131 protein-coding genes and 1 riboswitch (1 of these 132 cut by a window edge) are annotated in these 112,221 nt (G+C 40.5%); of the genes, 42 read left to right on the top strand and 89 right to left on the bottom strand.

The genetic code is table 11. The features are described 5' to 3' along the window. Positions 1 to 116 carry the beginning of a PadR family transcriptional regulator gene (locus TY16_RS11640; RefSeq protein WP_043934672.1) on the bottom strand. It extends 217 nt beyond the left edge of the window, so only the first 116 of its 333 coding nucleotides appear in the window; it begins with the start codon at positions 114 to 116; the stop codon falls past the left edge of the window. 110 nt (positions 117 to 226) lie between these two features. Beyond that, a complete protein-coding gene (locus tag TY16_RS11635) occupies positions 227 to 673 on the bottom strand; it encodes a VanZ family protein (protein WP_043932107.1) in 447 nt (148 codons plus the stop codon). Positions 674 to 1,168: 495 nt separating this feature from the next. On the opposite strand from TY16_RS11635, the gene TY16_RS11630 reads away from it, so the two are divergent. Then, on the top strand, positions 1,169 to 2,263 hold the full coding sequence (locus TY16_RS11630; RefSeq protein WP_043932106.1) for a DUF4236 domain-containing protein: 1,095 nt from the start codon (positions 1,169 to 1,171) through the stop codon (positions 2,261 to 2,263). A 226-nt stretch (positions 2,264 to 2,489) separates the two neighbouring features. Here TY16_RS11630 and TY16_RS11625 read toward each other — a convergent pair whose 3' ends face one another. From TY16_RS11625 to TY16_RS26210, 4 genes are all read right to left on the bottom strand, one after another. Next, positions 2,490 to 3,329: an STAS domain-containing protein gene (locus TY16_RS11625; protein ID WP_043932105.1), complete on the bottom strand. Its 840-nt coding sequence runs from the start codon at positions 3,327 to 3,329 to the stop codon at positions 2,490 to 2,492. Between the two features lie 248 nt (positions 3,330 to 3,577). After that, positions 3,578 to 4,108, bottom strand: a complete 531-nt coding sequence (locus TY16_RS25200) for a GNAT family N-acetyltransferase (RefSeq protein WP_052342692.1) — start codon at positions 4,106 to 4,108, stop codon at positions 3,578 to 3,580. 98 nt (positions 4,109 to 4,206) lie between these two features. Continuing rightward, on the bottom strand, positions 4,207 to 4,533 hold the full coding sequence (locus TY16_RS11615; RefSeq protein ID WP_043932104.1) for a hypothetical protein: 327 nt from the start codon (positions 4,531 to 4,533) through the stop codon (positions 4,207 to 4,209). A gap of 56 nt (positions 4,534 to 4,589) precedes the next feature. Continuing rightward, on the bottom strand, positions 4,590 to 4,748 hold the full coding sequence (locus TY16_RS26210; protein WP_155922225.1) for a hypothetical protein: 159 nt from the start codon (positions 4,746 to 4,748) through the stop codon (positions 4,590 to 4,592). Positions 4,749 to 5,040: 292 nt separating this feature from the next. Here TY16_RS26210 and TY16_RS11610 point away from each other — a divergent pair, with 292 nt between their 5' ends. Continuing rightward, positions 5,041 to 6,303: an amidohydrolase family protein gene (locus TY16_RS11610; RefSeq protein WP_043932103.1), complete on the top strand. Its 1,263-nt coding sequence runs from the start codon at positions 5,041 to 5,043 to the stop codon at positions 6,301 to 6,303. Positions 6,304 to 6,450: 147 nt separating this feature from the next. On the opposite strand, the gene TY16_RS11605 is transcribed toward TY16_RS11610, so the two are convergent. Together TY16_RS11605 and TY16_RS11600 are read right to left on the bottom strand one after the other, a co-directional pair. Then, complete coding sequence (locus tag TY16_RS11605; RefSeq protein ID WP_155922224.1) at positions 6,451 to 6,855, bottom strand: DUF2500 domain-containing protein; 405 nt, start codon at positions 6,853 to 6,855, stop codon at positions 6,451 to 6,453. A gap of 14 nt (positions 6,856 to 6,869) precedes the next feature. Then, a complete protein-coding gene (locus tag TY16_RS11600) occupies positions 6,870 to 7,463 on the bottom strand; it encodes a hypothetical protein (protein ID WP_043932102.1) in 594 nt (197 codons plus the stop codon). A gap of 198 nt (positions 7,464 to 7,661) precedes the next feature. On the opposite strand from TY16_RS11600, the gene TY16_RS11595 reads away from it, so the two are divergent. Continuing rightward, complete coding sequence (locus tag TY16_RS11595; RefSeq protein ID WP_043932101.1) at positions 7,662 to 8,492, top strand: undecaprenyl-diphosphate phosphatase; 831 nt, start codon at positions 7,662 to 7,664, stop codon at positions 8,490 to 8,492. Positions 8,493 to 8,560: 68 nt separating this feature from the next. Here the strand turns inward: TY16_RS11595 and TY16_RS11590 are convergent, their stop codons facing one another. From TY16_RS11590 to TY16_RS11575, 4 genes are all read right to left on the bottom strand, one after another. Then, positions 8,561 to 9,010 (bottom strand): hypothetical protein, encoded by a 450-nt coding sequence (locus TY16_RS11590; protein WP_043932100.1) that lies wholly within the window; start codon positions 9,008 to 9,010, stop codon positions 8,561 to 8,563. Between the two features lie 7 nt (positions 9,011 to 9,017). Next, positions 9,018 to 9,299 (bottom strand): DUF6958 family protein, encoded by a 282-nt coding sequence (locus tag TY16_RS11585; RefSeq protein WP_043932099.1) that lies wholly within the window; start codon positions 9,297 to 9,299, stop codon positions 9,018 to 9,020. Positions 9,300 to 9,796: 497 nt separating this feature from the next. Then, a complete protein-coding gene (locus TY16_RS11580) occupies positions 9,797 to 10,273 on the bottom strand; it encodes a hypothetical protein (RefSeq protein ID WP_043932098.1) in 477 nt (158 codons plus the stop codon). Between the two features lie 386 nt (positions 10,274 to 10,659). Next, positions 10,660 to 10,953 (bottom strand): hypothetical protein, encoded by a 294-nt coding sequence (locus TY16_RS11575; RefSeq protein WP_043932097.1) that lies wholly within the window; start codon positions 10,951 to 10,953, stop codon positions 10,660 to 10,662. Positions 10,954 to 11,079: 126 nt separating this feature from the next. On the opposite strand from TY16_RS11575, the gene TY16_RS11570 reads away from it, so the two are divergent. The 5 genes from TY16_RS11570 to TY16_RS26205 all read left to right on the top strand — a co-directional run bounded on the left by TY16_RS11570 (position 11,080) and on the right by TY16_RS26205 (position 14,700). Beyond that, a complete protein-coding gene (locus tag TY16_RS11570) occupies positions 11,080 to 11,907 on the top strand; it encodes a deoxyribonuclease IV (protein WP_043932096.1) in 828 nt (275 codons plus the stop codon). A gap of 54 nt (positions 11,908 to 11,961) precedes the next feature. After that, the gene (locus tag TY16_RS11565) at positions 11,962 to 12,183 is read left to right on the top strand and encodes a hypothetical protein (RefSeq protein ID WP_043932095.1); all 222 of its coding nucleotides are present in this window, start codon (positions 11,962 to 11,964) and stop codon (positions 12,181 to 12,183) included. A 165-nt stretch (positions 12,184 to 12,348) separates the two neighbouring features. Beyond that, positions 12,349 to 13,182: a prephenate dehydratase gene (gene pheA / locus TY16_RS11560; RefSeq protein ID WP_043932094.1), complete on the top strand. Its 834-nt coding sequence runs from the start codon at positions 12,349 to 12,351 to the stop codon at positions 13,180 to 13,182. A 300-nt stretch (positions 13,183 to 13,482) separates the two neighbouring features. Next, positions 13,483 to 14,166 carry a Na-translocating system protein MpsC family protein gene (locus TY16_RS11555; RefSeq protein WP_043932093.1) on the top strand — a complete coding sequence of 228 codons (684 nt, stop codon included), beginning with the start codon at positions 13,483 to 13,485 and terminating at the stop codon, positions 14,164 to 14,166. Between the two features lie 243 nt (positions 14,167 to 14,409). Continuing rightward, positions 14,410 to 14,700, top strand: a complete 291-nt coding sequence (locus tag TY16_RS26205; RefSeq protein WP_155922223.1) for a hypothetical protein — start codon at positions 14,410 to 14,412, stop codon at positions 14,698 to 14,700. A 116-nt stretch (positions 14,701 to 14,816) separates the two neighbouring features. On the opposite strand, the gene TY16_RS11550 is transcribed toward TY16_RS26205, so the two are convergent. The 9 genes from TY16_RS11550 to TY16_RS26200 form a co-directional block, all read right to left on the bottom strand. Next, the gene (locus TY16_RS11550; protein ID WP_043932092.1) at positions 14,817 to 15,416 is read right to left on the bottom strand and encodes a response regulator transcription factor; all 600 of its coding nucleotides are present in this window, start codon (positions 15,414 to 15,416) and stop codon (positions 14,817 to 14,819) included. Continuing rightward, entirely contained in the window at positions 15,413 to 16,546 is a 1,134-nt protein-coding gene (locus TY16_RS11545) for a sensor histidine kinase (RefSeq protein ID WP_043932091.1), read from the bottom strand. Before TY16_RS11545 ends, TY16_RS11550 begins: the two co-directional genes overlap by 4 nt. Before the next feature lie 90 nt (positions 16,547 to 16,636). Continuing rightward, positions 16,637 to 17,674 (bottom strand): fatty acid desaturase, encoded by a 1,038-nt coding sequence (locus TY16_RS11540; protein ID WP_043932090.1) that lies wholly within the window; start codon positions 17,672 to 17,674, stop codon positions 16,637 to 16,639. Positions 17,675 to 17,825: 151 nt separating this feature from the next. After that, positions 17,826 to 18,590 (bottom strand): NAD-dependent protein deacylase, encoded by a 765-nt coding sequence (locus TY16_RS11535; RefSeq protein ID WP_043932089.1) that lies wholly within the window; start codon positions 18,588 to 18,590, stop codon positions 17,826 to 17,828. 102 nt (positions 18,591 to 18,692) lie between these two features. Beyond that, positions 18,693 to 18,887, bottom strand: a complete 195-nt coding sequence (locus TY16_RS11530; RefSeq protein ID WP_043932088.1) for a hypothetical protein — start codon at positions 18,885 to 18,887, stop codon at positions 18,693 to 18,695. 18 nt (positions 18,888 to 18,905) lie between these two features. Beyond that, positions 18,906 to 19,409: a CBO0543 family protein gene (locus tag TY16_RS11525; RefSeq protein ID WP_043932087.1), complete on the bottom strand. Its 504-nt coding sequence runs from the start codon at positions 19,407 to 19,409 to the stop codon at positions 18,906 to 18,908. A 609-nt stretch (positions 19,410 to 20,018) separates the two neighbouring features. After that, positions 20,019 to 20,531, bottom strand: coding sequence for a YbaK/EbsC family protein (locus TY16_RS11515; protein WP_043932085.1), 513 nt, complete (start codon positions 20,529 to 20,531; stop codon positions 20,019 to 20,021). Between the two features lie 539 nt (positions 20,532 to 21,070). After that, positions 21,071 to 21,709: a hypothetical protein gene (locus tag TY16_RS11510; RefSeq protein ID WP_043932084.1), complete on the bottom strand. Its 639-nt coding sequence runs from the start codon at positions 21,707 to 21,709 to the stop codon at positions 21,071 to 21,073. A 127-nt stretch (positions 21,710 to 21,836) separates the two neighbouring features. Next, entirely contained in the window at positions 21,837 to 21,995 is a 159-nt protein-coding gene (locus tag TY16_RS26200; RefSeq protein ID WP_155922222.1) for a hypothetical protein, read from the bottom strand. A 138-nt stretch (positions 21,996 to 22,133) separates the two neighbouring features. Here TY16_RS26200 and TY16_RS11505 point away from each other — a divergent pair, with 138 nt between their 5' ends. Beyond that, on the top strand, positions 22,134 to 22,322 hold the full coding sequence (locus TY16_RS11505; protein ID WP_043932083.1) for a hypothetical protein: 189 nt from the start codon (positions 22,134 to 22,136) through the stop codon (positions 22,320 to 22,322). A gap of 159 nt (positions 22,323 to 22,481) precedes the next feature. Here the strand turns inward: TY16_RS11505 and TY16_RS11500 are convergent, their stop codons facing one another. From TY16_RS11500 to TY16_RS11490, 3 genes are read right to left on the bottom strand one after another with little or no spacing between them, the layout of a single operon-like run. Beyond that, positions 22,482 to 23,081: a histidine phosphatase family protein gene (locus tag TY16_RS11500; RefSeq protein ID WP_043932082.1), complete on the bottom strand. Its 600-nt coding sequence runs from the start codon at positions 23,079 to 23,081 to the stop codon at positions 22,482 to 22,484. Positions 23,082 to 23,084: 3 nt separating this feature from the next. Further along, the gene (locus TY16_RS11495; protein ID WP_269320294.1) at positions 23,085 to 23,612 is read right to left on the bottom strand and encodes a GNAT family N-acetyltransferase; all 528 of its coding nucleotides are present in this window, start codon (positions 23,610 to 23,612) and stop codon (positions 23,085 to 23,087) included. Then, complete coding sequence (locus TY16_RS11490; RefSeq protein ID WP_043932080.1) at positions 23,596 to 23,862, bottom strand: hypothetical protein; 267 nt, start codon at positions 23,860 to 23,862, stop codon at positions 23,596 to 23,598. The genes TY16_RS11495 and TY16_RS11490 overlap by 17 nt, the downstream gene beginning before the upstream one ends. A 663-nt stretch (positions 23,863 to 24,525) precedes the next feature. On the opposite strand from TY16_RS11490, the gene TY16_RS11485 reads away from it, so the two are divergent. From TY16_RS11485 to metC, 3 genes are all read left to right on the top strand, one after another. After that, the gene (locus tag TY16_RS11485) at positions 24,526 to 25,539 is read left to right on the top strand and encodes a S66 family peptidase (protein ID WP_043934669.1); all 1,014 of its coding nucleotides are present in this window, start codon (positions 24,526 to 24,528) and stop codon (positions 25,537 to 25,539) included. Positions 25,540 to 25,709: 170 nt separating this feature from the next. Beyond that, positions 25,710 to 25,818: riboswitch (SAM riboswitch) on the top strand. A gap of 96 nt (positions 25,819 to 25,914) precedes the next feature. Then, positions 25,915 to 27,057 carry a methionine biosynthesis PLP-dependent protein gene (locus TY16_RS11480; RefSeq protein ID WP_043932079.1) on the top strand — a complete coding sequence of 381 codons (1,143 nt, stop codon included), beginning with the start codon at positions 25,915 to 25,917 and terminating at the stop codon, positions 27,055 to 27,057. Further along, positions 27,032 to 28,225: a cystathionine beta-lyase gene (gene metC / locus TY16_RS11475; protein ID WP_043932078.1), complete on the top strand. Its 1,194-nt coding sequence runs from the start codon at positions 27,032 to 27,034 to the stop codon at positions 28,223 to 28,225. Before TY16_RS11480 ends, metC begins: the two co-directional genes overlap by 26 nt. A 480-nt stretch (positions 28,226 to 28,705) precedes the next feature. Here metC and TY16_RS11470 read toward each other — a convergent pair whose 3' ends face one another. The 4 genes from TY16_RS11470 to TY16_RS11455 form a co-directional block, all read right to left on the bottom strand. Further along, on the bottom strand, positions 28,706 to 29,164 hold the full coding sequence (locus TY16_RS11470; RefSeq protein WP_043932077.1) for a DMT family transporter: 459 nt from the start codon (positions 29,162 to 29,164) through the stop codon (positions 28,706 to 28,708). A gap of 34 nt (positions 29,165 to 29,198) precedes the next feature. Further along, positions 29,199 to 29,891, bottom strand: a complete 693-nt coding sequence (locus TY16_RS11465; protein ID WP_043932076.1) for a Crp/Fnr family transcriptional regulator — start codon at positions 29,889 to 29,891, stop codon at positions 29,199 to 29,201. Positions 29,892 to 29,904: 13 nt separating this feature from the next. After that, positions 29,905 to 30,330 (bottom strand): DMT family transporter, encoded by a 426-nt coding sequence (locus TY16_RS11460; RefSeq protein WP_043932075.1) that lies wholly within the window; start codon positions 30,328 to 30,330, stop codon positions 29,905 to 29,907. 302 nt (positions 30,331 to 30,632) lie between these two features. After that, positions 30,633 to 31,544: a DMT family transporter gene (locus TY16_RS11455; protein WP_043932074.1), complete on the bottom strand. Its 912-nt coding sequence runs from the start codon at positions 31,542 to 31,544 to the stop codon at positions 30,633 to 30,635. Between the two features lie 115 nt (positions 31,545 to 31,659). Here TY16_RS11455 and TY16_RS26195 point away from each other — a divergent pair, with 115 nt between their 5' ends. Then, a complete protein-coding gene (locus TY16_RS26195; protein ID WP_155922221.1) occupies positions 31,660 to 31,818 on the top strand; it encodes a hypothetical protein in 159 nt (52 codons plus the stop codon). Positions 31,819 to 31,889: 71 nt separating this feature from the next. Here TY16_RS26195 and TY16_RS11450 read toward each other — a convergent pair whose 3' ends face one another. The 4 genes from TY16_RS11450 to TY16_RS11435 form a co-directional block, all read right to left on the bottom strand. Further along, the gene (locus TY16_RS11450; protein WP_043932073.1) at positions 31,890 to 32,597 is read right to left on the bottom strand and encodes a YjjG family noncanonical pyrimidine nucleotidase; all 708 of its coding nucleotides are present in this window, start codon (positions 32,595 to 32,597) and stop codon (positions 31,890 to 31,892) included. 77 nt (positions 32,598 to 32,674) lie between these two features. After that, entirely contained in the window at positions 32,675 to 33,733 is a 1,059-nt protein-coding gene (locus TY16_RS11445) for a hypothetical protein (RefSeq protein WP_043932072.1), read from the bottom strand. Between the two features lie 73 nt (positions 33,734 to 33,806). Continuing rightward, on the bottom strand, positions 33,807 to 34,853 hold the full coding sequence (locus tag TY16_RS11440; RefSeq protein ID WP_043932071.1) for a hypothetical protein: 1,047 nt from the start codon (positions 34,851 to 34,853) through the stop codon (positions 33,807 to 33,809). Positions 34,854 to 35,018: 165 nt separating this feature from the next. Then, positions 35,019 to 35,618: a cell wall hydrolase gene (locus tag TY16_RS11435; RefSeq protein ID WP_052342691.1), complete on the bottom strand. Its 600-nt coding sequence runs from the start codon at positions 35,616 to 35,618 to the stop codon at positions 35,019 to 35,021. Positions 35,619 to 35,975: 357 nt separating this feature from the next. Between TY16_RS11435 and TY16_RS11430 the strand changes: the two genes are divergently transcribed. Together TY16_RS11430 and TY16_RS11425 are read left to right on the top strand one after the other, a co-directional pair. Further along, positions 35,976 to 37,112 carry a CAP-associated domain-containing protein gene (locus tag TY16_RS11430; RefSeq protein ID WP_043932069.1) on the top strand — a complete coding sequence of 379 codons (1,137 nt, stop codon included), beginning with the start codon at positions 35,976 to 35,978 and terminating at the stop codon, positions 37,110 to 37,112. Between the two features lie 87 nt (positions 37,113 to 37,199). Next, positions 37,200 to 37,394: an alpha/beta-type small acid-soluble spore protein gene (locus TY16_RS11425; protein ID WP_043932068.1), complete on the top strand. Its 195-nt coding sequence runs from the start codon at positions 37,200 to 37,202 to the stop codon at positions 37,392 to 37,394. 530 nt (positions 37,395 to 37,924) lie between these two features. On the opposite strand, the gene TY16_RS11415 is transcribed toward TY16_RS11425, so the two are convergent. Next, complete coding sequence (locus TY16_RS11415; protein ID WP_043932065.1) at positions 37,925 to 38,425, bottom strand: GNAT family N-acetyltransferase; 501 nt, start codon at positions 38,423 to 38,425, stop codon at positions 37,925 to 37,927. After that, positions 38,425 to 39,417, bottom strand: a complete 993-nt coding sequence (locus tag TY16_RS11410; RefSeq protein WP_043932064.1) for a glutathione S-transferase family protein — start codon at positions 39,415 to 39,417, stop codon at positions 38,425 to 38,427. Before TY16_RS11410 ends, TY16_RS11415 begins: the two co-directional genes overlap by 1 nt. A 334-nt stretch (positions 39,418 to 39,751) precedes the next feature. Here TY16_RS11410 and TY16_RS11405 point away from each other — a divergent pair, with 334 nt between their 5' ends. Together TY16_RS11405 and TY16_RS11400 are read left to right on the top strand one after the other, a co-directional pair. Further along, positions 39,752 to 40,300 (top strand): hypothetical protein, encoded by a 549-nt coding sequence (locus tag TY16_RS11405; RefSeq protein ID WP_043932063.1) that lies wholly within the window; start codon positions 39,752 to 39,754, stop codon positions 40,298 to 40,300. 37 nt (positions 40,301 to 40,337) lie between these two features. Next, the gene (locus tag TY16_RS11400) at positions 40,338 to 40,844 is read left to right on the top strand and encodes an HXXEE domain-containing protein (protein ID WP_197028387.1); all 507 of its coding nucleotides are present in this window, start codon (positions 40,338 to 40,340) and stop codon (positions 40,842 to 40,844) included. 40 nt (positions 40,845 to 40,884) lie between these two features. On the opposite strand, the gene TY16_RS11395 is transcribed toward TY16_RS11400, so the two are convergent. The 4 genes from TY16_RS11395 to TY16_RS11380 form a co-directional block, all read right to left on the bottom strand. Beyond that, the gene (locus TY16_RS11395) at positions 40,885 to 41,424 is read right to left on the bottom strand and encodes an NADPH-dependent FMN reductase (RefSeq protein ID WP_043932061.1); all 540 of its coding nucleotides are present in this window, start codon (positions 41,422 to 41,424) and stop codon (positions 40,885 to 40,887) included. A gap of 159 nt (positions 41,425 to 41,583) precedes the next feature. Next, positions 41,584 to 42,342 (bottom strand): CPBP family intramembrane glutamic endopeptidase, encoded by a 759-nt coding sequence (locus tag TY16_RS11390; RefSeq protein WP_052342690.1) that lies wholly within the window; start codon positions 42,340 to 42,342, stop codon positions 41,584 to 41,586. 68 nt (positions 42,343 to 42,410) lie between these two features. Beyond that, positions 42,411 to 43,133 (bottom strand): hypothetical protein, encoded by a 723-nt coding sequence (locus TY16_RS11385; RefSeq protein WP_052342689.1) that lies wholly within the window; start codon positions 43,131 to 43,133, stop codon positions 42,411 to 42,413. Positions 43,134 to 43,393: 260 nt separating this feature from the next. Then, the gene (locus tag TY16_RS11380) at positions 43,394 to 44,443 is read right to left on the bottom strand and encodes an NAD(P)/FAD-dependent oxidoreductase (protein WP_043932059.1); all 1,050 of its coding nucleotides are present in this window, start codon (positions 44,441 to 44,443) and stop codon (positions 43,394 to 43,396) included. Between the two features lie 158 nt (positions 44,444 to 44,601). Here TY16_RS11380 and TY16_RS11375 point away from each other — a divergent pair, with 158 nt between their 5' ends. The 5 genes from TY16_RS11375 (at position 44,602) to TY16_RS11355 (ending at position 49,908) form a co-directional block, all read left to right on the top strand. Beyond that, positions 44,602 to 45,447 carry an ABC transporter ATP-binding protein gene (locus TY16_RS11375; RefSeq protein WP_043932058.1) on the top strand — a complete coding sequence of 282 codons (846 nt, stop codon included), beginning with the start codon at positions 44,602 to 44,604 and terminating at the stop codon, positions 45,445 to 45,447. Then, a complete protein-coding gene (locus TY16_RS11370) occupies positions 45,398 to 46,327 on the top strand; it encodes an iron-hydroxamate ABC transporter substrate-binding protein (protein WP_043932057.1) in 930 nt (309 codons plus the stop codon). The genes TY16_RS11375 and TY16_RS11370 overlap by 50 nt, the downstream gene beginning before the upstream one ends. Before the next feature lie 397 nt (positions 46,328 to 46,724). Further along, a complete protein-coding gene (locus TY16_RS11365) occupies positions 46,725 to 47,729 on the top strand; it encodes a FecCD family ABC transporter permease (RefSeq protein ID WP_043932055.1) in 1,005 nt (334 codons plus the stop codon). After that, the gene (locus tag TY16_RS11360) at positions 47,726 to 48,733 is read left to right on the top strand and encodes a FecCD family ABC transporter permease (RefSeq protein ID WP_043932054.1); all 1,008 of its coding nucleotides are present in this window, start codon (positions 47,726 to 47,728) and stop codon (positions 48,731 to 48,733) included. The genes TY16_RS11365 and TY16_RS11360 overlap by 4 nt, the downstream gene beginning before the upstream one ends. 197 nt (positions 48,734 to 48,930) lie before the next feature. Next, on the top strand, positions 48,931 to 49,908 hold the full coding sequence (locus tag TY16_RS11355; protein ID WP_043932053.1) for an NAD(P)H-quinone oxidoreductase: 978 nt from the start codon (positions 48,931 to 48,933) through the stop codon (positions 49,906 to 49,908). A gap of 118 nt (positions 49,909 to 50,026) precedes the next feature. Here the strand turns inward: TY16_RS11355 and TY16_RS11350 are convergent, their stop codons facing one another. Beyond that, positions 50,027 to 50,785, bottom strand: a complete 759-nt coding sequence (locus tag TY16_RS11350; protein ID WP_052342688.1) for a class I SAM-dependent methyltransferase — start codon at positions 50,783 to 50,785, stop codon at positions 50,027 to 50,029. 118 nt (positions 50,786 to 50,903) lie between these two features. On the opposite strand from TY16_RS11350, the gene TY16_RS11345 reads away from it, so the two are divergent. Together TY16_RS11345 and TY16_RS11340 are read left to right on the top strand one after the other, a co-directional pair. Further along, a complete protein-coding gene (locus TY16_RS11345) occupies positions 50,904 to 51,170 on the top strand; it encodes a hypothetical protein (protein WP_043932050.1) in 267 nt (88 codons plus the stop codon). Between the two features lie 340 nt (positions 51,171 to 51,510). Beyond that, a complete protein-coding gene (locus TY16_RS11340; RefSeq protein ID WP_043932049.1) occupies positions 51,511 to 53,346 on the top strand; it encodes a dihydroorotate dehydrogenase in 1,836 nt (611 codons plus the stop codon). A 63-nt stretch (positions 53,347 to 53,409) separates the two neighbouring features. Here the strand turns inward: TY16_RS11340 and clpP are convergent, their stop codons facing one another. From clpP to TY16_RS11315, 5 genes are all read right to left on the bottom strand, one after another. Then, positions 53,410 to 53,991, bottom strand: coding sequence for an ATP-dependent Clp endopeptidase proteolytic subunit ClpP (clpP, locus tag TY16_RS11335; protein ID WP_043932048.1), 582 nt, complete (start codon positions 53,989 to 53,991; stop codon positions 53,410 to 53,412). 16 nt (positions 53,992 to 54,007) lie between these two features. After that, positions 54,008 to 54,679 (bottom strand): sigma-70 family RNA polymerase sigma factor, encoded by a 672-nt coding sequence (locus tag TY16_RS11330; RefSeq protein WP_043932046.1) that lies wholly within the window; start codon positions 54,677 to 54,679, stop codon positions 54,008 to 54,010. A 322-nt stretch (positions 54,680 to 55,001) separates the two neighbouring features. Next, positions 55,002 to 55,718, bottom strand: coding sequence for an NAD-dependent protein deacylase (locus tag TY16_RS11325; RefSeq protein WP_043932045.1), 717 nt, complete (start codon positions 55,716 to 55,718; stop codon positions 55,002 to 55,004). 609 nt (positions 55,719 to 56,327) lie between these two features. Further along, a complete protein-coding gene (locus tag TY16_RS11320) occupies positions 56,328 to 56,714 on the bottom strand; it encodes a YidH family protein (protein WP_043932043.1) in 387 nt (128 codons plus the stop codon). A gap of 68 nt (positions 56,715 to 56,782) precedes the next feature. Continuing rightward, positions 56,783 to 57,277 carry a GNAT family N-acetyltransferase gene (locus tag TY16_RS11315; RefSeq protein ID WP_043932041.1) on the bottom strand — a complete coding sequence of 165 codons (495 nt, stop codon included), beginning with the start codon at positions 57,275 to 57,277 and terminating at the stop codon, positions 56,783 to 56,785. 189 nt (positions 57,278 to 57,466) lie between these two features. On the opposite strand from TY16_RS11315, the gene TY16_RS26190 reads away from it, so the two are divergent. Both TY16_RS26190 and TY16_RS11310 read left to right on the top strand, forming a co-directional pair. Next, positions 57,467 to 57,595, top strand: coding sequence for a small, acid-soluble spore protein, alpha/beta type (locus TY16_RS26190; protein WP_155922220.1), 129 nt, complete (start codon positions 57,467 to 57,469; stop codon positions 57,593 to 57,595). Positions 57,596 to 57,756: 161 nt separating this feature from the next. Then, positions 57,757 to 58,356: a CBS domain-containing protein gene (locus tag TY16_RS11310; protein ID WP_043932040.1), complete on the top strand. Its 600-nt coding sequence runs from the start codon at positions 57,757 to 57,759 to the stop codon at positions 58,354 to 58,356. Between the two features lie 437 nt (positions 58,357 to 58,793). Here the strand turns inward: TY16_RS11310 and TY16_RS11305 are convergent, their stop codons facing one another. From TY16_RS11305 to TY16_RS11295, 3 genes are all read right to left on the bottom strand, one after another. Next, positions 58,794 to 59,729: a WD40/YVTN/BNR-like repeat-containing protein gene (locus TY16_RS11305; protein WP_442853214.1), complete on the bottom strand. Its 936-nt coding sequence runs from the start codon at positions 59,727 to 59,729 to the stop codon at positions 58,794 to 58,796. A gap of 99 nt (positions 59,730 to 59,828) precedes the next feature. Continuing rightward, positions 59,829 to 60,590 carry an alpha/beta hydrolase gene (locus tag TY16_RS11300; protein ID WP_043932037.1) on the bottom strand — a complete coding sequence of 254 codons (762 nt, stop codon included), beginning with the start codon at positions 60,588 to 60,590 and terminating at the stop codon, positions 59,829 to 59,831. A gap of 74 nt (positions 60,591 to 60,664) precedes the next feature. Continuing rightward, positions 60,665 to 61,003: a YolD-like family protein gene (locus tag TY16_RS11295; RefSeq protein WP_043932036.1), complete on the bottom strand. Its 339-nt coding sequence runs from the start codon at positions 61,001 to 61,003 to the stop codon at positions 60,665 to 60,667. 212 nt (positions 61,004 to 61,215) lie between these two features. Between TY16_RS11295 and TY16_RS11290 the strand changes: the two genes are divergently transcribed. After that, a complete protein-coding gene (locus TY16_RS11290) occupies positions 61,216 to 62,007 on the top strand; it encodes an STAS domain-containing protein (RefSeq protein ID WP_043932035.1) in 792 nt (263 codons plus the stop codon). Positions 62,008 to 62,267: 260 nt separating this feature from the next. Further along, positions 62,268 to 63,224 carry an NAD(P)-dependent alcohol dehydrogenase gene (locus tag TY16_RS11285; protein ID WP_043932033.1) on the top strand — a complete coding sequence of 319 codons (957 nt, stop codon included), beginning with the start codon at positions 62,268 to 62,270 and terminating at the stop codon, positions 63,222 to 63,224. Positions 63,225 to 63,430: 206 nt separating this feature from the next. Here TY16_RS11285 and TY16_RS11280 read toward each other — a convergent pair whose 3' ends face one another. From TY16_RS11280 to uidA, 12 genes are all read right to left on the bottom strand, one after another. After that, positions 63,431 to 63,829, bottom strand: a complete 399-nt coding sequence (locus tag TY16_RS11280; RefSeq protein WP_043932032.1) for a hypothetical protein — start codon at positions 63,827 to 63,829, stop codon at positions 63,431 to 63,433. Positions 63,830 to 63,981: 152 nt separating this feature from the next. Continuing rightward, positions 63,982 to 64,488, bottom strand: coding sequence for an SMI1/KNR4 family protein (locus TY16_RS11275; RefSeq protein WP_043932030.1), 507 nt, complete (start codon positions 64,486 to 64,488; stop codon positions 63,982 to 63,984). A 127-nt stretch (positions 64,489 to 64,615) separates the two neighbouring features. Then, positions 64,616 to 64,828 (bottom strand): colicin immunity domain-containing protein, encoded by a 213-nt coding sequence (locus TY16_RS11270; RefSeq protein WP_043934665.1) that lies wholly within the window; start codon positions 64,826 to 64,828, stop codon positions 64,616 to 64,618. A 172-nt stretch (positions 64,829 to 65,000) separates the two neighbouring features. Then, positions 65,001 to 65,507 (bottom strand): DUF1648 domain-containing protein, encoded by a 507-nt coding sequence (locus TY16_RS11265; RefSeq protein WP_043932029.1) that lies wholly within the window; start codon positions 65,505 to 65,507, stop codon positions 65,001 to 65,003. A gap of 720 nt (positions 65,508 to 66,227) precedes the next feature. Then, the gene (locus tag TY16_RS11255; RefSeq protein ID WP_043932026.1) at positions 66,228 to 66,740 is read right to left on the bottom strand and encodes a DinB family protein; all 513 of its coding nucleotides are present in this window, start codon (positions 66,738 to 66,740) and stop codon (positions 66,228 to 66,230) included. An 842-nt stretch (positions 66,741 to 67,582) separates the two neighbouring features. After that, complete coding sequence (locus TY16_RS11245; RefSeq protein WP_043932023.1) at positions 67,583 to 68,545, bottom strand: hypothetical protein; 963 nt, start codon at positions 68,543 to 68,545, stop codon at positions 67,583 to 67,585. Continuing rightward, positions 68,514 to 69,050 carry an RNA polymerase sigma factor gene (locus TY16_RS11240; protein ID WP_043932022.1) on the bottom strand — a complete coding sequence of 179 codons (537 nt, stop codon included), beginning with the start codon at positions 69,048 to 69,050 and terminating at the stop codon, positions 68,514 to 68,516. The genes TY16_RS11245 and TY16_RS11240 overlap by 32 nt, the downstream gene beginning before the upstream one ends. A gap of 167 nt (positions 69,051 to 69,217) precedes the next feature. After that, positions 69,218 to 70,177 carry a LacI family DNA-binding transcriptional regulator gene (locus TY16_RS11235; RefSeq protein ID WP_043932020.1) on the bottom strand — a complete coding sequence of 320 codons (960 nt, stop codon included), beginning with the start codon at positions 70,175 to 70,177 and terminating at the stop codon, positions 69,218 to 69,220. 384 nt (positions 70,178 to 70,561) lie between these two features. Beyond that, on the bottom strand, positions 70,562 to 70,702 hold the full coding sequence (locus tag TY16_RS26570) for a hypothetical protein (protein WP_197028386.1): 141 nt from the start codon (positions 70,700 to 70,702) through the stop codon (positions 70,562 to 70,564). Between the two features lie 139 nt (positions 70,703 to 70,841). Continuing rightward, positions 70,842 to 71,453, bottom strand: a complete 612-nt coding sequence (locus tag TY16_RS11230; RefSeq protein WP_043932019.1) for a VanZ family protein — start codon at positions 71,451 to 71,453, stop codon at positions 70,842 to 70,844. Positions 71,454 to 71,791: 338 nt separating this feature from the next. After that, on the bottom strand, positions 71,792 to 72,400 hold the full coding sequence (locus tag TY16_RS11225; RefSeq protein ID WP_043932018.1) for a hypothetical protein: 609 nt from the start codon (positions 72,398 to 72,400) through the stop codon (positions 71,792 to 71,794). Between the two features lie 271 nt (positions 72,401 to 72,671). After that, a complete protein-coding gene (gene uidA, locus TY16_RS11220; RefSeq protein ID WP_043932016.1) occupies positions 72,672 to 74,486 on the bottom strand; it encodes a beta-glucuronidase in 1,815 nt (604 codons plus the stop codon). A 160-nt stretch (positions 74,487 to 74,646) separates the two neighbouring features. Between uidA and TY16_RS11215 the strand changes: the two genes are divergently transcribed. Further along, positions 74,647 to 75,870: a helix-turn-helix domain-containing protein gene (locus tag TY16_RS11215; RefSeq protein ID WP_043932015.1), complete on the top strand. Its 1,224-nt coding sequence runs from the start codon at positions 74,647 to 74,649 to the stop codon at positions 75,868 to 75,870. 695 nt (positions 75,871 to 76,565) lie between these two features. After that, a complete protein-coding gene (locus tag TY16_RS11210) occupies positions 76,566 to 77,441 on the top strand; it encodes a LysR family transcriptional regulator (protein ID WP_442853213.1) in 876 nt (291 codons plus the stop codon). A 42-nt stretch (positions 77,442 to 77,483) separates the two neighbouring features. Here TY16_RS11210 and TY16_RS11205 read toward each other — a convergent pair whose 3' ends face one another. The 4 genes from TY16_RS11205 to TY16_RS11190 all read right to left on the bottom strand — a co-directional run bounded on the left by TY16_RS11205 (position 77,484) and on the right by TY16_RS11190 (position 81,161). Then, on the bottom strand, positions 77,484 to 78,380 hold the full coding sequence (locus tag TY16_RS11205) for a PhzF family phenazine biosynthesis protein (protein ID WP_043932012.1): 897 nt from the start codon (positions 78,378 to 78,380) through the stop codon (positions 77,484 to 77,486). Positions 78,381 to 78,884: 504 nt separating this feature from the next. Further along, a complete protein-coding gene (locus TY16_RS11200; RefSeq protein WP_052342684.1) occupies positions 78,885 to 79,079 on the bottom strand; it encodes a hypothetical protein in 195 nt (64 codons plus the stop codon). A 9-nt stretch (positions 79,080 to 79,088) separates the two neighbouring features. Continuing rightward, entirely contained in the window at positions 79,089 to 80,273 is a 1,185-nt protein-coding gene (locus TY16_RS11195; protein WP_043932011.1) for an SEC-C metal-binding domain-containing protein, read from the bottom strand. A 15-nt stretch (positions 80,274 to 80,288) separates the two neighbouring features. Then, positions 80,289 to 81,161 (bottom strand): hypothetical protein, encoded by an 873-nt coding sequence (locus TY16_RS11190; RefSeq protein WP_052342870.1) that lies wholly within the window; start codon positions 81,159 to 81,161, stop codon positions 80,289 to 80,291. A gap of 313 nt (positions 81,162 to 81,474) precedes the next feature. Here TY16_RS11190 and TY16_RS11185 point away from each other — a divergent pair, with 313 nt between their 5' ends. Further along, a complete protein-coding gene (locus TY16_RS11185; protein WP_043932010.1) occupies positions 81,475 to 82,407 on the top strand; it encodes a nucleoside hydrolase in 933 nt (310 codons plus the stop codon). A 94-nt stretch (positions 82,408 to 82,501) separates the two neighbouring features. Here the strand turns inward: TY16_RS11185 and TY16_RS11180 are convergent, their stop codons facing one another. The 5 genes from TY16_RS11180 to TY16_RS11160 form a co-directional block, all read right to left on the bottom strand. Beyond that, positions 82,502 to 83,077, bottom strand: coding sequence for a cupin domain-containing protein (locus tag TY16_RS11180; RefSeq protein WP_043932009.1), 576 nt, complete (start codon positions 83,075 to 83,077; stop codon positions 82,502 to 82,504). 202 nt (positions 83,078 to 83,279) lie between these two features. Further along, positions 83,280 to 83,780, bottom strand: coding sequence for a VOC family protein (locus tag TY16_RS11175; protein WP_155922219.1), 501 nt, complete (start codon positions 83,778 to 83,780; stop codon positions 83,280 to 83,282). Between the two features lie 330 nt (positions 83,781 to 84,110). Further along, positions 84,111 to 84,491, bottom strand: a complete 381-nt coding sequence (locus tag TY16_RS11170) for a VOC family protein (RefSeq protein WP_043932007.1) — start codon at positions 84,489 to 84,491, stop codon at positions 84,111 to 84,113. A gap of 375 nt (positions 84,492 to 84,866) precedes the next feature. Beyond that, positions 84,867 to 86,516, bottom strand: coding sequence for a catalase (locus TY16_RS11165; protein WP_043932006.1), 1,650 nt, complete (start codon positions 86,514 to 86,516; stop codon positions 84,867 to 84,869). 295 nt (positions 86,517 to 86,811) lie between these two features. Next, the gene (locus TY16_RS11160) at positions 86,812 to 87,444 is read right to left on the bottom strand and encodes a zinc dependent phospholipase C family protein (protein ID WP_043932004.1); all 633 of its coding nucleotides are present in this window, start codon (positions 87,442 to 87,444) and stop codon (positions 86,812 to 86,814) included. Between the two features lie 218 nt (positions 87,445 to 87,662). Between TY16_RS11160 and TY16_RS27195 the strand changes: the two genes are divergently transcribed. Continuing rightward, positions 87,663 to 87,902: a hypothetical protein gene (locus TY16_RS27195; protein ID WP_331281058.1), complete on the top strand. Its 240-nt coding sequence runs from the start codon at positions 87,663 to 87,665 to the stop codon at positions 87,900 to 87,902. Beyond that, positions 87,841 to 88,812, top strand: a complete 972-nt coding sequence (locus TY16_RS11155) for an ArgE/DapE family deacylase (RefSeq protein WP_331281057.1) — start codon at positions 87,841 to 87,843, stop codon at positions 88,810 to 88,812. The genes TY16_RS27195 and TY16_RS11155 overlap by 62 nt, the downstream gene beginning before the upstream one ends. Positions 88,813 to 88,978: 166 nt before the next feature. Here TY16_RS11155 and TY16_RS11150 read toward each other — a convergent pair whose 3' ends face one another. Continuing rightward, positions 88,979 to 89,446 (bottom strand): VOC family protein, encoded by a 468-nt coding sequence (locus TY16_RS11150; protein WP_043932003.1) that lies wholly within the window; start codon positions 89,444 to 89,446, stop codon positions 88,979 to 88,981. Positions 89,447 to 89,599: 153 nt separating this feature from the next. Further along, the gene (locus TY16_RS11145) at positions 89,600 to 90,109 is read right to left on the bottom strand and encodes a GNAT family N-acetyltransferase (protein WP_052342683.1); all 510 of its coding nucleotides are present in this window, start codon (positions 90,107 to 90,109) and stop codon (positions 89,600 to 89,602) included. 340 nt (positions 90,110 to 90,449) lie between these two features. Here TY16_RS11145 and TY16_RS26185 point away from each other — a divergent pair, with 340 nt between their 5' ends. Together TY16_RS26185 and TY16_RS11140 are read left to right on the top strand one after the other, a co-directional pair. Beyond that, the gene (locus tag TY16_RS26185) at positions 90,450 to 90,611 is read left to right on the top strand and encodes a hypothetical protein (protein ID WP_155922218.1); all 162 of its coding nucleotides are present in this window, start codon (positions 90,450 to 90,452) and stop codon (positions 90,609 to 90,611) included. A gap of 158 nt (positions 90,612 to 90,769) precedes the next feature. Next, complete coding sequence (locus TY16_RS11140; RefSeq protein WP_043931999.1) at positions 90,770 to 92,005, top strand: MalY/PatB family protein; 1,236 nt, start codon at positions 90,770 to 90,772, stop codon at positions 92,003 to 92,005. A gap of 71 nt (positions 92,006 to 92,076) precedes the next feature. On the opposite strand, the gene TY16_RS11135 is transcribed toward TY16_RS11140, so the two are convergent. Beyond that, positions 92,077 to 93,684, bottom strand: a complete 1,608-nt coding sequence (locus TY16_RS11135) for a glucose PTS transporter subunit IIA (RefSeq protein ID WP_043931998.1) — start codon at positions 93,682 to 93,684, stop codon at positions 92,077 to 92,079. 347 nt (positions 93,685 to 94,031) lie between these two features. Between TY16_RS11135 and TY16_RS11130 the strand changes: the two genes are divergently transcribed. Continuing rightward, complete coding sequence (locus TY16_RS11130) at positions 94,032 to 94,790, top strand: hypothetical protein (protein ID WP_043931997.1); 759 nt, start codon at positions 94,032 to 94,034, stop codon at positions 94,788 to 94,790. Positions 94,791 to 95,491: 701 nt separating this feature from the next. Here the strand turns inward: TY16_RS11130 and TY16_RS11125 are convergent. From TY16_RS11125 to TY16_RS11100, 6 genes are all read right to left on the bottom strand, one after another. Continuing rightward, a complete protein-coding gene (locus TY16_RS11125) occupies positions 95,492 to 96,379 on the bottom strand; it encodes a type II toxin-antitoxin system SpoIISA family toxin (RefSeq protein WP_043931995.1) in 888 nt (295 codons plus the stop codon). Positions 96,380 to 96,656: 277 nt separating this feature from the next. After that, positions 96,657 to 97,202: a signal peptidase I gene (gene lepB / locus TY16_RS11120; RefSeq protein ID WP_043931993.1), complete on the bottom strand. Its 546-nt coding sequence runs from the start codon at positions 97,200 to 97,202 to the stop codon at positions 96,657 to 96,659. A gap of 161 nt (positions 97,203 to 97,363) precedes the next feature. Further along, complete coding sequence (locus TY16_RS11115; RefSeq protein ID WP_043931992.1) at positions 97,364 to 97,627, bottom strand: hypothetical protein; 264 nt, start codon at positions 97,625 to 97,627, stop codon at positions 97,364 to 97,366. Between the two features lie 176 nt (positions 97,628 to 97,803). Next, on the bottom strand, positions 97,804 to 97,995 hold the full coding sequence (locus tag TY16_RS11110; RefSeq protein WP_043931991.1) for a hypothetical protein: 192 nt from the start codon (positions 97,993 to 97,995) through the stop codon (positions 97,804 to 97,806). A gap of 478 nt (positions 97,996 to 98,473) precedes the next feature. Continuing rightward, the gene (locus TY16_RS11105; protein ID WP_043931989.1) at positions 98,474 to 98,872 is read right to left on the bottom strand and encodes a hypothetical protein; all 399 of its coding nucleotides are present in this window, start codon (positions 98,870 to 98,872) and stop codon (positions 98,474 to 98,476) included. A gap of 32 nt (positions 98,873 to 98,904) precedes the next feature. Further along, on the bottom strand, positions 98,905 to 99,195 hold the full coding sequence (locus TY16_RS11100) for a hypothetical protein (protein WP_043931988.1): 291 nt from the start codon (positions 99,193 to 99,195) through the stop codon (positions 98,905 to 98,907). Positions 99,196 to 99,460: 265 nt separating this feature from the next. On the opposite strand from TY16_RS11100, the gene TY16_RS11095 reads away from it, so the two are divergent. After that, on the top strand, positions 99,461 to 100,594 hold the full coding sequence (locus TY16_RS11095; RefSeq protein ID WP_043931987.1) for a histidine kinase N-terminal domain-containing protein: 1,134 nt from the start codon (positions 99,461 to 99,463) through the stop codon (positions 100,592 to 100,594). 61 nt (positions 100,595 to 100,655) lie between these two features. On the opposite strand, the gene TY16_RS11090 is transcribed toward TY16_RS11095, so the two are convergent. Genes TY16_RS11090 through TY16_RS11080 form a run of 3 tightly spaced genes read right to left on the bottom strand, consistent with a single transcriptional unit; the run spans position 100,656 to position 101,797 of the window. Next, entirely contained in the window at positions 100,656 to 101,099 is a 444-nt protein-coding gene (locus TY16_RS11090; protein WP_043931985.1) for a hypothetical protein, read from the bottom strand. 51 nt (positions 101,100 to 101,150) lie between these two features. After that, entirely contained in the window at positions 101,151 to 101,498 is a 348-nt protein-coding gene (locus TY16_RS11085; protein WP_231505601.1) for a hypothetical protein, read from the bottom strand. 35 nt (positions 101,499 to 101,533) lie between these two features. Continuing rightward, a complete protein-coding gene (locus tag TY16_RS11080; RefSeq protein ID WP_043931983.1) occupies positions 101,534 to 101,797 on the bottom strand; it encodes a hypothetical protein in 264 nt (87 codons plus the stop codon). Positions 101,798 to 101,977: 180 nt separating this feature from the next. Here TY16_RS11080 and TY16_RS11075 point away from each other — a divergent pair, with 180 nt between their 5' ends. Continuing rightward, the gene (locus tag TY16_RS11075) at positions 101,978 to 102,496 is read left to right on the top strand and encodes an acyl-CoA thioesterase (protein WP_043931982.1); all 519 of its coding nucleotides are present in this window, start codon (positions 101,978 to 101,980) and stop codon (positions 102,494 to 102,496) included. 299 nt (positions 102,497 to 102,795) lie between these two features. Here TY16_RS11075 and TY16_RS11070 read toward each other — a convergent pair whose 3' ends face one another. From TY16_RS11070 to TY16_RS11055, 4 genes are all read right to left on the bottom strand, one after another. After that, positions 102,796 to 103,353 carry a riboflavin kinase gene (locus tag TY16_RS11070; RefSeq protein ID WP_052342682.1) on the bottom strand — a complete coding sequence of 186 codons (558 nt, stop codon included), beginning with the start codon at positions 103,351 to 103,353 and terminating at the stop codon, positions 102,796 to 102,798. A gap of 114 nt (positions 103,354 to 103,467) precedes the next feature. Next, positions 103,468 to 104,034, bottom strand: a complete 567-nt coding sequence (locus TY16_RS11065; RefSeq protein ID WP_043931981.1) for an NADPH-dependent FMN reductase — start codon at positions 104,032 to 104,034, stop codon at positions 103,468 to 103,470. Positions 104,035 to 104,047: 13 nt separating this feature from the next. Continuing rightward, positions 104,048 to 105,103, bottom strand: coding sequence for an LLM class flavin-dependent oxidoreductase (locus TY16_RS11060; RefSeq protein WP_043931980.1), 1,056 nt, complete (start codon positions 105,101 to 105,103; stop codon positions 104,048 to 104,050). Between the two features lie 32 nt (positions 105,104 to 105,135). Then, positions 105,136 to 106,191 carry an LLM class flavin-dependent oxidoreductase gene (locus TY16_RS11055; protein ID WP_043931979.1) on the bottom strand — a complete coding sequence of 352 codons (1,056 nt, stop codon included), beginning with the start codon at positions 106,189 to 106,191 and terminating at the stop codon, positions 105,136 to 105,138. A gap of 134 nt (positions 106,192 to 106,325) precedes the next feature. On the opposite strand from TY16_RS11055, the gene TY16_RS11050 reads away from it, so the two are divergent. Further along, the gene (locus TY16_RS11050) at positions 106,326 to 106,679 is read left to right on the top strand and encodes a winged helix-turn-helix transcriptional regulator (RefSeq protein WP_043931978.1); all 354 of its coding nucleotides are present in this window, start codon (positions 106,326 to 106,328) and stop codon (positions 106,677 to 106,679) included. A gap of 253 nt (positions 106,680 to 106,932) precedes the next feature. Here the strand turns inward: TY16_RS11050 and TY16_RS26565 are convergent, their stop codons facing one another. The 4 genes from TY16_RS26565 to TY16_RS11035 form a co-directional block, all read right to left on the bottom strand. After that, entirely contained in the window at positions 106,933 to 107,091 is a 159-nt protein-coding gene (locus TY16_RS26565) for a hypothetical protein (protein ID WP_197028385.1), read from the bottom strand. 176 nt (positions 107,092 to 107,267) lie between these two features. After that, complete coding sequence (locus TY16_RS11045) at positions 107,268 to 107,732, bottom strand: GNAT family N-acetyltransferase (RefSeq protein WP_043931977.1); 465 nt, start codon at positions 107,730 to 107,732, stop codon at positions 107,268 to 107,270. A gap of 23 nt (positions 107,733 to 107,755) precedes the next feature. Then, positions 107,756 to 108,235 (bottom strand): GNAT family N-acetyltransferase, encoded by a 480-nt coding sequence (locus tag TY16_RS11040; protein WP_043931975.1) that lies wholly within the window; start codon positions 108,233 to 108,235, stop codon positions 107,756 to 107,758. 135 nt (positions 108,236 to 108,370) lie between these two features. Further along, positions 108,371 to 108,877, bottom strand: coding sequence for a GNAT family N-acetyltransferase (locus TY16_RS11035; RefSeq protein ID WP_043931974.1), 507 nt, complete (start codon positions 108,875 to 108,877; stop codon positions 108,371 to 108,373). Positions 108,878 to 109,127: 250 nt separating this feature from the next. Between TY16_RS11035 and TY16_RS11030 the strand changes: the two genes are divergently transcribed. Beyond that, positions 109,128 to 109,754, top strand: a complete 627-nt coding sequence (locus TY16_RS11030; protein WP_043931973.1) for a metal-dependent hydrolase — start codon at positions 109,128 to 109,130, stop codon at positions 109,752 to 109,754. A 70-nt stretch (positions 109,755 to 109,824) separates the two neighbouring features. Here TY16_RS11030 and TY16_RS11025 read toward each other — a convergent pair whose 3' ends face one another. Beyond that, entirely contained in the window at positions 109,825 to 110,352 is a 528-nt protein-coding gene (locus TY16_RS11025; RefSeq protein ID WP_043931971.1) for a GNAT family N-acetyltransferase, read from the bottom strand. Between the two features lie 345 nt (positions 110,353 to 110,697). Between TY16_RS11025 and TY16_RS11020 the strand changes: the two genes are divergently transcribed. Together TY16_RS11020 and TY16_RS11015 are read left to right on the top strand one after the other, a co-directional pair. Continuing rightward, entirely contained in the window at positions 110,698 to 111,129 is a 432-nt protein-coding gene (locus TY16_RS11020; RefSeq protein WP_043931970.1) for an NUDIX hydrolase, read from the top strand. A 29-nt stretch (positions 111,130 to 111,158) separates the two neighbouring features. Next, entirely contained in the window at positions 111,159 to 111,533 is a 375-nt protein-coding gene (locus tag TY16_RS11015; RefSeq protein WP_043931969.1) for a VOC family protein, read from the top strand. Positions 111,534 to 112,221 lie beyond the last annotated feature (688 nt).

The raw sequence follows: 112,221 nt of genomic DNA, 5'->3' as shown, positions 1-112,221 counted from the left end.
TTCCCGCTCCGCGCCTCGAGTTCCTTTACCAGCTCATACCCGTACATATCCCGGTCATCCAGCAGCTGAAGCAAAAGCAAAGACGTACTTCCCTTTACAAGCTCACGATTAAACATCATCATCACCTACCTAGGTTTATTAGGTATATAGATACTCTACAACTAATGAAAACAAAAGTAAAGCATTTATTAGTTTTTTAATGGATTCGTTTTTAGGGGTCAGACCCTTACCCCCCGGGGGTAAGGGTCTGACCCCTTTTTCGGCGGAAAAGCATTTTTGCGATCAGACATCCGAGGATGCCGCCAAGCGTGTTAAGGATTAGGTCGTCTACGTCAAAGGCTCCGACGCGGAAGGTAAATTGTGCGAGTTCTGCGAGCATGGACAGGCTGAATGATAGAGCTGCGACCCGAAGCGTGTCGACCCATTTTTCAAAAAGAAGTGTGATAAAAATCCCTAAAGGGACAAATGCTAGGATGTTTCCGGCAAACTGGTCGGTGGCGGACATGCCATGATAGTTGCTGAAGTATCTCCCGATTGTTGTAAATGGAATAAGGTTATAGTCGATTATGCCCCTGACTCCATTCCGGTAAGAGGAGAAAAACAGCAAATAAAATAATACAGCTAGGTATGCAAAAAGTGCTATGTAAATGAGTTTCCTATAGAATGTCTTCATGCTCTGCCCCCTTTGTTCATTGTAAATGATTTAGGTGAATGTGATAATAGTTTTAATAGATTTATCGCTTTGAGCGTTTTTTGCGTTCAATCAAGAAAAAAAGGAGTTCAGTCTATCGGTAACATTTCACCCGCAACCTGGGATGAAACGTGTCCATTGAATCACATTGGACGCGTTTTGTGGTGCAACCTGGGATGAAACGTGTCCATTGAATCACATTGGTCACGTTTTGATGTGCAGCTTGGGCTGAAACGTATCCAATGAACGGTATTGGAGACATTTTGAGGTGAATTTTAGGTTGAAACATGTTCAATAAACTCTATTGGGGACATTTTGAGTCGTAACCTGGGATGAAACGTATCCAATAGACTAAGTCATTTCGACCGGAACAAATTTAGTAATGAAAGAATACATGCTTCGTATTATTTCTGGTAAGAAAGTACATAGTGGAATTATTTAATTTTGTAGTTAACACTTTTTGAAAGGATGGGAATCATGGCTTTGCGGTTTCGGAAGAGCTTTAAGATTGCGCCTGGTGTACGGATGACGGTTGGTAAAAAAGGGGTTGGGGTCAGTGTTGGCGGGAAAGGCCTTCGCTATTCGGTGCATAGCAGCGGCCGCAGGACATCAACAATTGGAATTCCGGGAAGCGGACTATCATATTCAACGACCAGTGGAGGAAAGCAGTATAAATCGGATGCTTACCGTAGGCGGAGTGAGCTCGCTAAAATGGAACGCCAACAGCGTAAACTGGAAGAACTAGATTTTGCCCGTTATCAGGTTGACCTTTATGAAAACAAGCTGTTGCTGTTGAAATCAATTCACCATGAAAGTGATGATCATATTGATTGGGAGGAAGTGTCCAGGAGAGAGCCTCCATTTCAAAAAGGCGCGGTTGGCCCGAATGAGTTTGAAGCTGCCAGGATTCTCGGCAATTTCCAGCCTGGCTTTTTCGATAGGCTGTTTGGCCGTGCTGAAAAGAAACGAGCCGTGCTTGCTGCTAACGTCGATTCTGCCAGGGAACAGGATGAGGAACTATACCATGATTGGGCGAGGATGAATACGGTCGCAAAGCGGATGCTGCAGGGTGACATTGATGCGTACTTTGAGGTAATTGATGACTTTGCGCCGCTTGATGATCTTGTTGAATTTGGTAGCGGATTTGAATTTGGGACAGACAGCCCTGAGGAGATTCATGTTTCATTTGATGTGAATGCCGAAAAAGTCATCCCTGACAAGCAGCTTTCACTAACAAAGACTGGAAAACTTTCTCAAAAACAAATGACGAAAACAATGTTTTTTGATCTCTGTCAGGATTATGTTTGCAGCTGCGCGCTGAGAATCGCCCGCGACATGTTCGCCCTGCTGCCTGTCAAGTATGTATATGTGCATGCATATGAAGAGCAGCTAAATCCAGCAACCGGCCACAAGGAAAGACTGTTGATTTTGTCTGTCCGCTATGACCGGGGCATGGCTGAGAGACTTAACTTTGAAATGCTAGATCCTTCTGATGCGCTCGTTAACTTCCCCCATCATATGAAATTTAAGAAAACCAAGGGATTTGAAGAAATCGAGCCGGTTGATTATTAACTGGCGAATCTAGAACTTCAGAAGACTAAAAATGCGAAAAAGCAGCCACTTTTACCAAAATGTAAAGTGGCTGCTTTTGCGTTAGGGAACGGATATTAGAATTGAAAATACGGGTTCGGTTCCTCATTTACAATTGATCGTGTGCCGGCTCCTGCCCTCGCCTGAGACCTTCATTCTCTTTAGGACGGACGTTAAACGATGCCCAGCCGTTCAAGAAAATTTCCGCTTAATATGTTTTAATCGTATCCAAAGCCTGGGAAAGTGACGGCAGAATGGCGACTCCGTCAAAGTTCAAGCCAAGCTGTACGGCTGTCTGGGCGATTTCCGGACGGATTCCGGACAGTGTCGATTTAACTCCAATCAGGCGTAACGCCTTAATCAGGCCGAATAGTTCATTCGCGACCATCGTATCGATGATGGCTACACCGGAGAGGTCGATGCATAGCGTCGAGACTCCCTGTTCCGCACATTGAGCAAGTGTATTTTCAAGAATGATTTTTGCGCGAGCCGTGTCAATGTCACCAATAAGCGGCAGCAGCGCGGAATCTCCCTGAAGCTTGATGACCGGTGAGCTAAGCTCATTGATTAATTCATTTTGCGAACGGAGCCGGATCATTGTGTTAGTATGATAAGCTTCAACAAAAGAAGAAATCGACAGGTTGAAAATTTCGATTGTCTTCTCATACCATGCACCGGCCTGCTCAAGGCTAACATTGCGTTCGTTCTCAGTGATGAATTTACTTATGTATTTCAACGCAACCTTCTGGGAATTCATGAATTCCCTAACTACATAGTGCATAGGTGTATCAAGATGCTTCGAATCCTTGGCGATCTCCACAGACCATCTTTTGAACTCTCCTTGAATATATGTATCGTCTTCGATAAATGCCTTGTAAAAATGAAGGAAGTAATCCTGGTTTTGCCTTTTTAGTTCGGCGATTATTTCTGGATTTTTGGTTGAGTAGACAGATGAAGGGTCTTGATCGTTTACGAGGGAGTACCAATCCTCGGAGAGCTGCCATGTCTGTTTCATAAAAAAATCATACAATTCCTGGTTCAAATTCATATGCGTTCCCCCACTTGTTTCCATTTCGTTTATCCCACTCTACCGGGCAGTAAGACCCCACTTCAAATTTTAGAGGGTACGAGGAATTTTAGTGGGAATCTACTGCCCATAATAGGTCCGATTGTGTCTTTGGCATTAGCCCTTAATCGGTCGTAGTGCGCTAACCATAAGTTGGGGAAAACAACCCCACTGATGGAAGGTTCATTTTATTTTATCTGAAAAATGCTGTAAAAGGAAACAATATACTGTCACTTCTTCTGTCTTTTGAACGAATTGGCATGGAATTTGCTTATCAATTCGAAGAGGAACTGTGGACTTACCTCAGATAAGATACCGGATTTGAATTTGTGAACTAAAGCAATGTATGGTTCTGGAACCCATTTATATTGATGAACATAGCTTGTCCTCGTGAAACTGTATTTTTGCCAAAAGGAAATGGCCCCTTCATCATCGGCGGCTGCTTCGAGTACAACCCCTTCCAGTTCATTATCCTTTTTGGCTTCCGCCATAATAAACTGAGTCAGCTTATATCCGAGTCCCTTCCCTTGCGATAGGGGATCGACTGCCAGATAATCAATCAGCAAAAGCTTATTCTCCCCCAACCTTCCTGCAGCCAGAGCTTCTCTGTCTTCTTCAAGAATGTAAAGGCTGCACATCTGTTTCTTAAACATATTCTCAATAACCCACGCAGGCTTTGCTGACGAGCCAAAAGCCGCTTTATAAAGCGCCTCAACCCTTCCCCAGTTACGATAATCATCCGTCACGACTACTCGGTCCATGCTGCCCCCGCCTTCCCATATGAAAAAGCTCCTCAATGGTAAAAGGAGCTTTTTTTGTAATCGATTCTTTTAAAAAGCTAAAAAACACATATATCGGTTTATGCCAAATACTCCGTTTGCCACGGCAATGAATTCGAGCGCTTTGGCAGCAGGCTGTCATGATGGATTTGTACCCAGCCCTCCTCATCAGCCTGGATGCCATACCGGTAATTCGGCTCTTCTTTCATGGAATAAGCGGCGAGTTCGGCCATGAGCGGCGGGTATGGGCTTCTCCTGATATGATCGGTCAGATTTTTCATGACCAAATGATAATCAAGCTCACGGCAAACGGCAAACCAGTTGTCGACTGTCTCATTCCTAATCTTAAAATCAGGATAAACAGATTCAATCAGCACAAGAATTCTTGTTACTTCATGCTTCTCCATCCACATCTACCTCCCGCAAAACCACCATTATAATTTGGTCGCCCTCTTCTAACTTGTCAGAAATTCAATTTACTCCCTTGGTCAAGAGCATAAGGGTTTTTGCCAATGTTTAGCCTGGCATCCTCAGTCAAAATAGGCTGAGAAAGTGTTATGTCATCAGATGCAGCTTCCGGGTGTACGCTCCCGTCAAAGTGTAAAGGTTTTTGTTGTTCCATGGTGAGTTCCTCCTATTTCGGATACTATTACACCCTTGAAATCCTGCTGAATATGGCGGGATCGGGTGCTCTCGCTTTTCCTATCTTTCCATGATGACAAAGTTTTAATTCACCTTGGATAAACCACTGCATTTTCCAATATTCTTACTATTCAGCATACTATAAAAAGGGTCTTTTATCTATAGTCCAGCAAAAATTAATAAACGGCTTTCCTATCAAAACTAGGCCTAATTTCCTGTATTTGATATGATTGGGTGAGATGTATAATTTTTCAATATGGGGATGGGGATATATGTATATAAAAGATGCAACGTATTTAAACAATCAGATGCAATTTTGCCAGGGCGGCATAGTGGTAGAGGATGGAAGAATTTCGATTACAGATCCTAATTTCATTCCTTCAGGCCATGATGTATTTGATGCAGGCGGGTATATTGTCCTACCGGGTTTGATGAACAGCCACTTTCATAGTTATTCTCCCTTGGCCAAAGGACTTGTCAATGAAGTCCCAATCCAGGAATGGCTTGATGAGTCAGAACGGGGACGGCTGATTGCGATTTTTTTTGAAAATCCGGACAACATCATTACTGAAGAGGATTTCCTTTCAATAGCACTTTATAGTTATGTAGAAATGATTAAGCAAGGCATCACCTTTGTCAGCGAAGCTGATCCCAGTGATTCACCCAAAAGCTTTGCCGATACTGTGGGACGGCTTGGAATGCGTGGTGTCATAGATGCATATGCGGACTATCCAGACTATTACGAACGACGTGTAGGCAATTTCAGCTTTGCTACCCACCTGCTTGAGGAGGAAGACATCAACGATGAGACACTGCAACAATGCGTCCAGATGAAAACCAATTTTGATCCGCTGATGATGACGCATTGCATGGAAAACCAATGGCGTCATGATCTCATTCATCAAGCTTATGACAAATCCAGCGTAGAACTCTATGAGGAAAAAGGACTCCTCGACAACAAGACCGTCCTCTATCACGGTGTCCATCTCTCCGACCGCGACATCGACCTAATTGCTAATAGCGGAGCTTCAGTCGTCCACTGCCCGGTCTCAAACCTATGGAGCGGAGCCGGAGCCGCGAATATTTCGGGAATGCTTCAAGCTGGAGTGAACGTATGCATCGGCACCGACTTTGGGAGTACCGACATTTGGGAAGACATGAGAACAGCCTACCTGCTCCTCAAGCTGAACGCAGGAGTCGGCCAATTTTCTGCGGAAGATATATTCAAAATGGCAACCGTCAACGGCGCCAAAGCTTACCAGCTTGAAGGTGAAATCGGCACGATCGCAGATGGCTTTAAAGCAGACCTTATTTTTGTAAAAAAAGACCCTGGCCTACACCCGCTGATTAACACCGGCACCTTCTCCACCTATGCCCACAATTTGCTCATGCACGGCAAGGACAGCCTAGTCCACCACGTCATGGTAGACGGAAACTGGGTCATGAAAGACAGGGTCATCCAGACAATCGACGAGGAAAAGGTCCGCAGCGATTACATGAGGGTTGCAAGGAAATTGTTTAATGTTGAAGACTAAATGGCAAGGCAATTTACATGTTGACAGAATCGTGCTCTACCCGCTCAAAACGATAATCCCTGCTAAAGTCACATTACCAACATGCTAATCGGACTATCTGAATAAAAGTAAAAACCAAGCCCTTAATGTGCGGGGCTTGGTTCTTTTTCATATTGTTTGAGTGAAAGATGTACTCCTCGAAAATCCAAGATAACGGGTGCCCTGGAAGCTCAACTCGCCGTAATCCCCCTCCGCCAGCAATCCGAATTCATTACCATTGATGTGCATTTCCATCCGGTCGCCACTTTCAACTTCAAAGGTTACAAAATAAGACGTGTGGGCAGAGGTATCATTGTGGCCACCGCGCACCTGAGTCCGTTTGGATACAACCTTTGCCGGCACAATCAGCCGCGGCTGTTTGTTATTATCCGACCATTCTTTGGCCCCTTTAACAAATGAGAATATGATAATACCGAATACTAATACAAAGAATAGTGGAACGATAACTGACAACATATCGAACATGACAAATTCCTGTTCAAAGCCACCCATTTCCTGTTCAAAGCCACCCATGTGTTATTCCCTCCTTAACGATTTTCCATTTCTTGTCGATAATGGACTGCCGAAAGCAGTTTCACGCCCCGAAGCCTGCCAATTTGCTCATCCAGCAATTCTCTTGCCTCTGCCTTTCTTCCCGCGTGAACCAATTCCTCAATTTCCAGCCATTTTTTAAAATCAGCATCCTTCACTTTATCTTTATATGTATGATAGTCTTCAATCTTGCCTTCGCCATGTGCTGCAGCTGCGAGATAATAGTCCTTAAATGAACCATTTCGTATCGTCTCGAGAAGTTTGCGTGCTTCGCTGTAATGCTCCTGCTTGATTAACAGCATGACCTTTGCAAGATTCTTGATTTTCCCCTTTCGCATATCCCCAACGATCTTTTCGGCTTCTTCCTGTTCGCCATTTAAAAACCTATAAAGGAACCTATAATAAGCGTTATGGGATTTCTTTAGGTAATTCATCATCCTGTTTGTATTCTTGCTCCAAAAAAGAGGCATAGCCAATGGAAATGTAAGTACAATATAAGCCGACACTACAAGAAACGACACCAGTACAGAAACATCAAAATAACCTAGAATAAATGCAATAAATAACAAAGCAACATACCAAAGAAGCATAAAACTATCCTCCTAAAAATTAACTCTCTCTTTAAATAAAATGTACCATAAGCATGTGGGAAAATTAACCTTTATTTTCAGAAATTCGATTTTGTTTACGATAGTTATGTTATGTAAACAATTATAATACTTGTTACATTCACTATTTTCATATATCATATACATTTGAACAAAAACAGCTAGAATTGGAGTTTTGAAATGAGTTTATGGGAATTTTTTGTCGCGCTTATACTTGGGATTGTTGAAGGTTTGACCGAGTTTGCCCCTGTCTCGTCCACCGGGCACATGATTATAGTCGATGATTTGCTTTTGCAGTCCAAGGAACTTTTCAATGAACCTGTTGCCAACACATTCAAGGTTGTCATCCAGCTTGGTTCCATCCTTGCTGTCGTCATTGTGTTTAAGGACCGGATTCTCAACTTGCTTGGGCTAACCAAGAAAGATATTGGCACCACTGAGGCAAAAGACCAGCTTGGCTTAAAAAAGCTGTTTGTCGGTATTTTACCTGCGGGGTTGCTCGGCGTGCTGTTTGAGGATTATATTGATGAATATCTTTTCTCAGTCAATACGGTTGTCATTGGCCTTGTACTTGGAGCTATCCTGATGATTGTGGCTGACTATATGCGTCCTAAAACGCCAAAAGTTAATACTGTTGATGAAATCACATACCTTCAGGCTTTAGCAATTGGATCTTTTCAATGCCTTGGTTTATGGCCAGGATTCTCCCGGTCTGGTTCGACAATTGCCGGCGGTGTCCTGCTTGGCATGAGCCACCGTGCTGCTTCCGACTTTACGTTTATTATGGCTATTCCGATAATGGCCGGAGCTAGCGGCCTCTCACTCTTAAAGAACTGGGAATACTTCAGCGTTGATGTTCTTCCGTTTATGGCTACCGGTTTCATCGCGGCTTTCATTGTTGCGTTGATTTCGATTCGGTTTTTCCTGAAACTGATTAATCGAATCAAACTCGTCCCGTTCGCCATTTATCGAATTGTCTTGGCGGGACTCATCTATGTGCTATATTTTTAACAAACTCTAAAAAAGGACCCCAGATTACTGGAGTCCTTTTCTTTATTTATGGGGCAAGCGATTGATTGTTACCGAAGCCAATCTGTTCCTTTTGGCATAATTCGTACAAGCGGTTCCATATCTTTATCATTTGCCTCAGATACGAAAAATTCCGTCGCCCAATGGCCAGAATGAAAAACTAAAGTCTCACTGTGTAATAGATTCAGAGTGAACCATTTTAAAGTAGAATCAGTTCCTGAAAAGTGGTTGACCACTAATTCTTCCAGCCCGGGGTCGAGATTCCCCTTAAATATCGTTAAATTCTCCTGGTACTCAATCTTGCCATCAAGAAAAAAATTCTTTAGCTTGGTCAGGATTTGTTCTTCTTCATTCCAGCAATGAATTTCAATAGTATCTGCTTTGGGTATAAAAAAATTTACTAGTGGCTGCCAGTAATCGTACTTTAGAGTATAAGGCATTATGGAGGTTGAGTGTTCATCTGTTATCGTAGGAATAGAAAAATAAAGGTTAGTTCTCATATGCTGCTCACCTTTTTAATCGGAATTGCTGCGGCCCCCTGCCTCCCATCCGCTCCAGAATTCCTCTCGATTCAAGATCCAGCTTTACTGCAGTACAATACCAGGATGGAGAACCATCAAAACTTTCTTTTAGCCTTCCGACAACCTCTGACAGCAAATCCTTGAAACCAATAGTCCCCTGTTCCTCAACAATCGACAGGATGGTTTCTTTTGCAATTTTATATTTTTGTTCTTCTACGACTGCCCCTTTTTTCAAAGGATCAGAATTTAGTAATTGAATTGTTGCCATTTGGCAGCCCCTTTCAATCGCTTTTTTTCTTCAAATTAAGGTGTATTTTAGCCAGCAGTTTAGCTTACAAAATTAAAAAACGGATAAAAATCGCTTAACCCTATCGTTAAGTAATTTCGTTGAGAGGATATTCTAGTTTGTAGTACCTTTGGTTAATTCTTTACGTAATCTTTTTATGTTTTCAGTTTGGTACAAGATATTATTATTCACTTTTCTTAAAGCATCATAAACCGCAAATCCCCTCAAATACTAAGAATCCAATTAGTAAATCCATTTTTACACCCACTTTATTCCATATATAAAATTAATAATAACCCACTTTGGGTAATTCTGTAAAATCAAATTTGATATTTTAAAAGCTAACCTGCCCTGATAGTTCAATTAGGAATAATCATTCATTACATTTAGTTCATTTAACCTACTTTTGTACCATTCAAGACAGCACCGGCAAAATACAACTTCTGATTAAAACTGCCAGTCACCAGAAGATTGTTACATCACCCAAGTCTACTTGTGGATAACTTCTCAATTTTGCAAATCCACTTATAATACAATAATACAAAGCTGAGTAAGAATGGGTTAACGATTGCTGAATACCATAGCTCCCACCATCCATGATTAAAATACCCCCAAGGTTCGGGTAATAAGGTGACTACTTCATATAAAGTAATGGCTAAAACCCATATAGCAATATACAATAATCGTTTATAAAACCGTTGTTCAAACGGGTACCAATTTAGAAACATCACATTAACGGGAGGAATCAATATTGTTAGAGCGGGAAGTACTCCCCAGTTAATTTCTTTATAAAAGTACGAGTAACCATGATATTTAAAGTCTATAAAAGTCTCCGCAACTGCCTGAAAAGCAATTGTAAACGTCCAGATATGAACTATTTGATTTTTTGTCAGTCGCTTATTCGTTATAAATGCAATCAGGTTAAAAAGGACAATTGCAATAATTAGTCCAATCATTATAGAAGGCTCCTTTTTAACAATTAGCTTTCTTCTTCACATTAAAATTATTCGGCTACACATTTTTATGGGTTCGCAAAATACCTTATGTAGGACACTTTTAAACGTCTTGCTTTTAGTAAAGAGTTCCCCTGTTATTTCTTTTCTTCAACTTCCCATTTGTTTAATAAGGAAATTCCACAAAGAAGGTCGGTAATCAAAAGGGCCAAATCGCTTTCTTAGCAATTTGGCCCTGAAAATTAATTCGCATTATTAAATCCAATAACGTATGCATTCTGCAATCTATCTTTTAGCAATAGGTATCCGAACCGGTCATCGTTACACCTGTTCATGACAGTTCATTTATCCCTGTACAAGGAAGTGATTAATAAGGCGTTTGCGCCTTTTTACTGATAGGGGTCATTATTAGGATCCACGTAGGATTCGATTGCTTGATCAAGTGCATTAAACGCTTCCCCGAAAGCACCTGCTGAGGAAACTGTACCCGCGTGCTCAAGCTCTGGTACCGAATTCCTTGCTTGTTCAAGAGCGGTGATGCAATCCTTAACCATCGTACCTTTGTCGCCATATTGTTCAAGTGCAGCGTGGAGTTTCGCAATGCTTTCATCCAAGTTATGGCGTTCCGGATGATCAAATGCCTTTTCTAATTCATCTTTTACCTGTTGCAGAACTTCCTTCATGCTATCCACTCCTTTATCAGTTTGAGTCCCACCGTATTTTGTCCGTTCATCTAAGGCGTTATTCCCAGGACGAATAGGAAATCGTACGGATACGAACCCTAAATGAAAACACCGAGGGGTTTTTTTATGAAGAAATTCGGCTGTCATGTCAGCATCAGGGGAGGCTATTTAGCAGCGGCAAAACACGCCTTGGCTATTGGCGCCGATGCATTTCAATTTTTCCCTAAAAATCCGCGCAGCCTATCGGTCAAAGAGTTTGACAGGGCTGATGCAGAACAATGCAAACACTTTTGCGAGGAAAATGGACTTTTTACTATCGCGCATACTCCTTACCCAACAAGTATCACACCTCACGATGATAAAAAGGATATGACCATCTCTTCCCTTCTTAATGACCTTCTGATAGCCGATACATGCGGGTCGGCGGGAGTCGTTGTTCATTTCGGGAACAAAATAAGCGAGACGGACCCGCTCGCAAGCTACCACCTGATGCTTGAAATGCTTAACCAAGTTCTGTCCCAATGGGATGGTGCCTGTAAAATTTTGCTCGAAAATAATGCGGGTAAACAGGCTGCATTAGGAACAACCCTTGAGGAACTTGTACAAATACGTAATCTATCTGACTACCCGGAAAAAATCGGTTTTTGCCTCGACACCTGCCATGCATTTGCAAGCGGGTTATGGAACGGCAATGATACCGAGATTTTGGTGAAAAAAGCGAAAGAACTAGGTTATCGGGAACACCTTGTTGCCATACATCTAAATAATTCCATGCACCCATATGGTTCCCGCAAAGATCGCCATGCCAATATTTACAAGGGTGGCTATATCAGGCCCACACATCTTGAAGATTTGATGGATGCCTTTAAGGATGTGCCTTTCGTGTTAGAGACACCGCATGAATTTGGCATTTCTCATGAGGAAGAAATTGCACAGCTTAGAGGGTTAAATTAGTAAGTACCCGCAGAGACTAATGTCGAATATGAGTTTTTTGGAGGGTGATAAACAGTGAGAAATGTGCGTTACTTAATAAATGATGAATTCGAAGCAGAAGAAATTGCTGAAGCCTTGCGTCTTCAACTGGATGTCAACCGGTACCGTGATGTCCAAATTACTGCTGTCGATAGGCGGAATGAATTAATTGTCCAGGTTCCGGAAGCGAATGATGGGCTTGAAGAAGCGCTCGGCAGTTTTATGGCAGGCTACCAGCACGGAGTAATACTCGAATAACCGAGGTTTCTAAGCTTTTACTGCATGGTCCAGGCCATGCTTTTATTATTTTTTTGAAGTTCAGTTTTACGGGCTTTTAACAATCTACACTTCTGAAAAATCAAAATATATTACACCTTATGGGTTAAACGTGTATACTAGTAGCATTGAAAAGGAGTGTGCAAGATGAAAGCAGCGTATTTAGGGCCACATGGCAGTTTTTCAGAAGAAGCAGCATTGCAAACCTTCGGCCAAAGTGATGTAGATTGGCATTTATGCAGTTCAATTTTAGAAGTGCTTGAAGCAGTCGGGGACAAGGAAGTAGACAGGGGCTTTGTCCCCATTGAAAATTCGATAGAAGGAACGATTAATATTACAGCAGACGGACTTCTTTCAAACGGTTTGTTTATAGAATCGGAAATCATTTTTCCGGTTTCCTTGCATTTACTAACCAATAAGGGCACGTTATCCTCCGATATTCGTGAAGTTTGGTCCATCCCCCCTGCGCTTGCCCAATGTAAAAAATACATAAGAGAAACAAAAGTTAAAACGAGGGATTTTGACAGCACGTCTTCAGCTGCCAAAGCGGTTAAAGAAAGTGGAAGGACTGATGTCGCAGCAATAGCATCAAGATCTGCAGCGAACTTATTTGGGTTGAATGCCAGCCTGGACACGGTTCAAGATCACCTTGAAAACCACACCCGGTTTATAGTTGTTCGGAAAAAGGATGAACTTCCCGCTCCGGATTGCCATCTGAAGTCAAAGATGATGCTTCTTATTGAACCATCACTAGAACAATCTGGTGTCCTATCGGCAATATTGAACGTTTTTTCTGCTCTCTCTATCAACCTTACGTGGATTGAATCCCGCCCGACCAAAAAGAAATTGGGAACCTATCACTTTTTTGTTGAGGCTGAAACTGGTTTTGATCCAACCCGTACATCCAAAGCACTGACAATCCTGCGTGCATTTGGCCATGAAGTTGAAGTGCTTGGAAGCTATAATACTATAAAACTTTGAGTCACTCTGGCTGAATTGTGCAGGAATGCATTTCAGTGGCTATGCTTTGATTGTTTAATTGTATAGCTAATGAAAATAACCAAATGACGCTGCACCCTTATAAGAGGTGCGGCGGTATTTGGTTTCCATTCGTCTGGAAGTGGTGTTCAGGCGGAGGTGTGTAGGTGTTGATTTTTACCGGAAAAAGGGTATCTATCTTACAAGAAAGTGGGGATCCTTGTTAACCGGAATATCTTAAGGGTTTAAAAAATCACTTTAACGGAAAAATAACTGGGTAAATACTGTTTGGAGTGGATATTAATGGAAACTTTGTCAATGGAAAAAGAGATGGGCGGCTTTATCGGACGTTTGCTTCGGGAAAATTTTGGCCGTGGCCCTGGCTCGGTTCAGTGCGTTATCGCTGACACTTTAATCGTTGTTCATATTACTAATTTCATGTCGCCAATGGAAAAATCATTGATGGAAAGAGATCATGCTGTTTACGTTCAAAAAACACGTGATCTTCTAATGGAAAAGTTAATGATTGATATGAATTTATATATTGAACAGTACTTTGGAAAACCTGTTCATGATTTTTATTATGATTGGAACTTAGAAACACAATCGGGAGCATTTCTCTTCCTGCTTTCTCCTTTTGATCATACCTTGCTTTCCAAGGAGTATCGGAATAAAGAAAAACTTCACACCGAAATAAGTCTATTTAGCGCTGAAGTTCAAAGAAACCCCGATAAGGTTTATTCCCAAATGCTATCTCCAACTACCCTTCTCATTGCAAGGGCTGGTATTCTGGTACCGATAGAAAAAGAATTGGTTCTCTTTGACTTTGAGGAAACGCTGCGTATATCGAAGAGGAGCCTGGAAAAAAAGGCTTTGGAAAAGCATATGCCAAAAATTGAATCATTATTGGAAGCCCATATAAAAGACTATTTTGTGGATTGGGATTATCAAAACGATATAGGATATACCCTTTTTTACCTTGGATAAACGGTATATGTGAATTTTTATTGAATTTTTGTCCTTTCCAATGGTATAATGAATGAAGGTTATGACAAAAATCATAACCACCTTATAAACTATGAACGATTCGAATACATTTATATAATTCTGATAGCAATGAATGGACTAGCGCCAAACATAAGTCAGAAAGAGGGATGCTTTTAGGCTTCTCTTTTTCTGGCTTTTTATTTTTGGTTCAGTCTCATTGAAGAAAGGCTGGGTCCCCACTAGATGAATAATGATGAGAATAAAGAAGAAGAAATTATTGAATGTCTAAACATGTTAATTAAGCAAAAACAATTAAATCCGCACAGTCATTCCTCCACCCCAACTCCCTTAAAAAAAGGGGAACTGGAGCCTTACCTCGAGGGCGCGGCAAATCAGCATTCCGTTTCTTTTGAAAAACAATGCACCCCACATGAAACAGTTTATATAGCCAAGCATCATAATTATACAATTCGATGCAGCATTTATTATCGGTATGCTACCTACTATACGAGGCATCGTGTTACTCTTACCTAAACCGGGAAGAATAAAATGTTTTGTAGAAAGTCAGACCATTTCTTTAAACCCCCTCGATTAAAACCTGCTATTTCCCGAAAAAAAGCTGCCCCTTAAAATTCAGGGCAGCTTTGTTATTATTTAAACCAGCCCTTCTCCTTCGACTGGGTGATCGCTTCAATCCGGTTAGTGACATGCAGCTTGTCAAGAATTGCCGAGATGTAGTTTCGTACCGTGCCGTGGGACAGAGTCAGCTCGCTGGCAATTTCCTTTGTGTTCTTGCCGTCGGCGATCAAGCCCAATACGTCCATTTCCCGTTCTGTAAGAGGATTGTCCTCGCTGTACAAATCATCCATAAGCTCAGGTGCGTAAATTCGTTTGCCGGACACAACACTCCGAATTGAGCTTGCGAGCTCTTCGCTTGGGCTATCCTTCAATAAATACGCGCTAACCCCGGCTTTCAGGGCCCGCTTGAAGTATCCAGGACGGGCAAAGGTTGTCAGGATCATCATCTTGCAGCCGGAATCCTTTAATTCTTCAGCCGCTTCCAGACCGGTTTTTCCCGGCATTTCAATATCCATAATGCACACATCCGGCGTGTGTTTCCGGACGAGCTGTACAGCTTCCTCCCCATTTGCCGCCATCCCGACCACTTCCATATCGTCCTCAAGATTCAAGAGCGACCCGAATGCACCTAAAAGCATCCGCTGGTCTTCAGCAATAACGATGCGGATCATCGCAACCCTTCCTCCTTTACAATCTCAACTTTTGGCACTTTCATAACCAGTTTCGTTCCTTCCCCATTCAGAATTTCGAGTGTCCCGTTCAGGAAATCCAGGCGCTCCTTCATACCAGCAAGGCCGCTCCCTTTTGAAAAATTGTTCTCGCTAACGTTTCCTGTCCCGTTATCACTGACAATGAGGGTAATATCCTTTGCCGTGTATGCCAGTCTAATGTCACAGTGGGTTGCCTTGCTATGCCGGACAACATTAGTGACTGCTTCCTTCAGGCACATACTTAAGATATTCTCGACAAGGAGCGGTACATTCGGCAGCGACCAGGTGCTGCTGCCTGTAAATTCAATTTCGGCTGCCTTCAGCATTTCTTTTACACGGACAATTTCTTCATTCAAGCGAATCCCGCGCATTTGTGTTACCATATTCCTGACCTCATTCAGTGCTGTCCGCGCAGTTTGCTGGACGTCCCTCATTTCCGTGATTGCCCGATCACTGTCCTTAAGGATCAGCCTTCTGGCCAGGTCACTTTTTAGGCCAATTAATGATAGTTTTTGTCCTAATGTATCATGAAGGTCGCGGGCAATCCTCTGTCGTTCTTCTATCTTGATCAATTCCGCAATCCGCTGGTTTGCCACCTCCAGCTTTTCTTCCAATTTCTCTTTCTCGTTCCGGTGCCTGAGACTGAATGGCAGGAGAATCAAACTTATAATCACAATCGCTACAAGCGGCAGCTGCTTCAGCAAAAACGCATCCTGGAGAATGATTTTTGTCGTAACAGCTATGACCATTCCAACAAGATGGATTATATAAAGTGTCAAAAAAGGTATTTTTGTTTTTATATTTCCAATAAAGTAGGCGATAAAAAAGGCAAAATATACGTAGCTATAAAGACTTGTCAGCGCGATCGAGATGCCGATGAGCAGTAATGCCCATAAGTAAACTGTCCACCCTTTTGACAGGAAAGCGAGGCGATAAATCGCAAAAAATGAAAGAATCAAAATGACACCTTCAACAATCCTCACCGTTGAAGGAGATAAGGAAATAAAATAAAATGGCAATATCCCAAGAATCGTCCATATATATGGAGATATGCCCGTCCTTCCCAATAAAGACCAATAACGTTTAAACATATACCGACCCCATTCTGCCTGTTTTCCTACCATTAGTTTACCATAGAGAAATAGAAGACTCCCCTTCTTAATTGAAGGGGAGTTTGTTTGCTACTCTGTTTTCGGGTTCATTGAGACACCAGAACGTTCTTTAAGAAATTTCTTAGCTTCTGAATAGCCAACAAAGCGCTTCTTCTCTTCGTCCCAAAGGCGGAACTTCAAGGACTCAAGGCTTGTAGATAGCGTGACGGTTGGTACATGCTGAAGCGGTTTTGTGTTTTTGTGCACTTCTTCAAGCTTATAGTTCGGCACCCGTGGCGCCAAATGGTGAACGTGGTGGAAACCAATATTGCCAGTAACCCACTGGAGGATTTTTGGCAGCTTATAAAACGAGCTTCCTTCAACAGCAGCTTGTACGTATTCCCATTCTTTATCATGCTCGAAATACGAATCCTCGAACGTATGCTGGATATAAAATAGCCAGATTCCAAGTGAGCCTGCAATGAACAGGATTGGGAATTCGATCATCACGAACGCCTTCCAGCCAATGGCCCAAATCAATAAAGCACTAATCGCAATGATTCCTGCATTTGTGATCCAAGTGTTCATTTTTTCTGGCATCCTTGCCCCTTTGCGATTGAAACGGCTTTTAATAATAACAAGCCAGATTGGCCCTAAACCGAACATAACGAGCGGGTTACGATACATTCTGTATTTAAACTTATCTAAAGAGGAAGCTTTTGCATATTCTTCAACAGTCATCACCCAAATATCACCTGTTCCACGCTTGTCCAAGTTACCGCTGGAAGCATGGTGGATATTGTGGTCGCGTCCCCATTGTGCATAAGGGAACATCGTCAGGATACCGGTGAAAGTACCAACAATCTTGTTCCACTTCCTGCTCTTGAAAAAGGAGTGATGGGTACAATCATGGAAAATGATGAACGTACGAATCATGAACCCTGCTGTAATAATACATAAAACGAGAGAAAGCAGATAACTAAATGATAGTGCCTTGTAGGCAAGATACCATGTCACAAAATAAGGGATGATGGTATTTGCAAGTTGGATAATACTCTTGGTTGTCTCTGATTTTTCATAAGGAGCAACTTGTTTCTTGAGCTCTTTTTGCTGGATTTTAACAGACATGTTTGTAAAAGGCCCCTTTCATTCCAATCTTAGTACTTTGATTATATTAGAAATGAAAAGTGTTGTGCAGTAGCACCTGTCATGTGACGAATATGACAAATGTCATAAATAGACGAGTTTTTTTAAAAAAATTAGTTCTTTTTTAAAAAAACTAAAGCATTTGATCAATTTTCTTTAAAGTCTTGCCGATTGAATCATAGATGGGAAATGTGTCCTTCTCCCGGTCGTATGGGGTTTGGTCCAGGTTGATGATGACGAACGGGACATCCCTTCCCCGGTATTGAGGAAATGACGCAAACGGAACAACCTTTAGGCTGGAACCAAGTACGAGTATGCAATCCGCTGTCCCGATATGACCGAGGATAGTCTGGAAGCCATCTGGTGTGAACCATTCGCCTGCATCTCCGAACAGAACAACGTCAGGCTTGATGTATCTGTCCCGTTCTTTTCTCGTTTCACATTGGCCGCACACATAAAAATCTTCTATAGTATTATATCGGTGAAACATTTCCTCAGCAGAATAACTTGCTCCGCAGTTTACGCACGCTGCCGTATTCATTGTCCCGTGAAATTCGATTACATTGTGACTCCCGGCTTTTTGGTGAAGGCCATCGATATTTTGTGTAATGATATGGGCTACCCGTCCCTCACTCTCCCACTTTGCGAGGATCTCATGTCCCTGATTTGGCCTTGCATCAGGATGGTACAGGTTTTCGAGTGCAAATTGATAAAATTTGCGGGGCTGGTCAAAAAAGTAGTTCAATGAAAGGATGTATTCCGGTGCTTCCTGATAAAGTCCCGTCCGTGACCGGAAGTCCTTAATGCCCGACTCTGTACTTATCCCAGCGCCTGTCAATACGACGATGTTGGTTGAAGTTTGTATGATTTCGGCCACTTTGCTTAAGTTTTTCTCCATTTTCTTCACTCCCAGCGTTGAGCTTTTCCATTACCATATCATATCTAAATGAATAAAGGCCCCTATCAAGATACAATGAGGGCTTGCGAAGTGGTTCAGGAACTAACGCTTAATTCTCTCGCTTACTTCGTCCAAAACTTCGAGTAACCTGTGAGGGGCACTGGCAGTATAGAAATCCTCCAGTGACTTTGTCCCGTTGCGAAGGCCATCAATAATTTCATTTACAAGCCCTGCCTCCACCTCATCGTTGCGAACCATATTTTCTAGCTCCAAGGCCATTTCTTTAGAAAAATCCATCTTAGTACCCCGCTTTTATTAGAATGCATCGAAAGGAACATTAAAGTAGTGGATCAGGAAGATAATGATTGGGATTGACAGCAGGTAAGCCCTGGCCGGATGTGTATGATGAATGGCAATAACGGTGAACAATACAATATCAAACATGAGTGAATACCAAAAATGCCATCCGTGTTCATAAGCTATACTGTTAGTAAAAAGAAGAATAGCCTCTCCGCTAATATATATCAAAGACCACATAAGGATATACCGTAGCTGCCTCCAAATCGTTTCGGGAAAGTGCTGTAGGAAAAGAAGAACGCTAATGGGCATCGTCAAAACAGCATAGAGAATAACTGTCATCCTTTCACTTAAAAGTAAACTGGGATAGAACTTCCAAAGAGTATGATCCCCCACAATATATTCATAAAGAAAACCGCCGGCTGCTATGAAAATCATGCTTGCATGGAATTGCCTCCAGCGCTTCCAATCAGCCCATTTTATCGAGGCTAAAACCGTAAAGAGGGCAATGCCAATATGCATACATTCCAATCCCTTCCCCTTTGTTCCACAATCCCGAATTATGAGTTAGACCCAACAACTTTTACGAAGAAAATGGCGGTCAACTGCCGGTATATAATCTGCCCCACAATTTACCTTTTATGTATGGTTTTCGGGAGGAATAATTGAGTCTTTAGGAGTTTTGGAGTATTGCGAAGAAGGTTGATGGTGAAAAAAAACAGAGGGAATGGTTCCTGCCGTACTGAAAATAATGATAATGACAGGATTGGATTTTACTTAAAGATTAAACGGAAGTTTTTTTGAAATTCCTGTTCGTTCAGAGATAATCTTAACGATAAATCTTCCGATTGTAAAACAAATTCTTTAACGCCAATAAATTCTGATTCTGCGATTAAGTAGAAGTGTGTTCCCTTCTTAATACCTTTAAAATGATTCTTTAGTTTATATATTTTCATTAAGTTACTGCTCCTGCGTGAATACTGTTTGACAGATTAAAAAAAGAGATTCAACAATTCCCGTTATATACTATCATCTTTTGTAACTTGAAGAGAATAGACCTTGTGAGCTGAAAAAATTAAGATCAGTCCATTTTACCAGTGAAATGGACTGATCTTTTTCGTTTAGTGATGCCTACTTTGTCCCTGCTTCCTGAAGTTGCTGCTGTGGCTCCTCTTGCGATCCTTTACAAACATTTACCCAGCCTTTCGCTGATGAATACTGCTGCAGCTCCTCGAGGGAAACCTCAATTGCGGAGTTCGAGCTTCCGCATGCCGGAAATAAAGTTGTGAAACGCTTCATTGATTCATCAAGGAAAATATCAAGGTCATGTTTAAGGCCGAACGGACAGACACCACCAACCGCGTGACCGGTTTGCTCTAGCACCTCTTCTGCGGAGAGCATGCGCGCCTTGAATCCGAATGCATGCCGAAATTTTTTGTTATCGATCTTTGCATCGCCAGCCGCCACTATGAGGATTGCTGTATCCCCATCCCCTCTGAAGGAAAGCGTCTTGGCAATACGCGCCGGGATAACCCCGATTGCTTCTGCAGCCAAATCGACGGTTGCACTCGATGTATCAAACTCCAAAATATCATTGTCGCGATTATATTGTTTCAAATGTTCTTTAACGCTTTGCAGTGACACCTTAACACAGCCCCCTCTTCTTTAAAAAGTATCTTATCATACTTTTTTAAAAAGAAAAGGCATCATGCATCTTATAGAGTAAAATTTTCTGAATAATTGGTGATTACCGACATTAACTTTTTGTTGTTTGTGCCTGGGTGTAAATGTGTCTAGATTGTGAATACGTCCGATATAATTGTGAAACTGTCCGATATAATCTTTAAAAAGGGTGATAAATTTCCAAAACCGTCCGATAAAAATGTGAAACAGGGTTATAAAATTGTGACATGGGGATAAATAATTTCGGGAACCCACCAATGGTGGAAAAAATCACCTCAAAACGGTTCCGATCAAGCCTATTGGTTACATTTTGACCTGCCGGGAAGCTCGAAACAGTTCCAATCAAGTCTATTTAAGGATGAAGAAATCTAACTATTTTTACGTAGCAAAGGACATTTTCAGTAAGCAAGAAACCCAATATGTGGTTTCGAGGACATTTCAAATATGTAGACATACCAAATTGTCCTTCAAAGACGATTTCGAGAACATTTTCCTATCCGTTACACCTCAAATTGTCCTTGAACTTTCTTCATTAAATCAATTGATTCGAGATGTTTTGCGGAGAGTGCTTTACTTAGCAGCTCAGAATCATAACCATTCGTTCGCAGGGCATCCAAGATTGCTTCCGCTCTGTCTTGCCTGCCGCGCCGCAAATTCGATTCCAGCTGGATTTCTAGCGGCACAACACGAAACTTATATCCTTGAAACGCGACTTCCTTGTACATGTCCCAAATGTATTTTCCGCCTTCCCATATCCCATCACCTGTGAGGTTATCTGAAATGCCTGCCGAATTACCAATATGTACGGCTTCAACTTCACATCCTTCAATTACCCAGCGGCCTTTTGTCCAGGAAAAACCGGACGGAAATGTTTGTGTGAAAATCGGAACGTCCCTGGACGAATACCAGTCGGCACCAGGTTCCCCTTCCGTACTTGATTCCCGTGAGTACGATCTAAACAACTCGGCAAAACGGCTTACGTCCTCCTGGTGCCTGACATATACGTCAATATCCCCAGGCTCCATCTCCGCTCCCTGAAGGACCGAACCGACTGAACCGACAAGGATCCATTCCAAATCAGACCCAGCATCCGTAACTAGCTTCTGAACTTTTACTAAGGCTTTCTCCCAGTTCCTCATTAAATTCCCTCCTAATAAAACGATACGTTACTTATTTCGTACTGGCTTCATAGTTTCCTGCTATCTTCCAATTAATATAAAAAAAGGACGGTACAAAGTGCGTACCGTCCATGGGTATTCTAATTGACTATTTTGTTTTCCTGCCTTTTTGAAGTGCTTTGTTTAGACGTTCCTCGTTATCAAGTCCGTGGTCGCTGAATGCATTGTCGCTTGTAAATTCATTCCCAACTGGCCCACCGCTCATTTTATCGGTGCCAATATTTCGATCAGTTCGTTTAGCAGCCATTAAGACCCTCCTTTTGCATATTTGTCGTCGTTTAGTATCCCCAGGTGGCAAATCACTATTCTTGCATAGCATATGGACATTCACCTATACATCTATTTTCATCATACATATAGTGTTAATGAGAGGAGGGATAACTCAATGGATCGTCTTATCCTATTGATGCTTGCTACTATAGTAGCCGGTTTCTCATTACTTCGCCTACCTTTAATTGGGCCTATATTCAATCCTATTAATCCAATCATTGACTTTATCGCAATTATCGCCATCCTTATAGTCTCACTATATCTGATTTTCCTGGCAGTTAAAGCGATACTGAACAAGAAATAGCAAGATGCCCGGTTGCAGTTATGCACCGGGCCTTTTATTTGGTTTGAAAAAAATCTCAAGAATCTACCAAAGGTAATGGATATCCCAAAATGAGCAATGCCCTAATAACCTGTGGTCACAATGTATCTATCCCAAGTAACGGATGTGCAATATCTTATTTCAGAGCAAATGCACCTGGCTATTAAGGATTCTGATGACTTTGGTCCCGTTCCTGTCTTCAAGCCTGTGAAAGCCTGTATCACCTGTTGGAAAAATAAATTCATTAACCGTTGGAAGTTTCAAGTAAGCCTGAATCAGGTTCGATATCATCCCTCCATGTGAAACAACAGCAACCCTGTCTAAATCGGCAAATTCATGAATAACTTTTTGCAGAAAAACCTCAGCACGGAACCGAAACTCGAGGTCAGATTCCCCGCCTTCTATCGCCACATAAGGTGGCCGGCCGCCCTCCGGCAGCGGATACCTTGTGGCGGCAACTTCAAAAGGAATACCCGCAAGGACCCCATTATTCCACTCCATTAGCAGTTCATCCGTTAGTAGCCCGCAGCCAGCCGCCTCTTGCAGCGTTTGTGCCGTTTGGTGCGCGCGTTTTAGCGGACTTGCCAGAATGATGTCCGGTTTAAGGGTTGCAGAAAGATAGCCTGCTAGTTTTGCAGCCTGATCATGGCCAAGCTCTGTCAGGGGAAAATCCGCTCGCCCTTCATGTACGCCTAACAGGTCAGCCTCTGATTCGCCGTGGCGAATAAGCAATAATTCCAAAATTTAATTCCTCCTAGTAGTAAAATATATCAGCGTTTCCCGGCCTTTTACGATCGTTCGTTTCTCGAGCACCATGCCAATCCGTTCGGCAACACGTATCGAAGGCTCATTTTTATAAAAAATCATAGATATAATCCTGTTTAATCCTAACTTATCGAATCCATAATCCTTCACAGCAAGTGCTGCCTCTGTTGCATAACCTTTGCCCCAATTCTTTCTTACAAATAGATAGCCGATTTCCATCTCATTTACACCATCTACAATTTGTGGAACGATTCCGCATTGGCCTACAAAAGCCCCGTCTTCCTTCCGCTCACAAATCCAAAGCCCTGTACTGTATTTCTGATATAGATCTAAGTTCCAGGAAATCCACTTCTCAGCATCCTCTGTCGTTTTGGTTGATGGGTAAAATTGCATGGCAATGGGATCGGAAAAAATGGACATGAGATGGTCGGTATCCTCCCTTGTCATTTTTCTCAACCGTAAACGATTCGTTTCTACTATGTATGATTCCTTATCTATAGTAGGCAATATAGGCCCTCCCATATTGAGAAACAGCAAGAATAAAGGAAGCAATTCCTCCTGAAATAAAGATTCCCGCATAATAGCGAATCTCATCAAGTTTCACAGAATCGGATACCTCAAAACCTAGAAAAGTCAGTCCAATTCCATTCCCATCGACTGTCGCAATACTCTTCCAAAGTTGTATTCCCTTTACAAAAAACAAAGCGCCGAAAATAAGTAGAAGAATAATCCAAATCACACGTACAATAGAACCCATCCCTAAACCTCCTTAGGTTTCCTTTATTTACAGAATATAACAAGAAGAACACTCTTTAAAGAGGGTGAAAGGAAAAAAGAAGGCTGCAATGCTGCAGTCTTCTTCTTTCCATTTTTATTGGATCAATCCTGGTGGCATGATAAGAGATTTTTCCATGAAACCGTATTTAGTGGATTAATCGTAGTGATACGATACAAGATTTTTCTACGAAACTGTATTTAGTGGATTAATCGTAGTGATACGATACAAGATTTTTCCACGAAACCGCATTTAGTGGATTAATAGTAGTGATCCGAGATAAGATTTTTCCACGAAACCACATTTAGTGGTTTAATCGTAGCCGCACGGGACAAGATTTTTCCACGAAACCACATTTAGTGGATTAATCGTAGCGGCACGGGACAAGATTTTTCCACCACGAACCTAGTACATTTACTTGTCCTGTTTTGTTTTCTGCGCTTTTAGTGCAATTCGTTCCAGCCCATTGTTGGCAAACTCGACATCGGTCTTTGGCATGGCACGCTTGCTTTCCTTGTTTTTGTTCTTTGCCATTTCGGCACCCCCTTTTACTTTTCTGCTTTCATTTAGTGTCTGCAAAAAGAAGGATTATTATTTTTTATAGCGAAAAGTATATCGGTAAAAAGTTAGATGGGAATGATGCTGATGATTAGGTATCCGCTTTTAAAAGAAAGAGCAACAATCGGGGTGACTGCACCTTCATCGGGTGTCCCGGAAGAATTGCATGGAATTGTGAAGCAGGCAAGGAAGCGGCTGGAGGAAAAAGGTTATAATATTTCTATTGGAGAAACTGTTTGGACCGATTATAAGGCCAAATCGGCACCGGCAAAGCAACGTGCCGATGAATTAAATAGCATGTTGGCCGACCCGGAAGTAGACATCATCATCCCCCCTTGGGGTGGCGAGCTTCTAATAGAAATACTGGATTTGATTGATTATAAAAATATCCCAGCCAAGTGGATACTTGGTTATTCAGATACTAGCCTACTCCTATTTGCAATCACCTTGAAAACAGGCATTGCAACAGCGCACGGTACAAATCTCGTCGATTTGCGTGGCGTATTTTCAGATCCAACGACAGCGATGTGGGAAACAGTCCTAAAAACCAAAAACAGTGGAAGCGTTACACAGACATCATCGAAAAAATTCCAGCTAAAATGGTCCCATGACACTCCTACTCCTTGCTTGTTCCATTTAACAGAGCAAACGGAATGGAAATCTGTTTCAGGCGGCAGTGAACGAATGGCTGGACGTCTGTTGGGAGGCTGTATTGATATAATCCACCATGCTGCAGGCACTCCGTTCGGGGACGTCAAAGCCTTTAGGGAAACTTACATTCCGGGTGAACCGGTCATTTGGTATTTTGAGAACTGTGACTTGTCTGCAACCGACCTGCGCAGGTCACTCGTGCAATTGAAGCTTGCCGGTTGGTTCGAAAATTGCAGCGGGCTTTTGTTTGGAAGAAGCGACGCCAACCACCCGGTAGAAGGCTATACTGCCGAGGATGTATACAGCGATTTAGCCGAAGAATTAAGCGTGCCAATCGTATATGATATTGACTGCGGACATATGCCGCCGCAGATAACGTTTATTAATGGTGCCTTTGGCGAGGTTCGTTATGAGAATGGCAGCGGAACGGTTATTCAGTATTTTAAGTGAGGTTTCTATGCATAAAATTTAAACGCTTAGATCCTTGATTCAAATGATGTTTAAGCGTAGTCTTTACCGACTTAAATCTATAAGTGTTAAGCATTTAATTATGTTTTCGCTTGCTAAATCTTTTTTTATAAGTTAATGTAGTTTTAATATTTCAAATAATTTCATAACTGTTCTTATCCAGAGAGGCAGAGGGACTGGCCCTATGAAGCCTCAGCAACCGGCTGATTTTTATCAGCGATGGTGCTAACTCCAGCAGGTTAAAAGCCTGACAGATAAGAGGAAACGGATGACATTTCGGGACTTCTTCTTATGGAAGTCCTTTTATTTTTGTCCTCTAACCTTTCTCCTCATACTACTCATTAAGGAGGAAATACTGTGAAAAACCACCATATCCAGACTGATTTAGTCCAAATCGGAAACCGTAGTGAAAACACTACTGGAGCTGTTAATCCGCCTATCTATCTCTCCACTGCTTACCGTCATGATGGACTTGGCTTATCGACAGGCTACGATTATACAAGAACAAAAAACCCTACCCGTGCTCTGCTCGAAGAGAATGTTGCCCACCTTGAAAAAGGCGACCAGGGATTTGCCTGCAGTTCCGGAATGGCCGCAGTCCAGCTCGTCCTCTCCCTCTTTAAAACTGGTGACGAACTGATTGCCTCGACTGATCTTTATGGTGGCACCTTCCGTCTCTTCGCTAACTATTCGGAATTATACGGGGTCAGACCCCATTATGTTAACTGTAATGAAACCTCGGAAATTGAAAAAGTGTTAAATGAAAACACGAAAGCCATCTTTATCGAAACACCAACCAATCCTCTTATGCAGGAAATTGATATTGAAAAGGTATCGAAAGTTGCAAGGAAATATGGGCTTTTGCTGATCGTTGACAACACCTTCCTCACTCCTTTTTTGCAAAAACCAATTGGACTTGGAGCAGACATTGTCATTCATAGTGCCACAAAATACATTGGCGGCCATAATGATGTGCTTGCGGGATTGGTGATTGCCAAGGGTGCTGAACTTTGTGAAAGGCTTGCAACAAATCACAACAGTATTGGGGCTGTTTTATCTCCATTCGATAGCTGGCTTTTAATTCGCGGTCTCAAAACGCTTGGTTTAAGGATGGAACGCCATCAGCAAAATGCATCCGACATTGTGGGCTACCTAAAGGTGCGTCACGAAGTAAGGGATGTCCTTTATCCTGGCAAAGGCGGCATGGTGTCGTTCCGTGTTCATAAGGAGGAATGGGTTGCCCCTCTTCTGCGGAATTTAAAACTCATCTCATTTGCTGAAAGCCTTGGAGGCGTTGAAAGTTTTATTACCTATCCAGCAACGCAAACACACGCAGACATCCCCGAAGAGATTCGTTTGAAAAACGGTATTGATAATTGCCTGCTCCGGTTTGCAGTCGGAGTTGAATATATTGATGACTTGAAAGCGGACTTGGATCAGGCTTTTATAAAAATAGCTGAGGAGGAAAAAGGACATGACAAAGCAAACGTACTCATTTAACACGAAAGTCGTGAATCAGCACGCATTCAAGGAAGAGAAAAACGGAGCGGTCAATCCACCTCTTTACTATTCATCAACCTTTCACCAAAACAAGTTCGATTCGTTTGGAGACTACGATTACAGCAGATCCGGAAATCCAACCCGTCAAGTGCTTGAAGAAACAATTGCAGCTCTTGAAGGCGGAGTGAAAGGCTTCGCATTTGCATCTGGGATGGCGGCCATTTCATCGGCATTTATGCTTTTATCGGCAGGCGACCATGTGCTGATTTCTAAGGACGTGTATGGCGGCACCTTCAGGTTGGTGACCCAAGTATTAACTAAATTCCAGATTGAACATACGGTTGTCGATATGACAAATTTAACTGAGGTGTCCAGCTCATTCAAACCGAATACAAAAGTTGTTTATGTAGAAACACCGTCCAACCCTCTTCTTCAGATTACCAATATTAAAAAAGTGGCAGAGCTTTCGAAACTGCACCGATGTCGTCTTTACGTAGATAATACGTTTTTGACGCCTCTTTATCAAAAGCCATTGGAACTTGGAGCAGACCTCGTTCTCCACAGTGCAACAAAGTTCCTGTCCGGTCATAGCGATGTTGTTGCAGGACTTGCAGTTGCCAAGGATGAAGAACTTGCGAATGAGCTTTATTTTATCCAAAATTCGTTTGGAGCTATTTTAGGTGTGCCGGATTGCTACGAGCTTCTAAAAGGAATGAAGACTTTAAGTGTACGGCTTGGGTCTTCCACTCGGTCAGCTGAGCGGATTGCGAAATATTTGAAGCAGCACCCTTTGGTTGAGGGAGTATTTTATCCAGGGCTCTCTGACCATCCCGGCCATTCTGTCCACTTCAGCCAGGCAACAGGTGCAGGGGCGGTCCTTTCCTTCCGCCTTCCAAATCGGGACATTGCCAGATCGGTCGTGGAAAACTTGCAAATACCTGTATTTGCAGTCAGCCTTGGAGCCGTCGAATCAATCCTCTCCTATCCAGCAACCATGTCACATGCTGCAATACCAACTGACGAAAGGGAGAAACGCGGCATCACCGACGGACTGCTCCGCTTCTCGGTTGGACTTGAGGACTGTGACGATATCCTGATCGACTTTGAAAATGCACTTAGCATAGCGTCAAGGGCTAACAGAGGCAGTTTAAAGGTGAAAATAGGCTGAACCTTTTGACTGTGTTTCACCACAAAAATGGACCTCTTCCGTGAGGAGGCCCAATTAGACTGCAATTATGTGTAAACCCTTCGATAAAAGCATGGGAAAAGTGTTCCTCGCAAGCCGCTCATACTATGTCTGTATGAGCGGCTTTTCACTTTGATTCAATCTACTCCCTATTTTTCACCCATGAAGTTAATGAATGACAGTTCGCTGCCTCACCAAACCCGAGATGTCATTCATCGTCTTTATGAATGACATCTGTCTTCCTGGGACTGCCTGAGTTGTCATTCATCGTCTTTATGACTGACATTTGGCTTCAGCGGGCTGCTCGAGTTGTCATTCATCGGCTTAATGAATGACATTTGGCTTCAATGGGCTGCCCGAGTTGTCATTCATTAGCTTAATGAATGACATTTTGCTTCAATGGACTGCCTGAGTTGTCATTCATCGGATATATATAACTAACACTTTTCTTCATCAGAAACTTCACTCTTTGGCTAATTCCTTGTCTTGCCCTGCAAACTTGAAAACGAGGATTCCTGCAACAATGACAAGCGCTCCTATCAACTTGTTAGGTGTCAAGTCCAGCTTTTCCAGGCCTAGCCAGCCCTGGGTGTCAAACAATATGGCTATTGCTAATTGTGCGACAAGGACGATGGACATGGCGTATGTTGGCCGCAAGTATTTAAAACTTTGAACTATACACGCTACCACGCCAATGCCTGTTAGTCCTCCAAACCAATACCATGTCTCCATATTCTCCAAGTTGAACATTGCAGTTCCTTCAACAAAAATGCCGATGATAAATGAAGCGAAGCAACCAAGGCCCAATACCAATGTTGTCGTAGAGATGGTTCCGGCTTTTTCATTAACTCTGCTATTAAAAATGTTTTGAATACCAACAAATGCACCGCCAATAATGGCTATTATAAGGCCTGCTAGCATAATGATATCTCCCTTCTATCGCTTGCTATCTTAATTATGGTTCATAAATACTTCGGCTTGCATAAGCCTCAAGCCCGTCCCGGTTCTTAATCTTGATTAGTCCTCTCTTCCGCTCAACAAGGCCTTCGTCGCAAAATTTGGTGAGGACCCGATTCATATGGCGGTAACTTGTACCAATCAAGCTGGCTATATCAGAAATATTGATAGATTGGGCAGATTCTGTTTCCGGCTCTTCGAATGATACGGAAAGTAAATAACTGGCGAGCCGCACTTCTACGGGATACATCAAATTGAAGTTAAAGGAATATTCCTCAACATAAAACTTCTTTGTAATCATCTTTAATAAATATTTAAGGAATGGGGCGAAATTACCCATGTATCTATTTATAACCTGATAGTTGGCTCCGAATAAATACCCAGTCGATACTGCTGCTACGGTATTTATTATATTTGTGTTTTGTACAAATTCAATATCTCCGATGAGGGCTACCGGTGTCTCGAACGAAAGAATGAGGGTTCTTCCTTCTGGTGAAGTCCTATACACCTTAAATTTCCCCTCTACAAGCACGAACAAATTGCTCGAAGCTTGTCCCTGGCTGCAAATCAATTCGCCTCGCTCAAAAGAGTATAGAGTTAAATACTCAAGGAAGGATTCAGGAAAAATAGAGGCAAATTGATATTTTTTTATAAAATGATCAAGCAACTTCCGGTCTCTTACTTCTTTCAATAGTCTCCAACCCCTATAGGTTTAAAATCAGCACTCCAACAATCATCAGGGCAATTCCAATGAATTGCGGCAGCTTCACCTGCTCTTTTTTAACCCCAAACCAGCCATTGGCATCAATGGCAAACGTAATGGCAAGCTGTGATATTAGAAAAGTTGCAGTCATAACTGTAACACCAATTAGCTGGATTGCTGCCACTGAAGTGGAAACAACAATTGCCCCAAAGGTTCCGCCAGACAAATACATGGGTTTTACCTGTCTAAACCCCTTCCAGCCCTTATCCCTCATAACCAGCAGTACTAAAAAAATTGCAATGAAACCCGTAAATTGTGTGACTGTGGCTGCCTGCCATGTTCCAATATCTCCACTAATTCTTGAATTTACAACGCCCTGGAGTGTAATGAAACCTCCGGCCAATAATGCAAAAATTATTCCGCGCATAAGTTACCTCCTCTTTCAATATGTCCATTATGAGGATGATTACTTATTGTTAAAAGGACATATGTCCTAAACTACAATCTATTTTACGCTGGTTCCAACACTTTTGGGTATGCCGGAACTTTTTTACCTTATAGAGTGCCATGGTTAGGCGAATAAATATGTCGGCTCGGATTAAGCAATAGAGTTTTCGGATATATTTGTCTTGGAAAGATGCGAAAACCGTCCTCTCGGATAATTAACTAAACTCCCTATCCCTAAATTCTGCTCAACAAAAAACCGCCTCGCAGGCGGCATAAAAGTATTTAGGTTAGTTCGGCGGTTGCAGCAGGTTTGTCCTTCAAGACTGAAAGCCAAATGATGAAAGTGAGCATACAGAGTGCTCCAAATAGCTGCAGGCCGTGGAGGATGGTTCCGAACCAGATGACCGAAATGACCATGGCGGTTAGCGGCTCGACACTTCCAAGGATGCTGTTTTCGACTGGTGTTATGTATTTCAGGCTGCCGAGTGTCAGGACGAAGGCCATTGTCCCGAACAAAATCAGGATAAAAAACAATCCGATCGTTTCCCAGTTGGCGATTGCGGCCCAGCCAGGCGAGGTCCAGACCCTGGTGGCCAAAGAAAGTGTGCAGCCGGATATAAACATCGCCCAGCCTACAATGGTCAGGACTCCCCATTCATTCATCAGGCGCAGCGGATACAGGGCATAGAATGCGAAGGCTAAACCCAGCAATAGCCCCCAAATAAGTGCCTCCCGGCTAACAACAAGTGTATCAAGAGAGCCATTTGTTAAAAGGAAAAACAATCCGATTAGCGTTCCGGCCACACCAATCAACTGCTGCTTGCCAGGAAGTTTCCTCGCTGTTACCGAAACAAAAATGATGATAAAAATTGGGGCCGAGAATTGCAGGAGTGTTGCCATTATTGCGTTACTTGCATGAATGGCTGCGACGAACGAGTACTGAAGCCCAAGCATTCCGACCATGCTAAAAAGGATGAGACGGGACCACCAGAACTTGCTTTTCCAGACACCAAAAATCTTGTTGTTGGAAAACGCAACAATTGATAACAACATCACACCCGAAATCAGGAGCCGGATTGATAGCAGAAAGGCAACAGTTACGCCAGTATCTTTTAAAAGCCACTCCATCAGCGGGCCGGTCATTCCCCAGAATGCAGCTCCGATGATAACCATTGACAGGCCTCGAATCCTCATCGCACAGCCCCCTTTCATATTTTTGATATGTGTGTTTTTTCGACAAAAGTCTGTTATATCCCGAGTTTATGCGGGTATAAGGGTAGAAAGCCAGACAACACCAGGAGGACAGCTTATGCCGCAGTATGTGATTACGTTTATTAAACATGATGAAAGCAAGCCAAGATCGAAGCAAATCCTTGGAGATCGAGTTTCCGATATCTTCAAGCAGGTATTCGAAATTGAAAAAGATCATACGATTGTCTCGATTGAAAACAAGTCGTTAAAAGGATGATTGTGATGACAGGCTGGCTTAGGCCGGCCTTTTCTTTTGCCAGGGAAACCAGCGGGTTACGCCTTTGTTCTTTAGCGGACAGCAGTCAGGTCCGGTACAAGAATATCATGAAGTTCGTCAAGGCTCCTGATTTCATAGGTTGGCAGAATGTCAGTTTCATTGGCTTCGATTCCAGGATTAAACCAGCACGTGTCAATACCAGCCAGGTTGCCGCCCTTAATGTCAGCGGTTAGGGAATCGCCGATGATGAGTGTGTTTTCGGGTTCAAAACCGGGAATCCGCTCAATCACATACTCAAAATATTTCTTCATAGGCTTCTGGTAGCCTGTATCCTCGGAAACGAAAACGTCTTTGAAAAACGGCAGCAGTCCGGAATCGGTCAAACGCCGGTGTTGTGTTTGCGAGATGCCGTTGGTGATGATATAAAGATTGTGATTTTCATGGAGACGCATGATAAGATCCATTGCCCCAGGGATTAAGTGGTGCCCTTCATCAAGAAGGCTGCGGTATTTATATTCAAGCAGGACACCATCAACATCTTTGCCCAATCCGCTGAAAAAGCGCGAGAATCGGGTATAGAAAAGTTCATCCCTTGTAATCGTTCCTTGCTCGAATGCGGTCCAAAGGCTTTGGTTCAGCTGCTTGTAAGCAAACAGCAATTCAGGAGTAAATGACAGGCCCTCCGATTGGAAAAGAGAACGAAGCGCTTCTTGTTCTGTTGCTGTAAAATCAAGCAGCGTGTTATCCACATCGAAAAGCAGAGTATGGTAATGTTTCAATTTATAAACGCCTCACTTAGAAAAATTCTTTTACCATCATACCATACAAAAACCTCCTGGTTAAGGAGGCCTTCTTATCATTCTGATTTTTGCACTTTCACTTTTTCTTCTTTGCCATCCCAGCGTACTATAACTTCAAAATCTTTAAGTTCCGTGAGCTGTTCGGACGTTCCTATTGATGTTAAAGCTTCTTTTTGGTCATTAAGCATAAGTCCCCCAGCGCCCCATGTCCAAGTATCCTTGAACATAACGTCAATCTCAAATTCACCTTTTGGTGGAGTGCTCTTGCCTTTATGCTTAATCATAGCGTCGGCCATTGTGTGTCCGACACTATCCTTGATTGTAAACTGTACTTGCCAATTTTCTGACTCGCCCTCATATACGCTCGTCGTTTCTTTTGTTAAAAATGTCTGGAGTTCAGTGAAATCATTAGTCAGAAACATAATCATATCATTCTTGAAGACAAAGAAAGCAGGCAGCATCTCGAGCGGGAGATCAGGATATGCAGTCTTTAGCTCTCCCGGGGTACCTTTAACTTCACGTTTTACATATGTTTCATAGGGGCTTGCCGGGATCTCATAGTCATAGTCTGGTTCGAAAAATCCCAGCACAGTTAATCGATCCATTTCGGGAGCAAGCAACTGCTGGTAGGACGATGTCCGTAGTACATTGACCTTTGACAGGTAAATTCCTTTCTTCCCGTCAGGCCATTCAGCACTGAGAATGAACACCTTTTCCCCCGGGTATCGTGGAGACTGAAGTGATTCGGCTCCAATTGGAGGACTAATTAGCTCTGACTGAGCCTGCCATTCATAAAAAATAACACTATTTGGAGCATCCGGAAACGACGGCAGCAGATGATCAAAGGGATTGGTATCGACGGCCTCAGCTTTTTTGATGGCCTTCTTTATCTTTTTAGCGGAGATGCCGGAAGGGTCTGTTGTCCCTTCCTTTAAAAGTACCATGGGCTTGGAATCGGAGGATGACGACAGCCGGATGGTGGGTTCGGTACTAGCTTTTTTCTCAGTTTCTTTCTCTTTCGAGGAAGCTTTCTCCTCTTTCGGCTGGTCGATTACCACATTCAAAAAGAAGATGGAAATAATCATGATAATCGCCGGCAGTATGTATTTTTTCACCTTGTTTCCCCCTCAATTGGTCAGAGTGTCTCAGTTTACATTATTATGTATATCGATTATGAATGAGTCGTACTTATGGGTGATGTTCTTTCAATATCAGTGGAATTGTTTCTTCCTTTCCATCCCATTTCACTATATAGTTCACATTTCCTGTTTCTTCTATTGGCCAAGTAATCATATTACCGGCGGTCGACTGGTTATTCTCATCCAGTTGATGTCCGCCTTCCCCTACTGACCATGATGGACCATTCACAGTCGTTTCAAATTGGCCAATTTCATCCCCTTTTTTCCCTTTGTAAGTAAGATACGTTTTGAAGGTTCCATTACCGATTTTTTGTTCAATTGTTAATGTTACCTTCCAATTTTCGGTTTCTCCCTCATAAACGAATAGTTCATTCTTGGTCAAAAAAGAAATCAATTGGTCGTACTCGACTGTTTGCAAAATCATACTGGAGGTTTGGAAGACAAAAAATGCAGGAAGTACTGCTAGTCCTAGTTCCGGAAATTTTCTTTCTAATTCCTCCTGAGAACCTTGTAAGGTATGGACGACGTATGTGCCATCCTCGCTTTCAGGAATATCCAGCATGGTTTCCTCTTCTGAAAACGCAATGACCGTAAAACTCTCAGGATTTGCTGAAATCATTTCTTGATAGGAGTACAACCTCTCTACATCGATTTTTGCAAAGTAAGTCGCTTTCCCTCCCTGCGCCCATTCGGCTGTAATAATAAGCCCTCTAATCCCTGGATCCCCAGGGACCATATACAAGTCTCCTTCTTGGTCGTAGTCGATTATCCCCAGTTCAGGATCAAATTCTGTAAATGTCACTTTACTCGGATAAATTGGATAGGTGATGGACAGGCGTTCCCATGGCGATACCGTGATGGCTTCAGCCTTTTCCATTATCTTGGTAAGCTTCTGTTTGGATATACTGTGGGGTGCCACGCCTTCCTTTTCCACTAACAAAACTTCCTTCGATCCTCTAGAAGTCGTAATGCTAGGAAGCAAATCTAGTTTTGTTTCGGAAATTACCTCCTTTTCTTTCTCAGGCGGCTCCGTTAGATTGTTCAGAAGTAGAATCGAGATAATGAGAATAACAGCTGGCAGTAGGTATTTTTTCATGGTCTGTTCCCTTTCCCTTCAAGCTGGGTACTTCCTTATTTCGCCATTATCTTCCTTTTTTCCTGCGAAGCTTTTCGAATTGCAAATATAAAGCGCCATCCAAAAAGGATGGCGCTCGGGTGTAGCTAATGTGATAGTTTCATGATGGCATAGGCTTAAAGGCTCCTATTTTGCAAAACGGTGGTTGCCGATTGTAATGGTCGTTTCGCGGGAGAAGACCCATTTTGAAACGGCTGTTTCCGGGTTGAAGAAGAACAGGCTGCCATTGCCCTGGCCCTGGAATGCGAGAGCTTCGTTGACGGCGCGCTTTGCTTCAGCATCTGCCGGCTTGTTAATGGAGCCGTCTTGGACTGGCGAAAATGCGTAATATCCGTTGGCGACTTCATTGATGACACCTTTTATCGTGTCAGGGAAATCTTGGCTTGCGACACGGTTCAAGACAACGGTTGCAACTGCAACTTTACCTGCATAAGGCTCGCCTTTTGCTTCGGCATGGACTAGGCGGGCAAGCAGGTCCTTTTCAGCTGCTGTAATGCTAGAGTTCGGGATTGTGAGATTTTTGCCGATAGGAAGCTGTGCGTTATTAGCGTTATTGATTTTCATTAACTCTTTAATAGGAACACCGTATTTCGTGGCGATTTTCCAGTAGGTTTCGCCCTTTTGTACTCTGTGGTTTGCTGCTGCATCAGCTGGCGCAGCGTTTGTGAAAGCCGACATCGAAAGGATGAGCCCGGCTGCAAGTACTAGTTTGATAAACTTGTTCATTTTCATTTTCCTCCTAGTAGTTTCAGTTTCGCTCTCTAAAGGCTAGGCTATCAGCTGTAACATTCCGTTTCATGTCCCAATTTTAGCCAAAGTGCTGTTGGCGCGTCTGAGCTCTGTTGTGGCGGGAATTTTGCAAAAACCAGCCAAATCTTTCCGGAGCCGGTAAATCCCCCTGATTTAGGCTTCCTAGCTAAAAATTGGATGATAATTTACAGACTGTTTCATTCGCGTTACAACGGGTTTTTTAGTTAAATAAGTTAGTAACATAGAATAAAACTGGGTAAAGAATATTGACTGAAATGATTATAGATTCTTCCTGGACTGGTTAGAATTTTAAAGATATGGAGGCTGATGCGTATGGGCCGATTGATTATGCTGATTGGGCTTGTGTTTTTAATAAATTTCTCGTGGCCGACAATCGAGGGCCACTTTAAGAACCCTGGAGATTCTTTGAACCGGGTTCAAGCTGAAGTAACAACTCTTGCGGAAAATCCTGAAATCCGTGATGCAGCAGACAGATTTGCCGAAGCGTTCAGGCAGTTTATCGAGCAGGCCGGCGTTCTTTTTGGAAAAATAACAGACGATGTTCGTGACGAGACACAGTCAGCCCCTCCTGAAAAGGTTGACCTGCAGAATCCTGAGCAGTTGTTTTCCGTTTATAATATTGAGCTCGGCGACGTGAAGGCAGATGTTGAGAAGCGGCTGGGCAGCGAAAAGCGATCAACTCTTAACGAATACGGTTTAAATTGGAATGTGTACCATAAGGAATATCAACAGTTTGTGATGGTTATGTATGATAAGGAAGATCGGGTTGCTGGGTTGTATTCCGGCCAGGATTTAATTGCATCAACAAACGGGATCGAGCGTGGCACAGCGAAGGATGCTGTCCGTGAAAAGCTCGGGACTCCGCTTCGGACGATCCAAAAAGGCGGAATCCACTACCGCCTGCAGCAACAAGAAGATTATGATATCTATTTTGAGGACGGCGCGTATGTGACTGTTTTTTACGATAAGCATGAGGGCAATACAGTCACCGCTCTGCAGCTTGTCAGACAGGATATTGAGGAAAAGAAGACAGATTTATACGGCCATGCGAGCGGTGCATTGAAGGAAGGCTTCGAATATCAGCTGTTTGACTTGACGAATGCAACCCGTGTCAATCACCAACTGCCAATCTTGGAGTGGGATGACCATGTACGTGAAACGGCGAGGAAGCATAGTGCCGACATGGCAAAGAACAATTATTTCAGCCATACGAACCTTAATGGAGAATCCCCTTTCGATAGGATGGAAGAAGATAATTTACGTTTTATGCTTGCCGGTGAAAACCTGGCGTACGGCCAGTTCAGCAGTATTTTTGCCCATGAGGGGCTGATGAATTCCAAAGGGCACCGAGACAATATTTTAAAGAGCCAGTACGAGTACCTCGGTGTCGGTGTCGCATTTAACGAGAAGTCGCAGCCGTATTTTACGCAGAATTATTATGCGGATTAAGTTTGGAATCAGTTGCTTTGATCTGGGAAGACTAAGGTTGGGCGAGCTTTCGCGGCTTGCCCAATTCCTTCGTGGGGAGTGATCATCATGGCTAGAAACAAACTAGTGGTTCCTGGTTCGGAGAACGCGCTGAATCAGATGAAAGAGGAAATCGCCAATGAGTTTGGAGTACAACTTGGTGCAGATACGACCGCACGAGCGAACGGTTCGGTTGGGGGCGAAATGACGAAACGTCTCGTCGCCCTTGGCGAACAAGCAATGCGAAATCGGCAGGGACAATAGTTCTTATAGCTGAACTTTGCAGGAAAAGCTGCCTGGCCATAGTGGCTGGGCAGCTTTTTTGTGGTTTTGGCTTGGGTGTAAATGTGTCTGGATTGTGAATACGGGCGATATAATTGTGAAACTGTCCGATAAAATTGTGAAACAGGACGATATAATTGTTAAACCGTCCGTTAAAAATGTGAAACAGGGTTATAAAATTGTGACAGAGGGATAAATAATTTCGCGGACCGTTTAATGGTGAGACAAATTACCCTGCAGGCAGCTCTCTGGTATCCGACCTTTTTGTTGTTTGTGCCTTGGGTGTAAATGTGTCTGGATTGTTAAAACTTCCGATATAATTGTAAAACTGTCCGATATAATCTTTAAAGAGGGTGATAAATTTCCAAAACCGTCCGATAAAATTGTGACAAGGGGATAAATAATTTCGCGTACCGTTTTATGGTAGGTATATTGCTTCTCCTTGCAGGCAGACTTCCGCTTACCCCACAGCAACTAGCAAACCGGACATGAATTCCATGCCCGGCCTCCCCTTACAACTTTAATTGATATGCTTTAACGATAATCCCGTCATCGGCGGGCTCGAAATCGAATTCAGGCTGGCGCTCAAAGCCTAGTCCTTCGTATAGTTTCATCGCATCACCCATGAATGATCCGGTATGCAGGCCGATAGCACCGTGCCCTTTCGCTCTGGCACGCTCGATGCATTCAAGTACTAGAGCTTTCCCAACTCCTTTGCCACGAAAAGCCTTTTCAACAGCAAGCACACGAATTTCCGGGTGTTCCAGTTCATCCAGCTGCCCTTCATATGCATCGCTTTTTGCAGGAAACAAGGCGACACTTCCTGCAATTTCACCATTGAGCTCAGCGACTATCAGTTCGACTCCCTGCTGCTGGTCCGCTTCAGATGAGATCGCCTTTTTCAGTGCCTTCCAATGGTCGGCAGGAATTTTACCAGAATGCTCCTCATAAGAAGCCAGCCGCTGTTCACGAATCAAAGGTAATTCTTCTTTTTTCGCGTCACGAATGTTCATTAGGCCTCGCTCCCCGGTACCAGAAATTTTTGACGCTTACCGCTGATTGCTTCACGGCCATGCTTCGTAACCAGGCCGCTCAAATCTGGCCCTTTTGGCAAAATGCCTTTCGATTTTTGGTCATCAGCCGCAATATGGTTAGAAAGATGGTAATGTACCTTGATAGCATGGAAATCGGTCGTATCGCCAAACCCCGGAGTCTGATACAAGTCGCGCAAGTATCCCCAAAGATTCGGAAAATCAACTATCCGGTTGCGGTTTGTTTTAAAAGCGGCATAATAGGCAGCATCAAAACGCACCAGCGTTGCATAGAGGCGGACATCGGAATCAGTTATGAAGTCGCCAAATAGGAACCGGCGCGAGCTCAATCGTTCCTCAAGTTCGTCCAGCCGGGCAAATAACGTATCATAAGCCTGCTCATATGCCTCCTGTGACTTGGCAAAGCCGCACTTGTAAACCCCATTGTTCACTTCATGAAAAATAACATCGTTCAGGGAATCAATATCTTCCCGCAGGTGCTCTGGATACAGATCCGGTGCGTTTTCCTTATGGAAAGGTACCCAGGCAGTTTCAAAATAGTTCGTTAACCGGAAATAATCATTATTGACTACCTTCCGTTCTTTGACATCTACTACGACCGGAACAGTCGGCCTTCCGGAATAATCCTGGTCAGTTTCCAAATAGATTTCACTCATATATTTGATGCCCAGAATCGGGTCAACTCCGCCTTCATCCAGTGAAAACTCCCAATCGACATGCGGAAGCCTGGGCCTCATTGGACTTGCAGTCCCAAGACTGATCACATTTTCGAGCCCGAGCACACTTCTGACAATGACGGACCGGTGCGCCCATGGGCATACTGCCGACCAAAGCAACCGATACCGCCCCGCTTCAACTGGCAGCTCCCCCTCCCCCTGGCCAAATGGAGTTGTAAATCTATTTCCCTGTCTTTTGAATGAGCCGTCCTTGCTTATCTCAGCCGATTTTTCCATTCCAACATCCCCCTAGGTTAAAAACTATGTAGTAGTTTTATATTATATTAATCCGATAGGAATTTAAAATTAAATGGTTTTTATACAATTAAAAAAACCAATTCGAATCAGCGAGTGACTGCTCTGTCCAGAAAATAATTCAGCGGTTTTTTTATTAATTCGAACAGTTTTTATAGTAATTCAGCGGTTTTAAAATTATATCTTAAAGTGCGGAGTATTCAGAAAACAACTTGACCAATTTGTCATTTTCCCGTTGTTTTTTGGTAAAGAATTTTTGCATAGGTCCAATATCCTTCAGATTGTGTTATATTATTTTTAAAAACGGAGGAAAAAAATGGTTGGATTTTTGATAATTGCTTGTGAAGTGTTGTTTTGGATTATGATCGTAGCGGGGTTGTTCTTTCGGTATATAGTTAAGCGTAAAAAACTGGGTGCAGTATTACTGTTATTGACTCCTATAATTGATTTTGCACTGCTCGTTGCCACCGCCATTGATCTGCAAAGCGGCAGTGAAGCATCCTTCATACATGGCCTAGCCGCCTACTATATCGGAATGACGATTGCTTTTGGAAAGAAAATGATACATTGGGCCGACGAGCGCTTTGCCTATAAGTTTGCCAATGGTCCAAAGCCAGTACTGAAACCAAAGTTCGGTAAGGAGCATGCAAAACACGAGCGACAAATGTTTAATAGGCATCTACTTGGATGGGTAATTGGGAATGCCATTCTTTGCGCAATGATTCTACTCATCGGGATAGGCAAGCAAACCGAAGCGCTCGTAAATGTGATGTCGCTTTGGGGTGTAGTCTTGGCGATCGATTTCCTTATTTCCTATAGCTACACCCTGTTCCCTCGAAAAAATCAAAAGTCGATTGTGGGGTAGGAAGAACATGCTATCTTTTATAAATGAGAATATTAGTATGATAACGCTGATTTGGCTTTTTCCGGTTATCTTCATGCTTCATGATTTCGAGGAAATCATTTTTGTAGAGTCGTGGTTCAAGAAAAATTACTATAAGGTCCGACCCCGGGTTCCCGCATCTATGCTAAAAACCTTTGAGAGTATGTCCACAGTCACCTCGGCTAGATTTTCCATCCCGGTTCTATTCCAACTTGTCATCTATATACCCGCCTGTTATCTCGCGGCTGAACAAAACATGTTTGGCTTGTTCATTGGATTCACTGTGTTGTTTTTCTTGCACTTATTTATGCATATAGGCCAGTCTATATTTTTAAGTATGTATGCTCTTGGGACTGGAACTTCGCTACTTGTACTCCCATATTTTCTTTACTTGTTTTATCGATTATTTTCAGAGGACATGTTAATGTTCTCCGACCTGCTCTTCTCCCTGCCATTCGGACTATTGCAGGCCGCGGCCCTTTTTGGAGGCCATGCAATTGCGCCGAAGATTCTTCCAGAAAAATAATAATCCTTCAGGTTCGAAGTCCTGAAGGATTATTTCCATTCTATGCTTTTGCAAAATCAATGAATCGCTCAACGACTTCATCGATGAATCCTAGCGTAGCTTCATCAACCAGCCTGCCACCCTTAAACTTCGCAAATGCTTGTGTTATTAAGATCTCGTTGCCTGCAGGCTGCAGTACTCGCGCCTGAAGACCAGGGCTGGAAAGGATTTGTCGCAAATGCAGCTGGGCGCGGATGGTACCCATCACACCAGGTGTTGCACCGGCAATTAACACAGGCTTATTTTTCAATACAAAATCAACACGTGATAGCCAGTCGAGAGCATTTTTCAGAACACCCGGCACAGACCAGTTGTATTCCGGAGTAACAATCAATACGGCATCGGCATTTAGAATTTCTCTTTTGAAGCGTTTAACTTCGTCGCTAGGTTCAAGTTCCTGATCTTGATCGTAAAATGGCAGCCCGGCAATTTCCACAACAGAAATTTCTAGTGTATCGCTGTATCGCTCGCGAAGCGTTTCAACCAGCTGCAAATTCAAGGATTCTTTTCTAACACTGCCTACAAGTGCTGCTATTTTCATGGTCATCCCCCGTTATGTATATATTTTCTAGACAAAGTTATTCTACTCTAACAAATTTTCAACTTCAAATGTCCTGTTTGAAAATATGTAAATTTCTGATAATCATTAGGCGAAATCACTGCTTTTGAGTCAACGTATATTAAAATAGTAATTAGAGTTTTAGATGATAAATCCGCTATACACCATTCCAATATTAATTACGAAATGAAAAAAAATACTTGGATAAACACTGTTTGTTTTAAGTGTGATTAGTGCGTATATTACCCCTGCAAATGAAATTATTAGACTGAGAGGTAGTGAAAAACCAATTGAGAGATGAAGAAGTCCAAAACCAATACTGGTAACGGCAATAGCATACCCTGTGGATGTATATTCTTTAAGACTCGAAAGCAGCGTGCCCCTCCAAATAACTTCCTCAAAAACAGCATTAATAAGAGAAAAAAATATACCAAACAAAACTAGAGATTGAGTAAACTCTATATCCTTTTGAACGATAAAAATCGCATATATAACTACATTTACAACAATTCCAATTAGCCAAAACCAAAACATATCAACTTTATGAAATGGTAAGACGATAGGATTTTTCCAATCAGCATTTTGATTGTACCAAGACACCTTCTTCTTAAAGAAGAAATGGTTAAAAACAATTCCTAAAATAATAAAAACAAGAGAAAGACGATTAAAAATAATTTTAAATTCCTTTGAAATGTTCATCGTTCCAATGAACTCATTCGATAACGAAAACAAGACAAAACCAATTAGAAACGATAACAGTACGGATGTAACGAAACGTTTCTCTTTATTAGCAAATAACAATATCACTAATCCGAGAAATACAAATAAGGATAATACTCCGTGTATGTAAGAAATAGAAACAATCCCAATAAAAAATAAAGCCGCAATTATTACTAACAACAGAATCCCTCCTTTCTCCTTTTAAACAAACGTATGACACTTTCCAACTTTATGGACAAAAAAACAAGTTATTTTCCTGTCTTAATTGCTGTTTCGCTTATGATTAAAGCTAGTCTCAATCTCCCTAACCATTTTTCAGAATTACTCAGAACCCTGTTTAATCCATTAATATCTTCGTGATATTCTAAACCCTCAACCGAAGCATAATCTACCTTCAATTTTGCAATCCTGTGAGCGATCATTGCCCATTCAGAATCAGTCATTTTTTCGCACGAATATTTATTAATATATTCAGCGGCTTTTCTTGAAAATGAACAGGAGCCAGCAGTAATGTCTACGTCCATACCTAGTTCAAGGGAACAAATTTTGTTTGTTATTTTCTCAGTCTCCACCCATTCGGGCGGATGAGTATTCATAGCTCTGTCAGTACGTCCCAAAATGAGATAATCGTAATTTGGGATGGCAGAAACAATCGTTCTTAGTTCTTTTAAATGATTTGCACCCCAGGTTAAAAGCCTGTCAAAATCACAGTAATGGTAATAGTCACTTTCTCCGTTTAGCCCAAAATCCACCACTTCTCGTCTTGCCTGGGCCGCGCCTTTTTTAGGAATAATTTTTAAAGTAAACTTGCTATTTTCCATTTCCTTGATGTACTCAATTGAAGATTCTTCACTGATGGTTAAAAACAATTCTTCATAAATATCTTCTAGTTCTCTTTGAAGTTCATTGAATAACCTTATGTTTTTTCCATCCGGATCGTGAGTAACTGTTAAGAGGCCTATTTTAGGCAAAACTTCCACCTCATATATTGATTTGGAATAAAAACAAATACATAAATTAAAATTCCATATTAAACCAGCCGCGTTGAATAACAGATTCGACAAAAAAGGCCGTTATCCTTCTGGAATAATGTCCTGTTTAATGAAACCGTACTTTTTATAACTTGCTTAAGGACCCTATAAATAATAAAAATGACGTGTTCCAATTTCCCACGTCATTTTTATGTGTTATTTATCTTGAATGCATCCAACCAAAATTTGTATTATATCTGCTATTCCACCATCTTGAAAACTAACTCCCTGTTCATCTGTTTGAAGGCTTCGTGATTGGACGAGACCATCGCCATTTCACCTGCTTCAGGCTCAATGAATTTCTTAGCCCTGTTCACGGCATTTGCAGCATCTTGGAACGCACCCGCAATCAAGAAAACCTTGCCATCGTATTTCACTATATCCCCTGCGCCGTATAGTCCTGGTATTGATGTTTCCCCGGTTGGCGTATTTTTCAAATAAAAATTATCAAGCGTCTTAATGTCTAACTTACTATTGGCAAAAAGTGAGGCGTCCTGGTCAAAACCGTGTGTTACAAGCACTTCGTCAACGCCGATACTTATCTCCCTGCCTGTTTCGCTCGATACAAGCTCAACTTCGCCAATTCTCTCCTCCCCGCCTATAGGAACGAGGCGGCTGATTGTTGTATTCATCAGGCATTCTACACCGCTGTTCTCCAGCTGTGAGACTTGGGCTTCATGGCCAGCAAAAGCACCCTTCCGATAGGTTAAATACACCTTCCTGGCAACTGGCTCGAGCAAGTTTGCCCAATCAATAGCGGAATTTCCACCACCGGAAATAAGAACGACCTTATCCTTAAAACGTCTAATTGAATCCACCGAATAGTGCAAGTTGGCAGCTTCAAACCGGGATGCCTCTTCCAGCTCAAGTTTCTTCGGAGTGATGATGCCTGCCCCAATAGCAACAATGACAGTTTTTGAAAAATGAACCTCACCGGAGGCGCCCTCAAGCACGAAAATTCCCTCTTCATTTCTTGAAAATGAAGTGATTTTCTCATTTAAAACCACCTCTGGTTCAAACGTCATTGCTTGTTTAACCAAATGACCAATTAAATCCCTGCCGGTTACCGGAGCAAATCCTCCAACATCCCATATCAGCTTTTCCTGATACAAATTAATTTTTCCGCCAAGTACAGGCTGGGCCTCAATCAGCTTCACTTTCATATTCCGGAGGCCTGCGTAAAAAGCGGAATATAATCCGCCTGGCCCTCCTCCGATGATAATGCAATCGTAAATGTCCGCTTTATTCATAGGTTTCTCCTTTGTTTTGCCATATTTAATGATGTATGTGTTATTTGTCACAGGTTTGTCATTGACGGAATTTCCGAATCCCTTTATAGTGTTAATTGTAAGCGAAACTGATAATCATTATCAATTGAAAAATTAGTAAATGTTTTGGAGGAATGATCATGAATCGCCTTTATACTGAAAACTTGCAGGTTGGCTACGGAGAACGCTCAATCGTGAAAGATTTGTCTGTTGAGATTCCTGATAACCAAATAACCGTGATCATCGGCCCGAACGGCTGCGGAAAATCGACTCTTTTAAAAGCGATGTCGAGAATCATCTCGCACCAGTCCGGCTCCATCCTTCTCGATGGGGTTAGCATCCAGCGCGAAGACACGAAAACACTTGCCAAGAAAATGGCGATCCTTCCCCAAACACCTGAAAGCTCTTCTGGTTTGACGGTAGGTGAACTTGTTTCATATGGCCGCTTCCCATATCAAAAAGGGTTTGGCCGTTTGTCGAAAAAAGACATTGAAGTTATTGACTGGGCACTTGAAGTAACCGGAACAATCGATTACAAATATCAATCTATTGATGCCCTATCAGGCGGTCAGCGCCAGCGCGTCTGGATCGCAATGGCATTAGCCCAGGAAACCGATATTATTTTCCTCGATGAACCGACAACATACCTTGACATGGCGCATCAGCTCGAAGTCCTTGAATTGCTTCAGGACCTGAACCGCGAACAAGGCCGTACAATCGTTATGGTTCTCCACGACCTTAGCCAGGCTGCGCGCTTTGCTGACCACATCATCGCGATGAAAGACGGGCAAATCGTCAAATCTGGAACTTGCGATTTTGTTATCAATAAAAAAGTACTTAGAGAAGTATTCAACATCGATTGTGAAATCGGCGTTGATCCTTATACAAAAAAACCAATGATTTTAACTTACAACCTACTAAAAGGAGAAAACAAACATGCTAAAAAAACTTCTACCATCCCTGCTCGCACTGGTACTGGTGCTTAGTGCATGCGGCAGCAACTCTAACAACAACAGCTCTTCCAAAGAGCCTGAGAAGAAAGATGAACCAACAACCATCACGTATCAATCCGAAAACGGACCGGTTGAAGTACCAGCAAATCCAAAACGAATTGTAGTACTCTCTTTCTCTTTTTCCGGTAATGTGCTTGCACTTGGCGGTAATATAGTAGGAATTGATGCCTGGTCAAAAGCCAATCCCCGATTTGAGGAAGGGTTGAAGAATGCAGAAGTGGTAACCGAAGATAACTTGGAGAAAATTATTGAGCTAGAGCCAGATCTAATTATAGGTTTGTCTTCCATCAAAGATGTTGACAGACTAAAAGAAATCGCGCCAACGATTACTTACACGTATGGCAAAAATGACTACCTTACCCAACATATCGAAATTGGGAAACTTTTGAACAAAGAAAAAGAAGCAACAGATTGGGTTAATAACTTCAAGAAACAAGCTCAGGCTGCCGGAGAAGAAATTAAAGCAAAAATCGGTGCGGATGTGACAGTTTCCGTTATCGAAAACCAAGAAAAGCAGCTTTACGTATTCGGCAACAACTTCGCTCGCGGTACAGAAATTCTCTACCAGGAAATGAAGCTCAACATGCCTGAAAAAGTTAAACAGGATGCACTTAAGCCGGGCTTCTTTGCAATCAGCCCTGAAGTCCTTTCAGACTATGCCGGCGACTACGTCATCTTCAGTAAAAATGCAGATGGCGACACATCCTTCCAGCAGACTGAAACTTACAAGAACATTCCAGCAGTGAAAAATAACCGTGTGTTTGAAGTTGATGCGAAAGAGTTTTACTTTAATGATCCCCTTACACTTGAATATCAGCTCGAATTCTTCAAGAAAGCGTTCCTGGGCAAGTAATTTGGGTAATAAGACGTAAAAAAGAGGAATTCTGCAACCGGAATTCCTCTTCTTTTATATAAATTTTTGAACAATAGTACATAAGCAAAACGCCATTGTGAAAAAGCGCAGAGGATAAATGACCGAAGTCTGTCGAGGACATATTGTCATAGCCATTTAGCTAAAATGTCCTCGAAATATACTATCAAGTACAATTTGCCTTAGGTAGAAATCCAAAATGTCCTTGAAACACATTTTCGGGTACAATTTACCTTAGTTGAATGATTAAAATGTCCACGAACAAACGACAAACCACTAAAGTGCCCCTAAGCATTGTTCCTAAAATGCCATAGTGCTAACATGTTAAGTAGATTCCTTCAAAGATAGAATTATATTTATAAGAAATGAAGTTGATAAGATGGCGACTGATAAAAAATCATTATTACCTATTAAATTTGTTGGCGGTCTAATTTTGTTTATTGTTTCATTCACTATAGCCCTTTTATTCGGTGCCGCCGAGACGAGCCTGAAGGATGTCGGTCAGGCATTGTTTACCTCTCAGAAATCGGACACTCTGACAATGCTTCGTGAAATCCGCTTTCCTCGTGAAGTCGGCGCGGTTTTCGTTGGTGCCGCATTTTCTGTTGCCGGAGCAATCATGCAAGGTCTGACTCGTAATCCGCTCGCCGACCCCGGTCTGCTTGGCCTGACAGCGGGTGCTAATACAGCGCTTGCTGTAACGATTGCTCTCCTGCCAACTGTTGGTTACTTCGGAATCACAATTGCCTGCTTTATCGGCGCCGCTATTGGAGTCCTGTTAGTTTTGGGTATGGGAACTGTTAAAAAAGGAGGCTTCTCCCCTCTTCGGATAGTTCTTGCAGGGGCAGCGGTCTCAGCTTTTCTTTATGGAGTTGCAGACGGAATCGGACTTTATTTTAAAATCTCGAAGGACGTTTCACTTTGGACATCTGGCGGGCTGATGGGTACGTCATGGAGCCAATTGAAAATAATCATTCCATTTATTCTAGTCGGCATTGTCCTCGCACTGGTTCTGTCAAGGCAGCTTACCATCCTCAGCCTTAGTGAGGAAGTGGCTGTCGGCCTTGGCCAAAAAACTGCACTCGTTAAAACCGTTCTCGTTATTGCGATTGTCCTGTTGGCAGGTGCTTCTGTCGCACTGGTAGGAAACATGGCATTTGTCGGGTTGATGATTCCGCATATAGTCAGGCTCGTGGTTGGAACTGATTATCGTTATGTTTTGCCAATGTCCGCAATTGCCGGTGCAGCCTTCATGCTGCTGGCTGATACAGCGGCGCGAGTCATCAATGCCCCATACGAGACACCACTCTATGCAATCGTATCGGTATTGGGACTTCCCTTCTTCTTGTTCATTGTAAAGAAAGGGGGAAAAGTCGCGCTATGATCCATCCTTCCATTCTAAAAAAACAACGTATTCTTCTACTCGGACTTATTGTTTTGACCATTACAACCATCGTTGTCAGCCTGGGACTTGGTTATTCGTCAGTCACTTATGACCGTATCCTCCCTACTCTTTTTGGGAACGGGACGTTTAAAGAAGAGTTCGTCCTGATGGAACTTCGCCTGCCCCGCATTTTTGTCACGTTTTTAGCAGGTGTTGGACTCGCTGTTGCCGGATCAATCCTGCAGGGCCTGACCAGAAATGACCTTGCCGACCCAGGTATCATTGGAATAAATTCAGGTGCCGGTATTGGGATTGCAGTGTTTTTCTTGTTCATGCCGATTGAAGCAGATTCGTTTGCCTACCTGATTCCGATTATTGGATTTATCGGGGCAGTCGTAACAGCACTGCTCATTTATCTACTTTCATACAATCGCGGTACTGGATTTGATCCTGCCAAGCTGATCCTTGTTGGGATTGGGTTTTCAATGGCTCTGTCAGGTGCTATGATCGTCGTGATTTCGTCCGCTGAACGCCAGAAAGTTGATTTCATTTCGCGCTGGCTTGCCGGCAATATCTGGGGAGGCGACTGGCCATTCGTTCTTGCTCTTCTCCCATGGCTCGCCATTCTTATTCCATTTACCTTGTTCAAAGCAAATCGGTTGAACATCCTTACACTGAACGAACCGGCTGCCATTGGTGTCGGACTCTCCCTGGAACGGGAACGGTTTACTCTCCTTCTTGCTGCAGTTGCACTTGCAGCGGCGTCCGTTTCCGTTACTGGCGGAATTGCTTTCATCGGGCTAATGGCGCCGCATCTTGCCAAAGCCTTGATTGGACCACGATATCAGTTATTTCTGCCGCTTTCCATGCTAATCGGAGGCTGGCTGCTCCTATTTGCGGACACGATCGGACGTAACTTAGCCGAGCCTGAAGGCATACCAGCAGGAATCATGGCCTCTCTAATCGGGGCGCCATATTTCATTTATTTATTGATGAAAAAATAAATGCCAGAGCGCTGATGCTCTGGCGTTTTTCGTCTCCCTTACGCTTCCAGTTCAAAAGCATATGTTCCTATATCGCTAAGATAAAACGTATCAGAAAACCCAATAGTGAAGAATGAATAATGTGGGTAGAGGAATAATCAAACCTTTTGCTGAAAGGCTAGAGAATAGCTAGAATTACTATGAAAGGAGGCTCTTTAATGATAGCAATCAGTGTAAAACAACCAGGCGGTCCAGAACAATTACATATTGTTGAGTTTGATAAACCCACCCCAAAAGACGGTGAGGTTTTAATCAAAGTAAAAGCTGCAGCTGTGAATCGAACAGATATCGTAACCAGACAAGGCAAATCGGGATATATGGGCAACCCGATTTTAGGTGTTGAAGTTGCTGGAATTGTTGAACAAGCGGGCAAAGGAGCAACCATAGCTGTCGGCACGCGCGTCATGGGGCTTGTGAATGGAGGCGGCTATGCGGAATATGCCGTTATGCCGGCTGAAAGAGCGATGGTGATTCCGGACAACCTAACATTCGAGGAAGCTGCGGCTATTCCTGAAGTTTTTTTGACCGCGTATCAAACGCTATTTTGGATCGGCCAATTGCGTGCTGGTGAAACCGTGCTTATTCATGCTGGCGGCAGTGGAGTTGGAACAGCGGCGATTCAACTTGCAAAACAGATTGGGCAGGCAAATGTCATTACAACCGCCGGAACCAAAGAAAAGCTGGATTTTTGCCGGTCATTAGGTGCGGATGTATGTATAAATTATAAAGAACAGAATTTTGACGAGGAAGTCCTTAATGCGACCAACAACAAAGGTGTAGATTTGATTCTCGATTTCATTGGAGCATCTTATTGGAAAAAAAATCTTGCCAGCATAAAAGTAGATGGCCGATGGGTATTGATTGGGATATTAGGTGGCGCAGAAATAGAAAAATTCAATTTAATGGACTTGATGGTCAAACGGATTCAATTGACTGGAACGCTTCTAACACCAAGAAGCGATGAATACAAGGCAGCACTAACATCTGAACTTTCCGCTAAAACCATGGAGCTCTTTACTAATAACAAGCTTCGTCCAGTTGTTGACCATGTATTCTCACTTGAACAAGTCCAACAAGCACATGAACATATGGAGAACAATAAAAATATCGGAAAGATTATATTAAAGGTTAATTAACATAATTGTTTTCGGAGATGGTATTTATTGGGGGTAGTAACAGCTTTGCTGGAACACCCCTTTTTGTATTCCAAAAGTGCCTATAAATAAAAAAATCGACTTTTTTCAGCTGCAGCCATTATTTTTTCGAAGCCAGAAGTGTGAACTCCCAAGGGATATTTTGACCTTTCCAACCCGGATGTTCGTCAAACCTGGTTAATATAAAACCAGATTGAAAAACAGAATTGATTATTTCACTCAATGTAAAGTACCTAACTGAAACGTCGGGGAAATCTACCTGCTCGGCCTTATCGAAAAACTTTTTATAGGAAACATCCCCGCTACGGATTCCTTCATCAAAATATGTAGGCTGGATGTCAAACCGATCCTCGTTTTTAAAAAAGCATTTCCTCAAAGGATGAAAATCACTAAGTATCATTTCCCCGCCCTCTTTTAACAAGGAGTGAAGAATATACATAAAACGGTTGAGATTATGAAAATAGTGAAGAATGCCCCCTTCTAAATATAGCACGTCAAATCGCCCTCCATATTTGTTTAGGTCAATGTCATTAATATTTGTAACGATATAGGTAATCTTTGTTTGTGCGCTTTCTGCCAGTTCAAGTGCATACCGCTTGTTTTCTTGTGAAATATCAAACACTGTAACTTCAGCGCCTAAAAGTGAGAGCGGGACTGCTTTTCTTCCATTTGATCCGCAAAGATTAGCAATCTTTTTTCCGGCAACCTCGTCAAAATAACCGGAATGCTTCTTTAAATGTCCTCTTGGGTTTGTTGCTATTTTGGCTGCCAGCTCTTTAGGCAGACCATATTTTTTCACCCAAAATTCATATGCCCGGTACTCCCAGGCTCTTTTGTTCTGTATACTCTGTTCGTTCAATGAGATTGCCCCCTTTTGCATCAGTTAAATATTCGCCAGGAGGTGAATTTTTCCTTCAAAGCTTTGTATACAACTATATAAATATGGAAAAAACTGTACAGAGAACGGAGGGTATCCAATGATCCGATTATTTATGACTATTTCATTTATCGTTTTCCTATTTATATCATGGCCGGCAATTGAGGAGCAGCTGGACAATCCAGATAAAGCTATTGAACGGGTCCAAACTGAACTTAATTCCCTCAGGAACAACCCTGAAGTAATGGACGCGGCCTTTGCGCTGATTGACGACTTTCAGGAACTTCTCAAACAAACATGGGTGCTGATTAGGGAAATCAACGAGGACCATCCAACTCCTGCGCCACAGGAAGCTGACAGCGTTTAGTGGATTTTCTGTGGCCATAGCTGGTTATTCTTTATAGATAAGTCCCTGCTCAATTCCCTCGCCCCGGGTTAATCGTGATAAACCAGATTTTTTCTACCTTAACTCAAACAATTTCCACCACAAGTTTGATTTTTTCTACTTATATCAAATTTTATCTGCCACATCTTTAAATATATCAACGTTATTCACACTTCCTACACCACCTGGCTCTCACTCCAGCAAAGATGGACAACTTCAAACAAATTTCAACCCAAATCTTGTTCCATACACTTAACATCATCATCCACCCTATCCTAACATATGGTAAGATTGACGGAGATAGTGTTAAGAGGTGATTTCATTGCCAGATTGGTCGTACCATCCGCTTTTTAAACCATTACTGACGAAGCTTCCTCCTGATGTTGGCCGGGAGTTTATTCATCGTGGGATGAGCCTGCTTTCATCCAATCCTTTTGGAGAAAGACTCATAGAATTTCTTGGCCATATGGCCCCTTCCCGCACCTTGCAAAAGCATTTTTTCGACACTGAGTTTTCGACTCCGGTGGGCATAGCTGGCGCAATCGATCCAGAGTTATCAGGGGTAAAAGCTTTTCAAAACCTCGGTTTTGGTTTTATCGAAATAGGCCCGGTTTCTATTGAAGGAACACCGATAGATAACATTCTTCATTTTGACGAAAAAAATGCCAGGATTAAAGGCCTCACAGGACATTCAATCTCACTCGAAACTGCGAAAGCCCAGTTACATTCGCTCAAAATGAAAAAAGTACCCTTCTTCATTAGGGTACGGGGAAATTTGACCGAATTAAACCAACTATGCGAAGCGCTTCTGGCCTATGGTGATGCTTTTATACTGGAAAGCGAGTATGCAGGTTCACCAGCTGAATTCAGCCAACTGAGGGACAGGATAGGCAAACCGCTCATTCTCACCTTAAAGGAAAGAAACCTTACTAATCTAGAAAGCTATAAACTTGATGGGCTGCTTATAGAAGGAGAGTCTTGCGAACAAATTGGCGTAGCAATAGAACGTGTTAAGAAACACCTTGGCCATAATATTCCGGTTATGACTTCCGGAGGGGTAAATGAACCTGCCGATGCCCTGCTACTTCTGGAAAAAGGTGCGTCGCTTATCATGCTTGGCCAGGAATACATATTTACCGGCCCTGGCTTGCCAAAACGGATTAATGAAGCATACTGCTATAAGACCAACCCAAAACCAACAATAAATAAAGGCTGGATCTGGTATTGGCTGTTCGGGATGGCAATTCTGATTGGCGGGTTCGTTGCGCTGTATTTTAGCATGACAGATGTGATCCTTCCATATGATGAATCATTCCTCGGCATTTTCCGTGAAGATATTTTGAGTTTTAGCCCTGAGATTCTTTACTTTATGGCGCATGACCGTATGACGCTGGCCGGCACGATGATTTCAGGAGGGATTCTCTATATCCAGCTTGCCAGACATGGAATCAGATACGGTCTCCATTGGGCAAGAAAAGCAGTCAATATCGCGGGAATAATCGGTTTCCTTGGCATCCTTTTATTCATTGGATATGGCTATTTCGATTGGCTTCACGGGTTATTCTGGCTGATTCTATTGCCTTTATTTATAATGGCATTTTTGAAAACGAAAGACGCAGCAGAATCGCCGGCCAGTACAAACCTTTTCAACACCAAGGCCTGGAAATTGGCATTGATAGGGCAGCTTTGCTTTGTAGTATTAGGTGCAGCGTTGGCAGTTGGAGGAGTGGTCATCTCGACCGTTGGCGTATCAAATGTTTTTGTTCCAAGCGATCTTCAATTTCTTTGTCTTTCACCAGAAATGCTGGACGAATTCAACAATAAATTGATTCCAGTTATTGCCCATGACAGAGCAGGATTTGGAAGTGCATTGCTAAGTGTGGGCCTGCTCGTATTGATGCTCGCGTTATGGGGAATCCGCGAAGGTGAGCGCTGGGTTTGGTGGACCTTCACAATTGGTGCTATTCCGGCATTCATTGCCGGAATTGCGACCCATTTTATTATTGGGTACACCGATTTCTTTCATTTGCTGCCTGCTTATTTTGCATTCTTTTTGTATGTAGCTGGTGTGATTTGCACGGCGCCATTTTTATATGCGAAAAGTAGTTCATCGATCATTGCTTCACCTAGGGATAAGTCCGCTTTAAGCTCTAATTAGATTTCTTAGTAAAATAAGCCGGCTAGTCCCTGCTGGGAGACTAGCCGGCTTTAACTTTCATCCTTAATTCTTACTTATTATTTTGTCTATTATCCCGTAGTCCAGAGCTTCCTGGGCACTCATGTAATAGTCCCGATCTGTGTCCTTGTCAACTTTTTCAACTGGCTGACCAGTGCGTTCAGAGATGATTCCATTTATATGTTCGCGCAGCTTGAGGATCCTTTTTGCCGAAATCTCAATTTCTGTGGCCTGGCCCCTTGCTCCTCCCAGTGGCTGGTGAATCATAATTTCGCTGTTTGGCAGTGCATAGCGCTTCCCCTTTGTGCCTGCCAATAGAAGCATTGCCCCGAATGAAGCGGCCATCCCAATGCAAATGGTGCTGATTTCCGGCTTAATCAACTGCATTGTATCAAAGATCGCAAACCCAGCAGTAGTTGAGCCGCCCGGGCTGTTAATATAAATGGAGATGTCCTTCTCGGGATTATCAGCTTCTAAAAACAACAGCTGCGCAATTACACTATTTGCAACGTGGTCATTAATTTCGTCTCCAATAATGACAATTCGGTCCTTTAGCAGCCGTGAGTAAATATCATACGAACGTTCCCCTCGACTGGATTGCTCAATCACATATGGTATTGCACCCATACATTTCGCCTCCCTTTTAAGCTGCCATGCAATATGGTTTGAGAGATGTGCTGCTGGAATGCTTTTGAGAGGCCAGCTTTCGAACATCTGCAAGGGAAGGGATTTGGTGAAGATGTTTAATTAAAATCGCGGGATCTTCACGCTTCAGCGACTCGTGTAAAAGGCCAGATAATACCTCAATTTCACTTGCTTCAACCTGATCAGTAAGAGGACGGAAATGCTCATACTCCAACCGTTTTCTGGCGCGATGCAGCATAGACTTTATCGCCATTTCTGAGGTACCGGCGATTTCCGCTATCTCCTTTGCCTGATAATTGAAAGCCTCCTTCAATGTGAAAATAACAGCCTGCTTGAGAGTTAATTTTTGTAAAAGATGGTTTACTGCATCAAGTTTACTTTCTGTTGATGTACTGGTATCAGGGCTAGCCTGTTCATCAGGTATGCCGACCACCTCAAATTTCCTCTTTCTGACCGTATCAATCCATTGATGATAGGCAATCTTTTTCAAAAGCGGCTCGGTAAATTGCTCTGGCTCATAAGTCTGGAAAGCCTTTAAGAGCGTACTCTGGAACAAGTCGTCAGATTCCCATTTATTTTTGGTCAAAAAACTGCAGTATTTACCCAGTCCTGTAAAACTATCCTCTTCCCTGGAATCCCTTTTTTCAGTCAAGTTCGAGCTGGCTAGCATTCTCGTTCACTCCTTTGAAACCTCTCTGCCTCTATAACGATACGCAGCAGGGAAAAGATACGGGCAGAAAAACTAATTTTATAACAGTATATCCATCAAGGACGGATTAAGTTTACATAAAGGAGTATTTTACGATATGGATCCCATACACCGAACCATGCTAATTTGCCTATTTATTTATATTCTGGATTATTATGCTGAACAAATCCAAACAGGTAGCATTCATGCATGACAGAAGTGGAAAAATCCATTGGAGGGGTATATCCGGAACGAATTTTTCGATCATATGGCCGTATTCGCGTTGATGGTTATCCATCTCCTTTTAGAATGATTGATCTAACCTCTGAAGTAATTCTCCAATTTTCACATCATGAATGACCAAATCGGCCCGGTTATCGAGTTCAGTTTCTTCCAAATTGACGATGACTAGTTTCGCGCCTGCCATCTTCGCGATTTCCGGAAAAACATTGGCAGGGTACACACTGAGTGATGAACCCATGACAATGAACAAATCTGCGCGACGGGCTTCTAGTTCAGCATGCTGGACTGCTTTTTCAGGCAGCATTTCCCCAAACAAAACGACAGAAGGACGAAGGAAGCCCCCGCATGCTTCACAGAATTTATCATCCTCCATGAAAAGATCGATTGGATACCTTCTCCCACAATCATTGCAGTGACATGTCCTTAGGGTTCCATGTAGCTCAGATACCTGGTTATTGCCGGCGCGGTGGTGGTAACCATCCACGTTCTGGGTAATAATCGATTGAATGCGGCCTTCCCGCTCCCATTTCGCAAGGATTTTATGGCCCTGGTGCGGCTTGTGCTCTCGAAGATTTTCAACCCTGTGTCTATAAAATTGTATGAATTCATTTGTATTCTCTTTCATTGCCCGGGTGCTTGCAAGCTGCATCGGATCAGCACCGTGCCAAATCCCGTTGGTCCCTCGGAAATCCGGGAGTCCTGCTTCTGTACTCATTCCCGCCCCAGTGAAAACAACAGTATGGGTGGCCTTGTCTAAAAATCTTTTCAACTCTTCCATCCTATAACACCTCGCAGATGAATTTTCTAATTTTCGCAGTCCAGTTTAAGCAAAGTTCACACGTTTTTCTGAAGCTATCAGCCAAACGATAACGATATAACATATCTCAAGCATGATGGAGATAAGGCAATCAAAGCCTTTTGATACATTTTTTATCAAAACCCACACATTTGGGTTCCCGCTTGTCCTTTTTATCGAACGTTTTTCCGGTTTATCGGTCTAGCATAATTTTTATCGGTCCAAAAAATAATTTATCGGTCCAACAGAAATTTTATCGGTCAAACAATTGCCCCTACCGCCGCCACCCACTATGAATTATGGACAACACGGTAGGTCTGTTGGTATGCTAACCGGCAATTCCTTAAATCGAGTTCCTCTGACAGGGGTATTGACCCGTTAATCATGCTTAGAACCATGCTCTTTTCTAAAAGCACGACGCTATACACTTCTTCATATTCGTTTTAAACTCCTGCATGTTTTCATGCAAATATCCGATAAGTTAAGAGTGTTAATAAAATCCCCAAAATTTTTAAAGCAGCGTAACTTTGTCCAATAAAAAACACCTGCAATAATCTTTGCAAGTGCAGTGGTGTTGTATAGGGTGACAATTTAGAAGTTAACCATCGTAAAATATACGCCAAAAAATATCGTAATCAGGATAATAAAAACTCCTAGGCCAATGATTGATCTCTTCGGTGCCCGGAATGTTTGAGTATTGATCGCATCAATTTTTCTAATATAAGCCACAGTTGCGATTACAATCACAATTATCCCGAGCAGGACCGATGAAATACCAATCAGATTCGCAAACAAATCCCCGGCGGGCGTCAGGCTTGTCTTCATAGTGAAATGCAGATTGGTGACAAGAAAGCCAACCCCAATAATTGCAATAGCCGTCCTAATCCAAGCCAGGTAGGTCCGCTCGTTGGCCAGGTGCTGCTGGATATATTTTGATTCAGTCGTCTGTGTCTTGGTCTCTTGTTTAGCGTCGTCCAAATTAAATCACTCACAGTTTGGGTTATAGTGTTTTCGTTATTCTATACCCAGCCTTCCTGCAAAAATCCCTATAATAGCTTATACATATAGTACTCGTTTACATATTCCCCATTTATCTTTAAGGAGTGGACTTTTTCACCTTCTATGACGAAGCCCATTTTTCTGTATAGATTAAAGGCACGATCGTTGTTTTTAATGACTGTAAGCTCTAATCTCGTGATGTTCTTTTTATTTGCCCACTCAAAAACCTGATTGAATAATTGGCTTGCTACGCTACGCCCGCGGAATTTTTCATCAACTCCAAGAACAAGGTAAGCTGAATGGCTCTTTCGCCTAACGGTACCACCAAGTGCAGCGATAAACCCGGCGAGTGCTCCCTCTGACTCGGCAACAAAGAAAATCGATTTTTCCCCCGCCATGAATTTTTCAAGGATTTTTCTCTGCTGTTCCACCGTCGTTTGTTTCTCCCCCGGTTCATACAGCATAAAGCCAGACTCCTCTATTCTCTTGCTAAGCTCAAGGAATTCTTCTGCATCAGTAAGTTCGATTGGACGGATGATCATATTTATTCCCCCTATTCCCCAGGCAGCATAACATCACCGCTGTCTATATTGATAATAATACATCATTATTATTGTAAAAATAGTTTCTTTCCCTAATTTTTCCGATAACTGAATCAGGATTTTTGAATAGGATAGAATAAGCCTGAGCAATCCATTAGTGCTTAATCCTTCGTAAGGAGTGATAAGTGAATGGCGGATAAAAAACCAACAATTCCTGGATCCAAGGGCATTAATCGCCTTAAGGAGGAAATCGCCAGGGAATTAGGTGTCCATCTGAATATTTCCACCAAACCTAGACGCAACAATAAATCGAAGTGATGGCCCACTTTGCTTACAAGGCGACTTCATCCGGCAGGAACAAAACAAAAAGCTGTCCATCAGGGCGGCTTTTTGGTTTTCAAAAAAATAAAGGGTATTCCGGCCTAAATGTAGAATATATATAATCGGGTATGAACATTTAGGATGGAGGAGAAATATACATGAAACTTCAGCAGTTTATTGTTAACAGAGAGGAAGTGCGGTACCTGACCGAAAGGGCGACCATCAAAGAGGCTTTGGCTTTCCTTGATGAAACGGGGTTCCGCCGTGTTCCGGTTTTGGATTATGCTGGGAAACGATTCCTCGGCAATGTTGAAAAAATAGACATTTTTGAATACACAGGTGACCAAAGTGACAGCATCGAGAAGATTCTTAAGGAATCTGATGGATTCGCACATGCTGAAGATTCGTTCAAAAAGATTTTTTCCAACATAAAGCGACTTCCTTACCTGGCGATTGTGAACAGAGCAGATGAGTTTGTTGGTATCCTGACCCATGCGCAAATTATGAATCTTCTGGAGGATACATATAGCGATGGCATCTCACTTACCATCGGCCTTTTTGAGCAAAGCCATGCAATTGAACGGATTTCAGCGATTGTCGGAAAGCATACAAGCATTCTCTCGATGTTCACCCTCGGCAGCAACAAAGCGGTCCGTCAAATTCACCTATCGATTCCGAAAGATGCACCACGGAATACCGTCAACAAGATTGTTGATGAACTCAATGATTTGGGCTTCCGTGTAACCAATATAGAATAACCCCATAGAGGATGGAACTTTAAAAAGTTCCTTCCTTTTCATTGACCGTACCAACGGAAGCAGCAATTCTGCATGGAGCAGAACATGAACACAATAGGACAATCCTCCAACCTGGTTAGATTAATCTCTGAAACAGGCTCTCTTGGATTAATCCACCTTTTCCAGACTGCGATTAATCTACGATACAGGCTCTCTTGGATTAATCCGCCTTTTCCAGACTACGATTAATCCACGATACAGGATCTCTTGGATTAATCTGCCTTTTCCAGATTGCAAAGCCAGTACTAGGCTACATCCCGCTTTCAACTGTGACTAATGTAAAAGGGAAAGGATCCTCATCCTTTCCCTTATATCAGCTTGTTTCGAAGCACCACCGACTTAGAGTCATGCATCGCTGCTTTTTACAAGCTGGTTATCCCTCGTTTGCAATTATTCACTTATTCATTAGGGCGGACCTTCACAACAAAATCCCAAGTCAAGCCATTGTCCTTTGATGTGAATTTTCCTTTTACTTTACCGCCAAGATAATCACCATTCGGTCCCTGATTGACAAGCATTGCTAACCCTTTTGCTGTTTTAATTGGGACTTCAGCCGAAACAAAGATTTCCTTGTACTTTGCCGGTACACGAACCTCGGCCTTCTGCCAAGAAATACCGCCATCCCGGGTCACATGAAGGTCTGGCTCAACAGGATTAATTGTTCCGTAGGAAAGAAATCCTGTTTTTTCATCGGTAAACCCACCATCATACAAAAGCCTTGTCTGCCCGGAATCTGCCGTCTTTCTCCAGGTCTTTCCCCCATCGTGGGTCAAAAAGACACTGGAGCCTTCCTGGGACATGGTTCGGCTGCCCGAAACAATGATATAGCCAAAGTTGTCAGTCAGGAAGTCCACTTTCCGGTAACGAACACCTGGATAGGACTGGGTCACAATTGAATTCTGCCATGTTTTCCCCTTGTCAAGTGAGTAGGTAACCATTACGCCTTCGGTTTCCCAATCGCCCCCATTCGTATGGACAAAAACCGCCCTATTCCCCGTAAGGATATAGCTATTTAGGATTAGTTCCTGCTGACTACCGTTGTATTCCCCTACGAAAAGCTGTTCCTTTTCAACCGGTACCATTACCCAGGTTTGCCCGCCATCAAAGGTTAGGTTCAGTTCATTGTTTTGAAGAGAGTAACTCACTGCTTCGTTTGTTTGAACGGGGCGCAGTTCCTCTTTCTTTGGCTGCTCTTCGGTCTGGGGTTTTGGCTGCTCCTGGCTTAGGTTCGGCTTTGTATCCATAAACGATAATTGGTACACAAAAATTGCTCCGAACATGCTGAACATAATGAAAGCAGCAATCCCAGTAATGAATTTTTTCAAAAAACTCACCTAATTTTAACAAAGTCTTGTTGCTCTTTTCTCCATGAAGGTTGGCTTCAAACATCCAGACGTGTCGTAAGCCTGCCTTTTACATTAGAGGCAACGCAATTACTTTTTCTCTAGCTGTCTCTTTATGAACCTAACGCATTCCTCAGCAATCAGCTCTTTGTCGTTATCGAGTGTTGCAACGTGGTAACTGTTCTCCAGAAAGGTAATTTCTTTATCTTGGGACGATACTTTTTCATAAATTTCTTTCGAGTTTTCTGGCGGAACAACATGGTCAACGGTCGATGATAGGACGAGGATTGGCACTGTAACCTTATGTAAATTGCCTCTGACGATGTTCATGAGTGCCATGATATCACCCATTGACTTCACTGGTGTCTGCGGGTATGCAAGTTCTTTAATGCCTTCCTGTTTGATGTCTGAGCCAATGCCTTCAATGAACCGGACGCCGCTGCTTTTAAGCTGTTCAAAGTTTTTTGCCAATTCCGGCATATCAATTGCCGCATTGATTGGCATCACCCCTGCAAGCTCTGGATGATTTTCAGCCAGGTACAACGTTAATGTCCCGCCCATGGACAATCCGGCAACAAATACGGTTGAGCAATTTTCCTTTACCTTTTCAAGACCAGTTTCCACGTCACGGATCCAGTCCTCAAAGGACGCTTGTTCCATATCTTCTGGATGGGTACCGTGGCCAGTCAGCCTTGGCCCGTAAACTGTGAATCCCTGCTCGGCAATTTTTTCTCCCAAAAACCGCATACTCTGTGTTGAGCCGGTAAAACCATGGCTAATCAGCACACCAACTTCATTGCCCCGAAAGAAAAATTCCTCGGCTTCTTTTAAAACAGGATACTTTTCTTGCATGTTAACCCCTCCTAAAAGATTTTTCAGACAACTCTATTTTCTATCAGGAGGAAATTATTTTCAATTTTCAGCTCTTATACCACTATTGTTACATCGATTAATTCCAGAAAGCCAATCTGCTTCATCTTTAAATCAGCGGTCTCAAGGTAAAGTACCTTTTTCAACTCATCAATTGTGTGCAGCATTCCTTCGTATTCTATAAAAAATCCATCATTCCAAATTTTAATTCGCACCGGACTTGCGTATTCCATCGCAAGCAGGATGTTCTGCTCAATTTCCTCCCATTCCTGTTCATCTAGGATTGGTTTCGCTACCTTAGAATCTTCAAGCCTTGCTTCCCTCATCAGTTTCGATTGTTCAGGCATAAAGAAAGCGGATCGCCATTTCATTTTGCCACGGTCCCGAATTCCCATACTGATCACTCCTCCTTTCAGCCTCCCTTCTATTATAGAACATTTGTTCGATAAAAATGCAAGAAATTATAGTTAATCAAAAATCCTTTAGAAAAGGAGAGATCCCCCTCTCCGAAATAATTTTGATGGAATTTCCTCTCATCATGCTGCTTACTTTTTAATCCACATGGGTAAAGACATACCATCAATTAGTATTTGAGGTAGGTAAAAAAATGCGGACTAAAATTATCAAGATTTTAAATGAAAATCGCCATGAGCTTTTTTCTAATTGGAAAAATGAATTACATGATAGCATCCCAAAATCTGAGTATTCCGAGGAAGTTTTTGCAGAGGAATTGTTCGATTTTATTTTTGAAAGTCTGAAAAGAGTAAATACCGAATCTGCTTCCCAACTAAGCAGCTTTTATTCAAAGCTAATAAATTCGAATGGTTCACTGAATTTCATTACATATGGATGCCAGGCATTTAGAAGGATAGCCTTAAAAACCTTGCTCCATCAAGATTTAACCAAAGAAGATGTTATTGCGGTTTATAATGAAATCGACCGCTGGTTCGACCCTATATTATTGCAGATCATGAATGACTGTTCGAATAATTGGGAGGAAGCTTTATCAAAGCAGCAAGCTGAAATTCAGGAGCTGTCAGCACCTGTAATCCAGCTTTTTGAACATATTGTTGTCCTCCCACTGGTGGGAAGCGTAAACGAAGTCCGTGCGATGACAATTATGGAAAATCTTCTTGAAGGAATTGAAAAACACAAAGCTGAAATTGTCTTTTTGGATATTAGCGGTGTCCCGACCATTGATACTTTTGTTGCCCAGACCCTGATTAGTACGACAAGGGCCGCAAGATTATTGGGTTCTGAAAGCATCATTGTCGGAATGAGACCGGAAATCGCCCAAACCATCATTGGGCTGGGCATTAATTTAAATGAAATCCGGACATATGGTTCACTTAACGCCGGGCTCACTTATGCATTAAATCGGTTAAGAGTAAGGGAATAGCGATTTAAAAATATTCATAAAGTACTCGAAAACGCTCAGAAATCTGGGCGTTTATTTATGCATTTAATTATATTCAGAATATTTATATATTTATAAGGTAAAACTCTATTTTTATAATATGATTATCTTAAAGGATATGTTGTTTCAGGAAATATTCTCCAACTGCTGAGTTCATTCTAAATGGATTGCTGGGGAGTAAGGTTATAAGTAAGAAGTCGAGGGTTTCTTTTCAGTTCTAATATGAAATTGGAGGTTAGACTATGAGAGCAGCTATTTATAAATCCTATGGTCCCCCTGAAGTGCTGAAGATAGAGAATGTTGAACCCCCATCCATATCGGATGAAGATCGAGTTTTGATCAAAGTACACTACGCTTCGGTCAATCCATATGATTACCATTTCCGAAAAGGTTATTTTCCTACCAGGTTAGAAAATGGTCTTACAAAGCCCAAGAATCCTCTGTTGGGCATAGACGTTTCAGGCATAGTTGAAGCAATAGGAAGTAATGTACATAAATTTAAGGTGGGCGATCAAGTATTTGGAAGCTGTCTCGGATCACATGCAGAATATGTCTGTCCCCGTCAGAACGTCCTCAGTCTTATACCGAAAAACATTTCCTTTGAGGAAGCCGCAGCTGTCCCCTGTGCTGCCCAGACAGCACTGCAAGCCTTGAGGAATGTAGCCGGGTTAAAGCAAGGACAAAGGGTTTTGATATACGGTGCATCTGGCGGCGTCGGACATTTTGCTGTTCAACTTGCCCGATGTTTTAAGGCAGAGGTAACCGCTGTTTGCAGTACCTCGAATCTCCAGTGGGTTAAAGACCTGGGAGCAGATCACGTAATCGACTATACAAAGGAAGATTTCTCGAATAACGGGATAAAGTACGATGTGATTCTAGATGTAGTTGGTAAGCGGAGCTTCTTTAGCTGTTTGCGTTCTCTAACAGATACTGGTGTTTATATTACAGAAAACCCACTCTATCCGAAGTATCATCCTATTCAATTGCTAATAAGTTCTTTGGTTGGCCGTAAGAAAGCCAAGATTCATCTTGCGAACCCAAATGACATTGATTTGGACTTCTTACGAGGGCTTTTGGAGGAAGAGAAGCTAAAACCCGTTATTGAGAAGTGCTATCCTTTTGATCAAATTGTAGACGCCCATAGGCATGTTGAAAATGGGCATACAAAGGGGAAAGTCGTCCTACAGTTTGTACATTAAGAAATAACTAGTAAAAAAATAAACCTGGGACAATGACTAACGAGTTCCGTTTTAAGGAGACCATTAAAATAGTATTGTATTTAGCATATAAAATCGCAAAAAAAATAGGCAGCTATTTGCTGCTTTTTCTTGTGGTTTTTATCCTTTTTTCAGTTGTCCTTTTTCAACATAAGCACCCGTTAGTTGAATAAGGGTATCTTCATATTTCAAGGAATCTCTTTGTGTTTACCTCTTCCTGTCCTTCCTTGATGGTAGCCGAGAACGTAACAAACAAGTCCTAAGATACAAAAAACAACATCCTCAGAAACACCTATCTCTCCAACAAACAAACAAATACAAATAATGATTACAATAACAATTATCGAAATAAAGGTAATTTTATTTTTTTCTCTGTTGGACTCCTTGTGTTTACCTCTTCTTTTCCTTCCGTGACGGTAGCCTATAAAGCCGATAACCAGTGCTAAAATACCAAAAACATCCTCAGAAATGCCTATCTCTCTAAGCAATAAACAAATACAAATAATGATTACAACAACAATAATCGATAAAACAGTCATTATTTTGCTTTCTCTAATAGATTTTTTTTTATTTTTTCGTTTCGCCACACTCCTTCACCCCTCTCCTGAAGTATACGAGTGTATAGAATAAATAACCCTTTTATTAGGAAAATTTCTTTGTTTCTAGATATAACTAACCTGCCCCGTTTGTTCAATAAGGATTTCAACAATCCCTCTTACAAGCCATTGAATCGTCTTGGTTACATCTCCTTACTATCCCATTCCCAATACATTTCTCCATTTACTCTTATCATCCGATCCAGCCAAGTGGGAAAATCGCAAAGTAAATCGTATACAGGTATTCCCATTAAAATCAAATAATTCTTATCTGATGAAAGAACGATGTATAGTCCATCTATATCTTGGACGTAACCAATTGGGAACCAATCGTCTTTACACTCCATTGGCACATAGTCACCTGTTTTTACCTTTTCTAATATTGATAACGCTTCTTCTATGGAATGTATACCAAACAAAGTTCCGTAATCCCAAGAGAAAAATTCAGCTCCATTATGTAGCCGCAGAAAATTTTTATAGTCTTCAGGTAATTTTTCGTATGAGTTTATGACATCTTCATCAACTGGGGCATTAAATTTAAAACTCATATCAAAAAGATGTCCGTCACTTGATTGAATAGTTAGCGAGTTTGTATCGCCCAGCCTATTTTTTAAACCACTCAGTACATTTGAAATACTCGGCTTTGACAAGTATGTCCCCTCCATTTTTATGTTGGTAATTAAGCTAACCTGCCCCGTTAGTCGAAGAAACCTATTCATTTTCCACCATTTTATTGAGTTGAATTAATGCCTCATTTACTTCTTTTCTCGTTTGTTGCTATGAAATTTCAAAGACAGTTTCTTGCCCTGGAAGACACTCGTACCAGTAACAATCTGCCGCCTCGAATACTCCATTTAAGATTTCAAACTGTTTCTTATCCATTCGGTCATTCCATTTTTTAAAATTGCGTAGATAATCTGTCTGAAATTGGTCTGCTGAGATCTCTCCCGTAATGAAACTGTCCATTAGTAATTTATATTTTTCTAACATTTCAACCTCCATTGGTTATAGGAGTAATCTTGTTACACTAACCTGCCCCATTTGTTCAATAACGAATTCAACAAAAAAGGCTGCTAATCCTTCCTGGATCAAAGCACCCTTTACTTTAAGTGTAATTGTTCACAACAATGTTAAAAAGAGTTGTATTACACTAATGTTTTATTTATCTTATCTTTTTTTGTTTAATTATTCCTAATACAATCGGGATAAGGGGACTTAATATTGCTATTGGTAGAAACCAAACTTCAAATCCGTTTCCCATACCTAATGCAATTGACACTGATTCAATCAAGATTAAAGCAAGGCTGATTAGACAAATATTTTTTAATTGATTTACCAGTTTTCGACTTATTAAGTAGAACTCTTTAGCATTCTCTTTACTTAATCGTTCTGGATAATTGTGTAATTCCGGGAATTTTTCAAGCAATTGCATTAATAATGCAATAAATGCACCTACTATGGGTAATATAAAAAGTTCCATCTTTGAACCCCAACGATCTACTTCACCTAACGCATTGTAATGTGCTGGAACTTCGTCAGGAAGCCCATTCCAATTGTAGATTAAAAAAATTATCGAGCCTAAATAAAATGTATACCCGATGATATCCCAGATCCACTCACTCTTAGTTTTAAATATTATAATTTTAGGTCTTTTCCAAGAATTTGACATTCCCTTCAACTCCTTGCTTTTCCCCTAACGAACAAACTTCCCAAAATGTATTTTTCTATTGTCCTTACATTAACAAACACAACTTTTATAAAACAACTTATATTCTTCATACGATTAAAAGAGTAAAACGGTTTCACGTTTTTTGTTTTTTCACTAACCTGCACCGTTTGTTTAATAACGATTTTTGTTATATTGTGTATGATCATCAAAAAAAGAAATTAAGGTGAATGCCGGATAAAAACCTCCTGTTCATCCCTATATGAAAGTTGGGCTGCTTCCTTTCCTTTACAATTAACATCCTCTTCCTTTAAAGAGATTACTAACTGACCTCTGTTTCAATGTCATCTTGCTTATCAAAGAGCACAATGCATTTCTCCAGCCTATCTGTAGTGGAACTATATGCCTGGCTGCCTATGACTATTGAAGTATTGACATAGGAACTTAACTTATAATACTCGTCACCTTCAAAAATGAATTCTAAATAATTTCGAACAAAAATTATTGACCCAGTTCAGATTTCTCTATCATATTCAAATACATAACTAATATCTTGTCCATTCAGCTTTAATCTCTGTAATCTTCACTTTGTTAAATTCCCCGTAGGTTGAATATAGATTTCTACAAAAAATGCGTTAATCCTTCCTGGATTAACGCGCTCGTTCCATAGTTAAAATCTCTTTTTCCATACTCTTAACCAGGGTTCTGTTGATAATCAAAACTTTATTGCCTGGCATCTAAAAGTAATTTTATCTCTTTTATTTGTTCAGTGTGTCGTTGTTCATGCAAATATACCTGTTCAATCCATTGGTCAAGTGGTAATTCACCTAAAGCCGGATGCCTAAATGACTTTTCTGCCAAAATCGATTTATTCTCTATTGTACTAAGGAATGTCAGTAATTTTTCTCTCGAATCGTTTAACAAATCAATAATAGATCGGACTTCAAATGGTTCAACATCTGGTTCAACGATTTCGGGAGCTTTAAACTTTTTCGTTCGGTCCAATATTAGATGAACGTTTTTACGTTCTGTTTGTGTAGTATCAACCTTTTTTAATCCCCATGCTATTGCCTTTATTGTTGCCTGTTCCACTAGTACTAAGTGATGACAAACTTGTGCTATACTCCACATATTCATACCTATCCTAGTATTAAGTTGAGTATAATCTAATGGAATAATCTCCTTTATTAAGTTAATTCTCGTTTTATATAGATTGTCATTTACTAAGTTACTCATGAAATTCTCCCTTCACCAGAAAGTAACGATCCAGGTTCCTATTCTGTATATATTCTTCACGATGAAAAGTATTCTTTGAGTATTTTTTTGCTATCCTTTAATGATTTCCTTCTTAAACAATCTTCTATTTACTTCAAAAAAATGTCATCACATATTGAAGTAATGCTCCGTTTGTCAAAATAGCTATCACATTTTCTTATTAATCAAGCTTATTACATAAAAAATTTGTGAAATTATAAATGAAAGTAGAATAATAATTATTGTTCCTATTGTGTAAACGGCTTCCTCTGCTGGATTGCCCCCACCCATAAAAACGGAACTAAATATGAAAAAGAGAATTACACTTGCAATTACAGATAAGAAGAAGATTCTAATATATTTTGACATATAATCACACCTACCTAAAACATCAAAATTCCCGCCTATTAATATATTATATGCCCATTATTTATTTCCTGCTTCTTCCACTAATCTTCGCTGTTAGTTTATAAAGATTTCGGTATTTCTTGCTGATAAAAGCATCAAAGTTAAAAGTAATAGTTTTGCTACAACATATTACCAGAATTTAGTAGTGGGCTTAAATCCTCCTGTTTTATAATCTAAATTGAATAAACCATTAAACAGCAAAAATTAAGGACTAAATATGCTGCTATTTAGTCCTCAAAACGCAACCACTTAGACAATCGCTCCAGGTTTCTAACTATTTAACCATTAGCTTTTTAATATTTCTTCTCCACAATTCCCTTGACGAAAATGGGATGTCTTTTCGCCGTGTTTGGTGAGTAAACCCAATAACTAAGAGCTTGCACACCTGCGCTTCTTTAGCTTTACTTATTTAGATATTATTCCTGTTCTCCCGGGATTCTAACTTCAAATTCGCCCGAATTGCCCAGGACTTCAATTTCGTAGTTACCGCTTTTGAGAAAAGTGACAGTTCCGGAGTAACCGGTAAACACTTTGCCGTCTGTGGCCCGGATAAATTCATCCTCTTTTTTAAAATTAAACTCCTGACTAAAATCTTCTTTAAGGTTATGGATCTTTACTGTGACTTGGGAAGGATGGTCAGCACCATCAACCTCAAGGTATACATCTTTATATTCACCAGCAAAAATGTCCGATTGTGACAGTAGTAAAGTGGCATCTTCAAACTCAATAAATGGTTCCTTTACAGAAATTGGATAGTTCGCGAACTGCTCCCCATTTATTGTATACTCCAGCTCCCAAAGACCATCCGTTGGAAACACAGGGAAGCTTGTGAGCATGTGTGCGTCCGCATCAAAATGTTTTCCAGCCAATGGCTGATCTACAAGTGTCAATTCCTCTCCAGTTTCTTTGTGAGTCGCGGTTAATGTTAGCTTTTTCCCGATTAATTCATCGGATTTTCCCCAGATAAACACCCATACCTTGGAGCTCCCCCTATAATCGTTGGCAACCCACTCCTTTGGTCCCATGATACTTGCCTTTCCGGAAATGCCGTAGTTTGTATGCATGCCAACCAAACCATTCTTCCCATCCCGGAGACCAAAATGACTAAGTCCGAATTTTTCTTCAATATCTATATTTCCTGTTGCTCCCTGCTGTTTTTGAGGTGTGATTTCTGTAAAATATAAAATCGGAATAATAATAAACATGGCCGCTAGTGCTACCCATATGCCAGCTTTTTGAGGAAACATCCCCCATTTTTGCTTTGGCGGTTGAGCTTGCCTTATTTTCATAATGGTCTCCTGTCTCTTCCGCTCATCCATTTCAAACGTTGGTAACTCGCCCATTTTTTCAAGAAGATCTTTGCCTGTCAGCTTTTCCATTGGGCATCTCCTCCTTCATCATCTCATTTAGCTTTTTAACCGCCCTATGAAAGGTCACATTCACCTTTGAGACGCTCCAGCCCAACACGCTTGCGGCTTCTGCAGCGGAAAGTTCAGCTATGCCTTTTAACAGGATCACTTCCCGATAGCTTTGTTTTAGCCTTGAGATGGATTGATATAAATGGGCATGCTCTTCTTTACGAAGATACAGATGATCGGTTAAATTTGAATTTGTTTCTTCCTGGGAAGCCATAAGTGTTCCCTTGATTTTTTCCCAAAGATTGCGTTTCCTGTAATGATCAATCGCGGTATTCCGTGCGATTGATATTAACCAGGTTTTCGGATTTGCATCACTTCGGAATGAATCGTAGGCATAAATCGCCCGCAGGAATGTATCCTGGACCAGGTCCTCGACATCTCGGGTACCTGTATAATAAACAAGATAATTAAACACATCTTTTTCATATTGGTTAAACCAATGCTCTATTTGCCGGCCGGCATCCATCTTATCCCTTCCCCTTTCGTACAATAAGACGAATCATCTTGCTTAATCTTACATTTTTTTTAAAAAAAAGATTAGATGTCGCGGCGTTTTTTCATAAAAAAATCATGCCGGTCTGTGCCGGCATGATTTACGGGGTTTATTTGTAGTCAGGGTATTCAACAAAGGCTTTAAACCGTTCTTCTTTCAATTAGCTTAACGGGTATTTCTTTTTTGGAAATATCCTCACTAATTGCTTGAAGGAATAGATTCATCCCCATTTCTTCAAGAGGGATTTCGACCGTTGTTATATCCATCATTTTCGCAATAGGCTGGTTATCAAAGCCAAGGATGGCAAGCTCACCTGGAATGGAAATATTCAGCTTTTGGCAGCAGGTCACGATTCCCGCAGCAACCTGGTCGTTCGTCACCAGTAAAGCAGTCGGAGGTGAATCCATTTCTCTTAATCGTGCGACAACCCTTTCTCCGTCCTCGAAATAAATACACTCATCAATGATATAATCTGGATTAAACTCCAGATTATAGTGATTAGCAAAATCCCTGTAGGCTGCCTCGCGCTCTTTGCTGCTTGCCCCGGACATTCTACTGATGCAGTAGCCTATTTTCCTATGGTTGTTTTCATACAGATAGGATAACGCCTTATAAAATGTGCTATAGTGATCAACAAAAGTGGACGATATCCTCTCACTTTTGGTTTTTTCACACAACACGATTGGCCCATATTGAACATGATCCTCAATCACTTCCAAATCACACGCTCTTGAACAAATGACCAGCGAATCAATTTGTTTCAGTTTTAGCATTTCAAGAGCCTCCAGCTCCCGGTCTTCCTGGTAATCTGTCTGAAACAACACCAATTTATAGTTATGCTGCATGGCGAGTTTCGCGATTCCCTTTAGCAGTAAAGCGAAATACGGATGATCTGAATATGGCAGGACCACGCCCATCAGCTGAGTTTTTCCTTTGCTTAAATTAACCGCGTTGATATTTTTGTGATAATCGCTCGCCTTAATTGCCGCCAAAACAGCATTCCTTTTTTCTTCGCTAACATATGGATGGTTATTTAATACTCGCGATACAGTCGTTACGGATACCCCAGCCATTCTTGCCAGGTCCCTTATATTTGCCATACTGCCACCTAATTTCAATAGTTCTCTTAGAAATTTATATTTTTCTGCCTGAATAGGAGTGAAGTATTTTCAGTTGAAAGAAGGCAAGGTTAGGGGGATACCTTTAAGGGTTAAAAACTATCAGGCAGATGTCATAATCTTAGAAGGTTATTTTGAACACAAGGTTGAAAACTAGTAACCGTTTCTCACTAATTGCCACTCTCAAATCACACTTCCCAAGATAGTGTAACATTGTTATGATTTTTAAAAAAATCCAAACACGTTTATTCCAATAGTGCTATCCTCTTCTCTGCTGACCGGTTAATCTTTTAACGGAAAAGGCATTTTTACACTAAATTGGGTTTATAAAACGTGATAAAAAAGTCTTAGTGGCATAAGTTAATCTCATTGTTCGTGTCCATCTGTTTCGATGAAATAATCATTTACCGTTTGAATTGATTTTACTTCGACCTTTTGACCGGACGCTTCAATACAATAATAAGCTGAAACAAAGATGATAGAGCAAAGAATGATTAATGAAACCATCTAAATCTCCTCGCTTTCTTTTACCTGATTCAACTCTAATGTATGAAACGCGTTTCATGTCAAACAAAAAAATGAAAAAGAAAGGACCGTTTGATCCTTTCTTTTCTGTCTATTCCTTTTTTGCGAACAGTTAAAAGAATTAAGCATTCAATTTTTTCACCATATCAATTTTAAAAGCAGCACCGCTTTTAATCACTAAGGCATACAGAAAATAACCAATTGCCGTGCCCATCACATTACAAATGACGTCATCTATATCCGTGATTCTTCCCAATCCACCGGTCAAGTTTTGAAACAGCTGGAGGATCTCAATGGTTAATGAAACAGTTAATCCCAACCATGCAGCTTTTTTAAAAGAACGATATTTTTTCGATAAAACCGGCGCCAAGAACCCCAGTGGCATCAATAACAAAATATTGCCTCCAACATTTCTCGCGATTAAGGAAGCCATAAATACCTTATCCCCACCATAAGCGGTGCCAATTTGGCTAATATCTTCGAAAATAGATACAAAAGGTATAAGATTAATTGACCGCATGTTCAGGTAACCGAATGAGAATCCGGCCGCGGCCCAGGGGAAAAATGTAACGGAAACAACCATAAAGAAATACATTGCCAGCAGAAAACCTGTAGCCTCTTTAACCCAGTGAATATGTTGTTTGTTTTTTATTCTCAAGAAAACAAAAATTCCCCGCACTGCCAGGTAGCATAATGCCAATATGAAGAGAAGAGCTGTGTCAAAAAAATACATAGATACCTTCCTTAATCTAATTTCTTCTGTTTTGTACTACAAAGTCTATTAGAATAGCAAGAATAAATGATATGGCTGCCAGCACAATAGATGCATACCATAAACCGTTGCCAACAGCCAGCTATTCCTCAGCCACAAATAAGCCCAGCCATTAACCCCAGCTATACCGATTCCAAGCGATATGTAATATTTCAATTTCCTTTTTTGGGGAAAAATAAATTAATTCCATAAAACAATAAAGTAATTGTAAAGATAAAAACTAATAACAGATATACTTCCATATCCGTCTTCAGCCTTGATTCTTAAAGTGAAACCATGCCAAATGATAGGTGCCCGAACTATTTCAAATGAAAAACGACTTCCAGCCCGGTTGGATTCTTTTTAAAAGGAGCCTGGCACTCGATAAAAACTAGCTTTAGTCCAGAAACATCATCCGGAAGGGGTGGTGTTACTACAAATTTATGGTTCATGTGGCCGTCGTTCCCGCCACTTCTTGACAATCTGCATTCATACCCTTCTCCTGCAGAAAGCTCCCAAAAACTTTCCCGCTTGTATCGTTCTTCGAAAGAAACATCCTCTTCAAGTTCTTTATCTACCATAAAATGAACCACAGTTGCGTTCGCGTATTGTTTAATGAATGGTACGGTATATAAAATTTGGTCGATCTCAAGTGACCTCAGGACATGTATATTCTTTTGAAAATCAACTGGTTCCACGATTGGCCTTAAAAACTCGTCATTAAGGAGAGACCCGAAAATGCCATACAGCAGCTCTTCATACAGACTGTACTTTTCAGCCCATTTTGCTAAAACCTCGAGTTCTGGAAAACCTGGATTATTGCTGGAAATTTCCTTTCTTTGTTTCAAAAGTGAACAAAGCTGTTCATCTATTTCGAGCAACCGCTCATCATAATAATCGGTCGGTCGCTCAAACTTCAATCTTTTCATCAAAAACCCTCCCTTTGCAGCATCGGATACTATCTTTACAACTCTTAATCTCTAAACTATAGGAACCTCGTTCTTTAAATTGAAGAAACAGGAGCATTTATCGGTCCAATCTAAGTTTTATCGGTCTAATATAAAATTTATCAGTCAAAAACCCTATTTTATCGGTCAACTGCCCCAACTTCCTTATTTCTCCACTGCTGACCGCGTTTCCTTCTTTTACCACAAAAAAAGATGCAGCCTGCTCATTCGCAGGTCTGCACCTTCACTAAACTTATTTTTTATAGCCCAGGTCCGGGATGTTGGTCCAGCGGTCTTTCAGATAGCGGACAACCATTTTTGGTTCTCTTGCCCGGTTGAAGACACCTTTCTTATTCCCCTGAACACGCATGATTCCAAACTTAGTCTGGAAATCAGCGAAGTTCCAAAGCTGTTCGCCGACGAAATTCGGAATCTCATCGAATACCTTGCTGTTCATACGATAGTAATCTTCCTGGTACTCTTCACTGAATGGCTCGCCATATGCACTGTGGAAGCCGGCAACCGTATCGGCGCCATATTCTGTGTACATGATTGGTTTGTCCGGATATTTTTCCTGCCATTCACGAAGCTCCTTGCGGGTTGCAGCCTCGGCTGTCTTTAAATCGCCATTCTGGACATACCAGCCATAATAACGGTTCAATGCGATTACATCAACGAGGTCGGAACACTTGTCTGCTGACGGAGTAGCCATCATGATATAGACTAGCGTGCAAGGCCGTTTTTGTGGATCCAATTCTCTAGCAAGTTTAAACAACGGTTCAAAATATTCATGAGCACCATTGGCGTAAGTAGCCGCTTCATTCGCAATTGACCACATTACGACACAGGCATGGTTTTTGTCACGGGCGATTAACTCACGAATAACCTGCTGGTGGGCTTCACTCGTTTTCATTGTTTCCCAGGTGCCGTCATTGATATCTCCACCCTTTTCGAGGACCGACACATCAAAATTGAACATTGAGAACAACCCGACCGCCGGTGTTTCGTCGATGACAACGATTCCTTCCCTGTCGCACAGACGCATCATTTCCTCGGAATATGGATAATGGGATGTACGGAATGAGTTCGCACCCATGTCCTTCATCAGATTAATATCCAGGACATTATACGCCTCGTTCAAGCCGCGGCCGCTAACATACGTATCTTCGTGCTTACCGAAGCCCTTGAAGTAGAAAGGCTCGCCATTGATCAGGAACTTGCCGCTCTTCACTTCAACCTTGCGGACACCGAACGATTCTTCGTAAACGTCTACAACTTCCCCGCCATTCACGCCTTCAACTTTCGCCTTATACAAATATGCCTTCAGCGGCTGCCAGAGACGCACATTTTCAATTGAAAATGTAAGATCGGAACCAGTTGCCTTACCTACTTCCTGGCCTTCTTCATCGAGGATTGTTACTCTTACTTCTTCAAAGCTTCCACCTGTTTTTACAGAAACCTGAACATCTGCAGTTCCAGCATCTAAATCGACAGTAGGAACGATGGTAATATCCTCAATATAGTCAAGCGGCGTGGAGTAAATTTTAACAGGGCGATGCAAACCGGCGTAATTGAAGAAGTCGAAGTTTTCGTCCACCTTCCGAATAGTCCGTCCATTCTCGTCCTTTTTCTCGCTGTAATTTCCGACTGGCAGTGTTGTGTAATCAAGCAAATTGCTGATACGGACCGTCAGGCGGTTCGTTCCTTCAGTTAAAAATTCATTCATTTCCGCTTCAAACGGCATGAAGCCTCCCTTGTGGTAGACAGCTTCTTTGCCGTTTACATACACCCATGCTTCGTGTGTAGCAGAGCCAAAGCGCAGTACGAGACGCTCATTACGCAGTGCCTTCGGAACGGAAAATTCCCTTTCATACCATACATAACCACTGTGCTCGCGGATTTCCTTCATAACTGATTGGTCATTAAAGGATGCCGGTACAGCAATTACTTCCTTTGTTGGCAAGGGACGAGCTACATCAATTGTTTCAACTTCCTTATCAATCATAAACTTCCAAATGCCGCTTAAATCCATCAAAGCGCGGCTGTCTGTTGCAATTGGGTATAACATAAATTTTTGCCTCCATTCTTTCTCTATAGTTTGTGAAAGCGTTTAAATTAATTATAGAGGATACCCCTTAGTGAGATTCGTACTATTTTTGCTAAAATCGTAATTATTTGCGTTTCCTGTCTATCCTTTGTAAAGTTAACTTGAAAGGATGTTAAAGAACATGACATATACAGATTTTATAAAAATAGCTGAAATCGTATGTTCAGTCACCAAAATAGATGCACAGCTGGTAGACCAAGACGGAACAACACTGTTCGATTCGGCTAATCTCGCTGTACCCGCCGCACTGAATCAGTCAGGCAAAGAGGATTTTTTTCAAATAAAAAGCGTTCTAAATGAAAATCAACCCAATTTGTATTATCTCTATATAAATACATACGGTCTTGAATATGTTGCCACTGGCGTCTGGCGTGAAAAAACTTTCCGCGGCTATCTGATAATCGGGCCTTTTCTTTCAAGCATGTCGGTTATCCAGACCATAAAAGATAGTATTGCCAAAAACAAACTTCCAATAAGCGAACGGAAACAGCTGGAACAATATTATCAGTCGCTGCCGGTCTTGAGTGAAGCGGAATACACCCATCTCGGTGAACTGATTGTTAATTTGTGCGGACAGGGAATCAAAAGCGCGCACAAAATGTCCTCCGTCCCACCAACCTCTTCCCTTAACCCGGATAAATTAAAAGTAAGTATTGAAGAAAATCAGGATATCATTGAAGCCAGATATGAACTTCAAGGCAAAATTATGGAGGCAGTGGCCAAAGGAAATAAAACCGAGGTCCAGGCGTTACTTAATTCAAAGACGTACTTTTTGGAGTTTTCCGACCGGGTGCCAGGCAGCCCAATCCGCTCCTCGAAGAATATGGCGATTGTGATGAACACAATGTTTAGAATTGCCGCCGAAAGAAGCGGTATTCACCCTGTTTACCTTCACACCATTTCCGAACGGTTTGCAATTTTAATCGAACGGACCATGAACATTCCGCAGCTTCAAAAGCTGATGGTGCTGATGGGTGACGAATATTGCGAACTGGTGAAGACGTACTCGACAGGCTCCTACAGCCCAACCGTAAAACGGGCTGCAGATTTCATCCAACTGAATTTAGGGCACTCTATAACACTCGAAGATATTGCCAAACAGCTGAATATCAACCCTTCACACCTATCGCGGATCTTTAAGGAAGACACAGGATTAACCATTACAGATTTCATAAATCGAAAAAGAATTGATGAAGCAAAGTTATATTTGCAAAGGGGAACCCAATCCATTACAGAAATTGCCTTCCTCGTAGGCTTCAACGACTTAAATTACTTTAGCAAGGTGTTTAAGAAACTGACCTCGGTAACACCGTCGCAGTATGCGAAAAAGAGGAAACACAAGTAAAAAAAGATAGTGAATGACCATGCTAAATTAACTTTATTTTTACAAATTAATTGTAAAGAGGGTCAAACTTCTGTAATTTATAGTGCCGTTTTGAGTACCAATTTTATTGATCTTTATAAGCTCGCCGATAAAAAGCCATTATAGAATCAGGAGGGTTCGCACTTATCGGGTGGGGATCAGGTAAGCAGCCGAGCTGAAAAATAGACGGAGGGATTCCTCTTAATTAGTAATTATTATTAAAAATAGCTTAAATAGACGGAGAGATTCCGCTTATTGTCTAAAAACATATGAAAATGGGGGCTTTTACTCTGCTTAACCGGAAAATCTCCCCTTATTTACATTGAACCGAGCTCTATTCTCTATCTAGCCGGAAAAATTCCGCTTATTTTACTATCGCTGGTTTCTCGATTAAGGGCAGACATCTTTTATAAAAGAGAGTGAGTTTTATCCCCTCATTTTGATGCATTAGGGTGAACCGTATCATAAGTAAATGAGGTTAAATAATACCTTTAGAGAAAAATCAAAAGGCTAATCTAATATTTTCAAGATAGCTTTTTTATCTATAGTTAATGTAGTCATATGAATTTATTTATTTACAAATATTTTAAGTAACATATTAGATGGCAGCGAACAAAATTAATAAAGTTAGGGAATGAATTTATACATTAATTGTTGAATATATAGGAATGAAAGGGGTGAGGGTATTGGCTATTTTCCAGTATGAAGTTTTCTTAACCGTTGTTGAAAGTGGCAGCTTTACAAAAGCTGGCGAAAAACTAGGGCTGTCTCAATCAGGGGTTAGTCATAACATTTCAACACTTGAAACAGAATTAGGAGTCATATTGCTCCGGCGTAATCGGAACGGAATAACTTTAACCGATGCAGGCGAGAGAGTATTATCACATATTCGTCAGATCATTCATCATGCAAAATTGCTTGAGCAGGAAGCTGCTCTTATTCAAGGGATCGAAGTAGGAAGCATTAAAATAGCTACCTTCCCCAGTTTTTCGTCTAGATTTCTTCCCGGTCTCATTTGTAACTTTATAAATAAATATCCAGGTATCCAGATAGAGTTATACGAAGGTGGCTACGACGATATCAAAGATTGGATTTCCTCAGGAATGGCCGATATTGGTTTTTTAACCCTTCCAGCCAGAGAATTTGCAACGATTCAATTACTCAAAGACGAATTATTTGTTTTAGTACCTGAAACTCACCGATTGAGCACAATGAAACTAGTTCAAGTAGAATCCATACATAATGAATTATTTATTATGCCAAAAGCAGGTTGTGATGTTTTAATAAAGAGGCTGTTTAGAGAAAACAACGTATTCCCTAATGTTATTTTTGAGATAGAAGATAACAATACAATTATTTCTATGGTTCAAAAAGGGTTAGGGATAACTATAATTCCGGAAATGGTCATACCGAAAAACCTTCCTCCTTACACGAAAATGATTCCACTTGAAACGAATTTGTATCGTGAAATTGGTATTGCCCTAAAATCCTTTAAGCAAGCATCCCCTTCCATAAAGAAGTTTATGCAAATCGTAAAAGGACATTTTAATTAGGATCAGCTTGAATAGGATGTCCTCTAATTCAAGCTGATATGTTTATATAGTTAGGGTACCACGAATAGTGATGGTTGCTGCTCCTGCTACTTTGATAACTGGTTCTGATTCATTCGGTATGATTGTCACGTAAAGCAATCCAGGTCTTCGAATCACATCTCCTTGAGCGATTTTAAGATGTGTCGTCACACTTTGAGGAATAATATTTTCTAAATAGAGGAAACCAGCCAATGCGCCGTTTGCTGCCCCCGTTACAGGATCCTCAGGTATGCCAATCCCCGGTGCGAAATCTCTGGTATATAAATCACATTCTTTCGAGGTGTAAAAAGTATAAAGGTGTGTCGTGCTGATATTATGTTCTCTATTATGCTTCCCTAAAGCCGCAAAGTCTGGCATAGCATTGTCAATGTCCATTTGATTTTTCATAGGTACAAGCAAATGCCAGTTTCCGGTATTTGCCAGTTTGATTGGATAGGTTGGATCGATGCTTTCAGTTTTGACACCGATTAACTGACTAAGCTCTTCCAGGTCAATAGTGAAATCTTGTGTTTTTGGAGAAACTTGTGTCATTTCAACATCAATTATTTTTCCATTTTCTTTATGCCATACAACCGGTACTTTACCTATATTGGTTTCTAACGCAATCCCTTCTTTTTTCTCTGCTAGACCAAACTCAGTTGCCAAAAGCCAGGTTAACCCAACAGTTGCATGGCCGCAGAAGTTGATTTCTTCAGTAGGAGTAAAATACTTCACTTTATAATCATTTTCCTCGTTAGTTGCAGGCAGTAAAAATACGGATTCCGGCAAATTTAATTCTTTAGCGATACTTTGCATCTCATCTTCCGATAATTTTTCTGCATCTAACACAACACCTGCTGTATTACCTCCAAATTTTTCTGTTGTAAAAGCATCCACATGATAAACGCTTATTTCTCTCATCTTATTAACTCCTTTCAAACATTTATTTATACCTCCATACTATGCCTTGAAGATGTATTAGTAAAATGAATCTTTTTTATATAATAAATCGAAAACACTAATGAATTTAAACCTCATTTAGATTTATTAAGGTGAACCGTATCACAAGTAAGTGGGGTTTTATATAAATTCGGTTTTTGTATCCCTAAAAAAGAAACTCGCCAATGGCGAGTTTTACTTTTTACTATATCATCAATAATATGCCAAAACGACTTTCATTCGGCACATATTGACTTCAAAACTGAACCCTTTACAAACTTTGGGACGCCCATTTGTTATTTTACATTGGTAGTTCATCAGCGCTGTTCGCGTCCTGGTCCATCTCTTCCCAGGTAACCCCATACGGAACGCCATTTACAGTATAGCCAGCGACATAATAAAAAGTCTCATCCTAAAAATCCAGACTCTGCTCTATCTCTTGCTTCCTTTCAGCCTTCTGACTACGCCTTGCCTCGAGGGAAATTTTTACGCCTTAAAGGTGTAGCCAAGCATCTCGAGCTCCGCAATCGCACATACCAAATCGACCCCATACCACACACTATATCCTTTTGCGATATTCTTTCCGCTGTATTGCTGAGCCCACTCTTTGGCATTTTGAAGCCGAGCGTTTTGATTATACCGTTTTCTCCTGGCCGTATTGTTCTTCTTCTTTTTCCCCATTTTAATCCTTTATCTGCCACAGCACTTTTTATATTTTTTCCCGCTGCCGCAGTGGCAAGGGTCATTTCTACCTATCTTATGGTTTTCGGATAACGTATGCGATACTTGTTGTTCCCGATGAGACAACTCTGTTGGAGTATAGCCTTTTAGGATCCATTGCCTTGTACTGTTCATTAAGTTCCCAATGTATACCATAAAAGCCTTCAATGTTTCTAGATTATCAAACTCTACCCTTCTTTGGAGGTACTGTAGAATCTCATTCGGCGACTCACCGATCTGCGTTGCATAGACACATTCCTCGACAATGCTCTCCGCACCCTCTTTAGTAATTTGATAGTTATCAGTAAGGAAGGTGACAAAATCAGAAAAGCCTTTATTTCGATCAAGGAAATCGGGCTGTCCAGCACTAAGAATTTGTTCCTTCGTGAACGGATAAAACTCGAGGTCCTTCCTCAAACCGTGTTCCTGCAGAACCTTTTCCGAATCAAAGACCCTCATAGTGGAATAGCCATTCGAGTCGTGCCGGATTTGGCCATAATAAGAAATTGCCTCCTCAATAACTGAATGGTAGTCACGCAACTTCAATGGTTCATCCAAATACTTTTCAAGCAAATCAACAAGTTCATAAATACCTAAAGATCCATAGTAGAAAAGCAGCCCGTGAGTGAGTGAAATCCACTCCGTATTCCGGCGTGCGATCGACTTCCACTCCAGCTCCTTCTCCCGCCAAAGCGGACTCGCAACAACCTCCTCAGGCATAGCCAGCATGTTTTTCCCCTCAACACTTCCTGTGAAAAGAATGCCGTACTCCTGAAAATAATCAAGCTGGCGACCTGTTAATTGGGGTGCTGCCAATAACCCATTCCCTTTAACAATCTTCATTAAAAGCCTGAATCGCTGCTCGTCCAATTTTTCAAAGAGCTTACCGATCGAAACTGGAATTTCCGTTACTAAAACCTCAATTAACTCGCCCTTTTTAAGCTGGCTCACACCAGAAATCTCAAGCCGCTGCCTGATTTTGACCAAATCATCCTTTGAAAGCCTTGAAAGGGCATCTTTTGTGAAAAAAGGCACCGAGATTGCACTCCACCTTTTCTCTTCCCTCTTCTGCTCGGTTTTGGCTGCCAGCTCTCTCATTTTCGCGAAGGCATTCATTAATCGTTTGCTATCTTTTTCACTAATTGTATTGCTCATCTTGCCACCTCAACTTCATAAATAACACAAAATCGATTTTTCTATCCAATATGTAAAAATAGTTTCAGGATTTTGTTTTTCAAATTCTTTCATTTTTAAATACATGTCCAGTCCATCGGAAACATCATGCCACAAGTCAGTGAATACAAAATCATACTTCTCTTTTGGCATCTCATTTTTTGCATAGGTAAAAGCATCCGATTGAATAATTCTAATCTTATCCCTATGGTTGAATTGAGGTAATATGTGTTTGGTAAACAGGTTGATAACATCTTCATTCATGTCAACAATCGTCACGGTTTCAACATTCTCTTTTTCCGAAACCATGTAGGCGTAATAACCAAGCCCCAAACCGTATGTAAGGACATTCCCAAATGCCTGGCCGACAGGCTCCTTCATCGTCTCAATTTCATTAGGAGTAATGGTCATCCAGATCCGTCCATCTTCAAGAACTGCCGGGAACTTGAATTCGGTTTGGAAAAATCCGATTTGCGGTATCTGCCTTCCCTCTTTTGTCTGGATGATATCGTCACAGACAAAGCCTTCAAATGGTTTATAGGTGTCATACTTCAGTTCACTATTGCCGATTTTCATAGCTGGGATTTTAATATTTTTGTAATAGGGGTTTGAGTAAAACTCATTTTCATCAAGCTTATGAAACATTTCTCTAAAGTAAAGGTTAAATACTTTTTTATCAGCTTCATTGTCAATGATATCAAGGCCAAACGCAGCCGCCATTATGATGGCAAATGCATACTCATATGAAAGTCCGCTGTTTACGATTTCCTCAATTTCTTCTTTATCAACGTAATCAGGTGCTTTATTCAAATAATTACTAAGCAGAGCAAACACTCTGTAGTTGTCTTCTTTTATTTGGTTATTTTGCATATCCATCACCTTAGCGCTTATATTTGCAGTCCTGATCTCCGATGCAACGGACGAACAAAAAGTATAACCCAAACCCAGGATCAAAACCAGAAATCCACCTTTGACTCCCCGTCCACGTTGGTCTTATGTAAATCACCATTTCTGCAAATAACATGGCGGCATCTCCGGTAAAAAGGGCCATAACTAAATTTTATCATAAAACTAAATGCGTCTTTGTCCTAAAACTTAATTAACGCAGGTTTTTAATGGGGTGTAAAAGCATACATTTCCATTTTGTGAATATCGTTTAGTAGTCGTTTAAAGGAGGATATTTATGAGGAAAAAAATATTGCTGTTCTGCGATCCCGGCATTGATGATTCTATCGCAATTATTTATTCACTCCTTCATCCCAATATAGAGCTTGTTGGCATTGTGACAAGCTACGGCAATGTAACCAAACGGCAGGCAACTGCAAATGCGTATTACTTGCTTCAACTTGCAAATCAAACTCATATCCCTGTTATTTCCGGAGCGGCAACCTCGGTTGAACCGGATAAGGATGTTTATTATCCGGATATACATGGTGCGGAAGGACTTGGCCCAATTAGTCCTCCAAGCAGTCTAGTGTTTCAAACCTATCCCTTCGATGAGGTCAGAAAAATTATCAACAAATATGAAAAAGAATTGATCATTGTCGACACAGGCCGGTCAACAGCGTTGGCAACGGCCTTTACTCTGTTTGATGAGGATATTAAGAAGGTGGGAGCTTTTTATGTAATGGGCGGGGCATTTTTTGTCCCCGGTAATGTGACGGCATTGGCAGAGGCAAATTTCTTTGGAGATCCTACCTCCAGCAATTATGTAGTAAGAAGAGCACACAATTTAACGATTACCCCTTTAAATGTGACCCAGAATGCCATCATTACAAGGGAAATCGTTCAGTACTTAATCCGCTATTCAAAATCACCATTTTCATTTCTAATTACACCGATTTATGAGTATTATCGTGAAGCGTATAAAAAGAACCTTCCCAATGTTCAAGGAGCCCCGGTCCACGACCTGCTAACAGTTATGGTCGCCAATGACCCATCCCTGACAGAGTACATCTATTATGACGCTAAGGTAGTCGATGCTCCGGGAGATGCGAGAGGCCTTTCCTTTATTGATGCCAGGCCAACAAGCCCGAGAGGTAAAACCAGGATTGGAGTCAGATTAAACTATCAGAAATTTGTCAATGACTTTGTAAAAACAATGACGCAATCATAAGCGATTCATAAAATACTCTGGATATGAAGGATGCCCTTCTGCCGTATACCAAAGAAAAGGGTGGCTCCCCAAGAAAGGATGAGTCACCGTTTTTTTAATAGTAAATATACGTATTTGCGGACGGCATTGAAAAATGCCTATGCTCTTCCGCAGCCATTGCATCCGCTTTCGTTTGGTGGACGGTTCCCTTTGGGTGCTGTGGCGGAGCGTAAATTGAATATAATTTTAAAGGAGTATTCCCGGTATTGGTGACATTGTGCCAGGTGCCCGCGGGAATCATAATTGCCGAATCATCAAATACCTCCCTAGCAAAATTGAGGTTATCCCTGCTTTTGCCCATACGGACGGTCCCTCTGCCCTGTTCAACCCGCAGGAATTGATCGAGGTTCGGATGATTTTCAAGGCCGATGTCTTCACCCACATTTATGCTCATTAATGTAACCTGCAAATGGCTTCCTGTCCATACCGCAGTTCTGAATGTATTGTTCCGCTTCGCTGCTTCATTGATATTCACCACAAACGGTGCAGGACCGAAATCTTTCTGTGTTTCTCTATACGGTGTGTGATAGTTGATTCCATTTTGAAGATCAGGCTGCCAGCCATAGTTGTGATAGGGGACATGATGGTAATAATGATTCTGATATGGATACCCATTAGGAGCATGGTACATTGATAATCCCTCCACAGACGTTTGGGTTATCATATGCGCGGATTGGGTGCTGGGTACCTAATTACTCCCTAAAGGAATTAGGTTGGAACTATCCCTTAAGTTCCCCAGACGGCAGCCTTTAATCGGCTGGAAAGGTGATTTTTTTCCTGTACAAAAAAATGAAGTGCATGAAATTTGTTTCCATGCACTCCATAGATAAGGTTTATCCTTGATAGACCTCGTTTAATTCATCCATATTTATTTTTTTCATTTGAAGCAGTGCTTTCATAACCCTTTCAGATTTGTGACGATCTGGATCAGTTAACATCTCGGTTAAGGTGGCGGGAACAATTTGCCATGATACTCCAAACTTATCTTTCAGCCAGCCACACACCTGATCCTTCTCATCCCCGCCTTCGGAAAGCTTTTCCCAAAAATAATCGATTTCCTCTTGAGACTCGCAATTTACAATAAAAGAAATCGCTTCAGTAAATTTAAATTGGGGTCCGCCGTTCAACGCTACAAATTCCTGCCCTTCGAGAGTAAATTGGACGGTCATGACAGTATCTTCATTAATTCCGTCTATTGGATGCCGCTCTTTCCCATAACGGGTGACCTTTCCAATGCTCGAATTCTTGAAAATCGAGGTATAATGGTTTGCTGCCTCGTCAGCTTCGGTATTAAACCAAAGGTTTGTCGTAATTTTAGTGATTTTTTTATTCACCACTTTTGTGCTCCTTAAGTTTTTAGCTCTGTTAGTATTCATTGTTGATTTTTGTTGAGGTATGAGAATTTATTAGGGGGAGAATTTCCGTCTATTGTACCCACGGGCACCTTAAGAGACAGAAATAAGCGGAGAAATTCCCCTTACCTTCTTAAAATAAGTCAAAAACCAATGATTCTGATATGATAAGCGGAAAAACTCCCCTTATTTTAAGGGAAATATGGGTATTTCCCGATTTAACCGGAATATCTCCCCTTATTTTTCAAACAGAGTGAAATCAACATTCAGCTATAACGGAGCCAAGTTTATAAAAATGCTTTCAAGGAAAGCTTATTTCGTTTTTTCCATAACAGCAAAATAATTGTCTTCCCGATCCGCAAAATTGAAAACTTTCCCGGATGGCAAGGCAACAATCTCTCCAACTGTTATTCCCTTTTCAACCAGGCTGCTATGTAGCTTTTCGAGGTCATCCGTGAACAGCATTAACGATGGAGTTCCAAGATTTAAGTCCGGCTCCATTTTCGCAATGAATTCCTTATCGTGGAGAACAAAACTTGTTTCTGAATCAGATGATGGAGCCACCTCAATCCATCTCATTCCTTGTCCATTTTCTTCAGAAATCACCGTAAACCCCATAACCTCTGTCCAAAAACGTGCAGCCTCATCCTGGTTATTGACGTATAACATGATTTGACCAACTCTACTAATCATTATTTTTACCTCACTTTCATTTTTAAAAGTTTAAAATTGTTATAGCGGCTTTCTATAAAGGTGGGGAAACCCCTATTTTTAAAGCTGTTCCCGTCTTCATAAGCCAAATGAAGGACGGTTAAGCCTCATTTTGACGGCTGTTCCCGTCTTTATAAACAAATGAAGTCTATTATGTAATGAAATTCTCTAAGAAGTTCCCTAGCTTTCCTGAATATAAATTCTATTAGTTGCTACCCACCCCCCTTTTTTTAGAATGTAACAAATACAATTCGCTAACCATAGCCGAACTCCTTTTGCTAGTTTGAATTTTTTCGAAAAAAAAGACTGCCAGAAACCAGCTATCGCTAGTGTCCTGGACAGTCTCTTTAGTTCATATTAATAAGGGTCAGCCTCGTGGCCTTTTTCCTTCGCTTCTTTCACAGCTTCGTTTGCATCAATGGATCCCTGGCCATATTTCGTCTTGCCGGATTCACGGCCTGGAACCTGGTTTTCTGCAGCTTGTTCTTTAAGCTGAGCTGATACTTTTTCGATACCTTCCTGCACACGGCGGCCGTAGTCTTCATCAGCCTGTGTGAAGTGATAGACCATTGCTTCCTGAATGCGCTTATCGCAAACAGCAAGTGCCTCGGAAAGGTTCTTAATCAACTCATCGCGCTCCCAATCCTCGAAGGCACGGTAAGTATCGCCAGCCTGACCGTAGTTGTTCGGGCGGTCGATTGGCTCGCTCATAACCGCTGCATTGTATGATGGACGGTGCTGCGGACGCTCTTCAAAACCAGTTTCCTCATATCCGCCTATCATGGATGGCTCATAATTGATATGTGGATTTTCACCGGATTCTTTAGGGTCACGGAAATCCATTTGTCCTCGCTGCTGGTTCGTACGCACAGGTGCCTTTGGCGCGTTCACAGGCACCTTCAGATAGTTTGCGCCTACACGATAACGCTGTGTATCGGAATAGGAGAACGTACGGCCTTGCAGCATTTTATCATCAGAGAAATCCATACCATCGACTAGGACGCCAGTACCAAAGGCAGCCTGTTCGATTTCAGCGTGGAAATCGACCGGATTGCGGTCAAGAACCATGCGGCCGACCGGGAGCCAAGGGAACTTGTCTTCTGGCCAAAGCTTTGTGTCATCAAGCGGATCGAAATCCAGCTCTGGATGGTAGTCATCAGACATAATCTGAACGAACAGCTCCCATTCCGGATATTCGCCGCGTTCAATTGCTTCGTAAAGATCCTGGGTCGCGTGTCCGACATTCTTGGCCTGGATTGCGTTCGCTTCTTCCTGTGTCAAGTTGCGGATGCCTTGCTTCGGCTCCCAATGATATTTAACGAGAACAGCCTCGCCTTTGTCATTAACCCATTTATACGTGTTAACACCAGATCCCTGCATGTGACGGTATGTAGCTGGAATTCCCCATGGTGAGAACAGGAAAGTAATCATATGTGTCGCCTCAGGCGAGCGGGAAACAAAGTCAAACATCCTTTGCGGATGGGATACGTTTGACGCCGGATCAGCCTTAAATGCATGAATCATATCAGGAAATTTCATCGCATCGCGAATAAAGAAAATTTTCAGGTTGTTACCAACCAGATCCCAGTTTCCTTCTTCGGTATACATTTTTACAGCAAAGCCGCGCGGGTCACGCGCAGTTTCCGGTGAATCCTTTGCGCCTGCAACTGTTGAGAAGCGGACCATAAGCGGGGTGCGCTTTCCAGCACCCTGGAACACTTTAGCGCGGGTATACTTTTCTGCCGGTTCATCGCCAACCTTGCCATATGTTTCGAAATAGCCAAATGCTCCAGTACCACGTGCATGAACAACACGCTCTGGCACTTCTTCCCTATCAAAATGTGAAATTTTCTCGATGAAATGATAGTTCTCAAGTGTTGCTGGCCCACGATTGCCAACTGTTCGGATATTTTGGTTATCCGGAACGGGATGGCCCTGGCGAGTCGTCAATTTCTCGCGCTTCACATCGTTTTCGTGCGGAATGTTTCTATCTTTGTTCCTTGCCAAAATGAAAACCTCCTTCAAAAAATGGTAACCCCTATCATCATACCTAAATTTAGTAAATATATACAGCAATAAGGGTTCGAATTGTTTAGAAAATACTAAACTCTAGAATTATTCTAAACAAGACATCTTAAGTTTAATTTAAACTCTAAATAGATTTCAATTAATATGTTTATAGAATTGGGGAGGTTTCCACATAAGAATTTGAAATAACTGTTCACCTTCAACAAAATTGGCCTGTTTTTTCAATATGGAATTTAACAAAAAAGGAGAATTCCTTCCCTGAACATTGCAGCCATTAGTTTAAGATTTGTTTTGTAAGAATTGGTTTTAGAATCTGTAACCCAAGTTCAACTGATGTCTCTATATAACCGACTATTTGATTAAAAGTAAAAACATTGAGTTTTTCGTTTAGAACTTCCTTACCGTAATCCATATCTCCTAAGACATAAGGAACAAATTTTTCAACATCATTGGAAGTTACCTCATCCAAATCTAAGATTGTAGGAAATTGACTAAATGATTTTCTCAATTCATCTGTAAAACCATAGTGTTCTAATAACTTTCCATTTAGTAATCGGAAATCATTATGGTATAACTTATATAACCCTTCATCAGCATCCATTCTGTTCTTTAACCAAGAAAGATTAAACCCTCTTAACCATATATCATCGGCAATTAAATGTGCACAATACCCCAATACATAGGGATTTTCAACCTGTGAACCATATTTATGTAAAAATCCTTTATAATCAACTCTTCTTGAATAATCATGCACTTCACCTATAAAGAAATGTGATAAGTTTTTTTCTTTGTGTGAAAAAACAGCGTCCGGGGCAATGCTTCCAAGTAAAAATGATGTTTTGTCTTCCATCGATAAAGCCTCTGCAATTTTATTACCAATAATCGAGTGCATTATTCTTGAACCCACATTACTCTCCCCTTTTTTAATTTTCTTCTATGAGTAGTTCAATAAAGGTGTTAAAAATCCCTTTGTTTTCCAACTTCTTATTCAACTAAGCCGCCCCTTTAGCGATTTAAAGCAGTATGTAATTCCAGAGAATCCTTAAGTGGCTAATATATTCATGGATTTTAGGGTAATGTACAGTTGTATTCTCAATGAGAATTGACTTGTTGGAGGGATTTAGTTTGAAACGTTTTACAGAAGAAGAAAAGATAAAGATTTTATCGGACATTATTGCGATTAAATCTGTTAATGAAAACGAAATCGAAGTGGCAAATTACTTGAAAGATTTATTTTCTGAATACGGCATTGAATCTAAAATTGTTCCAGTTACCGACACCCGTGTTAACTTAGTGGCCGAAATTGGAAGCGAAAGTCCTGTCATTGGCGTTTCTGGTCATATGGATGTCGTTTCTCCTTGGTGATGAAAGCGAATGGACATCAGACCCGTTCACATTGACAGAAAGAGACGGAAAATTATATGGACGTGGAACAAATGACATGAAAGCAGGTTTAGTAAACCTTGCTTTAGTGATGATTGAACTCAAAGAAAATAATGAACTGAAAAATGGCATTGTCCGTTTTATGGCGACGACTGGTGAAGAAGTCGGTGGCGCAGGTTCTAAAAAATTATACGAAGAAGGCTATATGGATGATGTAGATTATCTATGGGTAGCTGAACCTTCCCATGACACGATTATATACTCCCACAAAGGATCACTAAACTTCCGTGTAACGTCAATTGGTGAAGCAGCACACAGTTCTATGCCTGACCAAGGATATAACGCGATTAATCCCTTGATGGAATATCTATTAGAAGTAGACAAAAAATTGAATGCCGACGAGCGTAAAAATGAAGTTCTAGATAAATTGGTTATGAGTACAACTATTTTTAATGCAGGGAACCAAGTAAACTCAGTTCCAGAAAAAGCAGTAGCAGAAATAAACGTGCGGACTATTCCAGAATTTGATAACGATGAAGTGATTGACTTATTCAACACAACAGCTAACAAATACAATAAAGAAGGCTCTGATATTGATGTTGAAGTGACAATGTCATTACCAAGTGTTTTCACTTCAGGACAATCTGAAATGGTTGATCTTGCAAAAGAACTCGGTAAAAAACATTTAGGTTTAGAAATTTCTGTTAAAGGTTCGCCTGGGGTGACGGATGCTTCAAACCTATTACGAGGTAAAGATGACAAATTTCCTTTTATGATGTTTGGTCCGGGCGAAACAAAAATGGCACACAAGACAGATGAATATGTCTACAAAGAATACTACTTTGCATTCTTCGATATCTATAAAGAGTTAAAAGTAGGATTATCTAAATAAAGATTTTTTTTACTGTAAAGAGGGGACCGCCATTTTTGGAGGTCCCCTCTTTTTGTTTAGGTTTCTATTTAACCAATGAACATAATAATCAAAAAATGCGGCTGAGCCTTCCAGGAACATCGCACTTTTCAGTTTAACTACATAGGCTACAATCTTATAGAAAGGATTATGTCAATTTACTACTAACTATATTCTCAAAGTCTTCTAAAGACAACTTTTCAGTAATATGTTTTAATTCATTTGGTACTTTAACAAAGCACATTAATTCTAAGCTATTTCCGTCTGGATCATTAAAGTAAATTGAAGCATTTCCTTGATTTGGTCTTACAAAAGGCTCAATCGATGTTCTTCTTCCAAAAGGTACAGGTTCAACTTGGATGGATTCAAGCCATTTTACAGCTTCTTTTAAATCCTCAAATGTGACTCGAAAAGCAATATGTCTTAAAGATGGATGGTATGGAGTTTGGTACTCCTTTCCTTCCCACAATCCTAACCAGCTTTTTCCTTCCTCTATCCAAAAGAATGCGGTATCTTCATCACGCCAAGCTAACTTCAAATCTAACTTTCCGTAAAATTCAATCGATTTCTCTAAATTTTTTACAGGTAAATGTGCTTCATATATCCCCTTTATCATTTCCCCATCCCCTTGTTTGTAGAATTTATGAATTTACAATCTTGGTATCAAAGAATCTCCAATATAACAATCCTGTTCCGTATTTTTTAAAAAGTCTAAATAAAAATAGACAATGACCGTGTTGAAACAATGCCTCATTTTGTTGAAGAATTTCTAATTCTTTTTTATACTTTTTTGATATTTACTATGTCCATCGCTTACACCAATTAGTTCAAAGCCATTGTTCATATAAAAGTTATTTAATTTACTATTATCTGTAACACAATCTAACCTAAGATATTCTTTATTACTCATATTGTCTTGTATCCATGCCAATATACTTTTGCCTATACCTTTCTTCATATAAGTAGGAATTATTGCTAGTCTATGTAGATAAAGCGATTTTGAAGATAGATCACTTCCCCAAATATGTCTATCCCATTCGCTCTGTTGGGATAATAGTGTAAACGTACCCACAATATCCTTATCTTTTAAAACAATGTATGTTTCTTGATTGATTATGGCTTGTTCAATCTCTTCATCATCGCCACCCTCTAATAGAAACCTCCATTGATTTATATCGTTATCTTTCATCCATTGAGCTATCAGCTTTAACATTTTAATAATCACACGACTGTCGTCTTGTGAAGCAATTTTTATTTGAAAACCTTTACCGTAATCCAAGTTTATCGTTACCTCCTTATTAAATAACTTTTATTCGATACCTTATAAATTCAACAAACCGGGGTAATGAAAGCCTATACCCATACACCTTCATAAAGACATTTTCGTTCCAATACTGTATTACTTCTATATGAATCAAATTAATCCTCTATACTGTAAATTAGTCTATTCGCCTTATTGATTTAACAAAAATACTATGTCAATATACTAAAAGGGAATTGGTTGCGAAAGTTTAGTACACACATTCAACTAGTTGTCGCTTTGATTTTTGGCTTTGCAGGATGACAGGCTTATTTGCCCGTCACCTAGAATGGTTTACACGAAAGATGAGGAATGTTATATGAATATAAATAAAGAAGAATTAATTAAGAGAGCAAGTGCTGTATTAGGGCGTGATGTGACACATGAAGCAATCATGAAAACAGTCGAGTCCCTGGTTGAACTGCTCGAGCAGGAAAAGACAGAGCGTATTGAACTGTTTTATTCTAAAAATCTTAATTAATAAATAATAGTAGAAAACCATTTTCCCGATAAACAAGCCCTTAAGGACAATTCTTCCTTTAAGGGCTTTTATTTTTTTGATATAATTATTAGAATATTTCGATTAAGTAGGTTTTAATTGAAGTATACTTTTCCGAGAGTTAGAAGGAGTGAAAAAACATGAAATATAATTTTGACGAGATTATTGATCGTAGAGGCACCAACGCAATGAATACAGATGGCTTTAGGGAATATATTTTTAAAGCATCTAAAGACATGGTCTTTCCATTTAAAGATGAAGAATTTATTCGTATGTGGGTTGCTGATATGGAGTTTGCCGCTCCGCCAGAAATTATCCAGGCTATTAAAGACCGAGCGGATAAACAGATTTTTGGCTATACAAAGGTATTTGATCCAAATTATTATCTTTCCTTCTCGAATTGGACAAAGCGAAATTATAACTGGAACTTTGAACCGGAGCATTTGGTGTTTTCGAATGGGATTATACCGGCATTGTATGAATTGGTTGAATATATTTGTAAACCAGGTGAGAAAGTTTTAATCGTGACACCATCTTATGCATATTTTAAGTATGCGGCAGAATTCAATGATATTGAACTGGTAACCTCTGACCTAGTGAACCAGGATGGGTATTATACAATGGATTTCGATGATCTGGAAGCGAAAGCGAAGGATGAAAAAGTTACTTTAAGTATTTTCTGTAATCCACATAATCCATCTGGACGTGTCTGGACACAAGAGGAATTAAAGAGATTCGGCGACATTTGCCTTGAAAACAATGTCACAATAATTTCTGATGAGATTCATTGCGACTTGCTTAGAACTGGAATGGTACATACTCCTTTAGCAAAAGTTTTTCCGGATACAGATAGAATCATTACGTGCATGTCAGCAAGCAAAACATTTAATTTGGCTGGATTAATGTTCTCCAATATCATTATTCCAAATGACGATCTTAGGGCAGTATGGAAGGCTCGCCATTACGATTTTGAAAATCCGTTGAGCATTGCAGCGACACAAGCTGCATATGAGCATGGCCATGAATGGCTAAACCAATTAAAGGATTATCTTGATGAGAATTTTGTTATTACGAAAAATTATTTAGAACAGCATTTACCTGAAACTGTATATCGTATTCCCGAAGCAACTTATCTTGCTTGGGTTGATATTAGTGCTTATCTGCCTGACGAAGAAAACTTACCATTATATTTTGCCAACAAAGCTGGGGTCCTTCTGGAAGGAGGCAATATGTTTGTTTCAAATTCAGATGGCTACATCCGCCTGAATCTGGCATGTCCAAAATCTATGCTAACTGAAGGTCTAGCAAGGATATGCGATGTGTTGGTAAAAGAAAAAGAAGGAAATAGAAAGGGAGAATTTTCACTGAATCAATAAGTGGTGTTAGGTAGTCTTTTGATAAAACAAAGCAGGCTAAATCATTCATTTAGCCTGCTTTGTTAATGTTATTAAGCCTTTAATTTCATCAATTCTTCTTCAGTTGCATTGACTTTACCAGTTTGGATTGGCTCTACATCAATATATTGGTTGGTATTGGTTATCACAACTGGAGTCTTTATATCGTAGCCATTAGCTTTAATATTTTCAATGTCGAATTCAATCAGGAGATCGCCTTTTTTCACTTGGTCCCCTTGTTTTATTTTAGCATTGAAATATTGCCCTTTAAGCTTGATGGTGTTTACCCCGATATAGATAAGAATTTCTGCGCCATTCTCCGAAGTTATCCCAATAGCATGGCCTGTTGGGAATAAGGTCGTCACTGTCCCATCAGCCGGAGAATACACCTCACCTTTGGCCGGTTCAATTGCAACACCTTTCCCTACGGTTTCGGTTGAGAATAGTGGGTCGGAAATTGCACTTAAAGGAAGGATTTCGCCAATTATTGGACTGTAAATCGTTTCACTTTTAACATCGGCTAAGCCAAATTCTTTTACAGTTTTAGCGGAAGCAGTACCATTTTTCCCTTCATAACCAAATATCAGTATAAGAATTGCCGCAATGGCAAGGGAAGTTAATACACCAATGAGAAACTGACCTATCGGTGTAAAAACAGGGATGGACAAAAAGCTTGGGAGTGCAAAAGCCGTTCCATTAACACCAAGAGCACCATTAATTGCTCCGCCAATTGCCCCTGCAATGGCAACAATAAGCATCGTTCGTTTAAATCGTACGAGAAGACCGTACGTTATGATTTCCGTTGTCCCTGCCAAAGCACCAGGCAGCAGTCCGGATCCAGCTAAAGTTTTTAAATCCTTATCTTTTGTTTTGAAGAAAACCCCGATAGCCATACCCATTTGAGCGAATGGCGCTGCAGCTATCATTGCCATTAGCGGGTCAAGGCCCGATTTTGCAAGGTTTGCAATAAAAATCGGGATAACTGCCCAGTGAAGGCCAAGGATTGTAAGGAACGACCATGACGCACCCATAACAGCCCCAGTCAAAACCCCGCTTTTCGAGCTTAAGAATTCTATGATAATTGCAAGTCCCTCGCCTACATACGTACCAAAAGGTCCAAAGAGCAGGACGGTTAAAGGAACAATCACCATTAAGGAAATCAATGGATTGATAAACATCTGCAGATCTTTATAAATAATTTTTTTCAAAAATTTATCCAAAACTGCATAAATCGAAACGGCAATCAGGATTGGGAACACGGTTGATGAATAACTGGCCAGGATGACTGGTATTCCCATGAATGAAACATCCTGGGCTTCTGAAGCCACTAAATTTGTATAATTTGGCTCCAATAATGCAGCCCCGATAGCTCCGCCAACATATCCATTGGCACCAAGCTTATTGGCCATGGTAATCCCAAGGAAGATTGGGAAAAAGTAAAAAATTGCATGCCCTGCAGCAGAAAGAATTGCATATGTACCGCTTTCGGGCGAAATCCAGCCCAGTGTTTTTAAGATGGATAATAATGCTGAAATTAAGCCGGACCCAGCTAGCACTCCCAAGATGGGAGCAAAAGCACCACCAATGGCGTCCAGTATTTTGTTCATTATTGAGTTGTTTTTTTCTTTTGTTCCACTTGTGGCAGTTTGAGTTGCTTCCATTATCTGTCTCCTCGTATGGTGATTTCGTGGAAAATTGATTATCTTGTCTTATCTTTTCTACTTCTAGCTTATTTTAGTAATCATTTTTCCTTACGGGATACTAGTATACCAGCAAAATCGGATTTTTTCTTTAAAAACGCTTTTATTCCATTAATTCTCTTTTTCTTTAGCGATTATTCAACGGGTCCCAATGGTTTTTAACCTGTACAGGATATCTATAAAGTCAGTTAGGAAAGAGTTAAGATTGCCATAACCCTGCCCCCTTCGCCCAGAATGCTTGCAAGAAGTTGCCTCTGTTCTAGTTCAAGCATAGGATAATAGACCATTACTGAGGAGGATTGTCGTAAATGGGTCTATTCGTTAATAAACACATCCGGAATTTATTTAAAAACACAAAGAATGTTCCCGGTCCAAATCAAGAAGAGGCAAGGACAAGCCGATTAGACGAGCTCATTGCTGAGCAGCAGCAAACGAACAAGCAGCTTCTCGAATCAATCTCCGAAATTAAGCCCCGGTATGATCAACTGCAGGAAACACAAACAGCCCAGTGGAATGAAATCAAAGGAAAAATGAACACGCTGGAAATCCAGGGAGAGAAACGGGACGTCTTTGAGAAGAGAATCCTGGACCGCGTGAATCTTCTTGACCAAACAACCAGCCAAAACCACCAATCACTTCTGGAAAGTGAACGTCTTATTAAATCGGTGTCGGCACAAGTGTCTGCTATTCATGAAACGAATCAGCAAATATCCGAACGGCTAGTTGGAAACGAGACTGTTCAGCGCCAATTGGCAGAAAGAGTGAATGATCAGGTTCAGGTACAGAAGGAAATTGCCGTCCAATTAATAAAGCATGAGGAAAACCATTCAGAGGTACTCGAAAGAATTGATAAGCAGGAAGCTTTAACAGATAAAATGTTTCATCAACTAAATAACATTCGATCTATCCTATATGAAAGAACCAATTACCTGGCCACAAAGATCGAAGAAGGCTATTCACTAACTTCTACCTATGTTTATAAACTGATGACCGGCTCAGAACAGCCACTCACCTTTTCCGTACTGCAGTCACAAAAAAAGAAGGATTCAGTAAATAATAAAGAGTAATTCCTTCACTTATTCCCCTGTCCACAACTTTCTGAGTTCTAATCGCGCTTTACTTCCTTGGGAAAATGCAATCCCACTACTTTTTGGTAAAAGGTTCAGTTTTAACCTGCAAAATATGGATAACCAGCGGGTAATTTGATAAGTGAATGAGCATAGGAAATGCTTGGAGCATCATATGCTCCAAGCGCATAAATTCGGATTAGAATATGTGTGGTAATAACTAATGGATGCGATGATCAATGTTCATAAATCGAGGTCTCTTCGAGAGTAAACGAAGCAATTCCTCATTTTCCTTTTGCACAGGATGAGTGATGTTTTTTGCTACGCAAAGCCGCTTGTTAGGATTCCTTGGCGGTGATGATTTTTTAATGGATATCATAATATTTAACACTACCTTCTCCGCTTGTTTCTATAGGTTATGCGACTTTGCGGAAAAATAACATAAAAAAAGAGAAGGTACAATTACCTTCTCTTTCCCTGTATTATTCAGCTGCTCGCCTAATTGCATCCCTATCATTAGCTTTCATGCGTCCAATCGAACGGTCTAAATTAATGGTTGTTGGCCTTTTGTTGGGGTTTCTAGGAGGAACACTACCGTGTCGGGAAGATCTTTTTGTTTGAGCTTTACGTCCAATTTTTAAAGGTGATCCAACTGTCATCTCTTCCACACTCCTTTCATCTTCTATTAAGAATACCATGTTTTACTTTTCATTTCCATCTTCGCCATCTATATCATCTTCATCATCACTAGGTAAGAATTCGTCTTCGTTGTATACTAACCACATATCAAACGCATATAAAAGGTTTAACATAATAGAAGCATCAGCCCCTGTTACTTCACTACCTTTCCTGGAACTTACAACAAAAAGCAAGTTATAATACTCACCATAGTAAGGAAATAACACAGCGTTGCTTTCCTTTTCGATGATTTCGATATTTTCTCCTTCCAAGAGCGTCTTGATAGCCTGTTTTTTACGCATTCCCAATCCCTTTAGAGTAAAATCATGTTCTTCTATGATCTTTTCATAAGCATCAATGACATTCTGGCGAAAGATACTTTCGTCATCGGATGACTCAACCATGTAGGAATAGACTTCTAAATGGAAAGATGATGCAAAGTTTTTTAAATGGGAAAGAACGGATTCTTCATATTTCTCGGGAGTAAATTCAAATTCATCCACCAGCCATTTTTCTTCGCTTTTTGGCATCATTTGATTTACTTTTAGGAGTTTATCACTTAATTCAACAAAGGCTCCCCGATTCTTATTTATACTTTCCACCAAACTCTCTTGTTGTAACTCATTCGTCATAAATTTAGTGATGTCCGGTGTCTGAAAAACAAACAAATCAATAATAACCACACTAATAACCAGAGCGATCAAATACTCTAGTTTTTGCCCAACATTCGGAAATACATTAAATGCCCATAAGAAAAAGGCGATTAGAACAACTAAGCCATAATATATTTTTCTCATAGCGACACGATGCTTAAGATAAAATTCCCGACTCCATATGTATAGACCTATACTAAAGGCAATCCCAATCAAAAGGACGCCAAATACCGTGACCATATACCAGCTCGCTTCCACTCAAATCCCCCTTTCACTCCCTATATTATGGCATAATCTGGCTATTAGAAAAATATCTTACCTGAATTATTCACAGTTTTTTTGACTTGATAATAAGAATTACCCAAAGGGCCGGCTCTCTAAAATGGGCATTTCTGCTGTAAAGATACTTGCTCTCAATATCAGCAATGAAGGAATACAAGAACTAAGCTATAAACCAGAAAAAAGGTGCACCATTCTTTTTGAACAGTGCACCCTTAATATCATCCCAATTTAATTGCTTGATAGCAAATAAAAATTAGTTTTTTATGATTTTAATTTCATCTAGTGGATAGTAAACAATGTTTGTTATACCAATTACTTTCTCTAACGGAATAGCTCCAATATCTCGACTATCCCTGCTAGCCCTTCTGTTATCACCCAAGACGAACAGATGGCCTTCAGGAACTGTTTCACTGCCTATCGTTTCTTTTAAGGTAAAAGAGTCCGTCAATGTACCTTGGCTGATTCTTTCTTTGTAACTATTTAAATAAGGTTCATCATATGTTTTTTCATTTATATACAAAACATCATTTTTATACTCAATTTTGTCGCCTGGAAGGCCGATAACTCGTTTAATATAATCCTCACCGTCCGGGGCGTGAAAAACAACAATATCAAATCTTTTTGGGTCCCCGATTTTTGTTACTATCATGCGTTCCTGATCCTGAAGTGTAGGGTTCATTGATTCACCATCAACTACAATCGGCGTAAAGAAAAAAGAGCGAATTATGACTGCTAATACAAGTGCCGCTATTATGGCTTTAATCCATTCATACGTTTCATTTTTCTTCTTCTCTACCATTTCTCATCCTCCCTTAAAATTCGTAAACACTTTTATCCTTATTTTACCATATTTAAGTAATAATATATTTATATACTTTAAACTCTTCTCATTTAATAAATACAATATTGTACGATTATAAGAGAGCTAAAAAGGTATCTGTTTTGGTTTTTCTTTAGGATTTACAAGAAAAACAGGAAGCCTAAAGCTAAGAAGAGTACAATGGAACCTATTGACCTTACCCAAGTGATTGAATTTTCAAGTCCCGCTTTTTTCTCTAAATAATTAATGTAAGTAATAACCAAAATAAATCCGCCAAAAAGCATTAGATAAACAGAATGATTTCTGTTAGATAGCGTACTCATTGCAGCAAGTCCAATAAGGATTGTTCCTATAGCTCCTAATAAAACATTGATATATAAGGCGATGCTTTTATTTTCCTTCATTTGACTCCCCCGTAATGAAATTTCTTAAACTGCACTGATAGAACAAATTTCAGAATCTAAGGAACTTCATTCGAACACCCTCTTCCTTGTTAAACAACCATTGACTGTTCGTTTAATAAGGATTTTTTTAAAAAAGTGCAGAAATTTTTCCGAATCCTTTCACCATTTATATAAATTTATTTTTCTTTTTGTCCTGTGTTCTTCTCTATTGTTATTAGTTTTGACATCACAAAATGAACTACAGCGACTGTAAGTAAAAAATCTCTATATGCCTCATTGGTACCCTCCAAAAACGTCGCAAAAGTCCAGAAAAATACGAACGAAATTACAAGCAAAGTCAGAACATAATATTCACTTTTCAGTTCCATTTTATATCCCCCATTATTCAATAGATCAGTTCCATTGAAGTAATTTCTTCATCCTGCTAACCAATCGTTTACATCTTTCAGAAGTGTATGCCGTGTCGCGGTCGTTACGCAGTAGAGCCACATGAAGGATGGCTTTCCATAAATCAGATTTATTTTGATGTTTTCATTTTCTGATTTCTAAGTGCTAGATAAAAACATGCAGCTGCCAAAATTGCAACAGAGCCATAAAGTAAATAGAGGTGATTGTTTTTCCCTGATTCGTCCTACGCTACCATTCCGCCCCCACTCATACCAACTTGACCTGTATCTTGCCGATGAGTTCTTCATATATTTCGACAATGATAGATTGATAATCTACAATTGATATCTCTTCGGCTCCAAGAAGGTCCTAAACTTCCTTATTTATGCCCTATACTGTCGTACATTCCTACCTTGGTATCATCTCAATAGAGCTACTGTTGCTCAAAGAACAAATCTTTTATTTACAGCTTTTTAAGTACTCATCTTTTTTAATTAGTTTCGAAACTCCTGGACTGGCATTCGAAATTTGTATTTGGGCACTAATTATTTCTCCTTTTCCATTACTATAGAGAATTGCTGACAAATCCTCTCCCTTGCAAATTTCCTTTAAGCTTACTATCTGCTTAAAAATTGTAGGGTTTTCCATTAATTCATTAACATTGAGTTCCTGTTCTTTAAGTTCAGAAAGAAATTCCTCATTTGTTGTAAGTGTGTAATGTGTTTTTTTCTCAGCCTTACTTACTGTCCACTCCAAATCTTCAATATAATTTCTATGCTGTTCACTTAATTCCGCTGAGGAGCAGCTTGGAAGCAGGATAAGTATAAAGCAAAAGCCAATAATCGTCCCAATTCTCATAAAATATTCACCTAACATATTGATTAATTGGTTCAACAAATTAATTCCAAAAGCCGATTAATAATTTTATCTCCTTTGTACGGTTTATGATTGAATAAGTACTGAAAGTTGCCTGATGCAGTCCAAATGTTCAATTCTCCGCCATTGCCCGTAAGAGAAACCTTCACTATTTTGCTCAACGGAATTGAGATGATATTATCCCTCCTGTGTGGCACAACCTCCTTCTTAAAAACTCTTCGATTTGAAATAAATAATCCAACTCTCTTGTCATATTCAAAGTCCAAGATTTCTTCTCCTGTTAGAAGATGTTTTTGATAGTCCATGTTCTCACTCTTTCAAATTTATTGGTTACTTAGGAAAAACTACTCTTATTTCTTATCAGATAATGGAGATACGTAATTTTCTTTAACATACTTAGAAAAATTCTCTAATTTTTAATTCGATACTTTTGTCTCATTTCCTCCATTTGGTAACTTAACACCTATACTGAAAAGTATATTAATTCTAAATTTTGTGTTATATTTCCTTTGTGACTATTTTGGTTGATGCGCGTTTTCTGGGAATTAATTAATAGAAAGCAGGATTCTAATGGAAGCAACCGTAGAATTGAAGGGCTACAAAATGTTAGCCGACTTTCTTCAAGAAAATGAACAGACATTTTTAGATGATTGGGAAGAACAGATTGTCGTGAATGAGACGGAAGATGATCGAGATCTTATTCGCAATAATGGATATTTAATGTATAGGCTGATCATTAGTTCGATAGGAAATAAGGTGCGGGATAGCGAATTAAAATCAATGGCATATAGAGTCGCCGAAGAACGCCTTGATGCAAATATCAACATTGGAGAATTTGTCTACAATGTAAACCTTGGCCGGAGTATTATTATTAAGCAGGTTTACAATTCGGGAATTAGCTCGGGAGACGGAAGGAATGTCATTGACCTGGTGAATCGGCAGTTTGATTTATTCTCCTATTTTGCCGTCACAAGATATACAGACTTAAAGGACATAAAGCTTCAGGAACAAAACCATTATATTTCGCAAACCCATAAGGAAAGACTGGCAATTCTCGGTCAAATGTCTTCAAGCTTTGTACATGAATTCCGCAATCCACTTACTTCCGTTATGGGATTCATCCGGCTGTTAAAAAGCGATTATCCTAACCTCCCCTATTTGGATGTTGTTAGTATAGAGCTTGACCAACTGAAATTTCGGATCACTCAGTTCCTTCACACCTCGAAAAAAAACATTATCAGTGACGATAAAAATGAAGAAATCCCAATTAGAGATTTGTTGGTTGAAGTAATCGATTTTCTATATCCAAGCATTGTGGACGGTAATATCCAGGTCAACTCGCACATTGATGCCAGCACAACCGTCTATGGGGATCGTAATGAGCTGAAACAAGTTTTCCTTAACCTGCTTATGAACGCGGTTGATGCTGTATTTGAACAAGACAAACAAAGAATTATTACCATTCAAACCTTACTAGGAAAAAATGAAGTGAAAATAATGATATCAAATAATGGTGATCCAATTCGTGAGGAAATTCGTAAAATCATTTTTGAACCATTTTATACGACGAAAAAATTAGGTACGGGAATCGGTCTTTTTGTGTGTAAAAACATTATCGAAAAACATAAGGGGTCAATCCATTGCCAGTCGGATGAAGATTTGACTTCATTTGAAATCAGTCTGCCAATCACTGAAATACAATAAAGGTTAAATCGCTATATGTAGGCCCAGGGAATAGACTCTGGGCTTTTTTATAAGAAAAACATTAAAGCCTATTATTGGTTACTAAGCCCATCGATCCGGAATCTTCGAGATATTTTTGCCAATTAAATAAGCCAATAAGTAATCCAAAAACCATATACAATGCCATATGGACAAAAAAATAACCAGTTGGAAGAATAAGAAGTTCAATCTCCTCTGTTAAAGCCCATGTGGAAAATCCTACAGGTATTCCCCACCCTATTGCCCCTTTTCGTATTAAGTATCTCGGAAAACCCTTTGGCATTTCTTTTAAAAACCATTTCTCTACTTTCTGTTTGCGGGTGACCTTTCTTTCTTTAAATAAGAAAATTGCAACGCCACTCCACCCAAGGCCTACTATCCACCGCATAATAGCTATTGAGACATTGGAAGTAGAATAAGCAAGATAAAAGATAGCAACGGAGAAGGCTAGACTTATAATTATGAGAATATATTTAGAGAATTTCACTTTTTTGCCTCCTTTCTCCGCCTAACTTAAGTAAAGTTCTCGAAAAACAACTTATGCAATTTTCCTTCCCATTCTTGACTCAAACGTTAAAACAATTGGATAGGAAATGATGAATAGTAACGAAATGATAGTAAATCCTTCAAACCATTGTTTGAACAATACCTTTGACCATCCATCCTCGCCGATAATCCAGTAGGAGACCATATTTGAGATTGCAATTCCATCTTCTATCCCTGGAACTAGACTGTGGGAATAGTTTTGGGCAAGACAGACAGCAGCAAGCAGCGATATGCCAATCGCAATGCCAACTCCTTTAGAGAAAGGGTTTGTGACTCCTGAATGTTTGAATACGATGACAGAAATTATTAAAAAAGCTACAGATCCAAGAATACATAACATGTTGCACCTCTCCTTCATAAATAAGCCGCTAGCTATTATTGATTTGTATAATGCTTTACCTCTTCCCAGAGTGATTCCTCATCATCTGGTTTTTTCCAAATCTGCCCATTCGCAGTGTCATAAAGATACAGCCAGCCCTGGTTTACAACTAATTGAAGTGATCCAGCACCGCCCGGCTGATTAACAATGAGCTCGTTAGGTATATCAACGGTTTTATCTTCAATTGCATTTGACAAAAACCAGGCAGCCAGCAAAATACAGACTCCAAGTCCAAAAATTGAAGCAGATAAACCTTTCATCCATCCCCCTGCTTTCGTTATAAATTTTTAAATTCATTTAACATAATTATCCAATATGCAATAAGTCTTAGCAATATGTATTTTCAGAATAAACTAAAGATGGGAATTTCAGTATTTACGTTTGGATGAGAATGATGAAACACGTATAATAGACAAAAAAAGAGTAAGTGGGGATTGTCCATGAAAATAGAAGCAAAACCATGTTCCGCATCGAAAGTAATAAAGACCAGCAGGGTGCTGCCTCCAGATACGAATAATCACGGAACTTTGTTCGGTGGCAAACTGATGAGCATGATTGATGACTGTGCATCGATTTCGGCTTCCCGCCATGGACGGTGCGATATCGTCACAGCTTCCACCGACTCCGTCGACTTTCTGACACCCATTCAGAAGGATGATTCAGTTTGCCTCGAATCATTTGTTTCCTGGGTCGGAACGTCATCCATGGAAGTATTCGTAAAGATCATTGCGGAGGACTTAAAAACCGGAGAACGAAGACTAGCCGCAACCTCCTTCCTGACCTTCGTTGCCTTGTCACAGGATGGCAAGACCGTTTCCGTTCCGAAAGTAGTCCCCGAGACTCCAGAAGAAATTATGCTATACGAAAGCGGAGCGGAACGGGCTGAAAACAGGAAAAAGCGCCGCAAGAACAGCAAAGAACTTGCCAAGAAAATGGAGATTGGCCTGCCTTGGGGATAAAAACCCATCTGCATAAAAACAGCCGGCCGGGTAAACCTGTTTTGTTAGTTGTCACAAAACTAGATAAAGTAAGACAAAAAGACCATCAAATTGTCTTTAAATTTGATGGTCTATTTTTATTGGTATATCGATATTCATTTTATTTTTACGTTATTTTTTTATATTTGCGTATTAATTTGCTAATCAACAGTAGCTTCTGTAAGTCTGCAAATTACGGTACAATTAAATCGCTAATTTTACCTTAAAAAGGAAGAAATAAGGTGCCCCAACCTCTTTCTTTAACACTTTGCAGCATCTCACTAACTTTTACACCCATGATCATACTCCTTCAAGTGTTTCTTTAAATAATTTAAAAAGTAAAAGAATATCTTAGCATCCAATTTATCTTGCTGCATTTGATTTATAAGTGAGTTCAGGTCAGGGAACTTTATTTCCTCTCTCAAATAATGTATAAAAGTGACTGAAACCTTTTTCCCATATAGATCCCCATTAAAATCAATTAAATGAGCCTCAATTAAATAATCCTCTCCATTTACTGTGGGACGGTAACCTGCACTAATAAGGGCATCCCGTACTTCATTTCCGCCGTCTATATGGTGTATTTCAACAGTACCAATGTAGACCCCAGGCTTAGGAGATACATTCGATTCTGTGACATCTAAATTAATCGTGGGGAAACCAAGTGTTCTGCCTAAGGCTTGACCATGTATAACTTTACCGCTATTAAAATAAGGTCTTCCCAACAGGGCTAGTATAGCTTCCATTTTCCCCTCTTTAATAAGAGAATGTATCTCGCTACTTATTTCCCCATCATTTTTCCTTTGAAAAAATGCTGATTTAGCTTCAATTACTTTCATTTATTCCACTTCCTTTTAAGGTCAAAAATAAAAAATCAATAGAAAAAGAAGCTAATAGGCACCCTTATTCTATTGATGATAAAAATACATAAGGTAGATCCCAAAGGTTGCATTTTAAAAATCGTATTTAGCCTCTTTTTCTTTACGGATGGTTGTATATGTTTCTGTTAAGATAGCAGTGTCCTCAACTAAACGTTCTAATCGGAAGAGAACATCATCGTTTACTATTTCCTTGCGATGAAAATCCTGTTCTTCAATAAATACATACGTTTGGACAATTTGGGCTTTCATATATGCCAAGATCGGCTTTAACTGCTGCTCAACAATTAAAAAGTGTTTTGGGGTGCCAGCCGTCACAAGCATACTGACAACTTTATCACGAAACGCATTTACAGGCAGCAAATCAAAAATATTCTTTAAAGTGCCTGGTATAGAAGCCTGGAAAACAGGAGTACCAATGATAATGGCATCTGCTTCCATAATTGTCTTTGTAACATATCCTGTATCGCCTTCATATTCCATATAATTTCGACCATCACTGAATTGAACCTTATATTCAGCTAAATCAATTAAAGTCGCTTCTGCATCTGGATACTTCTCAGCTATCGCTTTAAACGTGTAATCCATCGCTGTCCGTGTTTTTGATCCGACAATTGAACCTGAGATACCAACAATTTTCATATTTAAAACCTCCTTATTTTGCTGTGTATTTTTTAATGGCTGGTAAAATTTCAGTGGCAATGAGTTCAATATTTTTTGCCCATAATTCGAATGACACCCCACCAAAATCCATTTGAGCGATATACCGTTGATGACCAAACAGCTCATGCTGATAAAGTATTTTTTCAATCACCTGTTGTGGACTTCCTACCATTAAAGCATCACGCGGGTCAGCAGCCTGGGCAAATTGACGTTTCGGATAGCTATGCCCATTAATCAATTCCAACCCAATATTAATATGAGGATACGAATCCTTCATCGCTTGCTGTGATGTCTCCGCTGTATAGAAAAATCCCGCTGTTGCAATTGGAAGCGTCTCTGGGTCAAAACCACTTCGCTTAGCTGCCTCGCGGTATGCATCAACAGAAACCTTAAAGTTAGCTGATGGACCACCGAGTGTAGCAAGGAACATTGGAACTCCTGCAATCCCAGCCTTAATCGCACTTCCAGGAGGTCCCCCGACTGCACGCCAAATTGGAAGTGACCCATTTTTCGGACGCGGAATGACCTTCGCATCTCTTAGTGGAGAACGGAATTGCCCACTCCAGTTCACAACCTCTTCCTCATTAATTTTCAATAACAGCTCAAATTTCTCCTCAAACAACTCCTCATAATCCCGAAGGTTATAGCCGAGTAATTCAAAAAGCCCGACCCTTGAGGCACGTCCAGCTATAATTTCGGTACGTCCATTTGAAATCAAATCGATTGTAGAAAAATCTTCATATACCCTCACTGGATCGGAGGTACTGATAATTGTGGAAGAACTTCCTATTTTAATTTTTTCGGTTGCCTGAGCAATCGCCGACAAAACTACCGAATGTGCTTGAGTTGTAAAATAATCCTGATGGCTTTCACCTACACTAAAAAAGTCTATACCTGCTTGATCTGCCATCTTGGCGGCTTCAATGATTTCTTGAATTCGCTGCTGTGCTGAAATCCTCTTTCTTGTATGGGGATTCGGGATATGATCTCCCAATGTATAAATTCCAAATTCTATTCCTTTGCTTGGATTCATTCTGTATTTTTCCATTTATGTCACTACCTTTCTTTTTATAAGTTCGTTTAATTTTTTGTGGCTTTTCGAACTGCTGGAGCGACTTCAGTAGCGAACATCTCGATTACTTCCATTACTTTTCTAAAAGGCATGTTCCCATGGTCAATCTGAACTATAAATCGGTTATGTCGATACAGTTCATGCTGGTAGAGTATTTTTTCAATGATTTGTTGTGGGCTTCCCACCATTATGGCATTTTTAATGCTGTTTGCTTCAGCGTAACGATCCTTTGGAAAAGGGGTGCCCCTTGCCTGCGTGAATGTATGATTAAGATAAGGAAAGTAGTCCCTTAATGCTTTTTTAGAATCCTTATCGAGATACATCATCGTCGCCACAGCTATCGGCAGATTTTTCGGATCAAATCCTGATTCAGTTGCGGCACGGCGATATGCATCAACTCTCTTTTCGAATACGTTCGATGCTCCGTAAAGTGCTGCTATGTGCATTGGTACACCCATTCTTCCAGCTTGAATGGCACTTGCGTGGTGCTCACCAACAGCACGCCATATAGGTAGTTTCCCATTTAAGGGTTTAGGGAAGATTTCAGCATTCCTTAAAGGAGGGCGAAATTTTCCTTTCCAAGAAATTGGCTGTTCGGTATTTAACCTAACGAGTAGGTCAAATTTCTCTTCAAATAATTCGTCATAGTCATTCAGGTCAAAGCCAAATAGCTCATAGGGTCCGTATCGAGATCCCCTGCCTGCAACAATTTCTGCTCTTCCATCAGATAATAGATCCAAAGTGGAAAAGTCTTCATAAACACGGACAGGATCGGATGTACTTAATACAGTGGAAGCACTGATTAATTTAATTTTTTTTGTAACACCAGCAATTGTTCCAAGAATAGTTGGAGTGGATGAAGCGATGAAATACTTTTGGTGACTTTCGCCAACGCCAAATACATCCAAGCCCGCTTCTTCTGCAAGTTTTGCCATGGAAATCATCTCTTTCATTCGCTGGTGCTCGGTCATTGGTTTTTTAGTTGATTGAGCCGTAAAGAGGTCTCCCAACGTGTATAGCCCTAGTTCCATTCCTTTGGTTTGGTCAATTCGATACGTTTCCAAAAAGCCTGCCTCCCTTCCAAAAAGTCTTGACAATTTTTGTTTGCAAGGTCATTATAAACCGTAAGACCATTAAATGTTAGTACGCACTTTAAAGTGGTATAGTATACAAAAGGATACTATTGGAGGTGTTATAGGTGGAAAAAGTACCAGAACTATGTAAGGTAGAAGATGCTTTAGGTATATTAGTTGGAAAGTGGAAACCGCTTATTTTATTGCATTTATTGAAGAACGGTACTCAAAGATTTAGTGAACTAAAAAGAAGTGTTCCTGGAATTACACAAAAAATGCTGACCAATCAATTACGGGAATTAGAAGATGAGGATATTATTGAGCGATACGTATATCCACAAGTACCTCCCAAAGTAGAATATTCCATTACAGACTACGGAAGGACATTGGAACCGATTTTAGAGGCAATGCATGATTGGGGAACGAAGCACACGTTGCATAAAATGCAAAAAAATAAACAAAAAACCGAAAAACTTTAAAAGGCTGTCTTTAAGAAAGACAGCCTTTTAAACGTTAAATTCCGTTATCAGATATCGATAATACCATGTTGAACTATACTCCCTGCCCCCTTTGTTCAATAAAGAAATTCGGTTAATCCTTCCTGGATCAACGCACGTGTTTTTGTTAGCCTGCCCTCATTTGTTCAATAAGAAATTCAAAAAAGGCATAAATCCCTAAAGACTTTATGCCATAGTAAGAATCCAATAAAAGATTGTTTAGGAGCAACGTAAATTACTTAACGGTTTCGCTATTGAATCGAAGCTCGGTAAAATGGACTAGTTCAACTTTGTTGGATGAATCCCCTTTTTCAATCACTTCACAAAATCCAGATGCATATTGAACAATTAATAAGTATTCTTTTCCTTGATATAGTACTGGAAGGTTTTCCATCTTACTATCACATCCATAGCTTTTAAATCCATTTTATTTCCAATCCGCTCATATGTCTGTGGATAAAATGTGATAATTAGCATAAAAAACCGTAATTTAACTAAACTGCCTCACTTAGAATCAACAAAAAAAGGCGTAAATCCTCCCTGGATCTGCACACCCGTTAATAAAGCTAACTATTTTAATTTCATTTTTAACCCTTCGTGAGTTGATTTAAAACCTAACCGTTCATAAAAGCGTAAGGCATCTGCTCTTTGTTTATCTGTGGTAAGTTGAATTAAGTGACAACCGCGTTCTTTTGCTCGTTGAATTGCCCAAGCTATAAGTTCGGTTCCTACTCCCATACCACGTAAAGAGGAGGCTGTTCTGACCCCTTCAATAGTGGCTCTCCATCCACCCTGGTGTGTTATATAAGGAGTAAATGTAATTTGCTGTACACCAATCACTTCATTACCTTGATAAGCTACTACCAACTCATTATTAGGATCAGAGGAGATAGCTTGAAATGCTTTTAAGTAGCTTTCTGGAAGTGGTTGTTCATAACGCTCTCGAATTCTTCCCAATTCATCATCAGCAAGCATAGCAACAATTCTATCCAAATCTTGTTCAGCAGCTATTCTAAACTGGATTTCTTTTTCCATACATCCCCCTCCTTGATGAGGTATTATATTGTTCTTATCAAAATTTCCCCGGATAATCCGTCGATTTCACATACTTTTTCTGAATGAAATCCACTTTTAATCAATATTTTTCTTGATGGAATATTATTAGGATCAATAATTGCTGTTAAACGATTTACATTTGTATTTTTGGCTTTATTTATTAGCACCTCTGCAATCTCTCTACCGTATCCTTTACCCCAATACTCTGGGAGCAGCATGTATCCTAATTCTGCTTCATCATTCTTTTCTTCATTCAAAATTAAACTACCAAGTCCGATAAACTCTTTTGTGTAATTATAAACCTTGTAAGAGCCGAATGTTTCGTGCTTTTTATTTCGGTTTATTATCTTTTTAAATTTTTCTTGTGCTTCTTCTAATGGGATTGAATGCTCAGTAATCATACTCATTACTTGTTCATTCGAGACAAGCAGGAAGTATTTATTAAAATCAGTTGAATCAAATTTTTGCAAGGTGATATTCATATGTATTCCCCTCCTAACTTAAGAAATTGATAGATTAGTCGTTAGACCTTCCTCTTAATTAGGAATTCAACAATAAGGGGGTTAATCCTTCTTTGATCAATGCCCCGTCTGGTTTAAGTGATTTTTAACAGCAATTTATAGTGTACGACAATATCTTAACGATACATAATTCTCATCTTCATTATTTGCAAAGCTCTCTTGCTCTTTTATAAACTGAAAACCCCTAGCCTCATAAAACGGGATACCCTTTTGATTTCCTTTTCCTACTGAAACCCACTGTTCGGTTGCTCCTTTGGTCTTTTGTACTTCTGTAAGGGTTTGTAAAAGAAGCGTGCCGATACCTTCTCCACGTCGATTGGGATCTAGATATAATACATAAACTTCTCCCTTATCTTTATCCAACATCCCGCCACCAATAGCCCCCAAAACTTCTCCATTCTCTAGAGCCACAAACCAACCATCCCAACCATCCCCAGAATAATTAATTTCTCCACGGATTCGATCGTAATTATAAAACTCACTAATTATTCTATCGATATATTCAGATGAATGGGTTTCCTTATATGTATCTCTATATCCGTCAGAACAGACTTTTGAAATTCCTTCGATATGATGTAATTCTGCCCGTTTTACGTTAATCACAAAGTCATCTCCTTAAAATAAGTAAAAATATTTAATTCCATTTTCAAATAAATTATCCTGCTTATTCAACTGCCACGATATTTAATCAGAACTTGATAGGTATCCAAACCTATTGCTGCCGGGCAGTTTTTTCTATTTAGCTATAATGTTAGTAAAGTTTTAAAAAAGCCTAAACAGAACAGATGTTTTGTTGTAGAATAGGACTATTGCTTTCTAACCTTACAAACATGATTTTAGGAGTTGTATTAAATTGAATGGGACATCACATGCAGTAATTGGATCAACAACAGGGTTTATCGTTGCTAATACAGTTCAAGCCTCTCCGTCTGCTACGCTTATATTAGTCGGCATGGGTGCGGTTTCGGGATTAATTCCTGATTTGGATATTGACGGGAAGCTACGAGGAAGGATCACCTTATCTCATAAGGTCATACGTTTTTCTGCGATGATTATTGGCTTCCTCATGGTGCTTTATAGTTTCTTTGAAAAAACAGCGGTCGAAAAGTGGCAAGGTATAGGAATTGGACTTTTCATTGTTTTAATCGCATCACTTATTAAGCAAAAACATATGTTGACGATTACCGGAATTGCAGTTCTGATAGGAGGACTGTCTTTAGAAGAACTGTGGTTGATATTGCTGGGAATTTACATAGTAATTGCTTCGTTTTCCTCTCACCGGAGCTATACTCATTCGATTCTTGGAGTAATTTTTTTCGGAATCATAGCTAACCATTTAGAGGTTTCGCTCGGAATCAAAGGTGTTTTCTACACCTGTTTAGCTGGTTATGTAGGCCACCTGTTAGCTGATTTAAAAATACTGCCCTTCAATAAACGCGGGGTTAAGCTATTCTTGCCACTATCATCTAAGGAAATTTAGCTTAGCTCGTAAGTACACAGAGGTCCATCCAGGAAGTATTATTTTCCTTCCTGAATGGATTTTTGTATGGCTAAGAATGATTTAAAATCGGATCGAATTCTGTCCATTGATAAGTAAGCAATTGCAACGATTTCCCGTGAATCTCAATTGGCGTTGACGTGTAGAGTAGTGCACCCAGTTTTTCATAAAAAAACTTGGATTTATTGTCTTCAAGTACTTCCACAAATACTGTTTGATAACCCAGTTTAACAAAGGTTCTAAATAATGGATCAAGCATCCTTCTCCCAATCCCATGCCCCTGATAGTGTTCCAGAATATAAATTGATGTAACATCCCCGGAATGATCAAATTCTAATTCATTAGTCACTCTTTTTCCGCCATCAGCAAATCCAATAATCTGGCCTTCCTTTGTTTCCGCCACAAAAACATAGTTATCAGACCTGGAAATATTATTCCTCCATAACTCTGTCCGCTTTTCATAAGAAAGCTTTTCCAAATACTCGTCAGGTACTATATTCTTATAGGTCGTCCTCCAACAATCCAGATGAACTCTAGCGATCCCTTTAGCATCTTTAAGCTTTGCTTGCCTAATAATCATCCGTAATCTCCTTTGAGAACTACTATCCAAATAGGATACTTCAATACTAGCCCGTTAATTTTCTTATACCTCAAATTGTTTCTTCAGCCATGGATCAACGTTTTGTGATGCGTTCCCTTCTCCACCTTTTATTTCTTATAGATTTCTTTACAAGAGATGGAACTCCTTCTTTTTAGCCTAATAATTCTTATGCGGTTCAAAAGTCGTTGGTTGAATATTAACATTAGGACCTAGTGATACTAGTCAGCAGATTCAGCTTATGTTAAACTCAAATTATCATAATTTTCCAATAAATAACTTTTATGGAAGAACACTCTATAAATTTTATAGAAATGAGGGAATGAATTGGTTCAAACCACACAGAATATTTTTTCGCCGCCAAAACATATAATTTCCGCAGCTGCCATTGTTATCAATGAACAAAATGAAATCTTGTTAATTAAGGGACCTAGAAGAGGTTGGGAAATGCCAGGCGGACAAGTGGAAGAAGGAGAGTCTTTAAAAGAAGCTGCAATAAGGGAAACGAAAGAGGAATCCGGTATTGATATTGAGGTGCTGAAATTTTGTGGAGTATTCCAAAATGTGAACCGCTCAATTTGTAATACCTTGTTCTTGGCTAAACCTATAGGCGGCCAATTAACGACTTCCCCAGAAAGTTTGGAAGTAGGGTTTTATCCTATTGAGCAAGCTCTGGAAATGGTAACTCACAAGAATTTCAGACAAAGAATTGAATACAGTTTGGATAAAAGCAAACAACCTTTTTACATAGAATTTTAAAGGAAAATAAATTTAAGGAGAGCGATTCTATGAACACGAATTTCATTCAAAAGATAAATCAAATCGGGGTGCCTGTTAAAGACATAAATAGGGCAATAACATTTTATAAGGAGCTTGGACTACCCCTGCTTTTTTCAACAGATACAATGGCATTTTTTGATTGTAATGGAACACGAATCCTTCTAAGTTTGCCTGAAAAAGCTGAGTATTCACAATCAAGCTCTGTTATATACTTTCAGGTTGTAAACATTAAAGAAACCTTCGAACAATTAACTAATAATGGAGTAGCATTTATTGACGAACCTCATGTTGTGGCCAAAATTGGCGGAGTTGAAACGTGGATGACTTTCTTTAAAGATACAGAAGGCAATACCCATGCTTTTATAAGTGAAGTGGAAGTTTAATCATTAGAACCAAGGAAACCTTATCAAATAAAGGTTTCCTTAGTTCTTTTATTTATTCATACAAGCCCTTTTATACATTAAAATGGAGTTTAAAAATACTGTAACCCTCAACTTTGAACACTTCTTATATAAAGAGTATCCTCTAAACTTATTCCATTCATATGCCCGTTTGTTCAATTCGGAATTCAACAAAAAGGGCGGAAATCCTTTCTAAAGATTGCCTTATAAAAAGAATGCTACCTCTTTAGACAGGTACTAAAACTGCACTTACCATACTGAATGATGTGTACACCTATTTTTCGTTTTTATGATTATAATTAAGTAATAGTAATTCTGCTTCTATTTCTTCGTTGGATACAAATCCTTCTTCTGCTTTTTTATTCTTACTTTGATTCTTACTCTTAGGAAATAACATTAAATGCCTAAGATTAAGATTAATACAATTAATAACACAGAACCAGGATGCAAAGGTTGATCTGCCGACATAGCAAGTTGCAATAAAATTGATGCAGTAAGTAATGATAAACTAATTATTAAAAGTCCAAATAACCTATACATAACATCACTCCTTTTCAAAATCGTGGTTCTTAAAGTTGTTACTGAAAAATATTCTACATAAAAATTAGTTTTCCTTTACAGGAATGCTCCCCCGTTTGTTCAATAAGGATTTTAACAAAAAGATGCCTCA

Source organism: Bacillus sp. EB01 (assembly GCF_000613125.1).
Classification (GTDB): Bacteria; Bacillota; Bacilli; order Bacillales; family Cytobacillaceae; genus Bacillus_D.
Note: the sequence above shows the minus strand (reverse complement) of the source record. Positions and strands in the feature narration are given on the sequence as shown.

What these genes read in the sequence shown, in the direction of transcription:
- TY16_RS11635 (WP_043932107.1), bottom strand. Translation starts at nt 673, where the DNA reads ATGAAGACATTCTATAGGAAACTCATTTACATAGCACTTTTTGCATAC.
- TY16_RS11630 (WP_043932106.1), top strand. Translation starts at nt 1,169, where the DNA reads ATGGCTTTGCGGTTTCGGAAGAGCTTTAAGATTGCGCCTGGTGTACGG.
- TY16_RS11625 (WP_043932105.1), bottom strand. Translation starts at nt 3,329, where the DNA reads ATGAATTTGAACCAGGAATTGTATGATTTTTTTATGAAACAGACATGG.
- TY16_RS25200 (WP_052342692.1), bottom strand. Translation starts at nt 4,108, where the DNA reads ATGGACCGAGTAGTCGTGACGGATGATTATCGTAACTGGGGAAGGGTT.
- TY16_RS11615 (WP_043932104.1), bottom strand. Translation starts at nt 4,533, where the DNA reads ATGGAGAAGCATGAAGTAACAAGAATTCTTGTGCTGATTGAATCTGTT.
- TY16_RS26210 (WP_155922225.1), bottom strand. Translation starts at nt 4,748, where the DNA reads ATGGAACAACAAAAACCTTTACACTTTGACGGGAGCGTACACCCGGAA.
- TY16_RS11610 (WP_043932103.1), top strand. Translation starts at nt 5,041, where the DNA reads ATGTATATAAAAGATGCAACGTATTTAAACAATCAGATGCAATTTTGC.
- TY16_RS11605 (WP_155922224.1), bottom strand. Translation starts at nt 6,855, where the DNA reads ATGGGTGGCTTTGAACAGGAAATGGGTGGCTTTGAACAGGAATTTGTC.
- TY16_RS11600 (WP_043932102.1), bottom strand. Translation starts at nt 7,463, where the DNA reads ATGCTTCTTTGGTATGTTGCTTTGTTATTTATTGCATTTATTCTAGGT.
- TY16_RS11595 (WP_043932101.1), top strand. Translation starts at nt 7,662, where the DNA reads ATGAGTTTATGGGAATTTTTTGTCGCGCTTATACTTGGGATTGTTGAA.
- TY16_RS11590 (WP_043932100.1), bottom strand. Translation starts at nt 9,010, where the DNA reads ATGAGAACTAACCTTTATTTTTCTATTCCTACGATAACAGATGAACAC.
- TY16_RS11585 (WP_043932099.1), bottom strand. Translation starts at nt 9,299, where the DNA reads ATGGCAACAATTCAATTACTAAATTCTGATCCTTTGAAAAAAGGGGCA.
- TY16_RS11580 (WP_043932098.1), bottom strand. Translation starts at nt 10,273, where the DNA reads ATGATTGGACTAATTATTGCAATTGTCCTTTTTAACCTGATTGCATTT.
- TY16_RS11575 (WP_043932097.1), bottom strand. Translation starts at nt 10,953, where the DNA reads ATGAAGGAAGTTCTGCAACAGGTAAAAGATGAATTAGAAAAGGCATTT.
- TY16_RS11570 (WP_043932096.1), top strand. Translation starts at nt 11,080, where the DNA reads ATGAAGAAATTCGGCTGTCATGTCAGCATCAGGGGAGGCTATTTAGCA.
- pheA (WP_043932094.1), top strand. Translation starts at nt 12,349, where the DNA reads ATGAAAGCAGCGTATTTAGGGCCACATGGCAGTTTTTCAGAAGAAGCA.
- TY16_RS11555 (WP_043932093.1), top strand. Translation starts at nt 13,483, where the DNA reads ATGGAAACTTTGTCAATGGAAAAAGAGATGGGCGGCTTTATCGGACGT.
- TY16_RS26205 (WP_155922223.1), top strand. Translation starts at nt 14,410, where the DNA reads ATGAATAATGATGAGAATAAAGAAGAAGAAATTATTGAATGTCTAAAC.
- TY16_RS11550 (WP_043932092.1), bottom strand. Translation starts at nt 15,416, where the DNA reads ATGATCCGCATCGTTATTGCTGAAGACCAGCGGATGCTTTTAGGTGCA.
- TY16_RS11545 (WP_043932091.1), bottom strand. Translation starts at nt 16,546, where the DNA reads ATGTTTAAACGTTATTGGTCTTTATTGGGAAGGACGGGCATATCTCCA.
- TY16_RS11540 (WP_043932090.1), bottom strand. Translation starts at nt 17,674, where the DNA reads ATGTCTGTTAAAATCCAGCAAAAAGAGCTCAAGAAACAAGTTGCTCCT.
- TY16_RS11535 (WP_043932089.1), bottom strand. Translation starts at nt 18,590, where the DNA reads ATGGAGAAAAACTTAAGCAAAGTGGCCGAAATCATACAAACTTCAACC.
- TY16_RS11530 (WP_043932088.1), bottom strand. Translation starts at nt 18,887, where the DNA reads ATGGATTTTTCTAAAGAAATGGCCTTGGAGCTAGAAAATATGGTTCGC.
- TY16_RS11525 (WP_043932087.1), bottom strand. Translation starts at nt 19,409, where the DNA reads ATGCATATTGGCATTGCCCTCTTTACGGTTTTAGCCTCGATAAAATGG.
- TY16_RS11510 (WP_043932084.1), bottom strand. Translation starts at nt 21,709, where the DNA reads ATGAGGAACTGGGAGAAAGCCTTAGTAAAAGTTCAGAAGCTAGTTACG.
- TY16_RS26200 (WP_155922222.1), bottom strand. Translation starts at nt 21,995, where the DNA reads ATGGCTGCTAAACGAACTGATCGAAATATTGGCACCGATAAAATGAGC.
- TY16_RS11505 (WP_043932083.1), top strand. Translation starts at nt 22,134, where the DNA reads ATGGATCGTCTTATCCTATTGATGCTTGCTACTATAGTAGCCGGTTTC.
- TY16_RS11490 (WP_043932080.1), bottom strand. Translation starts at nt 23,862, where the DNA reads ATGGGTTCTATTGTACGTGTGATTTGGATTATTCTTCTACTTATTTTC.
- TY16_RS11485 (WP_043934669.1), top strand. Translation starts at nt 24,526, where the DNA reads ATGATTAGGTATCCGCTTTTAAAAGAAAGAGCAACAATCGGGGTGACT.
- metC (WP_043932078.1), top strand. Translation starts at nt 27,032, where the DNA reads ATGACAAAGCAAACGTACTCATTTAACACGAAAGTCGTGAATCAGCAC.
- TY16_RS11470 (WP_043932077.1), bottom strand. Translation starts at nt 29,164, where the DNA reads ATGCTAGCAGGCCTTATAATAGCCATTATTGGCGGTGCATTTGTTGGT.
- TY16_RS11460 (WP_043932075.1), bottom strand. Translation starts at nt 30,330, where the DNA reads ATGCGCGGAATAATTTTTGCATTATTGGCCGGAGGTTTCATTACACTC.
- TY16_RS11455 (WP_043932074.1), bottom strand. Translation starts at nt 31,544, where the DNA reads ATGAGGATTCGAGGCCTGTCAATGGTTATCATCGGAGCTGCATTCTGG.
- TY16_RS26195 (WP_155922221.1), top strand. Translation starts at nt 31,660, where the DNA reads ATGCCGCAGTATGTGATTACGTTTATTAAACATGATGAAAGCAAGCCA.
- TY16_RS11440 (WP_043932071.1), bottom strand. Translation starts at nt 34,853, where the DNA reads ATGAAAAAATACCTACTGCCAGCTGTTATTCTCATTATCTCGATTCTA.
- TY16_RS11435 (WP_052342691.1), bottom strand. Translation starts at nt 35,618, where the DNA reads ATGAACAAGTTTATCAAACTAGTACTTGCAGCCGGGCTCATCCTTTCG.
- TY16_RS11430 (WP_043932069.1), top strand. Translation starts at nt 35,976, where the DNA reads ATGGGCCGATTGATTATGCTGATTGGGCTTGTGTTTTTAATAAATTTC.
- TY16_RS11425 (WP_043932068.1), top strand. Translation starts at nt 37,200, where the DNA reads ATGGCTAGAAACAAACTAGTGGTTCCTGGTTCGGAGAACGCGCTGAAT.
- TY16_RS11415 (WP_043932065.1), bottom strand. Translation starts at nt 38,425, where the DNA reads ATGAACATTCGTGACGCGAAAAAAGAAGAATTACCTTTGATTCGTGAA.
- TY16_RS11410 (WP_043932064.1), bottom strand. Translation starts at nt 39,417, where the DNA reads ATGGAAAAATCGGCTGAGATAAGCAAGGACGGCTCATTCAAAAGACAG.
- TY16_RS11405 (WP_043932063.1), top strand. Translation starts at nt 39,752, where the DNA reads ATGGTTGGATTTTTGATAATTGCTTGTGAAGTGTTGTTTTGGATTATG.
- TY16_RS11400 (WP_197028387.1), top strand. Translation starts at nt 40,338, where the DNA reads ATGATAACGCTGATTTGGCTTTTTCCGGTTATCTTCATGCTTCATGAT.
- TY16_RS11395 (WP_043932061.1), bottom strand. Translation starts at nt 41,424, where the DNA reads ATGAAAATAGCAGCACTTGTAGGCAGTGTTAGAAAAGAATCCTTGAAT.
- TY16_RS11380 (WP_043932059.1), bottom strand. Translation starts at nt 44,443, where the DNA reads ATGAATAAAGCGGACATTTACGATTGCATTATCATCGGAGGAGGGCCA.
- TY16_RS11375 (WP_043932058.1), top strand. Translation starts at nt 44,602, where the DNA reads ATGAATCGCCTTTATACTGAAAACTTGCAGGTTGGCTACGGAGAACGC.
- TY16_RS11370 (WP_043932057.1), top strand. Translation starts at nt 45,398, where the DNA reads ATGCTAAAAAAACTTCTACCATCCCTGCTCGCACTGGTACTGGTGCTT.
- TY16_RS11365 (WP_043932055.1), top strand. Translation starts at nt 46,725, where the DNA reads ATGGCGACTGATAAAAAATCATTATTACCTATTAAATTTGTTGGCGGT.
- TY16_RS11360 (WP_043932054.1), top strand. Translation starts at nt 47,726, where the DNA reads ATGATCCATCCTTCCATTCTAAAAAAACAACGTATTCTTCTACTCGGA.
- TY16_RS11355 (WP_043932053.1), top strand. Translation starts at nt 48,931, where the DNA reads ATGATAGCAATCAGTGTAAAACAACCAGGCGGTCCAGAACAATTACAT.
- TY16_RS11345 (WP_043932050.1), top strand. Translation starts at nt 50,904, where the DNA reads ATGATCCGATTATTTATGACTATTTCATTTATCGTTTTCCTATTTATA.
- clpP (WP_043932048.1), bottom strand. Translation starts at nt 53,991, where the DNA reads ATGGGTGCAATACCATATGTGATTGAGCAATCCAGTCGAGGGGAACGT.
- TY16_RS11330 (WP_043932046.1), bottom strand. Translation starts at nt 54,679, where the DNA reads ATGCTAGCCAGCTCGAACTTGACTGAAAAAAGGGATTCCAGGGAAGAG.
- TY16_RS11325 (WP_043932045.1), bottom strand. Translation starts at nt 55,718, where the DNA reads ATGGAAGAGTTGAAAAGATTTTTAGACAAGGCCACCCATACTGTTGTT.
- TY16_RS11315 (WP_043932041.1), bottom strand. Translation starts at nt 57,277, where the DNA reads ATGATCATCCGTCCAATCGAACTTACTGATGCAGAAGAATTCCTTGAG.
- TY16_RS26190 (WP_155922220.1), top strand. Translation starts at nt 57,467, where the DNA reads ATGGCGGATAAAAAACCAACAATTCCTGGATCCAAGGGCATTAATCGC.
- TY16_RS11310 (WP_043932040.1), top strand. Translation starts at nt 57,757, where the DNA reads ATGAAACTTCAGCAGTTTATTGTTAACAGAGAGGAAGTGCGGTACCTG.
- TY16_RS11300 (WP_043932037.1), bottom strand. Translation starts at nt 60,590, where the DNA reads ATGCAAGAAAAGTATCCTGTTTTAAAAGAAGCCGAGGAATTTTTCTTT.
- TY16_RS11295 (WP_043932036.1), bottom strand. Translation starts at nt 61,003, where the DNA reads ATGGGAATTCGGGACCGTGGCAAAATGAAATGGCGATCCGCTTTCTTT.
- TY16_RS11290 (WP_043932035.1), top strand. Translation starts at nt 61,216, where the DNA reads ATGCGGACTAAAATTATCAAGATTTTAAATGAAAATCGCCATGAGCTT.
- TY16_RS11285 (WP_043932033.1), top strand. Translation starts at nt 62,268, where the DNA reads ATGAGAGCAGCTATTTATAAATCCTATGGTCCCCCTGAAGTGCTGAAG.
- TY16_RS11270 (WP_043934665.1), bottom strand. Translation starts at nt 64,828, where the DNA reads ATGTTAGAAAAATATAAATTACTAATGGACAGTTTCATTACGGGAGAG.
- TY16_RS11265 (WP_043932029.1), bottom strand. Translation starts at nt 65,507, where the DNA reads ATGTCAAATTCTTGGAAAAGACCTAAAATTATAATATTTAAAACTAAG.
- TY16_RS11255 (WP_043932026.1), bottom strand. Translation starts at nt 66,740, where the DNA reads ATGAGTAACTTAGTAAATGACAATCTATATAAAACGAGAATTAACTTA.
- TY16_RS11245 (WP_043932023.1), bottom strand. Translation starts at nt 68,545, where the DNA reads ATGGAAAAGCTGACAGGCAAAGATCTTCTTGAAAAAATGGGCGAGTTA.
- TY16_RS11240 (WP_043932022.1), bottom strand. Translation starts at nt 69,050, where the DNA reads ATGGATGCCGGCCGGCAAATAGAGCATTGGTTTAACCAATATGAAAAA.
- TY16_RS11235 (WP_043932020.1), bottom strand. Translation starts at nt 70,177, where the DNA reads ATGGCAAATATAAGGGACCTGGCAAGAATGGCTGGGGTATCCGTAACG.
- TY16_RS26570 (WP_197028386.1), bottom strand. Translation starts at nt 70,702, where the DNA reads ATGGTTTCATTAATCATTCTTTGCTCTATCATCTTTGTTTCAGCTTAT.
- TY16_RS11230 (WP_043932019.1), bottom strand. Translation starts at nt 71,453, where the DNA reads ATGTATTTTTTTGACACAGCTCTTCTCTTCATATTGGCATTATGCTAC.
- TY16_RS11225 (WP_043932018.1), bottom strand. Translation starts at nt 72,400, where the DNA reads ATGAAAAGATTGAAGTTTGAGCGACCGACCGATTATTATGATGAGCGG.
- uidA (WP_043932016.1), bottom strand. Translation starts at nt 74,486, where the DNA reads ATGTTATACCCAATTGCAACAGACAGCCGCGCTTTGATGGATTTAAGC.
- TY16_RS11215 (WP_043932015.1), top strand. Translation starts at nt 74,647, where the DNA reads ATGACATATACAGATTTTATAAAAATAGCTGAAATCGTATGTTCAGTC.
- TY16_RS11205 (WP_043932012.1), bottom strand. Translation starts at nt 78,380, where the DNA reads ATGAGAGAAATAAGCGTTTATCATGTGGATGCTTTTACAACAGAAAAA.
- TY16_RS11200 (WP_052342684.1), bottom strand. Translation starts at nt 79,079, where the DNA reads ATGGGGAAAAAGAAGAAGAACAATACGGCCAGGAGAAAACGGTATAAT.
- TY16_RS11195 (WP_043932011.1), bottom strand. Translation starts at nt 80,273, where the DNA reads ATGAGCAATACAATTAGTGAAAAAGATAGCAAACGATTAATGAATGCC.
- TY16_RS11190 (WP_052342870.1), bottom strand. Translation starts at nt 81,161, where the DNA reads ATGCAAAATAACCAAATAAAAGAAGACAACTACAGAGTGTTTGCTCTG.
- TY16_RS11185 (WP_043932010.1), top strand. Translation starts at nt 81,475, where the DNA reads ATGAGGAAAAAAATATTGCTGTTCTGCGATCCCGGCATTGATGATTCT.
- TY16_RS11180 (WP_043932009.1), bottom strand. Translation starts at nt 83,077, where the DNA reads ATGTACCATGCTCCTAATGGGTATCCATATCAGAATCATTATTACCAT.
- TY16_RS11170 (WP_043932007.1), bottom strand. Translation starts at nt 84,491, where the DNA reads ATGATTAGTAGAGTTGGTCAAATCATGTTATACGTCAATAACCAGGAT.
- TY16_RS11150 (WP_043932003.1), bottom strand. Translation starts at nt 89,446, where the DNA reads ATGATAAAGGGGATATATGAAGCACATTTACCTGTAAAAAATTTAGAG.
- TY16_RS26185 (WP_155922218.1), top strand. Translation starts at nt 90,450, where the DNA reads ATGAATATAAATAAAGAAGAATTAATTAAGAGAGCAAGTGCTGTATTA.
- TY16_RS11140 (WP_043931999.1), top strand. Translation starts at nt 90,770, where the DNA reads ATGAAATATAATTTTGACGAGATTATTGATCGTAGAGGCACCAACGCA.
- TY16_RS11135 (WP_043931998.1), bottom strand. Translation starts at nt 93,684, where the DNA reads ATGGAAGCAACTCAAACTGCCACAAGTGGAACAAAAGAAAAAAACAAC.
- TY16_RS11130 (WP_043931997.1), top strand. Translation starts at nt 94,032, where the DNA reads ATGGGTCTATTCGTTAATAAACACATCCGGAATTTATTTAAAAACACA.
- lepB (WP_043931993.1), bottom strand. Translation starts at nt 97,202, where the DNA reads ATGGTAGAGAAGAAGAAAAATGAAACGTATGAATGGATTAAAGCCATA.
- TY16_RS11115 (WP_043931992.1), bottom strand. Translation starts at nt 97,627, where the DNA reads ATGAAGGAAAATAAAAGCATCGCCTTATATATCAATGTTTTATTAGGA.
- TY16_RS11110 (WP_043931991.1), bottom strand. Translation starts at nt 97,995, where the DNA reads ATGGAACTGAAAAGTGAATATTATGTTCTGACTTTGCTTGTAATTTCG.
- TY16_RS11105 (WP_043931989.1), bottom strand. Translation starts at nt 98,872, where the DNA reads ATGAGAATTGGGACGATTATTGGCTTTTGCTTTATACTTATCCTGCTT.
- TY16_RS11100 (WP_043931988.1), bottom strand. Translation starts at nt 99,195, where the DNA reads ATGGACTATCAAAAACATCTTCTAACAGGAGAAGAAATCTTGGACTTT.
- TY16_RS11095 (WP_043931987.1), top strand. Translation starts at nt 99,461, where the DNA reads ATGGAAGCAACCGTAGAATTGAAGGGCTACAAAATGTTAGCCGACTTT.
- TY16_RS11085 (WP_231505601.1), bottom strand. Translation starts at nt 101,498, where the DNA reads ATGTTATGTATTCTTGGATCTGTAGCTTTTTTAATAATTTCTGTCATC.
- TY16_RS11080 (WP_043931983.1), bottom strand. Translation starts at nt 101,797, where the DNA reads ATGAAAGGTTTATCTGCTTCAATTTTTGGACTTGGAGTCTGTATTTTG.
- TY16_RS11075 (WP_043931982.1), top strand. Translation starts at nt 101,978, where the DNA reads ATGAAAATAGAAGCAAAACCATGTTCCGCATCGAAAGTAATAAAGACC.
- TY16_RS11070 (WP_052342682.1), bottom strand. Translation starts at nt 103,353, where the DNA reads ATGAAAGTAATTGAAGCTAAATCAGCATTTTTTCAAAGGAAAAATGAT.
- TY16_RS11065 (WP_043931981.1), bottom strand. Translation starts at nt 104,034, where the DNA reads ATGAAAATTGTTGGTATCTCAGGTTCAATTGTCGGATCAAAAACACGG.
- TY16_RS11060 (WP_043931980.1), bottom strand. Translation starts at nt 105,103, where the DNA reads ATGGAAAAATACAGAATGAATCCAAGCAAAGGAATAGAATTTGGAATT.
- TY16_RS26565 (WP_197028385.1), bottom strand. Translation starts at nt 107,091, where the DNA reads ATGGAAAACCTTCCAGTACTATATCAAGGAAAAGAATACTTATTAATT.
- TY16_RS11045 (WP_043931977.1), bottom strand. Translation starts at nt 107,732, where the DNA reads ATGGAAAAAGAAATCCAGTTTAGAATAGCTGCTGAACAAGATTTGGAT.
- TY16_RS11040 (WP_043931975.1), bottom strand. Translation starts at nt 108,235, where the DNA reads ATGAATATCACCTTGCAAAAATTTGATTCAACTGATTTTAATAAATAC.
- TY16_RS11025 (WP_043931971.1), bottom strand. Translation starts at nt 110,352, where the DNA reads ATGATTATTAGGCAAGCAAAGCTTAAAGATGCTAAAGGGATCGCTAGA.
- TY16_RS11015 (WP_043931969.1), top strand. Translation starts at nt 111,159, where the DNA reads ATGAACACGAATTTCATTCAAAAGATAAATCAAATCGGGGTGCCTGTT.